Here is a 115,343-nt window from a genome sequence, read left to right as displayed (position 1 = left end):
TGATAGTTCTTAGAAAACTTAGCCGTTTTAGAATAGATATTCTGATACATTGATTTGAATTTAATATCCTCATTCTTTACTCCTGCATTTTTTAAAATATCAAATAACTTCTTTTCATTATCTGCCAGATCGTTTTTATTATCAGCTTTTATCCCGATGCTGAAGATAATTTCATCCGGTTCTACTTCCATTTCGGCAACGCCTGTTACTTCAATTGCGTTTTTCTTTACTTCCTGAGCATTTACAAAGCTTCCAAGGGTTAAAATTCCGATTAATAAAAAATGTTTCAATTTCATAATTTCCTGTTTTTAAATTTTTAATTCTGATGTAAAATTACACAGATCAGAAACCGGATTCCGGGAGACTTGGTGAAATGGAGTTTTCACTTGGTGAGCCTTTAAAAAAAGAAGAACGAGGTAAAAAAAGACTTTTGAACGGTTAAGATTTTTTAAGCCGTTAAGATGATGAAAAGATGTTTCACTTTATTTCTCTTTATTCTTTTTCAGATCATATTTTACGCTGAGGTTCATAATATATTGTATACCTACTTCAGGATCAGCATTATTGATGACCTTATCAAAACCTGTATAATCTGTACCGTCATAATAAAAGGTTTTTGATTTTCTTTCTTCCTTCTTTACATATCTGGTGTCATATCCATAGGTAACATTGGCACTTTCAAAAGCTGTATAATTTTGATATTGGCTTTTAGGGAAAACATATGTAAAACCTGATGTAGCTGTAGGAGTTCCAATAATTTCCTTTTTAAACAGTTTAAAATAGTTTTCCTTCTTTTTGTTAAAAACAGAATATGCTTCCTTGAGCAGATCTTCCTGAATGGTATCAATATCATTGCTGATATAATCTACTTTGATCACATCAAAAATCTGAAAATCGGAAGCTTCAGAGATTAGCTTTTCAATCATTGAGTGCTTGTTTACTGTAATAATGATATTTTTCTTGGTTTCAAATCCATCCATTTTCTGGGTGGTTGTCTGTGAGTCTTTATTGATGTTGTAATCATAGACTTTCGTCTGTGAAATAAAATCCACAAAAATAGCATCACTTTTGATTCCCATTGAAGATATTCTTTTGATAAAACCATTGATTCTCTTATTGATATTCTCCAGTGCAATCTTTGGAGTGTCGGCTTCCTCATTTAGTCCAAGGGTGATTTTATAACGGTCTGCAGGTTTATTCATCAATATTTTTACATTGACAATCAGTGTGGAGTCGTTGGTGAAATAACTATTGGTATTGTTAAATTCAGGGAGATTTTTGAGAGTGGAATAATCGGCATTATTTCTGTCTCTGTAGATTTGGTTTCCTCCCACCTGTGCTTTTGAAAGATTAAAAAAAGATGCAGCGATGATACAAAATGTAAATGTTAGTTTTTTCATGATTTTTAAATTTGAATTATTTTGCCTCAAACTTAGCCTTACGGTCACAGTATCAGAGACTCAACTTGGTGAAAAGGAGTTTTCACTTGGTGAATAGTTTTTGAGCAGACTATATATATGTATATCTTTGTTTTATGAAAATGCTTAAACTCTTTACGTTCTTTTCACTGACGCTTTGGGGAAGTACAATCTATTCCCAAACTACCAATAACAGTACTGCTGCTGTGGAAGAAGTGCAGATAGAAACAAAGAAGCTGAAAAAAGCAATGGATACGAAGAATGAACCCGCCCAGGCAGATTCATATTATAACATTGGGGAAACCTTTTTCAATGGCGGAAACTTTCCCAAAAGTGAAGAGTATTATACAAAAGCAAAAAATCTGTATGAAAAACTCAACGACAAACCCAATATTGAAAAAGCAACCCGCAGATTGGCCCAATCACAGGAAAAACAGAACAAAATAACACCTGCTATCAGTAACTATGGCAGAGCGGCACAAATGGGGTACAGTGAAAAAAGTAAAGCGGTGAATTCTAATGATGTGGCAAGACTTTCTTCTCCTACACCCGAACTTAAAGCAGAAGCAATCCAGAATAATATCAATCTGACTAAAAAGGAAAATGAACAGGGAGACCTTGCGGAAAGTTACAGTCAATTGGCAGATGTGAATTTAAAACAGAAAGATGTTTCCAGTGCTGAAGAAAATCTGAATACAGCGTATAAAATTTCCAAAAAAGAAGCACCTCAGCAAGCCCTTGCGATTAATCAGAAACTGGCGGATCTCTATGTAGAAAACAAAAACTTTGAGAAAGCTATTGAAGCTAAAAAGAAAGTGCTGAAAGAAGATTTCGTGAAAGAAAACTCACAGGAGAAAGTCAATCAGATTCAGGAGTTAGCGGATATTTATATTAAGAAAAATGATCCTAAGGAAGCCGTGGATCTATTGAAAAATGCCTACGAAATTGCTTTGGACAAAGGCCATACGCTGGAAGCACAGAGAAGTGTAAAAAAACTGGACAGTCTTTATGCCATTTCAGGAAATGTAGATGCATCAGTTCAGCTTTACAGAGACTTTTTGGGAAAATTTCCAAATCTCGTTTCCAAAGACAGAAGCCTGGTAGATAATAAAATCCTGGAAGATACAGAACAGCGAATTTCACAGCTGGAAAAAGAAAAAGGGTTGAAAGACGAACTTATCAGAAAAAAGAATGTCTTCAATTATACTTTGATCGGAGCTTTGATATTGCTGACCGGATTAATTATTTTTATTTTCAGAACACTGAAAAAGGTGCAGACAAAAAATAAGAAAATAGCCCTTCAGTCGCTTCGTAGAGAAATGAATCCTCATTTTATTTTTAATAGTTTAAATAGTGTCAATCACTTCATCGCAACTAATAATGAACTGGAAGCGAATCAGTATCTGACAAAATTCTCCAAGCTGATGCGTGGGGTAATGGAAAATTCCACGGAAGATTTTATTCCTTTTCAGCAGGAACTGGATCCCCTTCAGAGTTATCTTGCCCTAGAAAAGACACGTTTTGCAGATAAATTCGATTATGAAATTGAAGTAGATGAAAGTCTGAATATGCAAAATCTACAAGTTCCGGGAATGCTGATACAGCCGTTTCTGGAAAATGCCGTCTGGCATGGGCTCCGTTACAGAGCTGACAAGGGGTTTCTAAAATTGAGCTTTGAGAAAAGTGAATCTCATCTGAAGATCCTTATTGAAGACAACGGAATAGGAATCGAAGAAAGTAAAAAGCAAAAAACCCAGCATCAAAAGACCAGAGAGGGCAGAGGAATGAAAAATACACTGGAAAGAATTCAACTCCTGAATGATCTGTACAAAAAAGATATCAGCTGTTCTGTAAAGGACAAGGAAAATAGCAGTGGTGTTTTGGTAACAATCCGGATCAATCTGGTATAAACTGACAGGGGATTACTGTTTATAAATTAGTGAAGATTTAGGTAAATAAAAAGGCATATGCTTTGTATGTTTTGGGTCTGATTGTACGATTGGTTAAATATTACTAATTTGCATCTGTAACCTACACACTGCCACCTAATATCTATTCAAATGAAAATAAAAGCCGTAATTGTAGATGATGAGCTCATAGCAAGAGAAGTTTTACGAAACTATCTGACCAAATACTGTCCGCAGGTGGAAATTCTTGGCGAAGCTGAAAATATCAAAGAAGCTGTTCCGCTAATCGCTGAAAAACAACCTCAATTAGTCTTTCTGGATGTTGAAATGCCTTTTGGAAATGCTTTTGATGTTCTGGAAGCAACCAAAGATTTCTCCTATGAAACCATTTTCATTACTGCATTTTCGCAATATTCTTTGCAGGCTTTAAACAAGTCAGCAAGTTATTATATTTTAAAGCCTATTGATATTCAGGAACTGATTCTTGCAGTCAATAAAGTGGCTGAAAGTCTTGAGAAAAAAGATGAGCTCAACCGAAACAAAATTCTTCTTGAAAACCTGAAGTTAAAACCGGAAAAACAACAATTGATTTTGCCTACACTACAGGGATTTGACGTCGTAAAGACCGAAGATATCGTAAGGCTTCAGGCGGATGGAAACTTTACGCAGGTATACCTTACAGATGGCTCAAAGAAGATGGTATGCCGTTTTTTGAAACACTTTGATGACCTTCTGGAAAACCCGTTTGTAAGAGTTCACCGTTCCCATATTATCAATACAGGTTTTGTAAAATCCTATCATAAAAGCGGAACTGTAATGCTGTCTGATGATACGGAAATTGAAGTTTCAGGAAGCTTTAAAGATAATTTCCTGAAAGTATTTTCTTAGAATTTATTGTATCTTTAACAGACTTAAGGCATTATTTTTGAAGTTTTTATAATAACACCAAAATATTCCTGTCATGAAAACCATTCATAAAATTATACTTCCCGTTTCCCTGGGAGCATTGGGTCTTATCGTTTTCAACTCTTATTCTGTAAGAATTCCCAGAGGAGCATCTGCTGTAAAGAATTTTGATCTTAAAAAATACCTTGGCAGATGGTATGAGATCGCCCGTTTTGATTACAGGTTCGAGAAAAATATGGATAACGTTACTGCAGAATATTCCGAGAATCCGGATGGAACGGTTCAGGTCAGAAATAAAGGGTATGATTACGTTAAAAAAGTATGGAACGAATCCATCGGGGAAGCAAAATTTGTAAAAGATCCGAAAGAAGCCCGGTTGAAAGTTTCATTTTTTAAACCCATTTGGGCAGGCTATAATGTCATAGATATTGATGAAGACTATCAATATGCTCTGGTAGCTGGAAGCAGCTTAAAATATTTGTGGATTCTTTCCCGTACTACCAACATTCCTGAAAGCATCCGTCAGCGTTTCATTCAAAAAGCAAAAAAAATCGGATATAATACCGATGAACTGATCTGGGTGAAGCATAATTAATATAAAAAGCGAAGAAAAAACAATTTTCTTCGCTTTTAGTTTTTTAACTTTTAATATACTCTTTCCATTCCTCAAAACGGTGATCAATAACCTGTTTCATAAGATCATAGTTTTCGTACGTGTCCTCGATGTGATAGAAAGTTTCGTACTCGTAGTCATTTTCCTCTGCTTTACCATCAAAAAGATTTACATAATCATCAGCAAATGAGCTGTATCTGTTTCCGAAGTCCGTATCGTCTGCATAATAATCTTTTGCAAAAAGATTTCCTAATTCATTCAGATCATATTCGGAAAATTTCCCGTCGCAGGAATCCATAATGAACTCTGCGCCAGTAATTTCTCTTCGCTTTACTTTTTCTATTTCCTCTTCATTATCTTCTTTCAGTTCATCTGAAATCAGATTGTTATGAATACACCAGTTCAGGAACATTCCTGTGTGGGTTGCCCCATTTTTCTGAGGAAGTCCTTCCGGAAAATCACCGCCATAATGCCATGAAGCATCATCATATTTAGACATAATTCTTGTTGTAGTTTTAGATAATTTCGTCAAAAATAGAAAAAATCAATTTATATTGCCGCTGCCACAGAATTTTCCGTCATTTGCATAGAATTTTTTTCAACAAAAAAACATATGGAAAATGCTGTTCTGGTTACTATCGGTGATGAGATCCTTTCTGGAAACACGGTAGATACCAATTCTAATTTTATTGCTACAGAACTTAAAAATGTAGGGATAAAAGTTATTCAGATTCTTACGATCTCAGACGAAATTGAAACCATTAAAAATACATTAAGCACAGCCTTTGAAACTGGAGACTTAGTGATTACAACGGGTGGATTGGGGCCAACGAGAGATGACAAAACCAAAAAAGCACTGGCAGAATACTTTAATGATGAAATTGCTTTGGATGAGGTTACTTTCAACCATCTGAAAGGTTATATGGAAAGAAGAGGACGAGCAGATATTCTGGAGAGAAACAAAGAACAGGCTTTTGTTCCTACCAAGTCCATTGTTTTTCAAAACCATTACGGAACTGCTCCATGCATGATGATGGAACAGGAAGGAAAATTGTGCTATAGTCTTCCGGGGGTTCCTTATGAGGTGAAACCACTCATTAAAGATCAGATCATTCCTTATTTGCAGAAAAGGTTCAAACTTCATTATATCCATACCAGAATTGTTTCTGTAGTAGGAATTCCTGAGAGTATTCTTGCAGACAAAATTGAAGAATGGGAACTGGCGCTTCCAGAAAATATTGCATTGTCTTATCTTCCCGTTGGAACTCGTGTAAAGCTTCGTCTGACGGCTTCCGGTGAGAATGAAGAACAGTTGAAACAAAGAACAGAAGAAGAAATACAAAAACTGCTTCCTTTGGTAGAAGGCCACGTTATTGCAGTATCTGAAGATAAAATTGAAAACATTCTGGCAGAAATGCTTACCGAAAGAAAGCTGACGATTTCGACCGCAGAGAGTTGTACAGGGGGCGAACTGGCAAAAATGATCACTTCGGTTTCCGGCAGTTCAAAATATTTCCTTGGCGGAATGGTAGCCTATGCCACTGAGAAAAAAGTTAAAATTTTAAATGTTTCCAAAGAAACCGTAGACCAGTTTACGGTAGTGAGTGAACAGGTGGCACAGGAAATGGCCAAAGGATGTCAGGAACTGTTTGAAACTCATATTTCCCTTTCTACAACAGGCGTTGCAGGACCTGGAAAAGGAGAGGACGGTAAAGATGTGGGAACAGTTTACTACACCATCAGGATTAATGATCAGGAAGTAACCTCAAAATTATACATGCCCCATCTGGAAAGAGTAGACTTTATGGATTTTGTTTCCCAAAAAGTGATTCAGGATTTGGTAGGCCTTCTTGTAAACAGTTAACTACAATACTTTATTTTTAATTTTTTTTTAATTAATTTTAGTATAGTTTTTCACACTTTTTGAAAGCCCTTCAATAAATTTCAAAAATCGTGGAAAATTCCAAACAGATTTTTCAGACCAGCAGCAAAAAACGCTGGAAAAGTGTACAATGGGGAAGCCGTGTTTTTATCTTTATAGGAATACTGCTTCTGCTTGCTTTAGGTCTGATGATGACCCTGGACAGAAGTCCTAAAATTCCTTTTAAAGAAGACTATAAAGCCGTTATTACAGCCAATAAACCTTATCTTCAGGAGAATAAAATTTCCAAAGAATACAAAGGTTTCAGAAGTTTTATTTCTGAAAAAACAATCCATACCAGCCTCGATAAAATTGAGAAGGCAAGACAAGAAAGATACAAAAATCAAAACCGAAACTGGACTCAGTTTCCGGGAGGAATCCGGTCTGCCTTTTATGTGGCATGGGATCCTCAGTCACTGATGTCTCTGAAAAGAAATATCAGACATGTCAATCTTGTTTTTCCTGAATGGTTTTTCCTTGATCCGAAAACAGGTGATCTGAAAACCAATGTGGATCCGGAAGGATATAAAGTGATCAAAAGAACAGGAGTTGCAGCCATGCCGATGCTGAGTAACAATTCAGACAGAGAGTTCCGTTCAGAGGGATTGGTGAAAGTTTTGAATGATCCGCAGAAAAGAACTCATTTGATTCAAAAGATTACCCAGCAATGTCAAAAATATCATTTCAAAGGAATTAATATTGACTTTGAAGATATGAACCTGAATTCTGATGAAAATCTGATTGCCTTTATGAAAGAGCTTTCAGAAACCTTCAAAAAGAATCAGTTGCTGGTGACCATGGATATTATGACGGATAATGATGATTACAATATCCCAAAACTGAATCCTTATGTAGATTATTTTGTACTGATGGCTTATGACGAATATTCTGCAGGAAGTGATGCAGGTCCGGTTTCTTCCCAAAAATGGATCGAGGAACAGACTGGGAAAATCGTAAAACAAGTTTCTCCGCAAAAAATTATTCTGGGGTTAGGAGCCTATGGCTACGACTGGAGTTCCAATAAGGATGACAATACTTCTGTTACTTACATGCAGGCGATTACCAAAGCCAGTGCCAGTAAAGCGGTTATTGATTTTAATGACAATACGTTTAATTTAAATTATTCTTATACGGATTCTAAGAACTTGACTCACACTGTATTTTTCAATGATGCAGCTTCTATTTTCAATACAATGCGTTTCTCTTCAGAGTATCCTTTGGCAGGAACAGCACTCTGGAGACTCGGAAGTGAGGACAGTAGAGTCTGGAATTTTTATGATAAAGATCTTACGTTTGCCGGTCTTTCCAAGTTAAATTTAAAAACACTGGAGAATGTGAAAGGACAGACCATGGTGGATTACATCGGAGACGGAGAAGTATTAGATGTTTTGAATACTCCTCATGACGGAAAAATTGCTCTGGAAATTGATCCGAAAGAGAAAATTATCACAGACGAGAATTATATTACCTATCCAAGTTCTTATGAAGTTAAAAAATATGGAAGTGCCCCTCAGAAAGAACTCGTCCTCACTTTTGATGACGGTCCGGATGAAACGTACACTCCGCAGGTATTGGATGTTTTATCTAAATACCATGTTCCGGCAGCTTTCTTCTTGGTAGGATTAAATGCCGAAAAAAACCTTCCGCTCGTTAAAAGAATTTATCGTGAAGGACATGAAATAGGAAATCACACCTTTACTCATGAAAATGTGGCCAAAGTAAGCCCTGAAAGAGCTTTGCTGGAAATGAAACTGACAAGACTATTGATTGAATGTATCACAGGCCACAGTACTATTCTGTTCAGAGCTCCATACAATGCAGACTCGGAGCCTACCACTTCAGAAGAGATTATCCCTGTTGCTTTGGCAAGACAGCAGAACTATCTTGATATTGGAGAAAATATAGACCCAGAAGACTGGCAGCCGGGAATAAAAGCAGATGAAATTGTAAAGCGTGTAATGGCCGGAATCAAACAGGAGAGAGGGAATATCATTCTTCTTCATGATGCGGGTGGTGATACCAGAGAAGAAACCGTAAAAGCTTTAAAAATTCTGATTCCTACTCTTCAGAAACAAGGCTATCATTTTACCAACCTGACCAATATTTTGCATAAAAGTAGAAGTGAGCTGATGCCTGAAGTTCCCAAAACAAGATCGTATTATATCATGCAGCTGAACCTTGTATTGGCTACTGTTATCTACGGAATAAGTCATTTCCTGGTTGCATTGTTTACCATTTTCATTGTGTTAGGACTGATTAGATTACTGCTGATGGCATACTGGGCTTTTAAAGAAAGAAAAAAAGAGAAAAAACTGGGTGGATTTCCGGTGTTGGAATCCTATCCAAAGGTTTCAATTATTGTTCCTGCTTATAATGAAGAAGTGAATATTGTCTCTTCTTTGCAGAATTTGTTGAAACAGACTTACCCAAATTTTAATATTATTATGGTAGATGACGGAAGTAAAGATTCTACTTATGAAAAAGCATTGGAAGCATTTCCGGATCATCCAAAATTGAGAATCTTCACCAAAGGAAACGGTGGAAAAGCCACTGCCCTGAATTTTGGAATATCACAGACCGATGCGGAATATGTTGTGTGTATTGATGCCGATACCAAGCTGCAGCAGGATGCGGTGAAATATATGATTGCAAGATTTTTAAATTCAGATCCGGAAGAAAAAATTGCTGCTGTTGCAGGAAATGTAAAAGTAGGAAACAGAGTCAACTGGCTTACCAAGTGGCAGGCTATAGAATATACAACAAGCCAGAATTTTGACAGACTTGCGTATGCTCATATCAATGCTATTACCGTAATTCCGGGAGCTATCGGAGCATTTAAAAGATCTGTAATTATTGAAGCAGGAGGTTATTCGTCCGATACTCTGGCAGAAGATTGTGATATTACCGTGAAAATATTAAAAGCTGGATATACAGTTGCCAACGAAAACAGAGCTGTTGCAGTTACAGAAGCACCTGAAACAACGAAACAGTTTTTAAAACAACGTTTCCGCTGGACCTACGGAATCATGCAGATGTTCTGGAAACAGAGACAGACTTTCCTTAACCCCAAATATAAAGGATTGGGACTTTGGGCAATGCCAAATATTTTATTATTCCAATACATTATACCATTTTTCTCGCCATTGGCAGACGTGATTATGTTCTTTGGAATCCTATCCGGAAACGGAGGTAAAATATTTACCTATTATCTGATCTTCCTTTTAGTGGATGCTTCATTAGCTTTAATAGCATTCATCATGCAGCGGGAAAAACTGATTAATCTGTTGTATGTTATTCCACAGAGATTCGGGTATAGATGGCTGATGTATATTGTATTATTTAAAAGTTTAAGAAAAGCATTGAAAGGCGAAATGCAGTCCTGGGGATTCCTGAAAAGAACCGGGAATGTAAAAGAGATAGCAACTTCTTAGATAAAGCTATAGGTGGGAAAAGTGAGGCTGGAAGTAACTTTTATTTTATCATTACTGAGGACTATAATAAAATTACTTTTAAAAAATAGGATTACAGTTATGTTATCATTTTTTACGATTTTTATAACTTCCAGCTTCCTCCCCAGCTTCCATCTTTTATACATTCTTATCATGCTATGATGTTATTTGTTTAAATTTGTTTCCTTGAAACGTAACAAATACGAAATAAATCATACATATTCTAAAAATTGTTATCATAATGAAAAAAATAACGCTTTCTTTGTTTTTAATAGCAGGGATCTGCACTCAAACTACTATGAGCGCACAAGCTAAAGCTGCTAAAATAGCAGTGAATAACACAGACAAAGGTTTAGACCTTAGCTTGATGGACACTTCGGTGCGTCCTCAGGATGATTTTTACAACTATGTAAGTGGAACTTGGATGAAAACAGCCAAAATTCCATCTGACAAACCAACTTGGGGAAGCTTCAACAAACTGGCTGAGGATACGGATAACAATTCCATGACAATCCTGAACTCTCTTTTGAAAGACAAATTTGCTGACGGAAGTGAAGGGAAAAAAATTCAGGATCTGTATGCTACTTACATGAACATGCAGAAGAGAAATGCTGACGGAATCAAACCAATCCAGGAAAATCTGAATAAGATTGATGCTATTAAAAACATGGCTGATCTTCAGAACTATCTTACTTCTGTAACCAAAGAAGGTGAAAACGTTTTCTACGGATGGGGAGTAGATGCAGACCTTAAAGATTCTAAAATGAATGCAGTTTACTTAGGTAATGCTTCTCTAGGTTTAGGAAGAGATTACTATCAGAAAGTAAACGAAAAAAATACAGAAGCAATTGCTGAATATCAGAAGTATGTAGCTTCAATGCTAAAAGAATTAGGATATAAAAATGCTGATGAAGCAGCAAAAGGTATCGTTAATTATGAGAAAAGTATTGCGCAGACTTACCTGACAAACGAGCAAAGCCGTGACAACACACTTCAGTACAATCCTAAGACAATGACTGAACTTTCTGCTTTGGTGAAAAATGTTGACCTTCCAGGTTATCTTAAAAAAGTAGGCGTAAATTCTGACAAAGTAATTATCAGTGAATTAGGATTCTATAAGAACTTTGATAAATTAGTAAATGCTCAGAATCTTCCTGTAATTAAAGATTATCTGAAATTCCACATGATCCACGGAAGCGCTTCTTACTTAAGCGAAAACTTAGGAAATATGAAGTTTGCTTTCTATGGTAAATACCTTAGAGGACAACAGGAACAAAGAGCTCTTAACAAGAGAGGATTTGAATTGATCAATGGTTCTTTAGGAGAAGCTTTCGGAAAATTATATGTTGAGAAATATTTCCCAGCTGAAGCAAAAGCTCAGATGGTGGAATTGATCGATTATTTAAAGAAGAGCTTTGCTGTTCACATCAACAACTTAGCGTGGATGTCTTCTACCACTAAGGAAAAAGCAATGCAGAAACTGAATAAGTTCACTGTAAAAGTGGCTTATCCTGATAAATGGAAAGACTATTCAAAATTAAATATCCTTTCTGAAGCCAATGGTGGAAACCTTTACAAAAACCTTCAGAACATCGGAGAATGGCAGTACAACAAAGACTTGGCTAAAATTGGTAAGCCGGTAGATAAAACAGAATGGGGAATGACTCCACAGACTGTAAATGCATATTACAACCCGGTAAACAACGAGATTGTATTCCCTGCTGCGATTCTTCAGCCGCCATTCTTTAACCCTAAAGCTGATGCAGCTGTAAACTTCGGAGGTATTGGTGCTGTTATCGGTCACGAAATGAGCCACGGATTTGATGATTCAGGAGCACAGTTCGATGCTGATGGTAACTTGGTAGACTGGTGGACACCGGAAGATAAAGCAAACTTCGAAAAAGCTACAAAAGCCCTTGCTTCTCAGTATGACAAATATGAGCCTGTAAAAGGAACTTTTGTAAACGGTACGTTCACAAACGGTGAAAATATTGCTGACTTAGGTGGAGTAAACATCGCTTATGACGCTCTTCAAATGTATCTGAAAGATAAAGGAAACCCAGGAAAAATCAGTGGATTTACTCAGGATCAGAGATTCTTCCTAAGCTGGGCAACCGTTTGGAGAACATTATCAAGTGAGAAATATATGGTGAATCAGGTGAAAACTGACCCGCACTCTCCAGGATATTTCAGAAGTTTTGGTCCGCTTATCAACGTTGACGCTTTCTATAAAGCGTTCGATGTAAAACAAGGAGACAAATTATACAAAACTCCAGAAGACAGAATCAAAATCTGGTAAAAATAACAACCGCTCAGCAATGGGCGGTTTTGTTTTTTTAGGTGGAAGCGATTAGGTAGCAGATGGTAGGTAATAGATAATAGATAATAGATAATAGGGATTAAGGAAAATAGGTATAAGTAATAAGGAACCGGAGGAATAATAGTTATAATAACGGCCTCCATCATTCCCCCTCCGCTGGAGGGGTGGCAAAAATTCAAAGAATTTTTGACGGGGTGGTAAACATTAAACTTTAAATTTTTAATCCAAATCTTCAATTTTCAGCCATATATAAATATCATTCATTACATGTCATTAAAGTTTGTATATTTGATAAGTTTGTGTAAAATCAAAAATTATCTTTAATGAAAAAGCTAAATATTGGAATACTTGCCCTTTCAGGTATTGTATTTCTTAACTCTTGTGGTGCAGCAAAGACTGCAGGGACAGACAATAAAACAGAAGCTGCAGCAAAAGTAGCTGAACCGGTAAAAGAAGAAGCAAAAGAAGAGGGAATCAATTTATCGTACATGGATACCAGTGTCCGCCCGCAGGATGACTTTTTTAGCTATGTGAACGGAAATTGGGTGAAGACTACTCAAATTCCTTCCGATAAAGCAAACTGGGGTTCTTTCAATGCGTTGAGAGAAAATGTGGATGATGCTTCATTAGATATTTTGAATAAAATTCTTACAGAATCATATCCGGCAGGATCTGAAGGACAGAAAATCCAGAATCTGTATGCCTCTTTTATGGATACCAATAAAAGAAATGCAGAAGGTCTGGCGCCTATCAAAGCTGATCTTGCCAAAGTAGATGCTATTAAAAGTGTGGGTGACCTTCAGAAATACCTTTTGGAAGCTACAAAATTAGGCGATAACTCTTTCTACGGATGGAGAGTAGGTGCTGATATGAAGAATTCCAATATGAATGCGGTGTATCTTGGTGGTCCGGATTTGGGATTAGGAAGAGATTATTATCAGAAAGTAAACGATGCCAATACTAAAACATTAGCAGAATATCAGGCTTACGTTGGAAAATTATTCGGAGTTTTAGGATATAAAAATAATACTCAGGCTGCGCAGAATGTGGTAGACTTTGAAAAGCAGCTGGCCAATTATTTATTGACTCTTGAGCAGAACAGAGATGCCAATTTAAGATACAATCCTAAAAATGTATCAGAATTGTCAGGACTTGTGAAAAACGTTGACCTTGCCAAATATCTGAAAGATGCAGGGGTAAATACAGACCGGGTGATCATCGGAGAGCTGAAATACTACCAGAACATGGATCAGTTCATTACCCAGAAAAACCTTCCTTTACTGAAAGATTATCTGAAATACCACATCATCAACGGAAACGCAAGCAACCTGAACGACAGCCTGGAGCAGATCAGATTCGATTTCTATGCTAAATATTTACAGGGACAAAAAGAGCAGCGTCCAATGAACAAAAGAGGACTTTCTCTTGTAAACGGTGTTCTTGGAGAAGCTTTCGGAAAACTGTATGTAGACAAATATTTCACTCCTGAAGCTAAAAAGCAGATGGAAACGTATATTGATTACCTTCTAAAATCATTCAAAACACACATCGCGAATATAGATTGGATGTCTCCTGAAACCAAAGTGAAAGCTCAGGAAAAACTATCCAAGTTTACAGTGAAAATCGCTTATCCGGATAAATGGAAAGATTATACTCAATTAAAAGTAGAATCTCCAAAAGAAGGTGCTACCCTATATTCTAACCTTCAGAATGTAGCAGCATGGCAGTATCAGAGAAGTCTGGACAAAGTAGGAAAGCCAGTTGACAAAACAGAATGGGGAATGTCTCCACAAACTGTAAATGCATACTATAGCGGATCAAACAACGAGATTGTATTCCCGGCAGCTATTCTTCAGCCGCCTTTCTATAACCCTAAAGCTGATGCAGCAGTGAACTTTGGAGGAATCGGAGCCGTTATCGGCCACGAAATTTCTCACGGATTTGACGACAGTGGTTCACGTTTCGATGGAGATGGTAACCTTAACAACTGGTGGTCAGATGCTGACCGTAAAAACTTCGATGCAAAAGTAGGTCAGTTAGCTGCTCAATACAGTGCTTATGAACCTGTAAAAGGAAGCTTCGTGAATGGTAAATTTACAAGCGGTGAAAACATCGGTGACTTAGGTGGAGTAGCAGTGGCTTACGATGCTCTTCAAATGTATTTAAAAGATAAAGGAAACCCAGGGAAGATCAGCGGATTCACTCAGGATCAGAGATTCTTCATGAGCTGGGCTACTGTTTGGAGAACTAAAGCTACAGACCAGTATATGATCAATCAGGTGAAAACAGACCCGCATTCTCCGGGAATGTTCAGAGCATTTGGACCATTGGTAAATCAGGATTCATTCATCAAAGCATTTGATATCAAACCGGGGGACAAACTGTATAAAGCTCCTCAGGACAGAATAAAAATCTGGTAATTTTACCCGAAAATTGTTAGAAAAGAAAGAATCCGCTTCGTTTTGAAGCGGATTCTCTTTTTAATATTCTTTCTTATAATTCCGGAGTACAAACTTGATTCCGGTTTCTATGATATCTCCCATGGTTTTACAATACTTGAAATTCACATCATAGGTGAGTTTTTGTAAAGCCGTCCTTAGTTCTGTAACATTGGCTTCCGGCGCGATGTTATCTTTTTTCATAATAGAAATGAGCTCATCGAATCTATTTTGGCTGCTGGTCACTCTTTTTACGATCTGTGAACGTACTTCTTTACGGTACTGTTCTATAGAACTTGGTTTCAGCTTTTCCATGACCATATTCACCATTTGATTGTTTTCTTTGAAATACTGTGGAAGATAGACTTTCAAATTTCCCTCATACGTTTGTTGATCAAAATCGATAGGACGAATTCTGTAAATAACCTGGTCAAAATCGTGTATGGGAATTACAACATAATTATAAGAACGCATGTCACCAAGAAGCCCGATAAGACAACGCTCATTGAATTTCACAAACTCCTTGGAAATCTGTGCTTTTTCCAGTTCTGTACAGTTGAATAAATGTTTTTGAATGAAAACATCTCCGGGAATTCCTAAAATATGCTCTTCAATTAACGTGTTTTTGTAAACCAAAAAATTTATCCGGTTGGGAGAAAGCAGATCTTCAAGCTCCAGCCCGAATATTCGGGAAGCATCAGCCTGTTTAATATAAAAATAAGTATAATTATCATTAAGTACATTTCTCACCCGAACCCGGAAAGGTTTTGAATTTCCGAACGTACAAAAGTCAATCGTGTCCACTTTCAGATAGGGTAAAGTAGCAATATCTCCATCAGAATGAAGAAGAGTATAAATCTTATTTAAATTAGCCTCTATTTCTTTAAATTCAAATTCAGGATATAATACCCCAAGCCACAAAGTATCTTTTCCGTCTTTATCCAGAATTCTTACACTATCACTGAATCTTAAGAGGTCTTCATACAGAAACTTAATTTTGGTGGTTCTATTATATTTTTCCAAATACTGCTGTAATGCTTCTGAAACTGGAAATATTGGTTTTCTGAACGCTATTTTTACATCTTTCATGACACTGTTCACTTTGATTAAATATAACGAATATTTTTTGTAATGTCTGAGGAACTCCTATTTTAACATTCATTGGATAAGAGTAAAGCGAACAAAAATTTTATTTATTCTTTCTTGAATTTTTTTATTTATTTTTTCATAGCTTAGTGATATCGTAATATGGTGATTTTATGTTGAATAAATGTAAATAAATTGAATTGATTCAATAAAAATCTTAGTAAAATTTTTTATGTTACAGTTTTTTTTTAAATTTAAACACTGGATTGGTAATTTATTTGATTCATCGGTAAATTACTCAAAGACAGATCCAAACCAAATTAATAAATCTCAAAATAACAATAATATGGCAATGTTTAATTATGGTGTTGGCGGAAACGAGGTAAAAGTAGACGCTAATGAAGCTATTCAGGAAATACAGGAAAATAAATCACTGATAGTAAGCCAACTTACAACAGAAGAGTCTTATACTCCTGAAATCGTAACAGGATTAAAAACAGTGGAAGACGTTTTCAAACATTTTCAGCCAGCAATATCTGTACAGCACGAAACAGAAGATGGTGGAATGGTAGAAGAAGAATTCCGTTTTCAAAACCTTGGAGACTTTACTCCTAAAAGCCTTACTCAGAAGTCAGATTATCTGCAGCAGCTGAGCATGGAACAGGAGCAGTACAATAAAATAGTACGTCAGCTGAAAACTAACAAAATTCTACGCAACATGCTGGAGAATGATCAGACAAGAGCTGCGTTCGTAGAAGTATTGAAAGAAGTGGCACAAGAACTTGAAAAATAATTAAAGACTACATTAAATCATGGATAGCAAATTACAGGCACAAGAAAGCCAACAACAGGGGCAGCAGCAACATGCAGGGCAACCGAAAGGTAACCCGCTTGCAGAGCTCAATAAAATGGGAGGTTTTGGCTTTGTTGAATCCGTTGTAGACGGTATCGCCAATATGAACCCAACAAGAAAGGCAAGAAAAGAAATCTTCCTGAATGACAGCAATAAAGCAGACGAAAGAAAAGAACTTCTTCAGAAGATCAATCTTTGGGTGAACCTTTTAGAAGGGAGTGAATCTGCAGATAAAATGGCTGATACGTGCAAAAGTAAAGCACAACAGGCCGATCAAAACTTAAAAACAAACTTAAAAAATACACTGGATGCCGTTCGTCTGTTGGAAACCAACTACAGAACAGTAGCTCAATTCTACAAAAATACAGAATTGGATAAAGTGGACAACGTAAGTATCGTAAATGCAAGCCTTGAGCAGGTTTCCGATCTAGATAACCCTTTGTTCATTGATGCAATTTCAGAAGAATTCAAAAATTATTACGACCGTCTTGACCTTAGAGATAACTATTCAATCCTTGCAATACCAGGATATTTAGGATCCAATAAAGTAATCGAGAAATGGGCAAAAATCTGTAACGAAAATAAAGTAATGATGGTTACAGACTTTGCAAACCTTGACAAGCCGGATGACGTGGTAGATTTATTCCATTCTGCAAATCTTACAGGAGGTGAACTTCACAGAAGTAACGTTATTATGACGTGTAACTGGCTTGTAGGACGTGGTAAAGCTGAAGAAGTAGGGGAAGAAGAAAACGTAGAACTTCCACCTTCCACTTCATTAGCTGGAAAAATCCATAAAACACTGATGTCTCAGGTAGCAGCAGGTAAAAAACATGGTAACATCAACGAAGTAGACGCTGTAAAATTCGAATTGAAGAAAAGTGAAATTTCTCAATTGGAAAAAATGGGTCTTGTACCAATGGTAAACGAGTACGGAAAAATTATGGCCTTCTCTGCGAAGACCTTATTTACAGGAGATAATATTGGCCTTCAGACATATTCCGTAGTGCGTGTATTCGACTATGTAACCAAGGTATTACTAGACTTCCTGAACAGAAGAGCTTTCGAAAACTGGAATGCTAAAAATGAAGACGATTTGAGAAGACAAATTGTAACCTTCCTTGATAATATCAAAGGACCGGACAAATTGATCGAGAAATTCAAAATTGTTCGTTTCGAGCAGGATAGAGTAAACAAAGACAGAGTATGGCTGGATATTCGTATGACCCCTTATTTCCCTACAAAAAGTTTCGTTATTAAATTAGACGGACACAAAGGAGATGATGGTAACGAATGGGATGCAGAATATACTCAGGAGTAACATCAACGTACTTTACATAACAAAAACCGATGCAATTTTACATCGGTTTTTTTTCAACCAACACCTATGAAATTGAATATTAATAATAAGCTTATTATTAGTTTACCCATCATATTGATGGTCATTTTGATAAGCTGTGAAAAAAAATACCAAAGTCCCGGCAGTTACGAAAATGATCTTTTTGCAGACGAACGCCAGGAAGGAAAAGCATACATTATGAATAGGAGCGAATGCTTTGACGGCAGTGAACTCGTTATCGCAAGTTCAGACGTAAAGCTTGCAGACAGTTCAAAAGGCCGTGGAAAATCATTCTTTCTTTATAAAGTAAGATCAGGGAAAGTATTGAAAACAGTAAGAGATTCTACTGTAGATATGCCAATGCTGTTTTTATCCCAATACAAATTAAAGATCAAAAATAGTGATTCCATGTACGTTTATCTGAAAAAACTGGAAGGTTATCGTTTTATTGCCAAAGACAGAAACCTGGAATATCAGTGGTTAAAAGCAGCTCCCGTATATTCTGTTAAAGCTGATAAATAAATTTTATCTTTGCAGATACAAAATGTTTTGACTCCGCAATGCATAAGACAGTAAATAATATTCGTTTATTGAAAACGGTTGGTATTAGCAATGTCATACTGAGCGAAGTCGAAGTATCTCATAAAAGCAAAACAAAAATTTTTGGAGAAGGATAACCGAAGTTCTGATTTTCTGCATATAGGCAGCAAAATCCTTGAATGGTATAGTAATAATGCAAGAGATCTGCCTTTCAGACAGACAAAAGATCCGTATAAAATCTGGATTTGTGAAATCGTATTTCAGCAGACAAGGATCAATCAGGGATTGAATCATTATAATAATTTCATTAAAAGATTTCCAGATGTAAAAACGTTGGCAGAAGCTGAAGAAAACGAAGTTTTACTCTATTGGAAAGGATTGGGATATTATTCCAGAGCCATTAATATTCATAAAGCTGCCCAGCAGATCATGAATGATTATCAGGGTGTCTTTCCTGATCAATACGAAGAAATTTTAAAATTAAAAGGAGTAGGGAAGTATACTGCAGCTGCGGTATCAAGTATCTGCTTTGGTGGAAGAATGCCTGCTGTTGACGGGAATTTCTACCGCGTTCTGAGCCGTCTTTTTGCGGATGATTTTGATATTTCGAATTCAAAAGCATTTACCTATTTTTCTGAGCTGGCTGCTTTGGTGATGCCGGAAAATGTGGGAGATTTTAATCAGGCGATGATGGATATTGGTTCAGAGATCTGTAAACCCAAAAATCCATTGTGTGGAGAATGTCCTGTGAATGAAGACTGTCTGGCATTTTCTACACAGAAAGTCTCCGCTTATCCCGTAAAAACAAAAAAAGTAAAAGCAGAAGATCTCGCTTTGACCTATTATTTTGTACACAGAAATGGACAATTTCTGATCCGTCAGAGGGCAGATGACTTCATCTGGAAAAAATTATTTGAATTTCCTGATAGTATTTCTTCAGATATGGAAACCTTTATTACAGGTTCAAAAACAGTTAATCATAAACTAACCCATAAGAACTTAAGTATTGAAATATGGAATGTTGAGGTTACTTCTGAGGAGGTATGGAATGATTTTATCATTGAAAATCAGTACCTGATTACAGATGCTGAGGGCTCTCATGAAAAATCGTTTCCCAAGCCTCTGGAAAATTACATTCAAAACTCTCTGAAAGACTGAAATTTGTCTTCCGAAATCTGAAATCTAATTTGTACTTTTGCAAAATGATTAAAAAAGTCATTTTTATTTTTGTATCACTGCTTTTAATTTCATGTGGAAAAGACCCTTCACCAAAACCTTATGGAGAACTGCGTCTGGAATATCCCGCACCGAAATACCAAAAGTTTGAAAACGATTGTGCCTATACCTTTGAATATTCGGAATTTGCGTCGATTGCACCTGCTAAGAAACCTTGCTGGTTCTATCTGAATTATCCAAAAATGAAGGCTAAGCTTTTCGTTACCTATTACCCTATACAAAACGACTTTGCAGATCATATCAAGGAAGCTGAAAAGATGGTATATGAACATACCATCAAAGCCAGTTCTATAGATACAAAATCTTTCGAATACCCTGAAAAGAAAGTATACGGGAATTTCTATGAGCTGAAAGGGCAGAGTGCTTCCAATCTTCAGTTTTACATTACAGACAGTACGAAACACTTCGTTACTGCTTACTTATACTTTAATACGAGACCGAAACCGGACTCTCTTGCGCCTGCAGTGAACTATATCAAAAATGATATGAAGCATCTGCTGGACACTTTTGAATGGAAAAAATAATTACTTTTAATATACATTGAAAAATATATGAAACTTTTAGTTGTAGGAAGTGTTGCATTTGATGCAATTGAAACACCATTTGGTAAAACGGACAAAATTTTAGGAGGTGCAGCCACTTATATCGGAATCACTTCATCAATTTTAGGTGTTAAATCCGGAATTGTTTCTGTAGTAGGAGGAGACTTTCCACAAGAACATCTTGATATGTTCACAGACAGAGATGTAAACATCGAAGGAATTGAAATCGTAAAAGAAGGAAAAACGTTCTTCTGGTCCGGAAAATACCATAATGACCTGAATACAAGAGATACTTTGGCTACAGAAGTAAATGTACTGGAAAACTTTGATCCGAAAATCCCGGATTCAATGCAGGATGCCGAAATTTTATTACTTGGAAACCTACACCCTGGAGTTCAGTTATCAGTCCTTGAAAAAATGAACAACCGTCCTAAATTGGTTATTCTTGATACCATGAATTTCTGGATGGACTCTGCATGGGATATATTAATGGATATGATTGCTAAAACAGACGTTATTACAATCAATGACGAAGAAGCAAGACAGCTTTCAGGAGAATATTCTTTAGTAAAAGCAGCTAAAAAGATCCACACAATGGGTCCTGAATACGTAATCATTAAAAAAGGAGAGCACGGAGCTTTACTTTTCCATGATAATAAAGTATTTGCTATCCCGGCACTTCCATTAGAAGATGTTTTTGATCCAACAGGAGCTGGTGATACATTTGCAGGAGGATTTGCGGCATACCTTGCTAAAAAAGAGAAAATTGACTTCGATACCATGAAATCTGCTCTTATCGTAGGATCTGCAATGGCTTCTTTCACTGTTGAGAAATTTGGAACAGAAAGAATAGAAGAAGTCAACGAAGCAGATATGTTCAACAGATTGAGACAATTCAAAGAATTAACGACTTTTGATGTTGAACTGCAGTAAATAAGTCTTTTTAAGAAATATTTATAATAAAAAATTGAGTGAAATTCGTTAAGAATTCTAAATTTGCAACTTGTTAAAATAGTAAAATGACAAATAAACTAAAAATCACTTTTCTTCTTGGGATTTTCATCATGATATTTTCTTCTAATATGATGAATGCCCAGCTAAAACAAGGAGATTTGGTGGATGGTATTGCAGCTGTTATCGGGAATGAGATTGTGTTGGAATCTGATGTATTGGAGCAGATGAATTATGGAAAACAACAGGGAGCTGCAAATACAGACAAATGTGAGTTTCTGGAAAATCTTATCAGCAACAAGCTTCTTGTATTCGAAGCAAAAAAAGATACCTTAATTGAAAACCGTTCTGCAGCAATCAAAGAACAGGCTAATGCAAAATATCGTCAGATGCTTGCTCAATTTCCGGATGAAAAAACAATGCTTGCAGCCTACAAATTCAGAAATGCTTATGAACTGAAAAATGCTATTGAGAAGATAGACACAGACCAGTACTACGGACAGGCAAAATACCAGAGAGTAACTGATAAGGCCGATGTTACTCCAAATGAAGTAACTGATTTTTATAATATGTATAAAACTCAGCTGCCACAGGTAAAAGACGAAGTTACCCTGGCGCAGATTATGATCTATCCTACATTAACGGAAGCTCATAAACAAGAGCTGATCAACAGATTGAAAAAAATCAAACAGGATATTGCAGGAGGTGAGACTTTTGAAAGCCAGGCAAGAATTTATTCTGAAGATGAGGGGTCAGCTGCCAATGGTGGTTTATATAAAAATATAAACAAAGGACAGATGGTGAAGCCCTTCGAAGCTGCTGCTTTGAACCTTCAGGAAAATGAAATCTCAGATCCTATCGAATCTGAATTCGGATTCCATATTATCCAGTTGCTGAAGAGATCGGGTAAGGTATATGATGCAAGACACATCCTGTTGAAAGCTACCCCTACTGATGAAGAGATCAAAACTGCAAAAGCAAAATTAGACAGTATCAGAGGGCTTATCATGGATGGAAAGATCACATTTAAAGATGCTGCTTTTAAATTTTCAGATGACAAAAGAACAAAATTCAACGCAGGAGTAATTCCTGGAGCTGATGGTTCTGATAAAATTGAAAGAGAAAGTATTCCGGGAACAATCAGCTACGAATTAGCAGGATTGAACAAAGGAGATATCACTACTGCTTTTGAAGATGAAGAAAATAAAAGAAAGCAGATCAAAATCATCAAAATTGATGATGTGATTCCTTCCCACCAGATTACACTGGAAACAGACTTCAGCAGAATCAAGCAGATGGCGCTGAACAAAAAGAAAAGTGAAATGGTTGAAAAGTTTGTCAATTCTAAATTGCCAACAACTTTTATTTCTATTGACGGACGCTACGACAGCTGTAGCTTTAAGTCTAACTGGAAGAAACAATCCATGACAAAATAAAATAAAAACCTTCAGAATTTCTGAAGGTTTTTTTATTGATATATTTACAAAAATTAAGAGTATGGACTATGATTTTTATCTAAAGAAGTTTCACCAGGCAACATCCGGAATCTCTGAAGATGTTCTTCTCAGTAATGGGTTGAAATGGTCTGTAGACATAGTTTTAGAATCGGTTGCCTTTAAAGTTTACAAACCTGAATGGTCAGGAGACCCACAATCGCCTTTAGATGCTCAAGGAAGGATTTTCTTTTCAGTCTGGGTAAATGACAAGACTATTCTGGAAAATAAGATCTATTATAATATTCATGCCCTTAAACTGAGAACCTTGAAAGACTATAAAATACCAGCCAGAAATTTTGCACAAAATTTCAGGCAAGAGTTTTTAAAATATCAGAATGACTGGCCTAATGTAAAGGTAAACTATGGTCCGCTGACATTAATGGAAGGCTGGATAAAATTAGATGAAGATACTATAGAAAAGGAAGTTCATGAACTCACCCAAAGGTTTGTAAAAATAAGCCCTGTTATTGATCGGGTTTTAGGGCAATATAGAAAATAACAATAAGAGGTTTTTTACACATTTTTAATCAATAGAAGGTTCTGGAAATCGTTGTTTTTAGTATTTTTACACATGAGCAATTTTATAGATTTCAACGCTGCAAAAAAACTTCATGATATGGAGGCTACACAAAATAGAATTTCACACCTTTTTAATATTAAATATCCAATTATCCAGGCAGGAATGATCTGGCACTCCGGATGGAGGCTGGCTTCAGCTGTTTCCAATTGTGGGGGATTAGGACTCATAGGAGCTGGAAGTATGTATCCGGATATCTTAAGAGAAAATATCAGAAAATGTAAACTGGCAACAGATAAACCTTTTGGGGTAAATGTACCGATGTTATATCCGAATATTGAGGAGATCATTCAGATTATTCTTGAAGAAGGAGTGAAAATTGTCTTTACATCTGCAGGTAACCCGAAAACTTATACAGAAACCCTTCAAAAAGAAGGAATAAAAGTAGCTCACGTAGTTTCCTCTACCAAATTTGCTGTAAAATGTGAAGATGCAGGAGTAGATGCCATTGTTGCAGAAGGTTTTGAAGCAGGTGGGCATAACGGAAGAGATGAAACAACAACTTTCTGTTTGATTCCGAATGTAAAGAAACATATTTCTAAACCATTAATTGCAGCAGGCGGAATTGCCTTAGGCTCACAGATGAAAGCCGCAATGATTCTTGGAGCAGATGGTGTACAGATCGGTTCCCGTTTTGCAGCTACTACAGAAGCAAGTGCCCATGAAAACTGGAAAAAGAAAATCACAGAATTACAGGAAGGAGATACTCACCTTACTTTGAAAGAACTGGCACCTGTAAGAATGGTAAAAAACAAATTCTTCAATGAATTGGAAGATATCTACCTGAATGGAAGAGATAAAGATGCTTTGATCGCCTCATTAGGAAGAGCCAGAGCAAAACGCGGAATGTTTGAAGGAGATATGGAAGATGGAGAGCTGGAAATTGGTCAGGTTTCTGCCCTGATTGATGAAGTTCTTCCGGTGGAAACTGTTTTCAATCATTTGTTAAAGGAATTTGAAGAAACAAAAATGCCCACTTTTTAAATATAATTTTATTCAATGGAAGGAAGAATAATTGATGTAAAGGGAAACAAATTATATATAGAACACCATAATCCGTTTGAGGGCAGGCCAACCATTGTTTTTCTGCATGATTCACTCGGTTCAGTACAACTTTGGAGAGATTTTCCTGCTAAGTTGTCTGAGGTTACAGGATGCAATGTTTTGGTCTATGACAGGTTAGGATATGGAAAATCTTACCCTATGCTTACTCATGTAAGACCTGTGAATTATATGGCACTAGAAGCTCATCTATTGAATGAACTTTTGCTTGAAATTGAACCTGATATTGAGGATGTTATTTTATTCGGACATAGTGATGGAGGAACAATCGCCCTGATTATGGCAGCCGTTTATCCGGAATGGATAAGAGCCGTTATCTGCGAAGCCGGACATATCTTTGTGGAAGATATAACATTGAAAGGTGTTTATGACGCGTGGGAAGCCTACAAGACGACTAATCTTGCAGAACGTTTACAAAAGTACCACGGAGATAAAGTAGATACGTTATTCAAAGCCTGGACAGAAACCTGGACGCGAGACGACTACAGAAGCTGGAATATTGAACACCTTTTGAAACATATCACAGCTCCATTGTTATTCATCCAGGGAGAAGCTGATGAATATGGTACTTTGGATCAGGTAGAAAAAACCATATCTCAGGTAAGTGGTTATGCTGAAAAATATATTATTCCCGGTATCGGGCATACACCGCATAAAGAAGTTCCTGAACTTGCATTGAAAAAAGCAGCAGAATTTATCAGTAAATTTTTTTAATACAGTATGAGCGGTAACAATATTAATAAGACATCTTGTAATCAGGATGTCTTATTAATGTAAAAAAGAAAAATTAAAATAATATCCCTTTCAATTACAATAATTGGAGTTCCTTAGCAATATTTTCCTTGGCTTGAACTTCATATTTTTCTTTAAAATGTTCTGTTTTAAAGATGCTTTCAAGCTCCAGAAAATGCTTAAGCACCTTTTTTCGTCCCGGTTTATAAAGAAAGTCAGGATAAATAGAATATTCTTTTCTGATATTTTGAGTGTATTCCAGATAGGTGTTAAAATCTTTACCCAATACAGAAAGATCAGCATCCAAAAGATAGTTAATGTCTTTCTGATCAGAACGCTGATGAGATTTTGTGGCAAGAATCTGCTCAGAAATTATTGAAATGGTATCTTGATGCATATGAAGTTCTGCAAGCCTTTTTTCTGCCTTAGCAGCACTTTTCTCTTCATTAGCTTTGGAAGTTGCATCATAGATTATATCATGATAGAATACAGAAAAAGAAAGAGCTGTAAAATCTGAGATATTCATTTTCACTGCTTTAAACTCCCGAAACATATTTTCAAGATGAAGAAGATTATGATAGTGTCTGCCTTTTTCAGAATATCTGGTTTCAATCTCCTTCCAAAGATCGTGGATTAATTGCTGATCTTCTGTAAACGGAGAACAAAGCTGTTCAAATTGATTTTTCAGATTCATAGGAATAAGGTATAAAAAAAGGAACTTTTAAAAAGTTCCCTGATTTGCTTCCAGAACAGCCTTTAGATCAGCCCATCCGCCGCCGTTATAACCGTCCTTTAATCCTTGAGCAGTAAGATAATCCAATGCTTTTCCGCTTCTGTTTCCACTTCTGCAGAATAAGATGACAGGCTTTTCAATAGAAAGAATCTCATCTTGTCTATCTTCTACTTCACCTAGAGGAATATTCTTAGCACCATCTATATTACCGTCCATTTCAAGCTCCATTGGCTCACGAACGTCAATTAATTCATAGTTTCCAGATTGTATTACTTCTATTAAAGACATAGTTGTTGAGTTTAAATATTAAATTAAAAACGAAATTACGTAATTTTTTTTTGAAAAAAATCCTAATGAAAACATAATTTTTCAGAAAAGAAACCTGCTGTGGTATGAACTTCCTCCAAAATCAGAAGATTGATAAAATAATCTTAATTTTGCACTGTTAAATTATGAATACAGGCGCTGAAAAATATTCCCAACTGATAAAATCCAAGGCAAAAAGTTTTGGGTTCCAGAACTGTGGTATTTCCAAGGCTGATTTTCTGGAAGAAGAAGCGCCGCGTCTTGAAAAATGGCTCAAGAATAACTATAACGGAGAAATGAAATATATGGAAAATCATTTCGATAAAAGGCTTGATCCACGGCTTCTGGTGGAAGGTTCCAAATCTGTTATTTCACTTTCTTACAATTACTTTCCCGAAGAAAAAATCTCAATATTAGAAAATTTTAAGATTTCAAAATATGCTTATGCAGAAGATTATCATGAAGTAATTAAAGAGATACTCCGTGAAATGGTTGCTGAGTTGCAGGAAGAAATAGGAGAGTTCGGATTCCGGGTTTTTGTGGATTCTGCACCAGTTTTAGAAAGAGCTTGGGCTAAAAAATCAGGAATCGGGTGGGTAGGCAAAAATGCTAATCTTATTACAAAGCAAAGCGGTTCTTTTTATTTTCTGGCCGAAATCATTTGTGATCTGGAACTTATTCCCGATCATGCCACCACAGATCATTGCGGAAGCTGCAGAAAATGTATCGATGCATGTCCCACAGATGCTATTGTTTCTGAAAAAATTATAGATGGAAGCCGCTGTATTTCTTATGCAACCATAGAATTGAAAGATGAAATTCCGGCTCATTTCAAAGATAAAATGGAAGACTGGATGTTCGGCTGCGATATCTGCCAGGATGTATGCCCCTGGAACCGCTTCTCAGCACCCAATAAACAGAGTCGTTTCCAACCCAATGAAGCCTTGAAAAACTTCAAAAAAGGAGAATGGAAAGAACTTACCCAGGAAATTTTCTCCGAAATCTTCAAAAAATCACCTGTGAAAAGGACCAAATTTGCAGGACTTAAGAGAAATATTGAGTTTTTAGAGAAGTCTTTTGATTGATTTTTTTCTAAACTTTTGGTGACAATTCCTCCTTCGGAATTTTTTGTAGTTCCAAACCAGAGCTGATAATCGTCCATTCCTTAAATTTTTAGTTTTAAGGAGGTAAAGATTTGTATCAATAAGTTTCTTGAAAAGCCTTTCCTATAAAGAAAAATTGATCTTCAGGAGATTAAGATCTCACCGAAAATCAACGTTTTTTTTGTATTCTTTTAGGAGCAGTTTTTACTCTTACTTTAAATCTTTTTTGGGATTTAGTATTTTTACGCATATTTATGAATATTTCGTAACTAAATATAGCCAATTTTTCGATTAAAACAAATACTTTTACTAAAAATTAAAGATTAAATTTTATTAAAAAACATGACTGTGAAAACTGTATTAATGTATCTCCTGAAAGTGATAGGAATTATTTTGGGAATTGTGATTATTTATGTCATCCTTGGGCTATTGATTCCCTATATTCCTGTGTCTGCAAAAGATGATGGACAGAAGAAAGATATTCCAATTTACATTTATACCAATGGAGTGCATACCGATATCGTAATGCCTGTGAGAAATGACCTTCAGGACTGGAGTCAGAAAATTCCTTTTGCAAATACAAAATCAAAAAAAACAGATTATCAGTACATCGGAATAGGATGGGGAGACAAAGGATTCTACCTTAATACACCTACCTGGGCAGATCTTAAATTTTCAACTGCTGTAAAAGCAGCATTCTGGTTAAGTGATTCTGCAATGCACTGTACTTATTATAATACGATGAAAGAAGGTGATGATTGTAAAATGATCATGATCAGCAGAAATCAATATCAGAATTTAGTAAAGTACGTGGAAGATAAATTTGACAGAGATCAGAACGGAAACTTTATATTGATCCCTACAAATGCTGTGTACAGTGATAATGATGCTTTTTATGATGCAAAAGGCACTTACAGCTTTCTGTATACCTGCAACACATGGTCAAATAACGCTTTAAAGGCTGCTGGTCAAAAAGCTGCACTTTGGACACCTTCAGATTTCGGAATTTTTCAACACTATAAATAATATATGAAGAGGATTTATCTGTTTTTCATCATTTTTTGGATTGGTTCATGTTCACAAGAAAAGAAAAGCAATATAATAAGTACGGTAGAAAAAGTTGTAGTTGCAGAAAAGCGACCGGAAGCCGATCTTTCCAAACTCAAAATAAAAGCAGAAGAAGCTTTGAAATTCTGTACTTCAAAGAACCTTAATAAAGATTTCTGTATCCTGATTGATATGAGTCTTCATTCAGGCATTAACCGTTTTTTTATTTGGGATTTTAAAAATGATAAGATCTCAAAAAAATATCTGGTAGGACATGGTTGTGGTTCTAATGCCTGGAGTAAAGATAATTCTAAAGCCAATCCGGGATTCAGTAATGAAGACGGAAGCCATCTTTCTTCCCTGGGAAAATATAAATTGGAAGGAAGAGGTTACAGCGATTGGGGAATTAATGTAAAATATCTGATGCACGGACTTGAAGAAACCAACAGCAATGCATTAAAAAGATTCATTGTCTTTCATTCCTGGAATATGATGAGTGATACTGAAACTTTCCCGAACGGATCTCCAGAAGGATGGGGATGTCCCACTGTTTCCAATAATGCGATGAAAGAAATTGATCCGATGATTCAGAAATCAGGAAAACCTGTCCTGATGTGGATCTATAATTAAATCTTTGTCATACATTTGTTTCGTAACCATCATGTAAACTGATTCTGTCTTATGAAACATACGCTTTTCCGTGAACAACAGCTCAATTGTGATATAGAAACTGCCTGGAAATTCTTTTCCTCTGCCAATAATCTTTCAGAAATTACTCCGAAAGACATGGGTTTCATTGTATTAACGGAAATGGAAGATGATGAAATCTATGAAGGAATGACCATCGATTATTATGTTTCTCCATTATTCGGGATTAAAATGAAGTGGCAAACAAAGATCACCCAGGTCGATTTCCAGAAAAGCTTCACTGATTTTCAGAAAAAAGGTCCATACAAACTATGGAACCACCACCATGAATTTATTTCCAATAAAGATGGCGTTTTGATGAAAGATACCATAGATTACGAACTTCCCATGGGATTTCTGGGAGAAATTGCTCACCGTCTTTTTGTAAGAAAAAAATTGGAACACATCTTTGATTACCGCTTTAGAGTATTGAGTAAATTGTTTTAATTATTCAATAGGAACGGGCTTTAGCCCGTTTTAAATGATACCCAAAATTCCATTGGCTTTAGCCGAAATTTAAGCCTGCCTAAAAAATGATCTAGCCTTCCTATAAGGTTACATCAAAACTTTCAGTACCAAATTGTGTTCTGCTTTTGTTACTTTTATAGCTAAAAATATCCTTTATTCACCCCATTGTTTAAGTTTTTTTAACAGTTCAATGGCCGGATTTCCCGGTAGAAATCCCTATTTTTGCACTACTATCGTTTTTACTGAAAAACTAATGTGTTCTGATTGACATGACAAGTCTGAGGTCATTTTTCTTATTTTATATCCTGTTGGTTTTTACCCTTTTCAATTCGAATTGGGCAGAAAAATCATGGCAGAATATTCCTCACGTTCCTCATGTAAACAACATTCACGTTCTGGATGTCTACGAAGAGGCAGATATGAACACGCACGCATTGCCTGCTGCTGCCAAAATTGTAAAATATTCAGTCAAAAAAAATGATCCTGCAATCGCAGATTTTTCAGGAATTTTAAAAAGTATTCCGAAAATCATCCTTCCGGAGATTGCAGTCTCTATGATTTGTGGAGTTAAATCCTTTCTCCATCTCCTCCAGTTGTACTAGTTGTAAAATTCTGTAAACCAAATCATTTTATCGAAAATTTTATAACCTAAACATTTAAAAATGTATTTTAAAACTGTAATAATTTGCTTAGTTGCAACATTATTCGCTGTGTCATGCAGTAAAGACAAGGAGAAAAACAATAAAAGAGATAAAGAAGTTCCCGTACTGGAAATCAAAGAAAAAGATACATTGGTGAGTAACCAGTTTGTCACCGATATCCAGGCTAAAAAAAATGTTGAAATACGCTCCAGGATCGGAGGCATTATACAGCATATTTATGTCAACGAGGGACAGTTTGTGCATCAGGGACAGGCTTTATTCAAAATCAATGACGCTGAACTTCAGATGGAACTTCTGAAAGCCAATGCAGCATTAAAACAGACCGAAGCAGACGTTCGTATTGCAGAAGTGGAGCTCAAACAGATTCAGAGTCTTCATGCTAAAAAATTTGTTGCCAATAACGAGTTGGAAATGGTGAAAGCAAAACTTTCTTCAGCCAAAGCAAAACATGCTTTTGCCGATGCAGAAAAGAGAACCGTTCTTCAGAAAATAAGCTTTACAAGAATTACTGCGCCTTTTGATGGCGTAATTGACGTGATTCCTCATAAAGACGGAAGTTTGGTAGAAAATGGTACGCTATTGACCACACTTTCCCAATTGAACGAAGTATACGCCTATTTTTCCATTCCTGAAAACCTATATTTTGAGCTTTTGGCCAATGATAAAATTGGAAACCATCAAAAGATTGAACTGACGCTTCCCAACGGAGCCAATTACCAGTTCAACGGAGCTTTAAAAACAGCAGAGGGAGAAATCGACAGAACCACAGGTTCCATTCGTTATAAAGTACTTTTCCCAAATCCTGATCGTTTGATCAAACACGGTACTTCTGGGAAACTTATTATTTCAGAACAGCAGAACAATGCGATTCTTATTCCACAGAAATCTACCTTCTCCATCCAGGATAAAACCTATGCTTTTGTAGTGGATAAACAGAATAAAGTGAAAATGACCAACATTAAGATCGGAGCTACTTTAAGAGATTCTTATATGGTAGAAAACGGTCTTAAAAAAGGAGATTTAATCATTTATGAAGGGACTCAGTCTTTGAAAAATGGTGATGTGATCAAAATCAAAAAGAAGTATTAACCTTTCATAATCTTTAAATCAATTGACTATGGTAGAAATGTTTATAAGACGAAAGGTTCTTTCGTTGGTTATTTCCATATTATTTGTTTTGCTGGGAATTATGGCTTTACTGAAGATGCCGATCACCCAGTTTCCTGATATTGTACCGCCTTCAGTAACCGTTACGGCAAAATATACAGGAGCGAATGCCGAAGTATCCGCCAATGCGGTAGCTCTTCCTCTGGAACGTGCAATTAACGGAGTACCGGGAATGACTTATATGTCTACGGTGACTTCTAATGACGGTCTTACCCTTATTCAGGTTTTCTTTGAAGTAGGAACAGATCCGGATGTAGCAGCAGTAAATGTTCAGAACAGAGTAACTACGATATTGGATGAGCTTCCTGAAGAGGTAATCAGAGCCGGTGTAACTACTGAAAAAGAGGTAAACAGTATGCTGATGTACCTCAATATCACCAGTACAGACCCGAGCCAGGATGAGCAGTTCATTTATAACTTTACGGATATTAACGTCCTTCAGGAGCTGAAACGTATTGATGGAGTAGGACGTGCAGAAATCATGGGACAGAAAGAATACTCAATGAGAGTGTGGCTGGATCCTCAAAAAATGGCAGCTTATAGTATTTCTGCAGATGAAGTCATTACTTCTTTGCAAAAACAGAATATTTCTGCAGCACCCGGAAAAGTAGGGGAAACATCTGGAAAAACCTCCAGCCAGCTTCAGTATGTCATCAAATATAAAGGAAAGTTTTTTGAGCCTAAACAATATGAAGAAGTTCCCATCAGATCTGATGTGGACGGAACTATTTTAAAGCTTAAAGATATTGCCAAAGTGGAATTTGGAGCGATGAACTACGGAATGGTTTCCAAAACAGACGGAAGACCTTCTGCATCCATCATGATGAAGCAGCGTCCCGGTTCCAACGCTTCCGAAGTTATTGAAAGCGTAAAAGCAAAAATGGAAGAATTAAAAGTCACTTCCTTCCCTCCCGGAATGGAATATAACATGGCTTATGATGTTTCCAGATTCCTGGATGCTTCCATCAGTGCGGTACTGACAACTCTTATCGAAGCCTTTATTCTTGTAGGAATTGTGGTATTTATTTTCCTTCAGGACTGGCGTTCCACGTTGATTCCTGTGCTGGCTGTTCCGGTAGCTTTGGTAGGAACATTTGCCTTCATGAATATGCTGGATTTCTCTGTCAATCTTTTGACATTGTTCGCTTTGGTGCTCGCCATCGGAATTGTGGTGGATAACGCCATTGTCGTCGTTGAGGCCGTCCATGTGAAAATGGAAGAAGGAATGAATGCTATGGATGCCACCATCAGTGCCACCAAAGAAATTGCAGGAGCTGTAGTAGCGATTACGATTGTCATGTCTGCTGTATTTATTCCTGTAGCGTTCCTTGATGGTCCTGTGGGAGTATTTTACCGCCAGTTTTCATTAACGTTAGCCATCAGTATTGTAATTTCCGGAGTGAATGCATTGACGCTTACTCCAGCACTTTGTGCTATTATTTTAAAACCTCACAATCACGATAAAAAGAAAACCTTTATTGACAGGGCTTTCCAGAGTTTCAATACCGGTTTTGAAAGACTAACGAATGGTTATGTAGGTGTTTTATCAAAATTTGCCACAAGAACTACAGTGACATTCGGATTGTTGTTTTTATTTGTCGGGCTTACTTTTGTGACCAGCAGATTCCTTCCGACAGGGTTTATTCCGATGGAAGATCAGGGAATGGTGTATGTAAGCGTTACAACTCCACAGGGAGCAACGGTAGAAAGAACAGAAAAAGTGCTGGATGAAGTTACCGTTATTGCCAAGAAGATCAAAGGGGTAGAAAACGTGACCACACTTGCGGGATACAGTATTGTAACTGAGATAGCAGGTTCATCTTACGGAATGGCGATGATTAACCTTAAAGACTGGAAAGAAAGAAGTATTTCAGTGAATGACCTTATTGCAGAGCTTTCTGATAAAACAAAAAGCATTGCAGATGCACAGATTGAGATTTTTGCACCACCAACCGTTCCAGGTTTCGGTAATACCAGTGGTTTTGAATTGCGTTTGCTCGACAGAACCGGAGGTACCATCGAAAATACAGATAAGATCACGAAGGACTTTGTTAAAAAATTAAACGAAGCTCCCGAGTTGCAGAACAATTTTACCAGCTTTGATGCTACTTTTCCGCAATATATGATCAATGTAGATTATGATATGGCAGCGAAGAAAGGAGTATCAGTAGACAACGCAATGTCTACACTACAAACCATGCTGGGATCTTATTACGCCACGAATTTTATCCGTTTCAGCCAGATGTATAAAGTAATGGTGCAGGCAAGTCCGGAGCACAGAGATACCCCTGAAAGTATTTTGAATTTATATTTAAAAAATGATAAAGGTGAAATGGTTCCTTTTTCCACATTCATTACCATTGAAAAGGTATACGGACCTGAAGTTTTGACGAGATATAATATGTATATGTCTGCCATGATCAACGGAGAACCCGCAGACGGTTATAGTTCCGGAGACGCCATTGCAGCAGTAGAACGTGTAGCTAAAGAGACTTTACCAAGAGGATTTGATATTGAGTGGTCCGGGATGACAAGAGAAGAAATCTTATCAGGAAACCAGACGGTTTATATCTTCGCGATCTGTCTTTTGTTCGTGTACCTTTTATTAGCAGCACAATACGAAAGTTTCCTTCTTCCGATGCCTGTATTATTAAGTCTTCCGACAGGAATTTTCGGATCTTACATTGCGTTGGTAATGATGGGACTGGATAATAATATCTATGCACAGGTCGCATTGGTGATGTTGATCGGGCTTCTGGCCAAAAATGCCATTCTGATCGTAGAATTTGCCGTAGCAAGAAACAAGCAGGGATTTGATATCATTCCGGCCGCTATTGAAGGGGCAAGACAGCGTCTGAGACCTATTTTGATGACTTCTTTTGCATTTGTAGCAGGACTTATTCCATTATGTATTGCATCAGGAGCGGGAGCGATCGGTAACCGTTCCATTGGTACTGCTGCAGCTGGAGGAATGTTAATTGGAACCATCTTCGGACTGGTCGTGATCCCCGGACTGTATATATTCTTTGCAAAACTTGAAAATAAGAAGAAAGATGAAAAGATTAAATCATAGAAATATATTGTATGGAATAGCATCACTTACGCTGGTTTCGTGTGCTGTTCCCAAAATAACAGAGCTGAAAAAAGCCCAGGAATTACCAGAGGAGATCATCAAAGCTGATAAGAATAAATCTGCCGATGAATTCCAACAGATTAACCTGAAGGCCTATTTTACAGATCCGAACCTGCTGGAGCTTTTTGATAAAGTGGTTCAGGCTAATCCGGATTTCCAGATTGCTCAGCAGAGAGTAGAAATTGCCAATAGCTTCCTTCAAAGATCAAAGATGGACTTGTTACCTTCACTAGAAGTAGGTGTTGAAGCTTCCGGTAACCGTTACGGAAAATATACCATGGAAGGGGTGGGGAACTATGATACCAATCTTTCACCCAATATTACGGAAAATCAGAAAATCAACAGAGATTTTACGCCTAATTACTGGGTAGGAGCAAGAAGCAGCTGGGAAATTGATGCCTGGGGAAAACTGAAGAATAAGAAGATTGCTGCCCAGAAGAAATTTCTGGCTTCCACAGAAGGTCTGAGATTATTGCAGGTAGAACTTTTTACAGATATTGCTAATCTGTATTATCAGTTGGTTGCTTTAGACAACCGTCTTGCCATTTATCAGAAGAATTATAAGCTTCAGCAAAGAGCTTTTGAGATTGTTTTGGCACAACGTGAAGTAGGAAAAGCCACAGAATTAGCGGTTCAGCAGTTCAAAGCGCAGAATAACAACTGGCTGGCAGAGATTGAACACATAAGAGTGGAAATTGTCACAGTAGAACAGGCGATCACAACATTAACAGGAAGCTACGGCGGAGATGTAAAACGCGGGAAAATCCTGATGCCTACCAATATGGAAGTATTAAATAAGACTATTAATGTAGAAAACGTCATCCATTCCAGACCGGATGTTGCTGCCAATTATTATGTTTTGGAGGCTTCTCAGGCTGATGCAAAGGCTGCGAGAGCTGCTTTTTATCCTAAAATTGATCTTGGGGCCGGTTTTGGACTGAATTCTTTTTCTGTAGAAACGTTCTTCAAGCCAAGTTCACTGGCTGGGCAGCTGTTGGGTGGATTAATGGTTCCTGTTTTCAATAAAGGACAGCTGAAATATGAATTTAAAGTGGCAAGCAAGGAGCAGGAAATTGCTTTTTTAAACTATCAGAAAAGTATCACAACCGCTTTTAATGAACTGCAGTCTATTCTGAAACAGACCAAGATCTATGAACGTGTTTTGAAGCTGAAATCAGAAGAAGTAGGTTTCCTTGACCGTGGTGTAGAGGTTTCCAATGATCTGTATCTGACAGGATATGCCAATTATTTTGAATTGATCAATTCTCAGAAAAGCAAACTAACCGCTGAACTGGATTTATTGCAATTCCAGCACCAGAATACCAGAAACAACGTCCTGCTGTTTAAAGCACTGGGAGGGAAACTGGATTAATTTTTACTTTTTTTACGATGGGAGAAGTCGTCTTTTTTTAAGACGGCTTCTTTTATGTTGAAAATTTTAAGTATGTCTTACGGATTCCCGTAATGAAAATCGAATTAATTCCAGGATCTTTACAGTAAAGAAAATAACTAACCATGAAAACTCAGAAGAACATGTCAGGAAAGCTCTGATAAGGGTAAAGTATATAATACTGCCACCCTGAGTTTTCAGACAGGTACTCCTGAGTTTCTTTTTAACAGAATCTAACTTATTACAAGTTGAGATAGTTTTTTTATATGATTAAAAAAGAGACTGCCCGGAAGGACAGTCTCTTTTTGTATTGTTTAAAATAAATCTGCTGTGTGGCAGAATATTTTATGTTTTTTTATTTAACAAGTTGAATTTCAACCGCAGAAAATCCTTTAGGAGACTTCTCTTTTTCGAAAGATACTTTGTTTCCTTTTTTCACAGGCTCCGCACAGTTGTTGTTGTGGAAGAAGATATTTTCTTTGTTATTGTCTTCAGTAATGAAGCCATATCCTTTTTCACTCAGGAAAGTAACAATTCCTGTTTTTCTTGGATCTTCCTCAATAATAGGAGCAGCACCCAGCTGAATATCATCAAGGTTTACTTCCTGTCTTTGTTCAGGTGGAGTAGAAGTTAATCTTCCGAATTCGTCTACATACATGAAGACATCCTCCGCTCCTTTGTTGTTGTTCGTTTTACGTTCTTCGCGTCTTAGCGCCTTTTCTTTTTGCTTTTGAATTTTTTTCTTGAAATTTTCCTTTTTAGAAAAAGAATCTGCCATAAATTATTTTTAGTATTTAGTTTCTATAAATTAATTGGTTCAATCTGGTCTGTTTTAGACCCCTATAAAGCCTGGTATTGTTTTCTGTTTTGGATAATCCCAATCATACAGAGCTTTAAAATTCCGACAAGTATTGTTCTTAATAGAAGAATAAAAGTTAAAAAGATGACTGCTCAAAAAGCAAAGACTGAATAAAAATATTCGGGTCGTTACAGAAAACAAAGTGGTGGCCTGATTAATAATGTACAAATATACAACAATAAAATGAATAATCCTGTTTTAAATGATTGATTATCAGAAATGGTTTTACGGTCTTAATGTAAGATGTACTAGAAAGTCTTAAAGGGTAATAAAAAAATCCTCAGAATGCTGAGGATTATAAAAAAATATATTATAAAATGAAGTGGTGTATAATACGGGTGGGAGAGTATCAAATGTTATGCCTAAAATAGATGGCTATTAGTGAATTATATGGATGTGTTTAATCAAAAAGCAGTATTTCAACCCGTATCTGGCTGGTAAATAGAATTCTATTGAAATGTGCTGTTTGTATAAAAAAATAAATATTTCTGTTTTGATTTAAATAGGAAATTGAAAATTTTGTTGAATTTTTATACAATTCCCGAAAATTTCACCATGTTGAGACGATTTTTATGATCCATCTTTGCTTCATTAACATTTAAATATAAAAACATGTCAACACAAAATGTAAAAGGAAAAGTTGTTTTAATTGCAGGAGGAGGTAAAAACCTGGGAGGGCTATTAAGTAGAGATTTTGCCGCAAAAGGAGCAAAACTGGCCATACACTATAACAGCGAAAGCTCGAAAGCAGACAGTGAAAAAACACTTGCTGAGGTTCAGGCTTTAGGAGCTGAAGCATTCTTATTTCAGGGAGATCTTACCAAAGTAGACAATATCTCTAAGTTTTTTGATGAAACCATTTCCCGTTTCGGAGGGGTGGATATTGCGATCAATACCGTAGGAATGGTCCTGAAAAAACCATTTGCTGAAACTACAGAGGAAGAATACGATACCATGTTCAATGTCAATTCCAAGTCGGCTTACTTCTTTTTGCAGGAAGCGGGTAAAAAACTGAACGACCAGGGGAAAATCTGTACCATTGTTACTTCATTGCTGGCGGCCTACACAGGGTTGTATTCCACTTATGCAGGAGCAAAAGCACCGGTTGAGCATTTTACAAGAGCGGCTTCCAAAGAATTTGGTGCCAGAGGAATCTCCGTAACGGCTGTAGCACCTGGTCCAATGGATACTCCTTTTTTCTATGGACAGGAAACCGATGATGCGGTGGCTTATCATAAATCTGCATCTGCATTGGGAGGACTTACCGATATTAAAGATATCGCTCCATTGGTAGAATTTCTGGTAACAGAAGGCTGGTGGATTACCGGGCAGACCATTTTTGCCAACGGAGGTTATACAACAAGATAATCTATAACAGATCCATTAAAAAATAAACTCACTGAAAGCAATTTTCAGTGAGTTTTTATTTAAAAAGAAATCAAGGAGTTAAGCCGTTTTAGCCTTTCCTTTTTCCAATATACTTTTGATAATAAAGAATAATCCGAGAAGAACAAACGGAATACTCAGTAGCTGTCCCATATTCAGACTCATCCCGTGTTCGAATTCTACCTGGTCTACCTTGATAAACTCAATCAGAATTCTCATAATGAAGATCAACAGAATACTGGCACCTAAGTAAAATCCTTTTCCGATCTTAAATATATTTTTTCTATAAATAAAATATACCAGAAGGAAAATAATAAAATAAGAAATGGCTTCATAAAGCTGGGCAGGATGTCTCGGAAGATCATCTACCTGACGAAAAATAAACGCCCACGGAACATTGGTGGGAGTTCCTATGATTTCAGAATTCATAAGATTGGCAAGCCTGATAAAAGTACCTCCCAACGGAAGTACAATTGCTATGGAATCCAAAACGGTCATGAACGGGATCGAATACTTTCTGGCATATATAAGAAGCATAATCACCAATCCTATACCACCACCATGACTGGCAAGACCAGCAAATCCTGTAAAATGGTAAGCTCCATCCACATCTTTCTGAATAGGTAAAAATACCTCAATCGGATGCTGGGAATAATAATCAAAATCATAAAAAAGACAATGCCCCAATCTTGCACCCACTAAAATTCCTATCAATGCATAGGAAAATAAAGCTTCATGGGCCTGTGTGCTGAGACCTTCTTTTTTATAAATTCTTTTTAAAATATTGAGTGATAAAACAAGCCCTGCAAGGAAAAGTAATCCGTAATATTTTATGGGAAGTCCTAAGATATTAACGATTTCGGGATTAATATCCCAGTTGATATATAATAAATTCATTGCTGCAAAGATAAGAAAATAGGATTTTCTGAACAGAATGGGACAGTTTTTAGGATTTATTCCTTGAATTTTAATGGGTTACGAATATTTTATTGTCTTTTGCCTTATATGGATTACAAAATATATTACTATTAAATTCATTTAGGTAGAAGCTCTGTACACCAGCTCTGCATCCATTAATACAGTTCTGCTTGGGAGTAGACTGTTTTTGATCTTTTCCAAAGCCAGTTCTGCCGCCGCTTCACCCATTTTTTCCAAAGGCTGCTGTACGCTGGTCAGCTGAGGATATACCATGGTTGACAATTCTGTACCCGAAAAGCTTGCTATAGACACTTCCTCAGGTATCCTTACTTTTTGTTCAAGAAGAAGATTCATCGCTCCCATGGCTAAGGTATCACTAAAAGCAAAAATGCTGTCAAACTCTATATTCTTATTTAATAGTTGTTTAACCGCTTTTTTTCCATGTTCGAAAGTCATCCCATCTGTTTGTATAACCAGGTTTTCGTCAAAAATATTGTATTTCATCAGAATACGCTTATATCCGTTCACTCTTTCAACCGCATTTCGGATGGTTGAAGGGCCCATGATGTGGACAATTCTTTTCCTTCCGGTCTTAATTAAGTACTCCACCATTAATGCCGCTTTAATAGAATCATCAATAATCACCTTCGAGACATCCAGAGATTTATGAGGAATCCTGTCGAAAAATATTAAAGGAGTTCCTTTATCCATAATGCTTTGGTAAATATCATTATTGTGAGTTTCATGGCAGAGATTAATAATAATAGCGTCTACATTAAATTCTTCCAGAAGCTGAAGATTTTTCCTTTCAATAAGAGGATCTTCATCAGACTGAGTAATGATGATACGGTATCCCAGAGGATATAGGATATTCTGAATCCCTTTCAAAACCGTGGAGGAAAAAGGAGTAATCATTTCCGGTACTACAAACCCTATTGTTCTGGATTGTCCGGATTGTAAATTCAAGGCGGTAAGGTTCGGTTTATAGCCCAATTTTTCTGCCGCATCCAGCACTCTTTTTCTTGTTTCTTCATTCACATTTTTATCATGAAGCAGCGCTCTGGAGATGGTAGAGGTAGATAATGACAAAAATTTGGATAGATCTTTAATAGTAATACGTCTCATCAGCCTTGTTTTTTGGCTAAAAATAATAAAAAAATAGGCAATTGGGAACGTTCCCTGATTTTTGGGAACGTTCCCAATTTGAATTTTGTAAAAAAAATGTCTTGTTAATCATTTGTTAATATAGTTTTAACGAATTGGTTAATATGATAACAAATTTACGGTTATGAATATGATTTATTACAATTATGATGTATCGGGAATCCGAACAGGAATCTTACATATTGGAGTAGGGAACTTTCACAGGGCTCACCAGCAGTTTTATACGAATATGCTTCTCAATGATGAAGATCAGAAGGATTGGGGAATTTGTGGCGTATGTCTGCTGCCGTCAGATGAAAAGATCGTAAAGAACTTAAGAGTTCAGAATCTTCAGTATTCTCTTACCGTTTGCGGAAGAAATGGAAAAGATGAGGTGTATAAAATAGGTTCTTTAAAGGAGCTGATCTGGGGAATAGAAAATCCGGTGGCTGTAGTGAAAAAAATTTCAGACAGTTCTGTGAAGATTATTACGTTGACCATTACAGAAGGAGGCTATAATCTGGATAAAGAAACCGGAGAATTTATATTGGAAGATGAGAAAATACAGCATGATTTGAAAAATCCTTCCTGTCCTACTACTGTTTTTGGCTTTGTTGCAGAAGGGCTGCGCCAGAGAAAAATTCAAAATAGCGGAGCTATCACAATACTTTCATGCGATAACCTTCAGCATAATGGAAATACGGCAAAAAGAGCTTTTATGTCATTCATAGAAGTGCAGGATGTAGAACTGGCAGCATGGGTAAAAGAAAATGTAACCTTCCCGAACAGTATGGTAGACCGTATTACTCCGGCAACAATTCCCGAAGATATTGAAAGGTTAAACAAAAAAAACGGAACAGATGATCGTGCTCCTGTCTACTGTGAAGACTTTACACAATGGGTGATAGAAGATGATTTTATTGCAGGAAGGCCAGCCTGGGAAAGAGTAGGGGTAGAATTTACGAATGACGTAACTGCATTTGAAAATATGAAATTAAGCCTGTTAAATGCTTCCCACACCCTCTTATCTTATCCGGCTTTCTTAATGGGGTACCGCAAAGTAGACCAGGCGATGGAAGATGAAAATCTGGTAAAATTCATTAGGGATTTTATGGATAAGGATATTACACCTTTTGTTCCTGCTCCGGAAAATACAGACCTGGAAAAATACAAAAAAACACTGATCGAAAGATTTGCGAATCACAGTGTAAGCGATCAGGTGAGCCGTTTGTGCTTCGACGGAATTTCAAAATTCCCGGTATATATCGTTCCTAATCTTGACAACATGATAAAAGGAGCGAAAGACCTTACCAGACCGGCTTTTCTTATTGCTTCCTACAGACATTATTTAAAATATAAAACAGATGATCAGGGGAATACATTTGAAACTACAGAACCCTGGATTACAGAGAATGATCAAAAGCTTATTGCAAGTGAAAATCCACAAGACTTTTTGGAGCTGTCAGCTTTTAAAGGAGTCCAGCTCAAAGCTTCTGAACAATTCATAAAACAGTACAACAGTTTTGTAGAAGATATAAAAAATTCAGGAACCGCCTCAGTTTTACAATCCATCATAAAATAATCAAGCCATGCAGATAAATCCAGGTATCACCACTTCAGACAACAAAACAAACAATGCTATACTGCCGTTTGCGATCATTACGTTTATCTATTTTATCGTAGGTTTTCTGACCACTGTGAATGAACAGTTGCAGGCACCCCTGAAATTTACTTTTCTGAGCCATGCGGGCAGCCTGAAAAACACATTTACTACTTTGATTTCCTTCTTCTTCTTTTTAGGATATCTCCTGAACGGAACATTGGGAAGCAAATGGGTGAATGCCTTTGGATATAAGAATACAATTTTGCGCGGGCTTTTCTTTATGATTTCCGGCCTTTTTATGTATTTGTGTTCATCGTGGGTTGGTGATCATTATCCTGATTTGAAATTTAGCATAAAAGATGCCGTTATTCCTGTTGGATTTATCGTTTTTGTTATCGGTTCTTATTTAATGGGAACATCCGCAGCAATCATTCAGGTGGTGGTAAATCCTTACGCTGCTTCCTATGAATTGAAAGGAACTCAGCCTGTACAGCGTTTGAATATTCTGACGGCTATCAACTCTATCGGAACTACTTCTGCACCTTTCTTCGTAACGGTAGTGATGTTCAGCGGAATTTCCATTGAAAATATAGAAATCAGGCAGCTTTTACTTCCGCTTTCTGTATTGATTGTCTGCATCCTTACAGTCATGATTATCACGAAAAGACTTCATCTTCCTGATCTGGCTCACACAAGAGTGGTGGGAGAGGAAAAACTGGAGAGAAGCATCTGGTCGTTCAGGCATTTTGTATTGGGAGTTTTAGCCATCTTTTTTTATGTAGGAACTGAAGTTGCGATAGGTGCTAATATTAATTTATATGCTTTTGAGTTGATGGATTCCGGCCACCCAATCACATTTTTCGGAAAAACTGATATTATTGTCGGAGGAATGGATTTAGGAATTCATGCATTACTATCAACATTATATTGGGGAGGTTTTCTGGTAGGAAGAGCGGTGTCAAGTTTCTTCAGTAAGATTTCTGCAAGAACTCAACTGATTACAACCACAGTGTTGGCTACAATACTAGCAATGGTATCGATGATTACTCAGAATCTTTGGTTTCTTGTCGCTATCGGACTTCTGCATTCATCCATGTGGAGTTGTATTTACACGCTTTCCATTAAAGGATTGAACAAATATACCTCAAAAGCATCCGGTATTTTTATTTCTGCCGTATTTGGTGGAGCTGTATTTACCCTTATTCAGGGAGGTTTAGCTGATATTTTAGGATCATGGAGATGGACATGGTGGCTTACGGTAGTCTGTGAACTGCTGATGCTTACTTACGCCTTGTTCGGATCGCGTATAAGAGAAAAAGACCTTATTCACTAATCATATATTTTCTTTTAACTAAAGTAATTATCCTGTAGACTACTACTGGATGCAGGATAACTACAATCTTAAAAAACACTTGAATCATGTTAAAAAACTACTTACTACTTGTTTCCTCTTTTGTAGGAACCTGCTTAGGTGCACAGGAAGTACATTCAGCATTGCAGCTTAGAAATAGCCATTTGTGGCGTGGTATTGAAGTCTCTGCGGGATTTATTTATACCGGGGACCTACATCTTGATTATAAAAATTTTTATGCAGGATTCTGGGCAGGGGGTAATTTTGATGGTTCCTATAAAGAATTCAATAATTATATAGGATACAAGAACAAACATCTTACGGTGGAATTATGGGATATTTATAACTTTTCACCTGGAGCTACCTATAACAACAAGGAGTTTTTTAATTATTCCGCGAAAGAAACCGGACGTTTTTGGGATTTCAGATCTTATTATACTATAAGTGATCAATTTCCTTTGGTGCTCAGCTGGAATACAGTTGTTTTTGGAAGAGACAGAAACAGTGAAAACACAGGGAATAAATATTCATCATTTGTGTCGGGAGAATATCCTTTATACAAAAAAGATAACCTTGAGGTAAGGGGAAGAGCAGGCTATGCTTTTGCTTTAGACAGTCATGGAGAAAAGAATAATTTCTTTGCTAAAGATTCGGGATTCAATGAGATAAGTCTAATTGTTTCTAAAAGTTTTACCATTGAAGGCTATAAAATTCCTGTAGGAATATGGGGAATGTGGAATCCGGTAAACAATAATGCGTTTCTTCAGTTTTCTGTACAGGTTTATTCATTCTGAAACGAGGAAATTCAAAAAGTAAATTTTTTACAAAATCAATACATTTAATTATTTTTATATAATGGAATACAAAAAAAATAAAGCAGTATGTTTTGGAGAAGTGCTCTGGGATATTTTTCCGGGAGAACAGAAAAGAGTAGGTGGTGCACCTTTTAACGTAGCCTATCATCTTTCCAAAATGGGCGTAGAAGTCAATATGATAAGCAGTATCGGTGATGATCAGCTTGGGCGTGACCTTTTGGATAAAATGAAAAACTGGAATATTCCTGCAGATCATGTTCAGATCAATACTGAATACCCAACAAGTACGGTAATTGCTACGGTAGATGAAAATAACGATGCTCATTATGATATAGTGGAAGGCGTAGCTTGGGATTTTATTGAAGCGACTCCGGAAAATCAGGAAATTCTCAAGACAACAGATGCATTGGTATTTGGAACACTGGCTGCCAGAAATGAGAAATCCAGAAATACATTATTTCAGTTGCTTGAAGTGAGCGATTATAATGTCTTTGATATCAATCTCAGAGAACCTTATTATGAAGTGGGGATGATTAAAGATCTACTCCATAAAACCCATCTTGCTAAATTCAACAAAGCAGAAATGCGTATGATGCTTGATTTTTTAGGAAAAGATTACACCACGGAAGAAGACGGCATAAAATATCTGCAGGATCAGTTTGATCTCGAAGAAATTATTATTTCCAAAGGAAGTAAGGGAGCTCTTTATGCCTCCTGGGATAATTTTTATCTGTATCCCACCATACCGGTTACTGTAAAAGATACTGTAGGGAGCGGAGATTCATTCCTGGCAGGATTTCTTTCCAAAAAATTAGAAAAGGGAAGTACTATTCATGAAATTATGACTCAGGCAGTGTCTCTGGGAGCATTTATTACCTCACAGGAAGGCGCATGCCCGGAATATTCATTAGAAGATTTTATCAGATTTAAGAACGAACATCCGGTATCAGTTTTAAGCTAAATTGGTAGAATCTCATGTTAATTTAAAATGATTCTTGATGAAACATTTGGTAACTTTAGGCTACCACCAAAACAAAAGTTATGCATCATCAGCTGGAGAAACATTATGTAAACAGAGTAGGCTGGCTTCGGGCGGCTGTATTAGGCGCAAATGACGGGTTATTATCCACCACAAGTATTGTCATCGGGGTTGCTGCAGCAGAACCGGAACGTCATATCATTATTCTTGCCGCTCTAGCAGGGATGATTGCCGGAGCAATGTCTATGGCTGCTGGCGAATATGTTTCTGTAAGTTCCCAGGAAGATACGGAAAAGGCAGATTTGATTCGTGAACAACGCGAACTGGAGCAAATGCCCGAAATAGAACTCAGAGAATTGGCTAAAGTATACGAAAGAAGGGGCTGTACAAAAGAAACAGCCATGCAGGTTGCCATTGAACTTACAGAGCATGATGCCCTTGGAGCACACGCCCGTGACGAACTGGGAATAAATGAAATCACACAGGCAAAACCTTTGCAGGCAGCAGTAGCTTCCTTTGGTTCATTTGCAGTAGGTGCTTTACTGCCGTTTACCGTTTCTCTTTTAGCACCTCTTAAAGAAATGGTGTATTTCCAATATGGCTTTTCAATTATATTTTTAATGCTTTTAGGAGCGGTTTCTGCCAGAGCCGGAGGTTCCAGTATTAAAATAGCCGTGCTAAGGATCTGTTTCTGGGGAACCGTAGCAATGGGTATTACAGCATTGGTCGGTCATCTTTTTGGAGTCAATGTAGCCTGAAAAATTTGCAGTTTTCCTTTGAATTCTTACTGGAAAGCAAAACAACTTTACTATAGTTTTTTTTGCTGTGTTGATGGTAATGTTCTGATTTATAGATTAAATTTTACCTAACAAGTGTTAGTCGTAAAAGTACTACACTTTTTCAGATTTATGCGTAAATTTTGTTTTGTTATGATCAATACTTCTAAATTTGGTGATATAACAAACATCAAATCAAAAGTATTAACGATTAAAATTTACAATCATGGCAGAAAGAAATTCAAGAGGAATCTTAAAATTCAACAACGGTGAAGGGCAAAAGTTATTAAAACTGAACTACAGCGTATCAAGAGCAACAGACGTTTCAGGACGTGTAGCATCAGACCCTTCCAATGCGCTTATCAAAATTACAGTAGAAGCTACTGAAAAATCAGACATCCTTGAAAGCTTGTTAAATGGAAAATACAAGCCTACTGTAGGAGAGGTAACTTTCAATAAGTCTCACGAAGAAGGAACTTTAACAACATTGAAATGGACAAACGGTTACGTCATCCAGCACGAAGTAGATTTCGATGCAGTAGATGAAAACAGTATGTACATCAGCTTTGTGATAAGTGCAGAGCAGATTGAGCTTGGTAATTCTTCTTATGACGGAGCTTGGCCTGGATCTCAGGGATAAAATCCTTTAACAATTACAGACATAAAAACAGAATAGTAGATCCGTTATCAGGGATCCTGTTCTGTTTTTTTGTCAATAATCTTTTCCCTTGGAAAGGAGCATTATTTCACTAAGATTTAGAAAAATAAAGCTGATAATGTGAACTTTATATTGTGAAAAATTGATAACTTTATAAAAAGCTGTTTATTTTAGTTTTTTTCAAAAATAAAAAGCTCACCAAACACTCTACATCATATGAATAAAAATATCTCGAATTCCGAAAAGATTTCAGAGAATCATATTCCTGGAATCAACCGTGTGGTAAAACTGGATATTGTGATTGAAGGCAAAATGATTAAGCACTTCAAACATTTCCGTTTACAGCAGAGCGTAAAAAAACACCATTATTTTGAACTTACATTAGCCCATGATACTTTAGACGGAGTCCAAAACCATGACCTGGAAGAAGCTCAGCAATTTTTAGGAAAACGATTAACAGTCGTTTTTAAATATAAAGACGTTGAAGGAAGCCCGGAAAGAACCTTTGTAGGAGTCATTACAAAAGTAGGATTCAGCCAGGAGAATCATAGCTTGGGAAATATTGTACTGAAAGGATACAGCCCTACCATTTTGCTGGATGGCGCTCCTCATACCCAAAGTTTTGGCGGAGATAAACCTGTGAATATGGGAATCATTGCTGAAGACGTCATCAAACAGGGTATAGAAAGCAGTAAATTTGATGTAAAAGTAAATGCAAAAGCATCTTCCCAGATTCTTTACAGTGCCCAGTATAATGAGACCCACTATAATTATCTCTGCAGAATGGCAGAAGCCTATGGAGAGCAGTTCTATTACGATGGTGAAGTATTGCATTTCGGAAATATGCCGCCTCAGAACAAATCACTTGAATTAATATACGGAAGCAATGTTTCTGATGTGAATGTGGAATTGAAAGCCGTTCATATCAGACCTAATTTTTACGGATATAACAGCAGTTCCAATGCTAAACTTATTTCCGGGGAAACTCCCATAAAACACGTTGGTAATCTGGCTCAGACAGCCTATAAAAATAATGAAGGAATATTTAAGACTCCATCATTGCAGGTGGCTCCCATAAAAGCGGCAACCGATATGGATGTTGTCATTTCTCAAACAAGTACTGCCGGAAGCAAAGCGGTGGAAGTTTTTACTGTTTCCGGAGGAACTACTATTCCGTTTTTATATCCGGGATGTGTAGCTGATATCAATATGAGAAAGACGGATACCAGCAAAACATCTTATTTCACTAAACTGATGATGACGGAAGTTATTCATGAAGTAGATACTCTCGGGCGTTACAAAGGAAGATTCGAGGCCATTGCTTCAGATACAGGTTATATTCCAACACCGGACTTTACTATGCCTATCGCACAGCCGCAGATTGCAACCGTAATTTCCAATACAGATCCGCTGGCACAGGGAAGAATCACGGTTAGATTCGACTGGCAGCTGCATGACACCACCAATTTTATCAGAATGATGGCTCCTGATGCCGGAGGTACAGACCAGATTACTCAAAACAGAGGGTATGTAGCCATACCGGAAGTTGGAGATCAGGTGATGGTAGGTTTTGTTCACAATCATCCCGATCGTCCTTTTGTCATGGGAGGAATGTTCCATGGAGGAACTGCTCTTGGAGGCGGAGTAGATAATCATTTAAAATCAATACAAACCAGAAGCGGAATCCGTATTTTAATGAATGATGCCGAAGGAAGCGTAAATATCATAGACCCAAGTGGGAATAACTATTTGATGGATGGTAAAGGGAATATCATTGTAACTGCTCCTAAAAATATGACCTTTAATGTAGGAGAAGATCTGGCAATCAACGTAGGAAAAGATATGAAGACCAGCGTAGGAAATGATAATGCCGTTAGTATCATCAATGATCATAAGTTTACCTCGAAAAATTATAAACAGACCGTTAATGAAAATAAAACGATTAATGTGACAGGTGATCTTAAAGAAACTACTTCTACTACCACACATAAAGCAAAAAACGGAGATATTTTACTGCAGAGTTCAGGCGTAGCCAAAATGTTAGGTAAAATAGATGCTAAAGTGAATAAAGGATAATATGTTAAAAAAATCGTTAATCTCTTTCTTTTCATCTTTGCTGGCAGTAGTGTTACTTGTCATTATTGAATTAAGTTTCATAGATATGACACAGTTTCGAAGTGGAGATTATGCATGGGTTGCCCTGTGGCTGATTCTAGCATTTTTTCCGGTGCTGTTTGCACTGCCATTTTTCCTGACTTCCATCAAAAAGAAAAATGAAATAAGAGATTTTGTTTTGTACTGTTTTTATTCTTTTGGCATATGCTTTATCGTGATATCATTAATTTTAATAATTATTCTTCCTTTGATGGCATAAGAATAACTGTCACAAACAATTTTTAAGATTGCAAAATGTTTATAATGAATAAAATAATAAAATACCTGTTAAGCTTTTTATTTTTTATCCAGATCTCGTGTCAGGAAAAAAAAGAAGACCAAAAAACTAAGACTATGACAAAATATGAATGGACAGAAGGAACTTCTGCAGCTTTAGGATATCCCATGGAAGTATATAAAGGAGGAATAGAATGTGAAGGAGGAGAATGGGTGGGATTAAGTTTTGGTATTGTACCTGGTAGTAATTCCTGGGGCTTGATCAATCATGGTATGGGAAATGGTTTTAAGAGTCTTCCGGCCCGATTGGATTTTGTCTGGATGTCATATATGGAAAACCAATTCTACCAGATAGATACCGAAATAGATACCGCTAAAATCAAAGAATATTTCAGCAAAGGCTATCAGGTAAAAGCAACCAGTGGAAGTGGTAATATTAAACATTTAAATTATAAAGATATTGGTGTGGGAATGACTCCGGGAGGAGTGGTAGTAGTTTGGGTCGCTGGTGTTGGAGTTCAGAAAGAAGTAGGCAGGTATCAGGGAAAAAAGGTAACAATTCCTGAATCAGAAATTGCTAAGCTTGATAGCCATGAAAACCGGTTTTGGCGGAAAGATTATCTTGATGAGGTGTTAAATAACGGTAAGGTTATCCCCACTGAAATAAAAGAAAAAAATAAAGGAAAAGCTATTCCATTTGGATTGTGGGATACCTACAGAATACGATATAGCTGGAAACCGGTTTTTGAGTTACCGGAAAATGCAAAGCTCAATCCGTTGACAGATGTTGGAATATCAACTGTTAATGGCGAATGGGAACAGCTGGGAGCAGAAAAAAATCCTTTAACTGAGAGTGAATGGAGAGCAATACCAGCTACTATTTCATTTTCTTTGGTGGGGGCAGATCAAATCAAATATGAAGCAGGATGTGATCTTGATGAAAAGTCTGCTTTTGACGCTTTTACTAAGGTCTTTGGTAATGATCCTAAATCAACTAAAGCAACAATCTTTATTAAAGTAAATGAGGCATATAGTTTCTTTACTGTTGTATTGAAGGGTGAGAATGGAAAAGAAGCTTTTATTAAAACTGATAATTTAGAAATGTTCAAATCTAAAGTTAAGTATAAATACTAATTGATTATAAAAATGATTAGTTATGGGAAAAACATTAGTATACAACACAGGCAATGCTAAACCTCCTGTAGATGAATTACATTTGGAAATAGGAGTGTTCTTTGATGGTACTTTGAATAATCTGAAAAATAGTGAATTAAGATTAAAGTACAGAGATGGAAAAAATAAAATGGAGAGCACTGACAATGATGAAGAAATATCGAAAAAAGAAAAAGCAATTGAAGATACAAGAGCATTACAGGAAAAGGAATATAAACAGCTTAAAAATAAAAATATAACAGATAATGATTCTGAGTATGAAAGATATCTCAAAGCCAGCCATAGGGAATGGCTGGACAAACAAGGGGTAGATAACAGTTTTAGTAACGATTATACCAATGTGGCAAGGATGTATAAATGCTGTAAACAGGTAACGTACGGAGTTTATGTAGAAGGGATTGGTACATTGGATAATACCAGAGATGTGGATGATGGGTTTCAATATGGTTCAGGTAAAACAGGAGTGCGGGGGAAAGTAAGAAAGGGATGTGAAATGGTTGCTGATAGGATTGATGGCTTAAAAAAGAAATTAATGAAGAAAAAAGCATTAACTAAAATCACCATTGATACTTTCGGATTCAGCCGTGGAGCCGCCGCCGCAAGAAATTTTGCCTACGAAATCAATGGGAAGAAAAGACCCGTTGATGTGGAAATAAAAAAATCCAGAAAAATAACAGGTTATACCCAAATGGATTCTCCTGAAGGACCCATTACAGTTCCGGAATATGGAGATATCTGGATAGATAAAGATAAAACAGAAGTAGATCCTAATTACCTTGTGGATGGAAAGCTTCCGAAATTTGGTTTTCTGGGATATTATCTTTTAAGTAAAGATGTACTTACCAAAGAAGAATTAGAAGACCTGGAACTGGATGTCCGTTTTATTGGCGTGTATGATACCGTATCATCTTATGAAGAGTATGGTGATATGGGGGGAATGAGACGTGTAGGATGGGAAGGGATGAAGCATTCTACATTAGGATCCAGTTATAACTTCGGAGATGATGTAGAACAGTTGCAGCTGCTGAATCCAGGGTCTTACTTTAAAGCAGTTCATTTTACAGCAGGAAATGAACATCGGGAAAACTTCTCATTAACCAGATTTCCGGGTAGTGTAGAAAAAGAATTTCCAGGTGTTCATTGTGATATTGGCGGAGCCTATGAAAATGGAAAAGAAACGGTAGATGAGATTGAAACATCTAATCATAAACCGGTGTGGTTCTTAAACAAGCGCAGACAGCAATTGATTGATGAACATTGGTTTGATGATGGACAGATAACAATTAATAACAGCTTCCTGAATGTTTTAACAATGGGAGCGGTGTACCGCAAGATTACGGGAATTCGGTTCCTTAGAAAAGAATACAGCTATATTCCGCTTCAGTTTATGGAAGAACATGGGAATGGCTTTTATGACAATCAATTGGTCATAAAAACAAAAACCAGCTATTCTATAGAGCACGACAAATATCTGCCTTCAGCAAGAGATCTTCTGCATCATTATGTATTTGAGGATGGGGAAAAATGGAATTTCAAAACAGATGAAGAAGTTAAAAAAGAAAAAGAAGAAAGAGCAAGAGAAAGATTAGAAAACCCAGAACCAGAGCCGGTGCAGGAACCGATACCTGATGAAGTAGTAGATAAAGACGGGAATATCATTAAAACAAAGACGCTGCAGGAGGTTGTAGTTACTGCTTATCATCCTCAGACATTATTGAGAATTATGCGCAAAAATTACCTTCATTGGTCGGCAAACAGAGACTGGATGGGAATGGATCCCAATAGTAATTATGAAAGAGTAATATATCCTTAGAATAATGTTGACGCTACTGGAAAACCTTCATCGGAAAACATATAGGCTTGAAACCATTGTTACAGAGCAAAGAAACCCGGTTTATGCCATTACAAAAAGCTATGCCCGTGAAATTGAAGTTTATTATCTTGGAAAAACAAAAGAAGAGCATCAATTTCAGATTTTGGTAGTTGAATTCGATTTTTCGGATAACGATACTGCTATGGGAAAATTGATAAGAAAACTCAGTTATCTGTTTGATGAACTGGAACTCAGCGTAGATAACGAAGGGAATATAACTGCCGTAGATAATCTGCTTTTCCTGCGTTTAAGATGGGGCAAAATTCAGTCTGAATTATCAAAAACCCATAAAGGTGATGCTATAGATAATTATTTCAATCAGATAAGCAGCCTATTGGAGGATGAAACAAAATTGATTGATTTTTTGACAGGCTATAATATGTTTGGATTACTCTTCAACGGGTTGTTGGAGTCATTCGATACCAAAAGAAAAAGAATCTCTCCGGAAGGGTTTACAGAAATCATGATTCCTGAAAAAGATGGAGAGAAAATGACTTTAAAAATCTCTGCTCAAAACCTGGAACATACAGATATTGATGATTTCAGAGGAATATTTATCTGCAAAGGAAACCAGTATGAAGAAGGCTTTGTAGCCATTAAAAAACAGAATTCTCACTTAAAACATTCATTATTATGGATAGGTTAAAGAACGATGGAGAAGGAGATACTCCGGAAACTCAAACTCAGAATACAGCACAGGATAGTGAGCAGATGAAAGCGGAAAACAGCAAGAAAATGGAGGAGAAACGAGCTGAAAATGAGGAAAAAGACAAAGTAGAAGATGGGTTGAAAGTTGTTATAGATACCGCAACGCTGGAATGTACACTGTGTACTGTTCCTAAGGGAATTATGAAGGTGAATTATGATACTCCAACAATACAGGAAAAGAAAACAGCAACTGTAAAAGAGAGGGGCCCGAAAAGTCTGGTTTTTACAGGAAATTGCAAAAAGAGCCCACAAATGGCAGCACCATGTGCTTCTGTTATGAATGTAAGAGACTGGCAAGATGTAGGTACCTATCTTTCTCAGGAACAATTTATATTGCTTCAGAAGAGTATCATTCCATGTACTTATGGAGGTGTAGATATTAAAATTACCGATAGTGGGCAAGTTCATCAACCGGAAACCGTTGATGCAGCTGGAGCCCCTGTACCTGAGTCAAAAGAAAAAATAAATGGCTATTTTTATAATTATAATGGAAATTTCGAAGGAAATGTAAAAGGTCAGAAAAAAGGAAATGAAAATGATGTATATGCGTGCGAAGGAAAAGGATTGGAAGAAGACATTTACAAAAGCCCTAAAAAGCTGAATATTGTACATAGTGATTTCCAGAAAGTGTGTAATATTATTAAACATGAAGGTCTTTCATCTGAAAAAGAAGAATATTTATATATAGCACATACAAATTATAATGAAGCAAAGAGAGTTGGAAAAACAATGTTCCAGTTACTAAATTCCAGTTATTCCAGTGTGGATGCTAAGGATAAGGTTGAAATGAAAACTTCAGAAAAAGATACCATTTCTTTGTATTCCAGAGCGGGGGCAATTGATGCTCTTCTAAGAGACGTGGATGAGGTTAAAAATGATCCTACGGATAATGCAACACAATGGGATGGTGAAGATTTTCTTGCCTGGGGTATTGATACTGACTTAAAACCGGATAGTACCACAAAATATGGTCATAATAAATTTGACGAGTATGATTATATAAAAATAAGTAAAAGCCTGTATGATTCGTTTGAAAGTAAAATAACTGGAAGAAGAGGTACAACTTTAGCCTATAACTCAGTTCATGAAGAAGGTTGTGATAAAGGGACACATACACATAAAACAGTAAAAGGAAAAAATAAAGCAGTTTACACCCTTCCTAATGAAGATTTTGCAAAAAAGGACTATTGGACAACAGGTGATTTTTACTATAAAAATGCAACTAAGAGATCTTTTGGTCTGGAAGCAACCCGAGTTGCCGGATATACTATATTTTGGAAAAAAGTAAAAGTTTAATTAATGAGAAAATTAGCATACATATTATTCATTCTGGCGGTATTTCATACAAATGCCTGTGCACAAGCGCCTAAATCATATATTGTCACTCATATTGTTAATAAAACTATTGATAAGGGAGAATATGTTGATGACAAAAGAATTGATAAAAAAGATAAGACAAGCACTAATAACCTTATTTATATATTCAGTCCAAAAAAAGACAGTATTGCTTTTTACAGATTTACTGACTCGAAGGTATCAGAAAAGAAAGTACCAGATGTATATACCTTAACAAAAAATGAAAATACTCTTTTGTTAACCTCTAAAAACGAAAGTTATACAAACAAACTTAAAATTGCTTTCAATGAAAAGGATAAAACAATTTTAGTGGGAGACAAGGATGTATTCTATTTAAATGCTCCTTATTTCAACTTTTTACAGAAAAACGTTAATGAGTATTTAAACATCCCGGATCTTATTGATTTTTTAGAAGACTTCCTGCCGGGGTATAATCTTGATGATTTAAAATATATTTCTTCATATGAAAAGTACAAACATAAAGACTTTAAAATATTAAAAGGCTATATGGAATCCTATAGAACCCAAGCAAGCGATTATCTGGACAAATGGAATCTGAAGTTTTTATATGATGATAAAGGAATGCCAAAATATGTTTTAAAAGAATCTGTAGAAGGAGATCAGGAACTAGAGAAAAAAATGTTACCGTCCATTAAAGGATCTTTGAAATATACTCAACATACCAATATTGAAAGCAGGCTTATTACTGACAGTGAGATTTTTATAGATATAAACAAAAATATTTATGATGAAAAAGTGAGTTCAGTTCAGGTAGGATTAGGAAAAGAAACCCGATATGAAATGAAACAACTTTCTTATAAAAGATTTCCAACCAATGTCTTTACGCTAAACTCAAAGAGCATTTCTAAAATTATTTCATCAAAATAAAATATTTATTTAAGATGTTTAAGGGTAAAATGATGGCGAAAATGATAAAATATCTATTCAATATATTATTTATTTTTTTGTTTAGCCTGTATTCATATGCTCAAAATGTCTCAGTTTTAAAAGACTCGGTTTGTATTTCGAAGGAATGTTTCGAATTACAGGAGTTAAAAATAGGAACTAAGAATACTGGAATTTATAAGAAAATTCAACAAAGCTATGATCTTTTTAATGGTATTTTTTTCGACAGTCCAGATAAAAGATTGAACGCCAAAAAAGATACTTTAAAAAACTTAATTTCAACAAATTCATTGCGTGATAACCAATACGGGTTTGAAAGATCTTTAAAAAAATAAAAACCTCTGAAAATCAAATGATTTCAGAGGTTTTTTGTACCCATAACCGAAGAAATATCGAAACATTTGGTGGAAGATTTGGAAAGAATTTCTGAAATATTACCTGGAAAATACTCCCAAAAAAAGAAGAATTAGTTAATATATTGAGTATGCTAAAAATGTCTTATTAAAATTTAATTATTTGCAGGGTACTGTCCGTTGAAATATTTTTATTTTTGAATATTTTTCAGGTATAGTATTTCAATTATTTAATTTCCTTAAATCTGAAGGTCTCGATCTGGTAAATTCGCGGAAAGTATCACTAAATGAGCTTACAGAATTATAACCCACGTTATATGCAATTTCATTAATGGACTTATTTGTATTAAGAAGAAGTTCAATGGCCTTAATAATTCTTAAAGTTTTTAAGTATTGGAGAAAAGAAATATCCAAATCTGTTTTAAAAAGACGCGATAGAGAGCGTTCACTCAATCCAAATTTTTTACTTATACTAGCAAGACTGTGTTTTTCTTCTATTGTACATTCAAGATAAGAAACAATATTCCTAGTCATCTTGTTTTTGGTGGCAGGAAGAATAATGGGCAAGGGTTGTTGATGGGTTTTGGGTAGAATTTTTTTTAATGCTACTAAAAATTCAAAATTTTCATCAGTAGATATTACATGTCTCTCATCCCATATTTCAGTATACTTGATCATTTGTATTAAAAGTTCTGTGGCAGGATAAATACCAAGACGACTGAAAAAAGGATCAGACAAATCGTCATGAGCAAAGAAATATAATGATCGTAATACTGTTGCAGAATGACCAATTTGTAAAATATGTTCCAAACCCTGCGGAATCCAGAAGAAATGTCTTGCGGGAACAACATATGTCCGATTATTTATAGTAATATAAGCGATACCTCCTTCAACATAACTAAGTTGTCCTTTGGTATGTCTATGAACCGGGATCAATTTTTCAGATTTTTCATGCATTACAAATACACTTTTATCGTTCTTATCAATATCTGGTAGTGAATTAATTAATCCCATACTAATGTTGTATTTATTGAAAACAAAGATAATGAATTTGGCCGGAATCATGAAAAGAATGACTATTGTCGATAAATTTTTTTTATGTAAAGGATGTAGATTTGCAATACAATGATTCTAAAATTTTCAATGAAAAATTATCTCACTGGATTTCTAATGTTTGGAATAACTTTTTCGACTTGGGCCCAGAGTTCTGTTTGGAATGCAGACACATTAAAACTCTCACTAAAAGACGCTTGGAACAAAGCAGAGGAACACAGTCGCGATATTAAAATAAAACATTTGGAAGTGGGTATTTCTGCTGAAGAAGTAAAAGATCTTAGAGCGGAGCGGCTTCCCGAAGTGCAGATAAAAGGAAGTGCAGAAAAAGCAAGCAATATACCGATTTATGAAAATGGCTTATTTTCAAAACCAAGTCAACATGAAGTAATACATACACTCTACAGAGCAGGTGCTGATTTTTATCTTAATCTCTATAATGGAAATAAACTTAATCTACAAATTAAAGAAGAAAAAATACTTCACGAGATTTCTGAAATTAAGAGAGAGCAAACTGTTTCTGATATTCACTACAAGACGGCTGCTTTGTATTTAGACTTACAAAAAATATTAATTTTCAGAAAACTTATAAAAGAGGATATTGAAGACCAAAAAAAACAGCTGAAAGAAATACGTAGCTTATTAAAAAACGGTGTTGTACTAAAGAGTGACGTTTTGAGAATAGAGCTTGAGCTCTCCAGACGTGAAATGGCATTAATTACGATAGAAAATGATATTCTTATTGCTACTCAAAAACTGAATATTATTATTGGAGTTCCTGACGAACAAATTGTAGTTCCAGACGAACCGGCTTACATTTGGAACAATACCACCTCCTACGAAGAATATTTAAAAACGGCCTTAGAACATTCATTTGATTATCACATTTCAGAACACAAAACGGAGCTCAGTAAAATAAAAATAGATCAAATTAAAGCTAATGTAAGACCCAAAATTGGAATGTATGGAGAATTTTATTATGCAAATCCACAAATTTTCTTATTTCCTTACAATCCATATTGGTATTCTTTGGGGGTAATAGGGTTAAGAGCATCTTTCAATTTATCATCTTTTTATCATAATACCCATAAGGTGAGAGCTGCCAAAATAGAGTTTGAAAAAGAAGAAGAAAGTTATAAAAATACCGAAGATAAGGTAAGACAACAAGTAAAAGAAGCTTACCTGAGATATCAGGAGGCTTTAGAACAGATAAAAGTTGCTGAGGCTAATCAGGCTCATGCGAAAGAAAATGCAAGAATTATTAAAAATACTTACTTTAATCAGACTTCTTTAATTACAGATTTGTTAGATGCAGATGTACAACTTCTGCAGACAAAGTTCGAGCTTGAAGCAGCAAGAATAATGGCACAAAATAAATATTACTTACTACAAAATATAATAGGTATTTTATAAATCATGAAAAAAAAATATACGGTAACTGATAGATTTGTTACTAAAATTACAGGGTGGATTGCAAGTTTAATTCTTTTGGGGCTTATAGTCTGGGGGGGAGGATCCTTAATGGATTATTATAAATATGAGCAAACAAATGATGCACAAATACAAGAGTATGTTAATCCTGTTATTTCTAGGGCTGGAGGCTTTATAGTTGATGTTAAGTTTGAAGAAAATCAAAACGTAAAAAAGGGAGACACAATTTTGGTGATTGATAATAGAGAATATGTTCTTCAACAAGAACAAACGCAAGCATCTCTTGCAAAAGCTGAGGCTCAGCTTGTCGTTTTAGGAAGTACAATTAATACATTGGAAAATGAAGCTTCTTCTTCTCAAGCACAGATTGCCGCAAATAAAGCGAAGGTATGGAAACAAGGATTGGATTATGATAGATATCTGAAACTATATAATGAAGAATCTGCTACTAAACAACAAGTCGAAAAAGTTCAGGCACAACTTGATGTAGATAAAAGTGAATATAGATCATCTCAAGAAAACTACGCTGCATCAGTTTCAAAAATAGAAGATATTCGCGCAGAAAGAAATGTTGTAAAGGCTGAAATTCAAAGGTTGAAATCATTGCTAAATAGACATAAATTAGATGTTACTTATACGTACATTACAGCTCCTTATAATGGCAGAATGGGAAGACGTACAGTTGAAGTGGGTCAAATGATTGATGCAGGGGAAACTCTTGCTTTTATTGTAAATGACGATACAGATAAATGGGTCGTTGCAAATTATAAAGAAACTCAAATTAAAGATATGAGAATAGGTGATGAAGTAAAAATTATCGCAGATGCATATCCTGAAAAAGAGTTTAAAGGAACTATTATTTCTCTTTCACCTGCTACGGGTTCTAGTTTCTCGTTACTCCCACCTGATAACTCTACAGGTAATTATGTTAAAATTGTTCAACGTATACCCATAAGAATACGAGTAGATGGTTCGAGGAAAGAAATAGATGTTTTAAAGGTAGGTATGAATGTTAACGTATTTGCGTCAAAAAAGCATAGTTAAATGAAGACAGCAATCCCAATATTTAAATCTTGGATTCCTGACTGGATGGTGAAAATAGTACTTTTCAGTATGACCCTACCTGGAATTGTGATTTTCTTTCTTCCTCTAGCTAACATCAATGCAGCAGCAGGGTATTATGGAAGTGAACCCGCAGATATGCAGTTTGCAGTGGCTCTTTTTTACGCCGGATACGTAGGATTTTATTCTCTGGAAAGAAGGTTCTTTACTTTTCTAGCTGCGAAAGAATATTTTATAATTTTTACTACTCTGCAAATGCTTGCTTGTCTGGTATGTTACATTACAAAAGATGTTTATATATTATTTCCCGTAAGGTTTATACAAGGAATGTTGTTTGCATCCAATGTGAATATCTCTTTATCTTTAATGTTTACAAGGTTGAAAAGTGAACGTGCGAGAGAAATTGGTTTTTCAGTATTTTTTGGAACTTTGCTCTGTGCTTTGCCTTTCAACAATTTGGTTACCGCGGAATTAATAGATTCTTACAACTTTAACATCGTTTATAAGTCTGCAATATTCTCCTTCTTTCCGGGTTTACTGTTTATAATAACAGGAATGAATTCATTTCGGTTACACGTTAAATTTCCTTTATACAAATTGGATTGGCAAAGCTTTGTAATGTACAGTGCTATTCTGTCACTTTTAGGTTATATTACCATATTTGGACAAGAGTACTATTGGCTTGATGATGTCAGGATTTCCGGTAGTGTATTAGCTATTATAATTCTGTTAATTATTTCTATATTTCGTCAGAAATCATTGAAGCGACCCTATATCAATTTACGTATTTTTTCTTATCAAAATTGTAAAGTAGGTTTAGTTGTGCTTTTTGTTATGTATATCTGTCGGTTTGCGTCAGGTATTACCAATAGCTATTTCACGGGAGTATTGAAGCTTGATCCTTTTCACCTCTCTTACATGAATGTTTTTAATATTTTAGGGATAATAGCTGGAGTTATTATTTCTGCTGCGATGATTCTGCAGAAAAAAAGAATCAGAAATATTTGGTTATTAGGATTTTGTTTATTGTTTGTTTTCCACGTAAGGATGTATTATCTTTTTGATATACAAGCTGATGAATTTAATTATTTTCTACCATTATTTCTTCAGGGAATGGGTGTAGGTTTTATTATGGTACCCACAATTGTTTATATTATTGCCTCTGTACCAGTCTCGTTAGGTCCATCTGCTGCCGCTGCTGCATTAGCTATAAGGTATTTTGGTTATGCTGTAAGTATTGCTATTATAAATTATTTCGAGCTTTTCAGAAAAAGTATGCATTATAATGCTTTTCAGGATCATTTAACAAAAATAGATCCTATGGTAAAAAACTTTTTGCATAAGCAAAATACAAAACTTAGTACCAAAGGTATGCTGAAGGGAATATCTTCTAAAGCTTCTGAGAAATTACTTATTAAAAATCTTAGTACTCAAACACAGATCCGTTTTGCTATGGATTATTATGAGATGATGGCTATTTTCTTATTAATCATTATGGTGCTTATTGCAATATTCCCGTATGTTAATAGGACTCGTGTATATCTTAGATCCAGAAGACTTTCACCGGCTTAAACTTTTTAATTAATACTTATATTATGAAATTAAAACATATATTAATTAGTCTTTTGATATTAAATGGTCTCTTTTCCTGTAATAATGATGACAATACTTTTCATCTGAAAACAGTGAAGCTTCTTGAATATTCAAAGAATCTACCCGAACAAAAGCTATATATAAAGGCTTTTAATGACGATGTACCTGTAGCCATTGCACAAACTGATGAATATCCAAGTACATTACCATTGCCAGCAACTCTAAAAATGTATCCTTCACCAAATATGAACCTATACGGAAAAAAATATCACTTGGAGCTTTGGGGCGGGATTTCAGGATATATTGGAAGGTGTGATATTGATATGGATGACTATAAAATTGTTTTCCCTATTGATATGGAAATTGAAAACGAGAGTTTAAGTATTTCGATGCAAGGTACCTGGGAATAAGAATAAAACAAGTATGGAGGAAATAAGAATTTTTAGTGAAACTATATCAGAACTCTTAGACAGTGGGTATCTTTTACAAAATGAACTAACGGAATATTTAAATTTAATAAAATATATTAAAACAGAAGGTTCTGAAATTCCAGCTTCTGGGTTCAAAGTTGATAAAATATATAAATGTTATGACGATAATTCTGAAATAATTTATGTTTTTGCAATATCAAATTCAAATAACAATATAAAAGGAATAACTACTTCAATTCGCGTAGATGAAAACATTATTGAGTTCTCGGAATTGTTCAAGAAAATTAGAAAAGGAATAGAGAAATTCGGAAATTATGTTTTTGGAATAAATAATAATAAAATATTTTAACAATTAATTTAGTATCACTTATGATTAATTTTCAACAAATTAATTAAAATTAATCATAAGATTGCGTAATGCAATCTTATGACCGAAAGTGAATAAATTAAGAGTTATTCTATATTTTGAGCCTTTAATAGCTTAAGAAATTTTTAGAATAGCTTTTATTATTTTTTCGGTGGATTACTATGGGCTACTTTTCAAAAAAAATCTAAGATAGTAAACAGGCATATAAGAAGACAGGTTATAGTTTTTATATGAATCAATTTTCTTGTGTTTTTGTTCGTAAAAACGGATTTTCATCTTCCATCAAGTCTTTGACCTTTGAAACAATAGTTTGTAGATATTGTAAACAAAATTTTGACTTTTCAATCACGATCTTGCATAAAGATCTAGATTCTGCTATTATATCAAAATTCTATTTGCGTATTAATTCTTTTGACTTTTATTTTTTCATTATCAATCGAAACAATGATCAAAATTTCTTTTTCGTTTATGACAAAACACAAATAAATTTGTACACTGAACAATAGTCTTGATTCTTTAAAACAAATTACTGAACAGGTTGTCTGGTAAAGAATTGTAATTTAACAGTTATAAACAATGCGAATATGTTTTGTTTTATCTTAAAAAAAAGTATCTAATTCTTTGTTGATGAGTATGGAATATTGTGATTAAAACAAGTTTTTTTATGTTGAGAAAATACGATTTGTTCAATCTGACATTACATCAAGTTATTGAAATATTTTAAACTAAATTAACGTAGTTCACTAAAAAAAGAGTACCTATCCAGTTTCATCTTTTTAAATGTATGTGTGAATAGGTGATAAATTAATGACTAAAGCTATAGTTTAAAACACTTTTAATATTGGCTACGTTTGCTATGATGACTTTTAAGGTATTTGTAATTTAAAAGGCCCTTCAAAATAAGTCTGATAAGAATCAATTAACTTCCCATTTAAATCATATACACCTATAGTAATATTCTGTTTGGAAAGATTCATTTGTGATTCTGGAAAGCTGATGTTGATGGTTCCTTTTGATATTTTATCACGATCTACGACTATTTTACTAGAAGCACTATAATTAATTTCAGCATGTGCCGGTTCGATAACTTTTATAGTAACAATTTTTTTATTATTTGTCTTATTAAGAAATGTGTAATTATACGTATTGATAATTTTTCCTTCTCTTACAAAAAATGTACTACCTGCAGGTTTGATAAACTTCGCTTCCATATCACCTCTGCTTGACAGAAGGAATCCAAGGAACCCGATCAGCAATATCAGAATTGCTGCAAAACCTTTCATTCTGCTAGTAAACTTATAAGGAGTCCCGGTCTCAATCTCTTTTTCTGATGCGTATCTGATCAAACCTTTTGGCAAACCTACTTTTTCCATTATTTCGTCACATGCATCTATACATGCAGTACAATTTACGCATTCCAATTGCTGTCCGTCTCTAATATCGATTCCAGTAGGACAAACTGCAACACATTGATAACAATCGATACAATCACCTTTTCCTGTAACTTTTCTGTCTTCCCCTTTTCTCCATTTAGAGCGGTTTTCACCTCTTTTGAAATCATAAAATACATTAATAGTTTCCTTATCAATTAGTACACCTTGTAACCTTCCATATGGACAAACCAATGTGCAAACCTGCTCTCGAAACCATGCAAATACAAAATAAAAAGTGGCTGTAAAAAGAATCATAACAATAAAGTTGGTGATGTTCTCAAATGGTCCTTCCGAGATAATTTTAAACACTTTTTCGTAACCAACAATATACATAAACATAATGTGGGTTATGATGAGAGAAATGATAATATAAATAGACCATTTTAGAGTCCTTTTCCAAATTTTTTCAGTATTCCATTCCTGTCGATCAAGTCTCATTTGTTTATTGCGATCACCCTCAATCCAAAACTCTATTTTTCGGAAGACCGATTCCATAAAAATTGTTTGAGGGCATATCCAACCACAAAAAATTCTTCCAAAGGCAATAGTAAAAACAATAATGAAAATAAGAGAAGCAATAGCACCTAGGGTAAGAATAAAAAAATCCTGCGGATAGAAAGGTTGCCCCGCAATAAAATATTCTCCATTAATGACATTTAACAAAAAGAAAGGGTTTCCATTAATTTTAATAAATGGAATGACAAAGTACATAATCAAAAGAGTATAACTTACTAGATCTCTGTAATTAGTGTATTTACCCTTTGGTTTTTTTGGAAAAACCCATTTTCTCTTACCTGATTGTTCCATTGTTCCTATAGAATCTCTATAGGTCTCAGGGTTTAAAACTTGCCCCTGTCCGCCGCGAACGACTTCTTCATTTATTTCTGACATTTCAGTGTTAGTATATATAAATTGTAATTCTTATTGATCATCACGGAGGGGAGCACGCTCTGCTTCATGATAAAATTTTTTTGGTCTTGTGAAAATATAAAGTATGAGAATAACAAAAAAAATAAAAAAATAATCATGGATAACGTTTGATAAAATCCTGCATAATCAGTATTTGCTAAAATGTCTTTAAAGTTTTGAGGAATCATTTCATGTATATTTAATTGTTACCAGCTGTTTTTATATCGCTTGTTTTTATATCTGTACCTAATCTTTGCAGATAGGCTATAAGGGCTATAATTTCTTTCTTTTCTAGTTCACCTTGTGGCCTTTTGGCGTAGGCTTCTTTCAAGTCTGTAGCCTCCGAAAAAATATCTTTCACTATTATAGATGCCTGATTATCGGCCCATTTATCAGCTGAATCAATTTGGGCTTTTGTGTAAGGTACATCAAATGTATTTTTCATAAATTTTAGCTTATCGATCATTTTAGATCGATCTAAATTATTGGCTATTAGCCATGGATATCGAGGCATGATAGAACCGGCGGATGTGGACCTAGGGTTATACATATGTTTATAATGCCAAGAACTTGGGTTTTTACCACCTTCTCTATGTAAATCTGGTCCTGTTCTTTTTGAACCCCAAAGGAATGGTCTGTCATAAACAAATTCCCCAGCCTTAGAATACTGGCCGTTTTTGCCATTAAATCTTACAATCTCATCTCGGAATGGTCTTACAATTTGAGAGTGACAGGCATTACAGCCTTCGCGGATGTATAAATCTCTACCTTCTAATTCTAATGGGGAATATGGTTTTACTGCTGAAATTGTCGGTATATTTTGTTTAAGCATTAAAGTTGGTATAATTTCTACAGCTCCTCCAATTGATACTGCAATAAAAGATAACACTGTGAATAAGACGGGCAATCTTTCCAACCAAAGATGGATACCTTCTCCCTCTTTCCTTTTATTACTAATATTGGCTAAGGCCGGTGCTTCGGCAGGCACTTCTTTTTGGAAAGAGCCTTTTCTAATAGTAGCTGTAAGATTAATGACCATTAAGATAGCACCTGAAAAGTAAAATAACCCACCTAAAAATCTCATTTTAAAATAAGGGATAATTGCCGTTACTGTATCTAACCAGTTTTTCCATAATAATGTCCCATCCGGGTTAAATTGTTTCCACATTAATCCTTGTGTAAATCCTGAAATATACATTGGTACTGCGTAGAAAATAATTCCTAAAGTTCCTAACCAGAAATGCCAGTTCGCCAGCTTAACAGACCATATTTTTGTTCTCCATAGGATTGGAATAAGGTAGTAGATCATTCCAAAAGCCATAAAACCATTCCATCCTAATGCTCCAAGGTGAACATGACCTATCACCCAATCGGTAAAGTGACCAATTTTGTTGATGTTTTTAGTCGCCAGTAGTGGTCCCTCAAAAGTTGCCATACCATAACAAGTAACTGCAACGACAAAGAATTTTAAAATAGGATTTTCTCGTACTTTATCCCAAGATCCTCTCAGAGTCAATAGTCCATTCAGCATTCCTCCCCATGATGGGGCAATCAGCATAATTGAAAAACCAGTACCTACAGCTTGTGCCCATGCTGGTATTGCTGTATATTGAAGATGATGTGGTCCTGCCCAGATATATACAAAAATTAACGACCAGAAATGAATAATTGAGAGTTTATACGAAAAAACAGGTCGTTCGGCTGCTTTTGGTAAAAAATAATACATTAATCCCAAAATTGGAGTGGTTAAAATAAATGCAACTGCGTTGTGACCATACCACCATTGTACAATAGCATCTTTTACTCCAGCATACGCAGAATATGATTTCCACCCCGTAAATGATAAGGGAACTTCAAGGTTATTGAATATGTAAAGCATTGCTACTGCAATCCAAGTTCCCAAATAAAACCAAATTGCAACATATAGATGTCTAACTCTTCTTTTTGTGATGGTTCCGAACATATTAAGTCCAAAAATTACCCATGAAAAAGTAAGAAGTATGTCGATTGGCCATTCATGTTCCGCATATTCCTTTGATGTATTGATTCCCATGAAGAAAGTAATAAATGTTACTACGACCATTAACTGCCACGTCCAAAAATGAATCCAACTTAATGTTTTGTTAAACATTTCTGTTTTTAAGAGGCGAGGTACAGAGTAGTATACCCCAATAAAAAAGCTGTTACAAACAAATGCAAAGATTACAGTATTTGTATGCAACATTCTTATTCGACCAAATCCGAAGGCTCCATTAGTATCTATCAATGCTTGGATACCTCCGTTTCTCAAGATATGAATAGATTGGTCATCTGTCCCAAAAATGAATTCAGGCAGTTCAGGGTAAAACAAAAGCAGAGCTGCAGTCAGTCCAAAGACGAATCCTATTAACGCAAAAACTATTGTTGCATATAAAAATGCACGTACTATGGTGTTATCATAGTAAAAATTCTGTGTTTCCATTATGTTCAAAGTTAATATACCACTATCATTTATTTATGGTGTTAATCATCGAAAAAATAGCTATTTTTATGATGATTAAAATATTACAGCAATAAAGTATGAAGGAGGTTTATCCAACATTTGAAATTGAAGGTCTGTCGACGTGTAATTCAATTAATGAAGTATTTACCATTGATAGATTTTCAGAATTTTTAGATCAAAATCCTGGAACAACAAAAGTTCATCGCCATTCTTTTTATCATGTTACCTATTTTGTAAAAGGATATGGTGAAAATTTAATCGACTTCAAAACATACGACGTTGCTCCAGAAAAGATTTTTTTTATGCGTCCGGGACAGGTTCATAGTTGGAGATTGGATGAAAATACAGAAGGTTATGTAATTAATTTTTCCACTACTTTTTTTGATCAGTTGAAGATCAATTCTTCGTTAATTGATCAATTTCCATTTTTTAATTTATTTGAAAGTGACCAGATGGTAAATATTTCAAAGGAAAACCAACGTAAGTTGAAAGTTTGTTTTGAAAATATTATTACAGAAATGACTGACATTCAATCTTGGTCACAAATAATGATTGCATCTTTAATACTTCAGATTTGTGCACTTGCTGGAAAAGATACTATCTCCAAAACTATATTTATTGACACGAATTATAATTCTTTAATATTAAAGCAGTTTATAGAGATTTTAGAAACTAATTTTCATCAATATAAATTACCCAAAGATTATGCAACTTCTCTAAATATAACACCTAACCAATTGAACTTTATATGTAAGCAACAAATTAACCTATCAGCTGGTGAAATTATTAGAAATAGGATTATTCTGGAAGCTAAAAGACTTTTGGTGAATTTTGATTTATCAATTACAAATATTGCTGAAGCATTAAATTATTCAGACCCGTCTTACTTTGTAAAATTTTTTAAAAAATATACATCATTTACCCCCGAGGCCTTCCGAAAGCAATATTATAATAAGTATTAAAAATCATTCAATAGTATTATAAATTTAATAAATTACGATTAATAGAAATGATTTCTGAAAAACATATAAAAGATTATAATTACAATATCACGCAGTATAGTAGTGGAGATTTTATCTATGAGGAAAATTCAACCTGTAAGAGTTATTTTCAAATTATATCAGGAACGGTCAAGCTTAATAATTACAGTGAAGATGGAAAAGAATTCATTCAGAATATTATCAATGCACCACAAGGATTTGGCGAAGTCTTATTATTTATTAATGAAAAGTATCCAACTAATGCCATAGCCTTAACAGATTGTGATATTATACAGATTTCTTCCAAAGATTTTTTTAAACTGTTGACTGAATATCCTAAATATGCGATAGAAATTAACAAAAGCCTTTCACGCAGGTTATATTATAAAATGATCATGTCTCAACATATATTTTCTAATGACCCTACTACGAGACTTAAAACTTTAATGAATTATTTTAAGAATATCTATTGCATAGAAAATGGTTTAAATTCCGAATATATTGTTCCGTTAACTCGCCAACAGATGGCAAATCTAACCGGATTGCGTGTAGAAACTGTTATACGAACTATTAAATTAATGGAAAAAAATAATCTGCTGAAGATAAAAAAAGGATTAATTTACTATTAAATAAACTAACCAGTTGTGATTTCAATCATAATAGAAAATTAAGCATTCAAAGTAGTTTTAAGTAAATAAAGTTGTTTCTTTAAAACTTATACTATGGACGAACTTCTTAATGAGCCTGGTTTACAAATTACAATTGTTCTTTTTTTGATTCCCATCATTTTTGCACTTATTCTTATTTTAATAAGAGTAAATCGGATGATTTCTGATACATTGAAAAAAAAAGAACTTAAAAGGATATATGAGCATCTGAGTCATCTGCAGCCAGGCGAAATTTCTGCGTTGGAGGAACGAAAAAAAGAACTTGAATTCCAACTTTCAGGAAACGAACTTTCCGCAAATAAGCAAGTAAAAGACCCGCGTGGGTTAATAGACCAAGCAAATGAAATTCATGAAATCCGTTTTCTGCAAACCAAAAGAGAGGAGGGAAGGAATATTAAAATTCTGGATGAGGAAAAAAAATTAATCCTTTGGTTTCTTGGCACTAGTGTATTCTGGCTTTTTATGGGAACCACGGTTGGTGAATATCTTGGAATAAAATTTGTCGCTCCGGATGCTGACCATATCAGCTGGTTGAGTTTCGGAAGGCTTAGACCCGTACATACCAATATGGTTTTTTGGGGATGGGCATCTATGGCAATGGTAGGTTTCTCATATTATGTCATTCCAAGGGTGGGAAATACAAAAATTTTCAATCTTAAGATAGGATATGTGACTTTAATATTAATGAATTCTGCTGTATTTCTTGGTAGCGTTTGCTTAATGGCGGGAATCAATAATAGTGGCGGAGAGTATAGGGAATATATCTGGCCAGTTATGTTACTTTTTGCTACAGGAATTATTATTAGTATTTATAATCATATCAATACGATCGCGTTCCGAAAAACAGAAGAAATCTATGTTTCCAATTGGTATGTAGTCTCGGCTATGATGTTTGTTGTAGTCATATTGGTGGTTGCTTATCTTCCATTTTGGCAAGACGGTTTGGGAGAAACCATAACGCAGGGTTATTTTATGCATCAGGGGGTGGGGATGTGGTTTATGTTTTTCAATTTGGGATTAATGTATTATTTTCTTCCACAAGAGTTGAACAGTCCGGTGTACTCTTATAGTTTGAGTATACTTGCGTTTTGGACACAGATTTTATTTTATACTCTCATTGGGACACATCATTTTATTTTTAGTGCTATCCCATGGTGGATGCAGACTATTGCTATTGTTGCTAGTGTGGGCATGGTGATTCCTGTTGCAGCAGGCAGTATTAATTTTATGATGACAATTCGTGGATCATGGCATCGCTTGAAACTGAGTTATGTACTACCTTTTTATGTAGTTTCTATTATTTTTTACTTTACAGGCTCAATGCAAGGAACGGCAGAAGCTTTCAGATCTACCAATCTATTATGGCATTTTACTGATTTTACGGTAGCCCATTCACACTTAACGATGTACGGGATTATTACATTTATGCTATGGTCTTTCACTTATACCTTAGTACCAAGACTTACTTCATGTGAACCACCAAGTATTACCGTCGGATTACATTTTTGGTTAGCTTTGGTTGGGGTTTTAGTATATACCGTTTCACTAATGATAGGCTCTACAGAAAAAGGAATGATGTGGATGGAGAAACAACCGTTTATTGAAGGAGTTATGCATATGATGCCTTTCTGGCTCTGGAGAGCGATCGGGGGAACAATGATGTGGTTGTCACACATCATCTTTGCTTATAATTTTTACAGAATGATAAAGCCCAAAAAAGAAATTAAACTTCCTCAGACACCAGACGATATTTTAGAAATCATTCACAATAAAAAAACAAAAGCATAATGGATTTTTTTAGTGATCATAAGAAACTTTTTTCTTCAGCATTGGCATTTTTCCTTTTTCTGACCCTGTTTATATGCATATTTCCTGCATTGAACAACCAAAAAGTATATCAACCTTTACAGGGAAGTAAACCTCTTACAGAAGAAGAAAGCCGTGGGAAATCAATTTATATCCGTGAAGGTTGTGTAGCATGTCATACTCAGCAGGTTCGTAATGTAGACATGGACCAAGTATTCGGTAACCGTCCAAGCCTGGCTGTAGATTATGCCAGAAACAAAAGACTCAATCTTTTCCAGAATACTGCTACCCTCATGGGAACAGAAAGAACAGGTCCCGATCTTACCAATATCGGAGCCCGACAATCTAGTAAAGACTGGCAATACTCCCACCTATTCAACCCCAGATCTGTAGTTCCCCAATCGATCATGCCTTCTTATAAATGGTTATTCCTAATTAAAGATCAACTTGATCCTGGAGATAAGGAAATCAGTCTTCCTGACGCATTTAAAAAAGGAATTAAAGGAAAAGTTGTTCCATCAAAAGATGCCAGTGACCTGGTGGCATATCTTCTCAGTCTTAAACAGACCGAACTTCCTAAGAGTATTCCGGCAAGAGAATTTTTGTACAAAAAAGAAGAGAAAAAAACTGAAGGAAGTGTTGGAGGAGATAATCTTCCTGATGGAGAAGCTTTATTTGTAGCCAATTGTGCCACCTGTCACCAGGCAACCGGAGAAGGAGTTCCGGGAGCATTCCCACCATTGAAAGGTGACAAAGTAGTCTTAGGAGATAATCTGGAACTGTATGTTACTATTATTATGAAAGGATATAACGGTCTGGCACCTCAATTTGGAGAAATGCCAGCAGTAGGGACCAATGCTAATTTCAAACCTGAAGATGTGGCTGCTATCATTAATCATGAAAGAACAAGCTGGGGAAATAATGGTAAGAAAGTAACTGCTGAAGAAGTAAAAACAATCATGGATAAAATAAAATAGTATGAAAAAATTAAAGTTTATAATTCCTATTTTTGTTCTTTGGACTGAATATGTTCAGGCTTGTGATGCCTGTAGGCTTCAGCAACCCAAAATAACCCAAAACTTTACACATGGTACGGGTCCTGAATCAAACTGGGATTGGGTTATTGTGACAATTATTACAATAATTACCCTAGGAACATTGTTTTATTCTTTCAAATTCTTAATCAAACCAAACGAGAATAGCAAGAAACATATCAAAAATAATATATTGGATTTTTAAATCTTAGAAAAATGTCAAAACATAATGCCGTAGTCTTTTTATATATAGATGAGGAACCGAATCCTATTGCTGAACTTCAGACTCCTATAGTTTTCAATCTCGATACCACGAAATTGGCAGACGGAGAACACACTTTAAAAATTGTTAGCAAATTTGATAATAAAGAAGGCCTGAAAATTACTCGTTTTAATGTGCGTAATGGACCGATCATTCATATGGAGGGGCTATCTAACAATGAAACCGTCAACGGAATATTACCATTGATGATCAATGCGTATGATACAGGTAGAAATCAGAGTTTTATTATTAAAGGAAGTGAAAACCCGAGAACTATTCCAGTTTGGGTTTGGGTTATCGCTTTGATATTTATAGCTTGGGCAGCTTTTTATATTGTTACGAATTTTAGTCTTTAAATTAAATATTTGTCTATTTTTATTAACCTAGTCACGATAAATTTTGACGATTTTTTTAATTTATTTAACATTAATACTACACTGAATGAAAATAAAACTCAAAAGAATCTATGAAACTTTTTCTCCTACAGATGGATACCGTGTTTTAGTAGATAGATTATGGCCTCGAGGAATCTCTAAAGAAAATGCCCATATTGAAGAATGGAATAAAGAGTTAGCTCCTTCTAATGAACTCCGAAAGTGGTTTCACCATGATCCTAAACTTTGGAAGGGTTTTTCAGAAAAATACGAAACCGAACTCAAAGAAAATGGTTCTGGAAAAGAATTTCTAAATCGAAATAAAAAACAAGATATCATCACTTTGGTCTATGGTGCTAAAGATGAGCAGCATTGCCATCCTTTGATTTTAAAAAAATATTTAGAAAATTTGATTTTAAATGATAAAATATGATAGATTTCTTTTTGAATCCATCTATCCAGCACCTAATTTTGTGAAAAAATTGAATTTATATTGGTAATGAAAAGAAAAAGCATACAAAGACACCATTATTTCAGATTAATTTTAATTTCTATCATAATAAGTATCTGCGCTTCTTTTCTAGGATACTCATTAAAGTTAATTACTGAATATTTTCAAAAGCTCATATTTCATTTTGCAGAAGAAGAAAATACCTTAATTTTTATTTTTCTGCCAACGATTGGGATTACAGCAATCTACTTTTTAAGAAAATACTTTTTTTTGAATAGAAAAAATAAAGGAATCACCGAAATTTACAAAACTCTTGATCAAAGAAAAAATCATCTACCTCTTTTCAAGATTCCATCACATTATTTTAATGGATTTCTTACTGTAATCTTCGGCGGTTCCACAGGAATTGAAGTATCTACGGTCGTTGCAACAGCAACTCTAGGAAATACGATATACGAAAAACATTTTTCTGCAAATATTTATAAATTGGAACTTATTAGTGCTGGGGTTGTTGCTGGGGTAAGTATTTTATTTGGAAGTCCAATTGCTGGGTGGCTTTTTGCTATGGAAGTAATTGCAAGAAAGTTTAATAAAACACTTTTTATAAGCTGTACTGCATCTGCTACCATTTCCGCTATTTTTCTTTGTTTTATAAAAAGTGAACCATTACTCTCTTTTGAAATTACTGGATGGAAATGGACTGCGCTTCCGTTTTTTGTAATCTTAAGTTTATTAGGAGGTGTTTTATCTGTTTATTTTACAGTTTTAGTTATTAAGATTAAAGATTTTTTTTCAGGAATTTCCAATAATTTTTTGAGGGTAAATTTAGGAGCTTTAATTGTAGGGGGGCTAATATTTTGTTTTCCGTTTTTGTATGGCGATAGTTATCATTCATTATCGGAAATTCTCAACCATCCCAAGAGTTACTCCTTTCTTTTTCTTCTTTTTCTAATTTTATTAAAACCATTAGCTTCTGCTCTAACTCTTGGCGCTGGAGGAGATGGTGGTGTTTTTGCGCCTAGTATTGTTGCAGGTGCATTCTTGGGACTTACCTTTGCTCTTTTTTGCAATACTTTTTTTGGAACATCTTTAATTTATGTAAATTTTGTGTTGGTTGGGGCTGCCGCTACTTTATCAGCATCTATTTATGCTCCTTTAACTGCACTTTTCTTGGTATGTAATCTAGCACCTAACGGATATGTGTTATTCTTTCCAGTATTATTAGGATGTTGGGCTTCGCAAAACTTAGCTAGGAGAATTATACCCTATAATGTATATTCATATGATATTAAAAGCTAATAATGTCTGTTTTCTTTTCTTAAAAGTGTGTAAATTAAACAAATAATTTATGCAAACATGCGGGTTTTATGACGAATCAGGAGAATTTGCCTTCCGAGTTGGTTTACCTGGAAAAAGTGGCGTACGGAGCGAAATTGTAGCAACATGCCTAAACATTATATCGTTTCGGTATGGTTTCCAAAATTAAATTTAAAAGGAAACTCGTACAGAGGAATGAAATCCTTGGAAGAATTAACGAGAGTAACGGAAGACTCAATTTTTGGGAATTATAATTACCATTGTTTTTTAGCTATTAAATGATCAAAGAATTTTCTTACAAACAATTTGACAACGTAGAATTTAGCAATCATTTTTAGGAGACCAATTATTGACAGCCATAGGCTGATCATATCAAAATTCTTTTTATTCCTGAAAATGCTATCATACAGGTTGATTTTCAAGAAATATAAATGCAAACTGATTCGTTGTTATTTATCAATCCAAATGTGGTATTAAAACCTTTCGAAACAATTGGAGGGCAACTCATGAATTTTAATAAAGACTTTTATTGTGTAGAAATCCATGACCAGGAAGTAGCCTGTGATGGAATATTATACAATAATGTCTTTGAAATCCCATCTATTAATTTGAATCAAGAGCAGTCTGCTGACATCCAAAGGATCATAGGGGAAATCTAGTCTGAAATGGAGCTTGAAGATTCAAATACGGAGGAAGTGTTGTGAATACTTCTAAAAATGATTATATTGAAATCTACAAGAATTTGAAAGGAGCAGCATCAATTGGTTGATGTTGAGCAGCAGGCAAATGTACAGTTTTTGAGAAAGTTCAGTAAGCTGATCGAGAAGCAAAGAACTCCATACGGTTGCTGATTATGCAGACCTGCTTTTCATTACTCTTAAAGACTTAAGTAAAAAATAGGATTTGTCAGTAAGGAAACGCCCAATGAAATTATAAAAAATCATATTATTCTTGAAAGTAAAAGGTTTCTGGCTTACACCTCAATTACCGTAAAGAAATTGCTATAATCTGAATTACAAGGATGATGCCTATTTTATCCGTTTTTTTACAAAAAGCGCTGGGGCTCACCCATCACTTTTAGAAAGCAGTTCAAATAAATACCATTACCTCAATAATGCATCCATACTGCTTTAAAACTTTTTCCGGAATTATAGTTTAAAGATATAATATTAATAGAAGTTATTTCCAGAACTCATCAGCATACACCTCTTTTTTCTCAGGGTGAATATGATCCAGTTCTTTTCCGATCCAGTTCAGAACAGCATTGTTAAGTTTTTCCTCCAAATGGGGAAACCAGTCCCGTTCTTCAAAACGGATATGCTGCTCAAGAAGGTCCGCAAAGTCAGAAAGCAGACGGGTATCTTCCGAGTGTTCGATTTGAGAAGCCAGTACCTTTATCTGAATATGTTCTGACCGGATGCGTTCAGTATATTCATCCTCAAGATGAGCACAAAGGATCTGTTCTTCTTCTCTGAAATGTTCTTCCAGATAATTGTGCCAGAAGTGAAGAATATACTTTTTAATTCTGTCCGTTTCAATTTCCTTCTTCAGTCCTTGTCTGATTTTCCAGCTGCAAAGCAATCCGAAATGATGATCCCGTGAAAGAAGAATTATATTTTTGTTACGTTTCATGATTTTTAAAAAAAATTAAAGAGGAAACTAAACCTCATAGATTTCAGAAACTTATGAGGTTTAAAGTAAAGATTATATTATCGTTTTTCTTTTAATGACCAGCCGAATTTTAACCCGATGATAAAAACAACCAGCAAAAATTCTCCGGCAGCTAGTAAAATATCCCCGGGAACCCGCATCCATCTTAAGAAATGCATGATATCCGTCTGCATAAATTCTGCGGAACGGGCATACCAGTATCCTTCTTTAATAGAGGCTACCGATTGCATAATACCTATAGGAAGAAGGCTTATCGTCACCATAACCAATAATCCGATATTGGTCAGCCAGAAAGCCCAACCAATTAATTTGTCATTCCATTGGCGGTCCGGGTACAGACCTCTGAGGACAAACATCATTAATCCGATTCCTAAAATTCCATATACGCCGAACAGGGCAGCATGGCCATGAACGGCCGTTGTGTTTAATCCTTGGATATAATACAGGGCAATCGGAGGATTGATGGCAAATCCGAAGATTCCTGCTCCTAGGAAATTCCAGAAGCACATGGCGATAAAACAATATATTGGCCATTTGTAAGCCTGAATCCATTTTGTAGATTTGCTGAGCTGATAATTCTGATAGGCTTCATAACCAATCAGGACAAGAGGTACAATTTCCAATGCACTGAAGGTAGCCCCAAAAGCAAGCACAGCAGTAGGCGTAGCGCTGAAATACAGGTGATGGAAAGTACCTAAAATACCTCCGCCAAGGAAAATAATAGTAGAAAATAATACCGCATTGGTAGCGGATTTCAGGCGTAATAATCCCAATCTTGTAAATAAGAATGCCGCCACTACGGTAGCAAAAACTTCAAAGAAACCTTCTACCCAAAGGTGTACAACCCACCATCTCCAATATTCGGCAATAGCCATATGAGTTTGCCTTCCATACATCAGACCGGCGCCATAGAACATGGCAATTGCTACAGAAGAAAGAGTAAACAAAAGGAGTAAGTGGCGGTCTCCGTCTTTACGTCTTAAAGCAGGAAGTAATGCTCTTACCATCAAAATCAGCCAGAGAATCAGCCCGATCAGCAATAAAATCTGCCAGATTCTCCCCAGTTCTACATACTCATATCCCTGATGTCCCCATAAAAAGTTATCTACCAACCCTAATTTTTGCATCACTCCCAGCCATTGCCCGGTTAAAGATCCTAACACAACGATCAGTAACGCTCCAAACAATACATTGACACCCAATTTCTGATATTTGGGCTCATATCCTGAAACCGCTGGTGCTATATACAATCCCGTAGCCAGCCATGAGGTAGCAATCCAGAATATTGCCAGTTGGACATGCCAGCTTCTGGAAACAGATTGAGGAAGAAACTGATCTAAAGGAATGCCGTAGAAACCACTTCCTTCGACTCCATAATGGGCTGTAATGACTCCGGCAAGCATCTGAACCAGGATTAGTAAGGCAACCACCCAGATATATTTTAAAGTAGCTTTCATAGATGGAGTAGGCTTCATATTCCGCAGAGGATCTTCAAGAGGAAGCGCTTCGTTGATTTCTTCCTCTTTATTCCTTGCGTGATAAAATACCAGAAGTCCAACACAAGCCAACAGTAACAATACACTGAATCCTGACCACAGGTGAAGCGATGGAGGTGGAACATTTCCTAAAGCCTCATCATGAGGCCAGTTGTTGGTATAGGTGACATCATCTCCGGGTCTTTCTGTGATGCAAACCCAGGTACTCCATGCAAAAAAGGCATTCATTCTGGCCATCCTTCCGCTATCTTTGATGGTATTTTTGGGAATGGCATACTGATCACGCAGTTCCGACATGGAAGGATCATTCATGAATAATCTGGAGTAGTATTGAGAAAGTTGCTTTTGTACTTTTGCTCTTTCAGGAGAAAAGACGATCTCATTTTTATTTTCATTGAAAGTATTGGTACGGAGCTCCTTTTTCAGCAGTACCTGATACTTTGCCTGTTCATCATCAGGAAGTTCTTTGTATGTCTTACCTTCCTTTTTGGCCAGTTCGTCAAGCAGAAGAACCGCTTCCCGATGAAGATAATCGGCAGTCCAGTCAGGGGCAATATAAGCGCCATGTCCCCAGATGCTTCCCACGGTCTGTCCTCCAATAGACTGCCATACATTCTGACCATCTTTAATGTCCTGCCCCGTGGCAATCACTGTACCGTCCGCACTTACTATTTGATCCGGAATCGGAGGAACTTTTCTATAGATTTCGGTTCCGTAAAATATAAGAACTGCAAATGAGGCAATCATCACAATAGCAAGTCCTATCCAAAGTTTTTTAGGTGTCATCCGGAGAAGTTTTTAAGATTCAACAGTAAATTCTTTTTCCAGCTGAATGGCCTTTGGGAAAAGAATATTGTTTTCCAGATGAATATGCTTGTGCAGATCATTTTCAAAATCCTGGAGCATGGCAAAGGCTACTTTGTATGTGTTGCAGGCATCGGCAGGGGGAAGATATTCATCTGTGATCTCCGCTATTTTTCTGAAGCGTTCTCCTTCCACAGTATGCTCATGCTGCATCATATTCACCGGGTTCTCCACGGTGCCGAACGCTGGTTGTGACAGATGGCTGCCTGATATTTTAGCTTTAATCATATTTCTTACAAAAGGAAACAGAATAAGCTCTTCTTTTTTCATATGAGCGGCCAGGTCGTGGGCTGATTCATTAAATAAGGTGTTGATCTCGAATAATTCAGGATGCCTGCCCCCGTGAACTTTACATAGTTTATCCAGGAAGGCCTGCAAGACAGGAGTTTTCTCTTCTACATAACGATGGTGCGTTTTCTCAATATAATCTGCCAGAAGGTCCAGTGGCCAGCTGTTGAAATCGATGGAAGAGCTTTCGTTTTTTGGGATTGCCTCCAGTTCTGCATAAATTTTTTCAGGATCGAGTTTCTTGTTGCTGCAGGCCTCTTCTATCGTTCTTCCGCCTTTGCAGCAGAAATCGATTCCGTGTCTTTTAAAGATAGCAGCGGTTCTGAAGTCTTCGGCTACCATATTTCCTATTAAATCTGTTCTTGTATTCATAATATAATACTTTTTTGTCTTTTATTGTTTTAAATTTTTTTGATTACTTTTTGAGCGAAAGAATGTACTTTACCATCTGTTGAGCGTCGTCTTTGCTTAATCCTTCATGAGGCGTCATCGGAATATCCCCCCAGTTGCCTTTTCCTCCGTCAATGATTTTCTGAGCCAGCTGATCAATATCTTTTTCGGTGTATTTTACAGCTACATCCTGGTAAGAAGGCCCGATTAATTTGGCATCTATTTTATGACAGGCAAGGCAATCAGCTCCTTCAATCAATGTAAGGCCGGGATCACCGGAAGTGTTTGGGGCAACAGCCGGTTCGAGGGTACTGACAGGTTGAGACGGCGCTTGTCCTGTGGAAGGTTCAGGTACTGGTATAGGAGTTGTTCCGCTTTTGTCAGAGCATGATAAGTTTATTGCTAATACACTCAAAATCATTGCTATATTTATAAGTTGTGCTTTCATAATAATTGATAATGATTTATACTTTTTGTGCAAGAATGGACACCGCACAAAGGTTGTTCTCAAATTTTTTGAATGTTTTTCTCATTTGCATTATCCTGCAACGGATTTTAGGCTGCATGACTACATTTCCCGCGATTTTCAGGAATCCGGAAAAGCCTTCATCGCTGATTATTCTTTTAATTTCCAACAGGTGCATCGGTGCTGTTTCTGTTTTTAAAACCTTAAATCCCTCTTTTTCCAGTAAATGAGTCCATTCCGGAATGGTGAGTGGACGGGTATTTACCTTCAGGGTTAAAGCGAGCTCCTTCTGAATCTGTAATTTTACATTTTCATCCAGACTGTCAGGAGCGAGGGCCAGCTCATGGATGGCATAAAAGCCCTTAGGTCTCAGGATTCTTGAAGCTTTCTGAATAATCTCAGATTTTCTGTGATCGGCATGCATGCTCAGCATAGCTTCACCATATACTTTATCGGCGGATTGATCAGCTAGTGAACTCTGTGCCGCATTTCCCAGTTGAAATTGTGCAGAAGTATGTTTGAAATTCTTTTTCAACAGGTTTACAGACTCCTGTTCGGCATCAATGCCTATATAAGATTCCGGATTTTTTTCCAGAGTGAGTTTTGCGGTAAAACCAAGACCCGGAGCAAATTCGACTACACGATCACCGGGGGTAATATTCAGCATAGCCAGCATCTCTCGGGTAAGCGCTAAACCTCCCGGACGAAGGACTTTTTTACCGATCCTGGCCAGCAGCCAGTGGGCGGACATTTTTTCAATAGGATCTGTTTTCATTGGGTTGGGTTTTAAATTGTAATACAACAGCCAGGATCAGAATAATGGCTTTTGATGTTTCGGCATAAATAAAACAATCATGCAGCGGAGTAGGAGCCAGTGGCTTACCGGATGAAATAAGATCTGCCCGTTCATCTAAAACCGGAAGCATCCAAAACTGTTCTAAGACCAGGATAGAAAGTAAAACAATGATGATTGTAAAATCAAATTTTGTATAGTGGTTCTGGCTAATTGTCATGAATATTAGAATCAGGATCAGAAATAGGGCCTGTATTTTTGTAGAGATTCCGAACATCAGTTTCCCCAACCCCAAAGCTGTTGAAAGTGTTATTCCCTCTACCTGAAACTTCAGAGGAGTTTCTACAAAGCTTACTGTTATAAACATTCCTGCCATAAGGCAGAATAACATGAGTATAACAGGGTTTTTAAGATAGAGTTTCATTTTGTTGGATTATTTAATACATTAATACCTTTTTATCTTTTATTGATTTAAATTTTTTTATGCCTTAAGGTAGGTCAATTTTAAATCCAGGTTATCTACAAACATTTGTACTTTGGATGTTTCAAGCATAATGCGAAGATCCTGTCTGATACTTTTAAACTGGTTATGGAGAGGACAGGGATGAATTTCAGAGCATTGATCGAGCCCGAGTCCGCATCCGGAAAACAGTTTATCACCGTCAATTTCCCTAACAATATCAGCAATATTGGTGTCCAGGTTTTTCTCATCCATATAGAAACCTCCATTCGGTCCCTTTGCGGATTGTACAAATCCTTTTCTGCTCAGGTCCTGAAGGATTTTCGCGATAAAATGCTCAGGAGAATTAATGCTCTTTGAAATGTCTTTGATTCCGACCCTGCTGTCATTTTTAGACTGCTGGGCAATATAAATTAAAGCTCTTAAAGCATACTCGCAGGTTTTGGAAAACATTGTAACTGATTTTATAGGGCAAATATATAAACTTATTTTTAATAAAAGATAAAAAACTCTTTTATTTTAATGAGGCTTGATAAAGATCATGAAAAGGTTTGGTAAGCATCTATTATTTTTATCATATCATTAGTTCCGGCGTCCATCGGCTCTTCGGCAACTGCAATACGATATTTTGAATTTTGTATCAGTATAGCGCTGATCAATTTTTTTGAACTTTATGAAAAGAGCAGCCATTACAATGCTTTTCAGGATCACTTGAGTGCTGTGGATCCTTTTGTAAAAGACTTTGTTCATAAACAGGCTCTAAGCTTTCGGCTGGAGGAATGCTTGAAGACCATGCTGTAAAGGCTTCCAATAAACTGTTGGTGGGAAGAATGAATGTTCAGAATCATGTAAGTTTTGCCATGGATTATTATGAAATGATGATATGGCTACTGGCAGTATTTCTGTTGCTGATTCTTCTTTTTCCCTATCTCAACCGTACTGCCCTTTATTTAAAATCCCACAGATTATCACCTGCATAAACGTCATAGAGAAGATTAAAAATAGCTCCATAAATGATTTTTTTTGTGTTACAAAAGTACTGAAAACGAACTTAATTCTTTAAGCTCAATCGTTTTAATTAGTTTGTTTTTTACAAATAATTAGAATGTTTTTTACAATATCAATTAACTTTTATTTTATAAATTTTTAACATAAATTAAAAAAAAATTAAAGCAAAATGACTTACATTTGCTGATATACTATTTCTAATCCCCTGAATTTTCAATATTACGGCTGAATGTTATTATTTAGAACGTCTTTTTGTTTTTATATTTTTACTCTGTTTTTCATTTTCAGCTCAGATAGAGCTGGCAAAACATTGGTAAATGTTGTTTCGTTTAAACATCCCGTACGCAGTGGAGCGAATCGATGTATTAAGAAGTACAACAATGTAAAGGCTGTTGAAGTTGAGAATAAGAGTTTTTCTAAATATCTAAATTACTTTGATATTCCAGATAAATCGGAGAATTGTCCCGAGGTCCTCATTAAAGTTGTTCGGAAGGGTCTGCCTGTTTCTTCTGGAGACATATTTTGTGCCGTAAAATCCTATCTTCATTTACTCCAGCTGTTTTAAACTGATATTTCCAATTATTTTTTTCGTAAAGTTTCAGTTATAAAATTCTATAATGAATATAAAAAGTTTCATATTATGCGTAAGCGCATTATTATGCGCATTATCATGTGGTAAAAACAATCCCAATAAAAATAAAAACACTAAAGAAGTCCCCGTTCTTGAGGTAAAACAAAAAGATACGTTGATCAACAGCCAGTTTGTTACCGATATACAGGCCAAAAGAAATGTTGAAATCCGCTCCAGAATTGACGGTATCATTCAACATATTTATGTCAATGAAGGGCAGTTTGTAAAAAAAGGGCAGTCGCTTTTCAAGATCAATGATGCTGAGTTACAAATGGATCTGTTAAAGGCTGAGGCCAGGTTTAAACAGACAAAAGCCGACCTTCGGATTGCTGAGGTTGAACTCAAGCAGATTGAGAGTTTATATGCTAAAAAGTTTGTTGCTGCTAATGAGTTTGAACTTGCTAAAGCCAGGTTGGCATCTGCGCGCGCAAAATGTTCTTTTGCCGAAGCTGAGAAAAAAGCGGTTATCCAGCAGATTAATTTTACATTGATTACAGCGCCATTCGACGGTGTGATCGATGTCATTCCTCATAAAAGCGGAAGCCTGGTCAATAACGGAACACTGCTTACGACACTTTCGCAACTGGATGAGGTATATGCTTATTTCTCCATTCCTGAAAATAAATACTTTGAACTTTTGGCCAGTGATAAATTAGGAAAGCATCAGAAGATTGAGCTTACCCTTCCTAATGGAACAAACTATCAGTTTAATGGTACGTTAAAATCTGCTGAAAGCGAGATTGACCGTGCTACCGGATCTATCAGGTATAAGGTGCTTTTTCCAAACCCACAACATATCATCAAGCATGGGACTTCCGGTAAGCTGACCATTTCCGATGTTCAGAATGATGCACTCCTCATTCCGCAAAAATCAACCTTTTCAATTCAGGATAAAACCTATATATTCCTGGTGGATAAGAATAATAAAGTAAAGATGACCAATATTAAAGTAGGTTCGGCCATAAAGAATTCTTATCTGGTTGAAAGCGGTATCAAAAAGGGAGATCTGATTATTTATGAAGGAGCGCAGTCTCTTAAAGATGGGGATGTCATCAAAATTAAAGACCGATTATAATTCTTAAATAGTTGATTATGGTAGAAATGTTTATAAAGCGAAAAGTACTTTCGCTGGTGATTTCCATTGTCTTTGTTTTGATAGGAATTATGGCGCTGACTAAGATGCCGATCACCCAGTTTCCTGACATCGTTCCCCCTTCAGTAACCGTGACGGCAAAATATACCGGGGCGAATGCAGAAGTTTCCGCAGATGCGGTTGCCTTACCCCTAGAGCGTGCTATTAATGGTGTGCCGGGGATGACCTATATGTCAACCGTTACTTCAAATGATGGGCTGACCGTTATACAGGTCTTTTTTGAAGTGGGTACTGATCCGGATTTGGCTGCAGTGAATGTACAGAACCGGGTAACTACAATTCTTGATGAACTTCCTGAGGAAGTAATCCGGGCCGGGGTGACTACTGAAAAGGAGGTTAACAGCATGCTGATGTACCTCAATATTACCAGTACTGATCCCAGCCAGGATGAACAGTTTATTTACAATTTTACAGATATTAATATTCTTCAGGAACTCAAGCGCCTGGATGGAGTGGGGAGAGCCGAAATTATGGGGCAGAAGGAATATTCCATGAGGGTCTGGCTCGATCCCCAGAAAATGGCGGCATATAATATTTCCACAGAAGAAGTAATCAGTTCCCTGCAGAAACAGAATATTTCCGCAGCTCCGGGAAAGGTAGGAGAATCTTCCGGTAAAAAGGCAGGCCAGATTCAGTATGTTGTAAAATACAGAGGAAAGTTTTTTGAGCCTCAGCAATATGAAGAAATTCCTGTTAGAGCGGATGAAGAAGGAACAATACTAAAACTAAAAGATATCGCAAAAGTTGAATTTGGAGCGATGACTTATGGAATGGTTTCGAAAACCGATGGAAGGCCATCAGCATCAATCATGATGAAACAAAGACCGGGATCCAATGCCTCTGAGGTTATCCAGAATGTCAAAAATAAAATGGCGGAACTGAAAGAAGGCTCGTTTCCACCGGGGATGGATTATAACCTTGCGTATGATGTTTCAAGGTTTCTGGATGCTTCTATCCATGCTGTTTTAAAGACCCTTATCGAAGCCTTTATTCTGGTGGCGGTAGTTGTTTTTCTTTTCCTTCAGGACTGGCGTTCTACGCTTATTCCGGTGCTTGCTATTCCCGTGGCATTGGTAGGTACATTTGCTTTTATGGATATGCTGGGTTTTTCACTTAACCTGTTGACTTTATTTGCGCTGGTTCTGTCCATCGGTATTGTTGTAGATAATGCCATCGTTGTTGTTGAGGCTGTTCATGTCAAAATGGAAGAAGGGCATATGCCTTTTGAAGCCACTATAATGGCAGCCAAAGAAATAGCGGGTGCAGTAATAGCTATAACCTTGGTTATGTCAGCGGTTTTCATTCCTGTAGCATTCCTGGATGGTCCTGTAGGAGTATTTTACAGGCAGTTTTCGCTTACTTTGGCAATCAGTATTGTAATTTCCGGTATTAATGCGTTAACGCTTACCCCAGCTTTATGTGCACTCTTATTAAAGCCTCATAACCATGATGGCAAGAAAGGTTTATTGGATCGTTTTTTCAGTGTATTTAATACCATTCTTGACAGAGTTACCAACGGTTATGTAAAAGTCCTGTCAAAATTTGCCACCCGGACAACAGTAACTTTCGGACTCCTGACTTTATTTATACTGCTAACGGGACTGACGTCAAAATTTCTGGCATCGGGATTCATTCCTATGGAAGACCAGGGGATGGCCTACGTAAGTGTTACCACGCCCCAGGGAGCGACGGTAGAAAGAACTGAAAAGGTACTTGATGAAATCACCAGGATCGCAAAAAAGATGGATGGGGTAGAAAATGTAACGACTCTTGCAGGATATAATGTGGTCACTGAAATTGCAGGATCATCCTATGGAATGGCGATGATCAATCTTAAGGACTGGAAAGAAAGAAATATATCTGTGGATGACTTTATTAAAGAATTAAATGAGAAAACGAAAGGGATTGCTGATGCGGAAATTGAAGCTTTTGCGCCCCCAACGGTTCCGGGATTTGGGAATACCAGCGGCTTTGAACTTCGTCTACTGGACAGAACCGGCGGAAGTATTGAAAATATGGATAAAGTAACCAAGGATTTTGTCAAGAAACTGAATGAAGCTCCCGAGCTTAAGAACAGCTTTACCAGCTTTGATGCTACTTTCCCTCAGTATATGGTGAATATTGATTATGATATGGCGGCTAAAAAAGGAATTTCAGCAGATAATGCAATGTCCACTTTACAAACTTTACTGGGATCCTATTACGCGACCAATTTCATCCGGTTCAGACAGATGTATAAAGTTATGGTTCAGGCAGGGCCTGAATTCCGGGATACTCCCGAGAGCATATTGAACCTGTACTTAAAAAATGACAAAGGTGAAATGGTGCCTTTTTCAACTTTTATAACCATGGAAAGAGTATATGGACCTGAGGTGCTTACGCGCTATAATATGTATATGTCTGCAATGATCAATGGAGAGGCTGCTGAGGGCTTTAGTTCAGGTGACGCTATTGCTGCAGTAGATAAAATAGCAAAAGAAACTCTTCCTAAAGGCTTAGATATTGAATGGTCGGGTATGACCCGCGAAGAGATCTTATCAGGAAATCAAACGGTTTATATTTTCCTGGTCTGCCTGATTTTCGTCTACCTTTTACTGGCAGCACAATATGAGAGTTTTCTGCTTCCTATGCCGGTGCTATTAAGCTTACCAACAGGGATTTTCGGTTCTTATATCGCTCTGCTGGTTTGTGGTCTTGACAACAATATTTATGCTCAGGTGGCATTGGTGATGCTGATAGGGCTGCTTGCCAAAAATGCGATATTAATTGTGGAGTTTGCCATTGCAAGTTACAAGGAGGGGAACAGCATTATTTCAGCTGCTATTGAAGGAGCAAGGCAGCGTCTTCGTCCCATTCTAATGACCTCTTTCGCTTTTATTGCCGGATTGATTCCATTATGTGTAGCATCAGGTGCCGGAGCAGTTGGGAACCGTTCTATTGGAACCGCAGCCGCAGGGGGTATGTTAATCGGTACCGTCTTCGGTCTTATCATCATTCCTGGTCTTTACATTTTCTTTGCAACCCTTGAAAACAGAAAAAAAGCATGAAACGAATTCAATTAAAACTTATATTTTGGAGTATCACAGGACTGTTCATGACTTCCTGTGCTGTTCCTAAAGTAGCATCAATGAAGGAAGCCGATAGATTACCGAATCCCGTTGCTGTTGATTCAGCTGCCGGCAGATCAGAATTTTCAGGAATAGATCTTAAGGGCTATTTTACGGATTCCCATTTATTGTATCTTTTTGAGGAGGTAAAAAAAGCCAATCCTGACTTTAAAATAGCCCAGCAAAGAGTAGAAATAGCCAACAGCTTTTTAAAGCGGTCAAAAACAGAATTACTGCCTTCTCTGGAAGTTGGAGTTCGGGTTTCCGGTGACCGGTATGGAAAATATACAATGGAAGGGGTTGGGAATTATGATACAAATCTTTCCTCGAATATCAGTGAGGAACAAAAGATCAATACTTCCTTTACCCCGAATTATTGGATGGGTGCCAGAAGCAGTTGGGAAATTGATGCCTGGGGAAAACTAAAAAATAAGAAACTTTCAGCTCAGAACAAATTCCTGGCATCAACAGAAGGTTTAAAGCTTCTTCAGACTGATCTTTTTACAGATATTGCCAATTTATATTATGATCTGATCACTTTAGACAAGCGATTAAAAATCTATCAGGATAATTACAACCTTCAGAAGCGGGCCTTTGAAATTATCAAAGCACAGCGTGAAGTTGGTAAGGTAACTGAGCTGGCTGTACAACAGTTTAAAGCACAGAACAATAACTGGCTGGCAGAAATTGAACATATTAAAGTAGAAATAGTCACTGTAAAGCAAGCCATATCAACACTAACGGGGGTATACGGGGGTGATATACAGAGAGGAGACACGCTTCTGCCTACGAATTTTAATATCCTGAATTCCAATATCAATGTTGATAAGATAATTCATTCCAGGCCTGATGTGATTTCAAACTATTATTATCTTAAGGCTTCACATGCTGATGCCAAAGCAGCAAGAGCTTCTTTTTATCCTAAGATTGATATTGGAGCAGGATTAGGAATTAATTCCTTTTCAGCCGAAACACTTTTCAAACCAGCCTCCTTGGCTGGACAGATTTTAGGAGGTTTGATGGTCCCTGTTTTTAACAAAGGCCAGCTGCAATATGAATTTAAAGTTGCTGGCATAGAACAGGAAATTGCATTTCTGAATTACCAGAAGAGTGTTACTACTGCCTTCAATGAGCTGCAATCTATTCTGAAACAGACTCAAATATTTCATAGAGTTTTAGAACTTAAAGAAGAGGAAGTGAATTTTTTAGATAAGGGAATAGAGGTGTCTAATGACTTGTATGTTACGGGTTATGCAAACTACTTTGAACTGATCAATGCTCAGAAAAGCAAGCTGCAAGCCGAGCTTGATCTTCTCAAATTTCAACATGAAAATACCAGAAATAATGTGTTGTTATTTAAAGCGTTAGCAGGTAAGTTACAATGATATATTAGTTAGTTGATTTTATATGTTAGTAAGGCTGTCTCAGAAATGGGACGGCTTTTTGTTTATAGGGGGAAGAAAACAGCGTTCTTTTAACACTTTTTTAATCTCTATTATTTGCAATCATTTTGAAGTTTACTTACATTTGTGCCTGCGATGAAAAGAAAATTTTATCAATATCTATGCAGTTTGTTATTTGCTCTGTTAACCGTCTTAGGATGGTATTACGGGCAACTTCAGCAATATGTATCTGTAGAGAATAATAATGAGTTAGGTTTTCATTTCACGACAGATATTTGTAGTACGTGTGATAAAAGTCCTGGGAAGTCATTCGTTTTGACTAAAGAGAATGAGGGTGAGGATTTATATAATATTAGCCGTCCCCATTACAATAAACTTCGTGCAAATCTTTCTGAAAATGATAGTGAAAATGACGAAAATCTAGAAACATCAGCGTCTTCAGAATTGGCCATGCTTTTAAGAGGTGATTTCTGGCGTTTAATTTCAGGTTTCGTTATCACATTTCATGATAAACAAAATGCGGTTTCATTCGCTCATTCCGAACATTTAATTATACCTTACGATGATCTGTATATCCAATACAGGGTCATCCGACTGTGATCTTATACTATTTTTCACGAAAAAATTTAAGGTTTTCATGACATGTTCTGAAAACCAATAACTCTATTTTTCAAATTTAAAATATTATAAAAATTATTATCATGGTCAAGAAAAGTCTCATGTATATCAACCTGTGCCTTATTCTGTTGTGTCAAAGCTGCCAATCTGAAAAAAAAGAAAAAAAAGAAGCAGCATCTTTCAATGTCACAAGTCCGCTTGTAAAAGATACTTTAATAGATAAAGATTATGTAGCACAGATCCGTTCAATCAACCATATTGAGCTTCGTGCCCAGGAAAAAGGATATATTCAGGGTATTTATGTAGATGAAGGGCAATTTGTTCACAAGGGACAGTTGTTATTTAAAATTATGCCTAACCTTTACGAGTCTGATGTAAATCGTGCCAAAGCAGAGGCAAAATATGCTGAAATCGAATATCAAAATACTAAAAATCTTGCAGCTAAAGACATTGTTGCTCCACAGGAAATGGCGATGGCAAAAGCAAGATATGAAAAAGCTAAAGCCGAACTTTCTTCAACCAATACCCATTTAGGTTTCACAGAAATCCGCGCTCCGTTTACAGGAATTGTTGGAAGATTGCACGTAAGAAAAGGAAGTTTGGTTGATGACGGAGAATTAATCACCGAGCTTTCCGACAACAGTAAAATGTGGGTGTATTTCAACGTTCCCGAAGCTGAATATTTAAATCAAATGGGGGAAAGAAAAAATAACGATCCGATGCACGTGCGCCTGAGAATGGCCAATGGAAAAGAGTTTACTCAGGATGGTGTTGTAGAAACTATCGAATCTGATTTCGATAATGAAACCGGAAATATTGCTTACAGAGCAACTTTCCCGAATCCAAAAGGATTATTAAGATATGGGGAAACCGGAAACGTTGTTATCACTTCACCCTATGCCAATGCTTTAATGATCCCTCAGAAAGCAACTTTTGAAGAATTAGAGAAGAAATATGTCTACGTTATCACAAAAGATAATAAAGTAAAAGCGAGAGAAATAAAGATTGCTGCTGAATTACCGCATCTGTATGTTGTAGCTTCAGGTCTTGGAAAGGATGAAAGAATTCTTCTGGACGGTCTTAGAATGGTTCAGGAAAACCAAACGATCAGTTCAAAATACCAGACCCCTGAAAAAGTAATGTCGAATCTGGATCTGTATGCCGAGTAATTAGAAAGCAAGATTATGTTTAAAAAAGTAATACACCGACCGGTATTCGCTATTGTAATATCGGTTATCATCCTGTTTATAGGAGGTTTGGCGATCAAGCAGCTTCCTACTGAACAGTTTCCTAAAATTGCCCCTACTACTGTTGCCGTTACCATTGCTTATCCCGGAGCGAGTGCCGATGTTTTGGTAAAATCCTCATTAATTACCCTTGAAAATGCCATCAACGGAGTTCAGGGAATGCGTTATATCACTACCGATGCAACGAGTGCCGGAGAAGCAACAGTAAATGTTATTTTCGATCCCGGAACCGATCCCAATGCTGCCGTTGTTTTGGTAAAGACAAGAGTGGACCAGGTAATGCCGCTGCTTCCTGAACTGGTACAGAAAGAAGGGGTAGTCGTAAACCCGATTCAGCCAAGTATGTTGATGTACGTAAATTTGTACAGCACCAACAAAAGCATGGATGAAAAATTCCTGTACAACTATGCAACTGTAAATATTATCCCTGAAATCAACCGTATTCACGGGATTGCAAAATCTCAGATTCTGGGAAGTAGAAGATATGCCATGCGTATCTGGTTAAATCCTGACAGAATGCGTGCTTACTCGATTTCTGTGGATGAAGTGATGAAAGCCATTGGAGAACAAAGTATCATCGGACGTCCCGGAAGAATCGGGCAGAGTTCCGGTATTGCAGCACAGTCATTAGAGTACGTTCTCACTTATAAAGGTCAGTATAATAAACCTGAAGAATATGAAAATATCATTGTTCGTTCCAATTCTGAAGGAGAAAATATTAAGCTGAAAGATGTTGCAAAAGTTGAATTAGGAAGCGAATTTTTTGATATTTATTCAAATCTTGACGGTCATCCTTCAGCATCCATTGTATTAAAACAAAACTATGGAAGTAATGCCACTGACGTTATTAAAGATGTAAAAGCTAAACTGGAGGAAATGAAAGGAAATTTCCCTCCCGGAGTTGATTATAAAATAAGTTATGACGTTTCGCAATTCCTGGATGCATCGATTGAGCAGGTAATGCATACGTTGAGAGATGCATTTATTTTGGTGGCAATTGTGGTATTTATTTTCTTGGGAGATTGGCGTTCAACTTTAATTCCGATTATTGCCGTTCCCGTTTCATTGATTGGAACTTTCTTTGTCATTCAAATGTTCGGAATGTCGATCAACTTAGTAACGCTTTTTGCCCTGGTTTTAGCCATCGGAATTGTGGTAGATAACGCAATCGTTGTTATTGAAGCTGTTCACGCAAAAATGGAGGAAAGCGATATTTCCCCTTATAAAGCAGTAAAAGAAGTTATGGGAGAGATTGCAGGAGCGATTATTGCAATTACAGCGGTAATGGTAGCCGTATTCATCCCGATTTCCTTTATGACGGGTCCTGTAGGAACGTTCTACCGCCAGTTTTCGATTACGATGGCGAGTTCTATTGTAATTTCTGCGGTGGTTGCGTTAACATTAACTCCTGTTCTGGCAGCAATGTTATTGAAAAATCACCACGGAAAACCTAAAAAGTCTACTATTTTTACGAAAGCTTTAGATTCTTTTAACAGGGGATTTGATAAAGTCACAGGAAAATATGCTGCATTCCTCAGAAAAATTGTTACTCGAAAAGTAGTGACTTGGGGAATTTTAGTCGCTTTCTGTGTGGGAATTTTTATTGTAAATAAAGCGCTTCCGGGCGGTTTCATTCCAAATGAAGATCAGGGAACGATCTATGCGATTGTGCAAACACCTCCAGGATCAACTTTAGAACAAACGAATAAGGTTTCGAGAGCATTACAGAAAATCTGTCAGGGTGTGGATGGAGTAGAGTCGGTTTCGTCATTGGCAGGATATGAGATTATGACGGAAGGGCGTGGTTCCAATGCGGGAACCTGTCTGATAAACTTGAAAAGCTGGAACGACCGTGAGCATAATGTAAAAGAGATCATGGAAGAGCTTGAAGAAAAATCAAAAGATCTTGGTGCTACAATAGAATTCTTTGAACCGCCTGCAGTTCCCGGTTTCGGATCTTCGGGAGGTTTCTCAATGAGATTGCTTGATTTGAACAGAACAACCAATTATCAGGATTTTGATAAGGTGAATAAAGCGTTCATTGCTGAGCTTAAAAAACGGAAAGAATTAACAGGAGTATTCACCTTCTTTGCAGCCAATTATCCTCAATACGAATTGGTTTTCGATAATAATGCAGCGATGCAGAAAGGCGTTTCCATCGGAACAGCCATGGAAAATTTGAATATTTTAATTGGTAGTACGTACGAACAAGGGTTCATCCGTTTCGGTCAGTTCTTCAAAGTATATGTTCAGTCTTCTCCCGAATTCAGAAGGCTTCCGACTGATATTTTAGGGTTATATGTGAAAAATGATCATGGAGAAATGGTTCCTTATTCAGCGTTTATGACGATGAAAAAAACACAGGGACCAAACGAAATTACCCGTTATAATATGTATAACTCAGCGGCAATCCGAGGACTTCCGGCTGAAGGCTATACAACAGCGGATGCGATTCAGGTAATCAATGAAGTAGCGGCAAAAACATTACCTCACGGGTACAAAATAGCTTGGGAAGGGTTGTCTTATGATGAAGCGCAACGTGGTAACGAAGCGATCTACGTATTTCTTGTCGTTTTGGTATTCGTTTATCTGGTTTTGGCGGCGCAGTATGAAAGTTTTATTATTCCGTTTGCGGTATTGTTCTCATTACCGGTCGGAGTTTTCGGATCTTTTATGCTGTTGAAAGCGATGGGACTAGAAAATGATATCTACGCACAAGTGGGATTGATTATGATCATCGGATTACTCGGTAAGAACGCCGTATTGATTGTAGAAGTTGCTGTGAAAAGGAGACAGGCAGGAGATTCTATTCTGGAAGCTGCGATTGAAGGTTCAAGAGCCCGTTTCAGACCGATTTTGATGACTTCATTTGCCTTTATTGCAGGGTTAGTTCCGCTTGTTTTTGCGGGTGGAGCAGGTGCGATCGGAAACCATACCATCGGAGCTTCTGCTTTGGGAGGAATGTTGATAGGAACCTTATTCGGGGTTATTGTAATTCCGGGACTCTACTACATTTTTGCGAAATTATCGGATGGCAGAAAAATGATTAAAGACGAAGACGAATCACCATTAAGCGAAGACATGATCCATTATGAATAAGAATAAAATATATCAATATGCAGGAACGGCATTCTTTTTATTAAGTCTTGCTGCCTGCAAATCAATAGACATACAGCAACGTGCCGAAAGCAGGACAGTACCTGAGAAATATGCATCAGCCGAAAATGACACTATCAACACAGGAAAATTAAAATGGAACGAATATTTTAGTGATCCTCATCTTCAGACACTCATTAATCAGGCATTACAGAATAATCAGGAACTCAATATCATTCTTCAGGAAATTGAGATTTCTAAAAATGAAATTAAAGCGAAGAAAGGGGAGTATTTACCTTCTGTAGGTTTAAAAGCTGGAGCTGGAGTTGATAAGGTAAGCCGTTATACTAATATCGGAGCAATGGAAGCCAATACCGAAATGGAACCCGGAAAAGAAATGCCAGATCCTTTATTTGATTTCGGAGTGGGGGTACAGGCAAAATGGGAAACAGATATTTGGGGGAAACTTCACAATGCGAAAAAAGCTCAGGTTGAGAGATATTTAGCGAGTGTTGAAGGGAAAAACTTCATGATTACGAATCTGATCTCAGAAATTGCAGATTCTTACTATGAATTGCTTGCATTGGATAATGAACTGGTTATTTTAAAGCAGAATATTAAAATTCAGAATGATGCACTGGATATCATTAAAGAATTAAAGAAGAATGCAAGATCCAATGAATTGGCAGTGAAAAGATTTCAGGCGCAGGTTCTCAAAACACAGGGAATGCAGTATGATATTCAGCAGAAGATTGTAGAGACTGAAAATAAGATCAATTATCTTGTCGGAAGATTTCCTCAGCCTGTGGAAAGAAGCCAGGATTTTAATTCGGTTGTACCACAGGCTGTTTACGCGGGAATCCCTTCAGAGCTGTTGGAAAACCGTCCGGATATCAAACAGGCTGAGTATGAGCTGGCTGCCTCAAGACTGGATATTAAATCTGCAAAAGCAAGATTTTATCCTTCTTTAGATATTGGTGCAGGTTTTGGATTACAGGCCTTCAATCCAACCTATTTGATTAAACCTGAATCGTTTCTGTTTTCTTTAGCAGGTGAACTGACTGCTCCGTTGGTCAATAGAAGTGCCATTAAAGCTGCATATTATAATGCCAATGCAAAGCAGGTTCAGGCGGTTTATCATTATGAGCAGACTGTTTTGGGAGCTTATATTGAAGTGGCGAATCAGCTTTCAAAAATCAAGAATCTGAAAAACAGTTTGGATATCAAAACGAAGGAAGTGGATGCTTTAACAAGATCCATTGACATTTCTAATGATTTGTTTAAATATGCACGTGCTGATTACATGGAAGTGCTTTTGACACAACGTGATGCTTTGGAATCTAAATTTGAATTGGTTGAAAAACAAGTTAACCAGTTGAAGGCAAGTATAGCGGTATATAGAGCTCTTGGTGGAGGTTGGGATCAGAATCTACCGTCTTCATCAGATGTTACTTCTCACTAATACTTTATAGCTATTTCAGATTAAAGGAGTTTATCGAAAGATAACTCCTTTTTTATTTAAGATTAATCGAAGTCTAAATAGATACTGAAAAGCAATTAAGTATATTTTTTTAAAAAAGTAATTTCGGATGCTACATCTTTTGTCTTGGCAATCCAATTTCATGTTCCTGGGGATAAGGTTTCCTAAAAGTCATACTGACATCCTCATGCAAATTACGTTGAGCTTCCAATGACTTCTCTTTATCCATTGAATATCTTGGATCCGGAATAAAAGGCATTTTGGCCATTTTATGAATGGTAACAGTAGGAAAATGGAAATCGACCTCTACGGTTCCCAATAGGAGATAGCAACCACCTCCCTGAAAAGGATATTCTTCAAGGCAGTTTGGAAAATGAGCGGTATCAAAATATTGTCCATCCGCATCAATCCAGGTTCCGAAGTACATTGTACCTTTTTTGGTGGGAACATGCTTTCTTGAAATCAGATAGGCCAGCATTTTAACCTGATGTTTATGAAACTTCAATAAATCTTTTACCAAAACAGAACCTCTGTATCGGGTTTGTAAGAGATCAAAAGGACTGAAAGAAACAGGAAATCCTAATATTTCTATTTCATCAAAAGCATCTTCAAATGGATTTCTTTCTATGGTGGGAAGTTGATAATCTTTCTGAGGTTCGTCCAGTAAAGTCAGATGCCTGAATGTAATCTTATTATTTCCCAACAGGAATCTTGATTCAATCAGCAGTTCATGTTTCTGTTTTCCGGTAAAGCGGAATGCTCCGATAAAGATTAGAATTTGTAATGTTTCGATACCAATGGGAATTCTCTTAACAAAGTTTTCCAGGGAGGTATAATCACCATTCTGATTTCTTTCTTCTGAAATCAGCTGTGCTAACTTTGTTTCCAGTCTTTCAATATGCATGAAGCCTAAATAAATATCCGAGCCATAAACCGTTGTCTGGTACTGGCTTAAATTGACACAAGGATTATGGATGACAGCTCCCGACATTCTGGCTTCATGAATGTAGACTTCAGTTCTGTAGAATCCTCCGCCGTTATTGATTGCAGAGACCATAAATTCGATGGGATAGTAGACCTTGAGATACAAGCTCTGATAGCTTTCCACAGCATAGGAAGCAGAATGGGCTTTACAAAATGAGTATCCTGCAAAGGATTCTATCTGACGGTATACCTCCATGGATAATTGTTCAGGATGGCCCAGCTTTTTACAGGACTCAAAAAAATTATCTTTTACTTTCTGTAAGGCGGATAAAGACCGGCTTTTACCACTCATGGCTCTTCTCAGTACATCACCATCAGGCGCGGATAAACCTCCGAAATGCAGCGCAATTTTAATAACGTCTTCCTGGTAGACCATAATACCATAGGTTTCTCCCAGTTCTTTTTCAAAAACCTCATGGAAGTATTCAAATTTTGTGGGGTTGTTGTGTCTGAAAATATATTCCCGCATCATGCCGCTTTGGGCAACTCCGGGCCGGATAATAGAAGAGGCGGCTACCAGTACTTTGTAATTGTCGCATTTCAGCCTGCGGAGTAATCCGCGCATGGCAGGCGATTCAATATAAAAACAACCGATGGTTTTTCCGGAACTTAAGAATTCATTACATCGGGTTTCATCTTTTGATAGAGAGGTATCGCGGATATTGATATCGATTCCTCTTTTTTCTTTCACCAGTTTTACTGTGTCGTTAATGGTACCCAGGCCTCTTTGTGAGAGAATATCAAACTTTTCAAGGCCAATTTCTTCAGCGGTATACATATCAAACTGTACAATCGGAAAACCTTTAGGAGGCATTTCGAGTGCGGAATAATTGGTAATAGGTTCTTCCGATATCAGAATCCCACAGGAATGCATGCTTCTCTGATTGGGAAACTTTTCCAGAAGTTTGCCATAGTAATGAACCTGCCGTGATACAGAATTGTTATCATGCTCCTGGATGGGTTTTGTTGCCAGCGTATCAAGTTCTTCCTTTGGAAGACCGAATACTTTTCCTATTTCGCGGAAAATAGAGCGGTATTTAAATTCGACATTGGTTCCACAGAAGGCAACATGGTCTTTACCGTATTTACCAAAAATATATTCCAAGATGAAATCCCTGGTCTGCCAGCTCCAATCGATGTCAAAATCGGGAGGTGTCTTACGGTTGAGGTTTAAAAACCTTTCAAAATACAGATCCAGTTCCAAGGGACATATATCAGTAATTCCAATGCAGTAGCTGACAATGGAATTGGCGCCGCTGCCTCTTCCTACATGCATAAACCCCATCCGGTTGCTGTATTGGATAATGTCCCAGGTGATTAAGAAATAGGCACAGAAATTAAGCTGGTCAATAACTCCCAGCTCTTTATCCACTCTTGCTTTTGCCTGCAGGTTATCATCGGAATATCTTTTTGAAAGTCCCTGATATGCTAATTTTTTTAAAAGCTTAGAATCATTTTCTTTGCTGTCGGTATAATGTTTCTTGTTTTTAGGCGTTGAAAAATCAAAATTAAAATGGCAGTTATTGACAATGTACTTTGTATTCTCAATAATTTGACCTTCATTTTTAAATTCTTCCAAAAGCTTTTTTTTATCAGCAAACACTTCATTACTTTTACAATAATCAGTTTCTGTAAGTTTACTGATTAGTGTATTATGTTCAATTGCCCTTAGTATTTTATGGAGTTCATATTCTTCAGGGGTAGTAAAGGTAACGGGATGAAGGATAACCATTTTATGGGTTAATTGTTTCAGTTCGGGTTTAATCAAATGGTTTAACTGATCCTGTCTGATGCCTATGAATTCGTGATCATATAACCTTTCAGGAATATTTTCCAGTGGATAAATCACAAAAGTATCTTTAAAATCAGGATTTACTTTAGGAATTTCAATACCTTCACAGTTATAAGCCGTTAAAATCCTGTTGATTTCTCCTATACTTTTTTGATTTTTAGCCAGACAGATATAATACAGCTCATCGTAAACCCGTATTTCCACTCCGACAATCGGTTTGATATGGTGCTCCTTGCAGAGCTTGTAGAAATCATAGATTCCGGTAACGGTATTGATATCGGTAAGAGCCAGGGTTTTAATATTAAAACGTATAGCCTGCTCAACCAGTTCTTTAATAGAAATGGTGCCATACCGAAGGCTGTGATAAGAATGGCAATTCAGAAACATCTTCTAATTATTTTATTAAGCCCGAGGCTCTTCCTACACTTGAAGTTCCAAACCGGTTCTTGATTTTATCCATTGTCTGATACAATGAGATCAGTTCTTCCGTATCTTCAAAGAGATCCATCTGATGGCATCCGTGAACCAGTCCGGTAAATTTTACTCCGACAAGTCGTATCCTCATTCGTCTGGTATATACTTTTTTGAATAATTCCAAAACATACCTGAGCAAGGTATGATCAGCTGAGGTATATGGAATCCTGCATTGTTTGGTTTCCGTATCAAAATTTGAATAGCGGATTTTTACCACCACTACCGATACCAGCCATTTCTCAGCCCGAAGCTGGTAGCAGAGCTTTTCAACCATTCCTGAGAGTATACTTTTAACACCTTGAATATCTATAGTATCCTGAGCAAAGGTATCCTCTGTAGAAATAGATTTCCGTTCCGAATAGGGAACTACAGGTGTCTCATCAATTCCGTGCGCTTTTTTCCAGAGCTCATCCCCGTTTTTACCAATCAGATGCTGAAGAACATCAACGGGCATTTCAGAAAGGGTTTGTATCGTTCTTATACCGAGTCTTGAAAGCAACTGAAAAGTCACATCACCGACCATAGGAATTTTCTTTACCGATAGGGGATTCAAAAATGGCTGGATATAAGGCTGCTTCACCTCCAATCTCCCGGTTGGCTTTGATTCTCCGGTCCCGATTTTGGATACGGTTTTATTGGTAGATAAAGCAAAGCTTATGGGTAACCCTGTATTTTTCTGCACACTTTCAGCTATTTCATGTGTCCATTTGTAACATCCAAAAAACTGATCCATTCCGGAAAGATCAAGATAGAATTCATCAATACTTGCTTTTTCAAGAACAGGTACTTTTTCCTGAATAATCTCTGTTACCATATGGGACATATTGGAATACATTTCCATATCTCCCTTAATTACTTTAGCTTCGGGACATAGCCGCAAAGCCATTTTTATGGGCATCGCACTCCTGACTCCGAAAAAGCGGGTTTCATAAGAGCAGGACGCCACTACACCACGGTCTCCGCCTCCGATGATCACAGGCTTATTCTCCAGTTCGGAGTTTTTCAGCCTTTCACAGGAAACAAAGAACGTATCCAGATCCATATGTACAATTGCTCTTTCCATATGACAAAATTAGTTACGTTTTTAAACAATTTTTGTATTTTTGTTGTCTAAAATTGTAACAATGTCAAAATTCTCTGATAACATCATGTTCCTGAGAGGTAAGAAAAATATGACTCAGCAAGAACTGGCAGATCTATTAATTCTTACCCGATCTAGGTATGTCGCCTATGAATATGGAAGGACAGAACCTCCTATTGAAATATTGGTTAGAATTTCAAAATTCTATAACATTAGTATTGACCTATTGTTGACTGTAGATATCAGAAAATTTTCTATTGACGAAATTATGGAGCTTCCTGAGAATAGGATCGTTCTGCCTATAAAGGTTGATCAGGATGGAAACAATCAGATTGAGATTATTCCCCAAAAAGCCTCTATGGGCTATTTGAATGGCTATGGAGACCCGGAATACATAGAAAGTCTCGAGACCATATCATTACCTTTTTTAAAAGGTGGTAAGTTTAGGGCATTTCCAGCTGACGGAGATTCAATGCCACCCTATAAGAACGGAACTTATATCGTAGGAAAATATGTAGAAAACCTTTCTGACTTGAAAACGGACAGAACGTATGTTTTCATTACCACCAATGATGGTATCAGCTATAAAAGGTTTCAGTTTCATGAAGCAGATGGTATATGGGTGAAGGCTGACAATCAATTTTATGAGCCCTATAAAATTCCATTACCTGAAATTAAAGAAATCTGGGAATTTGCCTGTAGTATTAATACCAAAGAATATGATCCTGATGAATTTGCAGAACATCATATTCAAAACTTTATCACAGAAATAAAAACTGATATCAAACAGATCAAAGAAAAAATGGGAGATAAGAATTGAATTTATGTGAGTACATGGCATAATCAAAAAACTTCCCCGAAGGGAAACAAAAAACACAAATGATGAAAAAAAATCCCGAAGTAACGGGATACTGCTAAGATAAATATTTTAATTTAAAGTTAAATGACCCAGCTGAGTTTATTTGATTCAGAAGAATTCTATGAGTTTCCAAAAGATCTTTTGGAATACAAGGAAAACTTCCTGAGCAGGGAAGAAGCTGACTTGCTTAAAAACAAATTATTGGAAACCGCTCCTTGGGAACAGCGGACTCAGAAGATGTACGATAAGATTGTACTTACTCCAAGATTAACGGCCTGGTATGGAGATCCAAAATATAACGATTCAGAAGAAGCTAAAAAGCCAACGAACCCATGGACTCCTGAATTGTTCTCCTTAAAACAAAGAATTGAAAAAGAATTTGGCTGCCAATTCAATGGGGTTCTGTTAAATCTATACCGTGATCATAATGACTCCGTTGCCTGGCATCGGGATAAGGAAAGCCGATATGGTAAGCGTCCGGTTATTGCGTCCATCAGCCTTGGACAAACCAGAAACTTTGATTTCAGAAGAAAAGACCATCACCAAAGCAAATATAGTCTTCCTCTTCCTCACGGCTGCTTATTGATCATGAAAGGTAATCTTCAGGAAGAGTGGGAGCACAGGATTGCTAAATCAAACGTACCCATGTTCAGGCTAATTCAGGGCTAAACTTCTATGAATTCTAATACAATCTAAAAGATATGAGTATTTATCTGTTTTGATGTTTAAATCTCAATATATTCTTACTTTATGCTTAATCTTTTGTTTTTAAATAAGGAGTCTCAAAAAGCTCGGGAGCATTTCTAAACGCTAAACTGCTATAAGGGTAGTGTTGTCTATCAACATTAATGGCGATGACCAAAGTACCTTTCATTCCGTCCATATCATCACTTTCTAAAATAGTGTGCATCATATCGTTCCTTTCATCCTTTAGACTGTCACTATAACAATAAACTGCAATACTAAATTGTCGTTTTTTTTCTCCGGTTTGCAATAATATCCAGTTGTGTCTTTGTTTCGTATTACCCATTTTAACATCTTGTGCAAGACGATCTCTCATCTGTATTAGTGTATTCTGATCTTCATAATTAATATTGTGAAGCAGGTACGAGATTTCTAACCAATTTTGAGGTTGCATCTTCTCAAGTCTGTCCAAGATGTCCTTCCACCACTGGCTTCGACGCAAACCTGGTTTGATTACGTTTTCGTTTTTTGCAGAACCGATAATGTAGTTATCCAATTCTTTAGATTTTAGGTCCATCTTAAAAAGACCATATTTTTCCTGGTCTTTACCTAGATTAAATGCATCATCCATATACCAAGCTAAAAGATCCAATTCATCGCCTATGTATTCTATATTCGCTTCCAATTCTCGTCTTCGTTGAAAGTAATGTAATTTTTCGGATGTTTGTGGTAAAAGATCAAGTACAACCTCAAGGTCAGTAAGGCTTATAGAAGTTACAAGCTCTTCGATACTTCTTTTTGTCACACCTGCTCTTATCAACTGTTTAAGATTTGTACTTGTCATTCCAAGATGTGATAAGGTAACCCCTAAAGGAATAAAATATGTAATATCAGCAGAATTAAATCTGTTGTTTGGTCCCTTTTTTACCTTTAATGATAAATCGCCTCGATTTTCATTTAGAAATTCTATAAAACGAAGTGCTTGCTCCGAAGGATCTTCAATCAGTTCTTGGAGCGTTCGAAATAGTCTTTCAGGTGCTCCTCTTTTTGCAGGTGCGCTCACCATTCCTGCTTTTGCTTCAATTACCAATGCGAACCTATCAACAATTACCAGTAAATCATTTTCGTATTGTTTTCCGTCACTCCCTATCCACTGACTGCCCGCAAATATTTGAGCTTGTGGAAAAGCTTTTTCGAAAAGACTCTTTACTTCTTGCTCAAGATAGCTTCCTCTTGCAATAGTATATTTTTGTCGAAGTTTGTTATTTTCAGCACAGAAATTTTCCAATAAGCCTATGCTAAAATGAGTCATTACTGAATACATAGTACTGAATACGGTATCATCAGATACTCTTATAAATGGTTTTTCCTGAACAGGATTTCCTAATAAAAAATGATCAATCTCAGCATCCTTTAAATCACCAAATTCAAAACTTATTTTTTGAAATATTTCCTTTAATTTCTCCTCGGAAATGCTTGTATAAGAAGCTAAAGTTTTAAAATCAAAGGAGAATATTTTTTCTAAAAAGTAATCAGAATGCATAAGAAACATTGCTTTGAGATTTCGAAGATTTTTAGCGAAATGTTTCCATAGATGGTCATGATTTTCCTTAGGTATTTTATCAACCGGGAAAAGGGATTCATAGGTTTCTATAACAGATCTGTAAGAGGATGGTGTATAGAACTCTTTTGTTTTCAATCTATGTTCGTTAATCTTTTTCTCGACCATCTCGGTCATTTTATATAAAAGCTCTAAAAAAGCAACGGGATCAAAACCATGATGTTCTATAAAATTAGATGCTATTTTTTTTGCAATATCTGTGGTTACCTTTTTCATTTTATGATCATACGACCAGTTTCGGACAGCAGTTGTATGCATAATCATTTCAGTCCTAATCAGATGATGAGGAAGATCTTCAGCTGTTAATACTGTATCTGGGAATTGTAATTGTTTAGTTCTATACAATTCGCCCATTTCCTGTAAATTTTTTTTGAAGTTATCGATCTCATTAGAAAATGGTGTGGCTTTGAAAGATCTAGGTATTGTTAGCGAAAAAGCCTGCAATAATTCCTGATAGAAAGGAGGAAATTCTAATTTTCCTGTGACAGCCTCTTCATCATATCCTACTTCAGATGTCAAGAAATAGTAAAAACAAAAAGAGAGTAATTGGGGTTGATCATATTTTTGGAACCACTCCTGAATACTTCTATATTGTTTTGGAAATTTTTCGGCGGCAACTTTTCCAACCTCTCTCACCATTTCAAGCCGTTCTTCAACTGAGCTTCCTAAATCATTTATAGATGCTTCGAAATATTTCATTTTAATCGGTGCAGGAGCGGAACCTCTGTTGTCGAAATCTGGAGAATTTATATTATTTTTTGTAGATCTTTTTCCTTTTTGGGATGATTTGTTATTTTTCCTTTTTTTGCGTGACATCTGGCCTTAGTTTTGCATAAATTTAGTCTAATTTTTAAAGACTACTGAAATAATATTCAAAGAATTCATAAAATTTTCAGTAGAAAAAGCTAACAATAAACCTAAAAAATGGGATTTGTCGTTTAAAACTGCAAAAGCCTTATTACTGACATAATTCTCGCACTTTTCCATTAAGTTCCATGCAAGGAAAATGACCTTCTGACCTTTGATTGATTAGCGTTGCAATATTCTCTTTTTTTCTGAGCAGATCAATATGCCCTTTCAGGGCATGAAGTTTAAACTCGTTAAAATATTCCGAAAGTCTGAATCTCACATAAGCTTCCTGTTCTTTATAAACCAGACCGTCATTGCAAATACGATAAAATTTTCCAAAATGAGCAGTTCCATTACGTCCGGCTCTTGGCACATAATCTTTATAGTTTACAATATCATAGATTTCTCTCTCAATTCTGCATTAATCTGGCAGGTAACCGCTAATGGTGGTGCAAAATGATATGCGCCTTTAAAATTTAGCTGGTGGTATCGTAGTGGCACAATAAACAATTGTGCGAGTGCTGCACCGAGAGAATGGGCGGTTAAGTAAATAGGGAATGTTTTTACATTAGCTTGCGGATTCACCTCATTAATTTTCTTTTTGATTTCCTCAATAAGATTTTTCTTTTGCATTAAACGTGTAAGGGATTTTCTGAATCCACCATGGCCAGCTGGCAGATAGGATAATTCTTCATCATAACCATCTGCATTCTCATAGTTCCAATATTTTGAGTCTGTAAGTCAATCTTTAAGAACAGAAGGTTCAGTTCCTCTAAATGCAACTAACATAAAGTTTTTATTTGCCCATAACAGCACTTGGTTATGATGAATTCCATAAGAGTCATCAATTAAAGTATAACTTATCTTATTTTCGGGATAGGTCTGATTCGCCTGTTGCTTCAGAATTTCAATATTACGCTCATCCTAGTAAGCCACTTCAGAGACTTGTGCACAGAATAGTGCCGTTTCCTGATTATACTCAGAAAAATCCTGATTAAAATTTGAAGGATTGATATCTGAAAGCAAAACATCCTGTGCGGGGTAAAGTCCGGTCACAGTGAAGCAAAGGAACAGTAGTTTTTTCATGGGTTAGTTTTTTTTCATTCAATATAAATATACAAAAAATTAATAATCAGTGTTTTGTATATTCTAAGCCTGCGTGCAACTATAGAAATTTCTTCGTTACTACGAAAAACTAGTGATTTTATTTCATTCCTCTTGTTCAACTTTACATCACCAATAATCATAAAAATCACTATTATGAATATCGAAAGAACAGAGTTTATAGCCTGGATGGAGAGAATCATGGAAAGATTTGACCTACTGAAAGAACAAATGCTTAAGAACCAATCCAGATTTATAGAAGTAGACGGGGAACAGCTTCTGGATAACCAGGATGTTTTACAGCTTTTAAAAATAAGTTCCCGATCATTACAGCGGTACCGAACTGATAAAAAGCTGCCTTACTATACCATCAGCGGAAAGCTGTATTATAAGCTTTCGGATGTCCATCAATTGATCAGAGAATGTTTAAACTCTTGATAGTAACAAGACATCCACAGCCAAATCATTCATCACCATTCCAATCTTCAGGATTCTCTTAATTGAGCCTATACCTTCGTTCCACTAAATGAAATATCATGGAAGATGAATTGATAACGCCTCAGGAGCCCAATGAACTCAAACCATCAACAGACACTCTGATAGTCCTGAACATTCATACCAACCAGGTTGAAATGGTTAAAGGTATTGATAAAGAAGGTAATCTTCAAAAGGTTCTACCACAAGAAAAAAAGGATAATGAGCAGCTGATCAGGGTAGATAAACATGGAGATATTTTCTCCAATTTCTTTTCCAATTTTTACCGGCAGCTTAAAAATCCCACGCATTTCAACTTTTTCAAAGTTTCAGAATACGATGCTGTTAATACCGCCAATGATCTTCAGAAATATGTTGATCAGGCATCACCTGAAGAAAAAGAAAAGCTGAAAGACTACGAAATCTTACCTCAACACAACAACAATCCAAAAAATCAAAATACAATGGACAACAACACAGACAATCAGGAATATCGTTTTCAGCCTGAACAGATCGACTGGAAAACGATGGAAAAATTCGGACTTAATCAGGAGAAGCTTGAAAAAATGAATGCTATGGATGCATTACTCAGAGGTTTTAAAACCAATACATTAATTCCGATCACTATTAATCTGGGAACGGCAGTGAGCAAAATGGATGTTCGATTATCTCTTCAGACAGGAGATACAGGGCAGGTTGCCGTTCATCTGCATGGAATCCGAAAAGAGCCCAGTCTCAATAATACATTCTTAGGCCATCAGTTCAGTGATGAAGATAAAAAGAACCTTAGAGAAACCGGGAACATGGGCAGGGTAGTAGATCTTGTCAATCCTAAAACAGATGAAATCATTCCATCAGTCATCAGCCGTGACCGTTTAACCAATGAATTAGTTGCCTATCGGGCAGAGTACATGAAAATCCCTGATGAAATCAAAGGAATACAGCTTGATGAACATCAGAAACAAACCCTATTAGAAGGAAGGCCATTGTATCTTGAAGGGATGACTTCCAAAAAAGGTGAACTTTTCGATGCTACCGTACAGTTCAATGCAGACAAGCGGTATGTGGAATTTCTGTTCAATAATAATCAGACATCGAAACAAAGACAACAACACAATCAACAGCAAACTCAATCTACGGCTCAAGAAGCACCCAAAGTATTCAGAGGAAAAGAACTGGGCGATTCACAGTATGAAAAGTTCAAAGCCGGGCAAACCGTTTACGTTGATGGTCTTACCGATGCTAAAGGCAAAACCTATCAGGGTTATATTACCTTCAACAAGGAAACTTCAAAAACTGATTTCTCCTTCAATCGTCCTAATAAGCTCAAAGGAGAGGCAAAACCTACAGAAGATCATAAGACCCAAACTGCGGTTAACTCTCAGGGTAAAACGAATGAAGCTACTAAAAATGTGAAGGAGTCTTTGGAATCAAAACAGCAGCAGCCTATTAATAAACAACAGGAAGATCAGCAAGAAAAGGTTAGAAAACCAAGAGGACGAAAACTATCATAATCATCTAAATCCATCATATGAAAGCAATCATCGCAGAAAAACCCAGCGTTGCAAGAGAAATTGCCCGGTTATTAGGAGCCCATGAAAAGAAAGATGGTTATTTATCCGGTAACGGATATTGTGTCACCTGGGCATTGGGACATTTGATCGCATTAGGAATGCCGGAGGATTATGGTATAAGAGGCTTTAACAAAGCCTCTTTGCCTATCTTTCCGAACCCTTTTCTTCTGACTCCCAAAAAACTAAAGAAAACAAAAGGCTATGAGCCTGATCCTTCAGCTTTAAAACAACTCAACACTATAAAACAAGTCATCAACCAATGCAGCAGTATTATTGTCGCCACCGATGCAGGAAGGGAAGGAGAGCTGATATTCCGCTATATCTATCATTACATACAATGCAACAAACCTTTCGAAAGACTCTGGATCAGTTCCCTTACCGAAAAAGCAATACAGGACGGTTTTAAAAACCTTCAGCCAGGCGATGTCTTTGACGGTTTGTATCAAGCTGCTAAAGCCAGAAGTGAAGCGGACTGGCTGGTAGGAATCAATGCTACTCAGGCATTAACCATCGCAGGGAACCAAGATGTTTATTCATTAGGCAGAGTGCAGACGCCAACCCTGGCTTTAATCTGTCAACGGTTTCTTCAGCATCAAAACTTCACCAAGCAAAAATACTTTCAGATTCAGCTGAGCCACAGAAAAGAATATACAGACTTCACCAGTCTTTCGCTATTACAATGGGAAGAAAAAAAGCAGGCAGAACAAATCCAAAAGATTATAGAGCGAGAGGGAAGAGCTATTGTAGAAGATGTATCTGTTAAAACAGTACAGGAGCAATCTCCCTTACTTTTCGACCTCACTGAATTACAGAAAGAAGCCAACAGAAAACTGGGGCTTTCTGCTGATGAGGTTTTACAAACAGCCCAAAGCCTCTATGAGAAACAGTTCATCACTTACCCCAGAACCGGCAGCAAGTATATTCCTGAAGATGTATGGACTGATATTCCTGAACTGGTCAGAATACTGAATCAGACCGAACCCTTCAAAACAGCTGTAACCAATTTAAAATTCGGAAACTTCAACAAGCGGATTGTTAATGATTTAAAAGTTACCGACCATCACGGATTACTCATAACCACCAAAATACCTTCTGCACTTAGCGCTACGGAAAAAGCCATTTACGAGATGATTGCTTACCGCTTATTGGAATCCCTATCCCATACCTGTACAAAGCAAGTCATCCAAATCCAGATAAAAGTCCATCATTATGTATTCCAGATCAAAGGCTCAAAAATACTCAACAAAGGCTGGCGTGTCATCAAAGGAATTCTATCTGATAATGAAAATTCTGATAATAAAAATGAAGTCCTTACTGAACTTCCGGAATTCAAAACAGGAGATGAGCTGAAAATATCAAAAACAGAACTATTGGAAAAAACAACGCAACCTCCCAAGCTTTATACAGAAGCTGACCTTTTATCCGCGATGGAAAACGCAGGAAGATCTATTGAAAATAAAGAAGAACAGAAAGCACTCTCCAATATCGGCATCGGAACCCCGGCTACCAGAGCTTCCATTATTGAAACCCTGCTTAGCAGAAACTATATCACCAGAAAAAGCAAAACCCTGCATCCCACAGATAAAGGCTTACAGGTTTACAACCTTGTCAAAGACAAAAAAATAGCCAATCTCCAAATGACCGCAGAGTGGGAAATAGCACTGGATAGAATTGAAAAAGGTGAACTCAATAAAACCCAATTCATGAACGACATCCAAGCCTACACAAAAGAAATCACCAGCGAACTCTTATCACTCCACATTCCCCAAGAAAACATCCCACAACTCAAATGCCCCAAATGCCAACAGCATCATCTTATTATCAAAGAGAAAATTGTCAAATGCCCAGATGAACAATGCAGTTGGATTCTCTTTAGAACCATATGCGGTGTACAACTTAGCATTAAAGATCTTACTCTGTTATTAGCGCAACATAAAACATCATTAATCAAGGACATGAAAAGTAAAAACGGTAAAAAGTTTAACGCTTTCATTGTCTTAAAAGATGATTGGCAAACTGTTTTTGAATTTAAATAAACTGAGAAAATGAAAAAATTCCAGCTTCTCAGCTGGAATTTTTTATATCAATCAATCTTTTTTTTATTTATCAGCCATTAGTCTGGCAAAGACTCCCATTCTCTTGTTCAAACTTTCTCCTGTTGGGACAAGTTTCTCATGGTTAGTTTTGATTAATTTATATAAATAAGATTCAATTTAGTAATTAGAATTATTCTGCTTTATGTAGTTTAACTGTGTTATCATCAAAATCAATCGAAATAAAATCGGAGTAAGCTTCCATTTGGAATAGCGAATTTCTTTTATTTACTAGAGATACTGAATCTGTAATAAAAGTTATGTTTTCATCAATTGCGTAGGATAATCTATTAACTTTAGAACCTGATAAGCCGTCCATTGAAACAGGATAACCATTAAATTTAACCCTATTATAGCTTGTATTGATTACCGAAACGAAAGCTTTTTCAGCATCAGCAATGATTCTCTTTGGGTCCTCAAGTTCATTTTTTCCTAGCTCATTCCAGTCCTCTTCAGAAAGATACTGTTTTATCTCTTGTGATTTTACTCTGAAGAAAAAAAGCATGATTTCATCCGTAACCCTAGAACCATAATTTAAAGGATGTTCATTAGTTAGGATTCTTAATCTTGTATCGTGAGGTTTGACAATCAGTCTTTCAAAACTTGTTTGGTTTTTTGATATTCCGACGTAGTGTAGATTATATGTGAAAAAGTCTGAGAAATCATCCAATTCTAAAATGAATGCTTTTTTTCCGCGACTTCTTTCAAATATAAGTTTTTCAGTAAAAAACCACTCAAATACTTCCGGTTTTTCGCGATCCATCCTGATTATGGTAATTACCTTCCTGCCAATTTCAAGGCCAATTTCGTCCACTGGAACCTTATAGTAATCGCACAACATATTCATATCCAAAACACATTGAGATTTTTTATTACCACAAATGACATTGAAAGTCAATTTTCTTTCATTATGAAAAGCACTTTCGATCTCTTCAGCTGAAGCAAACTCAAAATATGTCTCAGGTTTTTGCCCAATAAAATAAAGATTACTCTGTGATATAAGTTCTTGAACTTCCGGGTCGTCTTTCACATATTCGGCTTCTTGGTTTGAAATTGGAAAATAAACCAATTCAAGTTGATGTAACTGCGATCTCATTTTTTATCTGTTTTCCATCTTTTATAATGAATTTGTAAGCCCGTTTTTTCTCCTCCTTTAAAGTACTTACCACTATTCAAAGTATCAATCAATTTTCTAATATCATCTGCATGGCTAACCTTCCATCCCATTGCATTAATTAAATAGGAGCATACAATATCCGAATTGAGTTCAGGCTCATATTTGTGTAAAGCTCTGACATACGTTTTTGCTCTTGCATTATCAAATGGGTGATTAATACCAGTAGAAGTATTAATAACTGAGGTTAGCTCTTTGAAAGCTTTTTTTACGATTTCTGATGGTTCTTGATATGCATTGCTGCTGACTTCTTTATCGATGCTTAAATCCACATTTATTTTTATTGCTTTTGCCGTTTTAATCCAGCTATCCGTGTTTTCTTTTTGCCAAGGTATGGCAATTATTGTGTCGACGTTTCGATAATCCTGAACTTTAAAGATTTCTTCCGAATTCAATCCACAGCAGATCACTATATCAGACGGGTTGTTATAACTATTTGTGTAGGTTCTGATGGTTTCTATTTTGACACTGGTACCTGATAAACTTACACCGTTAAACATTTTTTTTACTGTTTGTTCTCCGTATAATCTATCCAACCATCCTGTAGAATTTTTAGAAGGAACCAAATAAATAATTCTTTTAAGTCCGTTGTTTGCTTTGATCAGTTTTTCTGCAAAATTGAGAGCTTTGTCATATGATTCATCATCATTTCCTTCGGTGTCAAAAAAGTAAAAATTATACGCCATGATTGTAGTTTTAAAATATTAAGGATTGATTTAGTTTATGTAGTAACATTTATTAATTTACTTTCTACTATTTTAAAGGAATTGCAATCTAGTAAGAAATTATAGGAGGAAATTACGGTTTTCCGCAAAATCGCCATAAGCAAAGATTGTCAGGCACTATATGTAAACATAGGTGCTGATAAAAAAACAATTTTAATATTGAAGGTCAGTTTTATTTGCCCTGTTGTTTTTTGGGTGGTTTTAAAGAAGGAGTATTGCCAGGTGTTTTTTTATTGTCACGCTGACGTTGATCTGGTTCTCCAGTAGATTTTGCGATTCTTTTCGGTCCTGTTTTAAGTGCCATGATATTAGTTTTTAAATTGTTATGTAAGTCAAATTTAGTAAAATCATACAAACAAAACCCAACAAATCAAAGAATAGAACTATTAAAACTTGAAAGTAATTTAAAGATATTGACGAATGAACTATATGGAAGGAATACCATAAATTTTATTCACCATTCTTTCGTTTAAGAAGGGTGCAAAATTGATTATCCAAATATAATCTTCCTTAATTAGATCAACATCTTTTTTTATCAATTCATTAAGCTCGTCAATTGTGAAAATATTTTTAAACTTACTTTTATAATATTGCAGGAGTGCTTTTTCATTTATTTTAAACGAATCGGCAAGATCATCAAAATCAATATCATTAAGCCTGTAATTTGCTGTTTCGTAGGCGGTCTGGAAATTAAAATCATTAATTTCATCGATTTTATATGAAGTAATTAATTCTTTAGTGATGGGTAAGGGAAATTCCTGCAAATAATCAGAATCGATATCATGAATAGATATATTATCACTTTTTCTTTTTTCCTCAAACTTTCTTAATTCTTTATGATGTTTCCAGTTCGGATTAAAAATTAGTCCTGCATCATATGAAATTTCATTGTAATAGCCGTTAAAATGTGTAAAGCAATAGCCAAGATGAATTTTATCCTTAACAGAGGTCATCAGTTTACGACTAAAAGGATAGAAAGCTGAAATTAGTTTATTGGCAAAAGTATAATTCTCAAATAATAACTGCAGATTTTTATCAATATAATCGGCCTCTGTCAAAAATTGAAAAATGCGGTCATAATAATCTGCAGTTTTAGGATTTTCAGCTACAACAATATTTTCTAAATTTTTGTTGGCTTTTTCAGTATAATTGTAAGAACCTGTGATAACGGTTTTGTTATCAATAATAGAGAATTTATTATGGTTAAATTTTTGCAGATTTAATTTTTTAATTTCTATATCATTTTCCTGTAACTGTGATTCAAAGAGATTATAGAAATATTTTTTATTGACATCATTATCATCTACCAAAATCTGAATTGTGATTTTTCTATCTTTTTTTAAGGAAATTAATTTTGTGATCAGGTTTTTATTTGTAAACCAGGCTACTGAGATTTTTATTGAGGTAAAGGCTTCATCAAAAGTATCCAATATAACTTGTTCAATATTGGTGAAATATGCTTGCGGTTCTTTCACAGAATTTAGTTTTGTCGAATTAAAATCGTTTGGTGTATTCTTATAATTTCTGTTCAGCGTTAAACTTACCAATTACTATGGACACGGTATTTTTCGCAGTATTCTTATTTTCATCGGTATGTCTATAGAACCTCCATAGATAAAGTAAACCTATAGCTATTAAAATATAAGCAATCCATTTTCCAAATCTTTCAACATATCTTAATACTGTAGCTTTTTCATAACTCGAAAACTCTTCAATTCCCCCTACACCTCGACGATTAAATTTTCTTCTATTAATCAAATAGCGTAAAGAAAAACCTAATAATAAAAAAACTATCGAAATAATTAACAAATACATAAACAATAATTTTTGTTTATTAAATATATGAAAATGTATTTGATTGATAATCAGTCAAGAATTTGATTTTGTTTTTATTGTTTTTAATTTAAAAAAGTCTCAGTTGATGTTCAATTTTAGGATGAAAAGTTCCAATAATCATGAAAGGATTTTTAGCTGTAAGATGATGAAGTTGTGAGGTTCCAAGATAAAGATGTAGGTCTTTTGTTCTGGCAAAGTCATCTAAATATTTTTTTTTAACATCCGCAATCGCCTTTGATTCATTACCTTCATGTCTAGCAAGGCAATTCCAAAATAATTGGCCAATTTCCCAATCCTCTATCATCATTTTGCTTTGTTTACCTTTTGAATCTCTTAGCACATAAGAGAATTTGTAGGGAAGCTTTCTCACAACTTCAAAAAGATCTTCATCTTCTTGAGCGAAAAGGTTGCTACTTCTTTCATGTTTAAGAATTTCGAGCTTTTTTTTATCCCATTCTCTTTCAACTTCTTCAATGGTAAAATCAATAATTTCGTTCGGCTTAAAAATAGCAAGTGAAGTCATTATATCTCTATTTTTAGCCTCCGCTATTAATTCATCAATGTCGGTATAAACTTTATTTTGGAAAATAACTTCTTTGCGGAGAACCCAATTACCATCTGTAGGTATATTTTCAAGAATTTTTATTTCAGTATCATAAGATACAGGTCTATAACTTTCTTTTCTAAAATCGCTTGTGTTTTTGACTAAATCTATTTCAACCCAATCATATTTTTTGTATTGTTCTCCAAAAGACTTTTTCCTAAATTGAATGGGAAATATGCGTATCCACGTACCGTCTTCTAGAAACCCGGCTGTACATACAAGTTCATCATATTTTACAGATATTGCGGGATATGTTTTAACTGCAATCAGAACTTTGGTTTTAGCCATATATCAAATATGTTTTACTTCATAGGAAAAATTAGGATTTAAAGAAATAGCTTCTGCTAAATGAGTTCGATGACATTGGCAAATATCTGCTTCAAAACAAGTCAGAGCAATTCTTTTCTTCTCTATCAATAAATTTAATATTTTATTTTGAATATCAACTGTTTTGGTTAAATTATTTTGTTTATATTTTTCAAACAAAACATCGTAATCTTCTTGGGAATTTAATTCTTGTCGATGTTCGGATTCAATGCCAACCTCAGGAAAATGTACATATTCTACGCCAACAGCGTTACAGAATTTTGAAAGAGATGTTTTACTGAATCCATATTTCATACTTAAAGGATTACGTCTAACATCAACTAAGACTTTGACGTCATTTTTAATCAGTCGCATTAAATATTCTTCGAGAGAAATACCTTCATAGCCTATAGTATATAATATTGTTTTGTCATTATAAGGGATAGAATTGACAACTCTTTGATATAGCTTTTCGTCTAATAAGTTTTTTGCAACTATACTTTTCGTTGCCCACAAAGGATAGTTAATATAGGTGTGCTTCATTAAAGAGTTATTGTTCATCTTTCCATAAACCTCCTTTAGTTCGAGCATTCTTTTCCTATCTAATGGTTTTAGAGTTTCTAAGTAGTTTACGGACTCTGTAACTCTGTAAGAAGAGTTTAAATCCTCTAAAATATCCTTTTTACTTAAAGCGTTTAAGTCGGCGTTTGCAGAGAAGGAAAAACATCCATATTTGTAAGGAACAAAGTCATATTCTGGATTCTGTTTATGTTTCATAAATAGAAATAAAAGCTTTTGCAAACTAATTTTTTCCAATTCATTTCCAAAAACCTGTATTAATGCAAGTGCTATTTTTCTTCTATAAAACATTTTGCAAAGGTACAAAAAATACAAGTGCTATAGTCTTAATTGACTATGCAAAGAATTTTTAATAAAACGAGTATTTAGTCATACATACCTTTAAATTATTTCTATTTTGTAATTTAGTTTCTGTTTGTAGTCTTTAATTTGACAAAAAACTTTGACATATTTCTCTTCCAGATTTTGTACATTTTAGCGCTAAGCTGAATGACTTATTTATTAATTGGATTTCTTGTAAGTTTAAACTTGAATGGAACTTTTTCTGTTTGAAAGACCTTTATATTTAAATCATTCGCAAGTTTTAAAATTTCAGCTTTATCATCGGGTGATACTTTAATTCCAAGGTTTATTTCTTCTACAAACTCAAATGGAACTTTTACAGTTCTATTGGCTTTGGTAGGAGTATTTGGAAAAAATAATTTTGAAAGTCTGTATTCCTCTTCGTATGCCCACTCTATTGACTTATAATGTGTTTGTTGAAAAGAGGATTCAATTGTGTGCTTAGCAAATGCATCGATATGGGGATATTCATCAGAATATGTTATTGGACCACCTTTTCCAAATAATCCGGAATTTCTCATCTTAAACTCATTATAACCAATGTTGAAACCTCTATGAAAATCAGCATAATGGGACCACATTAAAATGGAATCCCATCTTCCTGATAAAGATAAAACTCCATAACTTTTATTAACCGCTTTGGCATTTAATTTTTCATATTCTTTTTGATACTCATCTAAATTTTGAAGTCTTTTTAATTGAAATTCTCTTTCCTTTGCTAAATCATATCCTTTGCTTAAAAGGAATTCTTTGTGTTTTATCATTCCTTCATCGATATATCTTTCAATTTTTTCCGGCGTGTCCAGAGTAAAAAAATTTTGGACAATACCAAAATCAAAGGGATCATTGAAATCTTCTGGTGATGCTAGGTACACTTCACCGTCGGTCAGTATTTTTTTGTGAAATTCATTGTTCCAACTTCTATATTTGTATATTATTAGAGGATAATTGTCATCTTTCATAATTTAACTGTTAGTTTTTATTTCCATTAAAAATTGTAAAAAAAAAATTCTAGCTACCAGCATAGATTAATATTTCAACCTTTAAGTTAAAGGGTATTCATCAGTATTTTGTTAATTATTTCGGTTCAATGCTTGATCATCATTCAATATCCTCTTTTGGTATGAATTTAAAATTTCCCAGTCTTAAAAGAGCAACAAGTAAAAGCAACATTGTGGAAGGAGCATAATTTTCTGTCTTAAAAAAACAATGAGCAACGTTATTCCTTAAATTCAAACCTATTGATGTGAATAAATATTTAAAGAATGCAAGATCATTTGGAGGTATCAGGTTCTTAACTTTTTCGTTTTCCAATAGTTTATCAAAAGAAATACGAGCTTCAGTTTCTTCATCTTTTACTTCTATGGTTTGAGCTCCTACTAATCTTGAAAACTCGCGAAGTAGGCCTTCAAACTTTATAACAAGACTATCTATCGGTAATATATAGCCCTGATGGCTGTCTTTTCCTATCTTAAGATCAACCTCAATCTGTAAAAAAAAGTGTTGTAGAGAAGGTGAAATTAATTCTATCCAATCAAATCCCTGTCTTTCGCCATTAAGATCTATATATGTGAAATCTTCTTTATACCAAGTATGATTTTTTAAAAAATTAATAAAACTTTCAAAAGTAATTTTACCATGCATAATTCCTTTGGTAAAAATTAAAATAATTTGAGGTATAGAAAGAGTACGCATATGTATCAAGTAAGAATTTATTCCTATTGACCTTTTTGTATTTATATTTTTGTTGATATCATATGTTATTGTACTGACTAAATCTAAAAAAGGTGACTTTACATCATCATTCAAATCTTCAGCATTTGGCAATAAATCTTGAAACATTAAGTATTTGTAAATATCTTGACTTTCACCTTGTTCAATAAGATTGTTGATATTGTTATTAATATTTTCCCATATTTTACCTAACATATCAACAGCATCTTTATCCTGAAGTTGAACATTGATCTTTTTTAAATCCAATTCCTTTTTAGACTGTTCAAAAAGTACGGTAGTATCTTCTACCTTTTTTTTATTGTTAGCTTTTCTGTATTCATTTAATGCCTTTAGATAAAAGAAATGAGCACCAAGCCCTTCTTTATTATGATCTTTAATTTGTCTTAGATGATAATCACCATATAGTTCATGAAATTCGGAAGAGTCTAGCCCCAGTTTTCTACTAAGTATAATAAGTACCTCTAGATAACCTTCTACTGCTTTTGATTCAATTACATTAATTTTAGAATTTGAATAATCGAAGAATTTTTGGTATAACACTTTATCACTTTTCTTTATATTCTCGACTATAAATTTCATTAAAATGCATTTCGAATAATCATTTATTTTCTTAGTTGAAAGTAGCTCCACAAAAAAAGTAATGATCATATCATTTTTATAGTTTACGCTTTTACTCAATAAGAATGCATTCTGAAAATATCTGATAAACGATTTGTTAAGTAGGTTATCGCTATCTGAAAATTGTGAACTTTCAAGTATCGAAAAATAACTTTCTACGGCCTGCCTGGCAAAATTTATATGCTTTGCAGGGCTCAACCAAAGTAAATGGTTGTACTTAGATTTATATTTTGGATTTTGTACGCTACTACTTCTTATCTTAAGATATTCGAAATTATCATCAAATAATTGCAAAGTTGGGTAACAATTATCACCTATCTGGTGATGAGGAACTAGCATATCTTCTTTAATAGTGAAGTCATAAAAAAAAAGTTCATATGAGCATTTTTTTTTAGTCTCTTCATCTTTAATTTGATCTCTTAAATGTAGGATGTCGATGGCTCTACACCTCTTTGAATCAAATAATGACATATCCACATCATCTTCAATGTACTTGTACAAATTGTCTAAATTCTTAAATTCCATTCTAATATGTAAAATTGTTATTGAGTTTTAATTATTTTTAGCATTGTTCAAGCATGATTTTTTTAGATAATGATTTGGTATTTGTATAATTTTAATAAGATTATCTTCTTGAACTAGAAAGCAATATTCATTAATTTTTGTCTTTTCAACCTTAGTC

At 35.9% G+C, this 115,343-nt stretch carries 100 protein-coding genes and 1 pseudogene (1 of these 101 running past the window's edge); 66 read left to right on the top strand and 35 right to left on the bottom strand.

What is annotated here, in order from left to right; all coding sequences use genetic code 11:
- Both ACM6F9_RS18485 and ACM6F9_RS18480 read right to left on the bottom strand, forming a co-directional pair.
- Positions 1 to 296, bottom strand: partial view of an SIMPL domain-containing protein gene (locus ACM6F9_RS18485; RefSeq protein ID WP_414847063.1) — the start only. Its footprint begins 379 nt before the window's first position; the window shows 296 of its 675 coding nt (coding positions 1–296); its start codon is at positions 294 to 296; its stop codon lies beyond the left edge, outside the window.
- A gap of 186 nt (positions 297 to 482) precedes the next feature.
- On the bottom strand, positions 483 to 1,400 hold the full coding sequence (locus tag ACM6F9_RS18480) for an SIMPL domain-containing protein (protein WP_414847062.1): 918 nt from the start codon (positions 1,398 to 1,400) through the stop codon (positions 483 to 485).
- Positions 1,401 to 1,534: 134 nt separating this feature from the next.
- Between ACM6F9_RS18480 and ACM6F9_RS18475 the strand changes: the two genes are divergently transcribed.
- The 3 genes from ACM6F9_RS18475 to ACM6F9_RS18465 all read left to right on the top strand — a co-directional run bounded on the left by ACM6F9_RS18475 (position 1,535) and on the right by ACM6F9_RS18465 (position 4,826).
- Positions 1,535 to 3,328: a histidine kinase gene (locus ACM6F9_RS18475; RefSeq protein ID WP_414847061.1), complete on the top strand. Its 1,794-nt coding sequence runs from the start codon at positions 1,535 to 1,537 to the stop codon at positions 3,326 to 3,328.
- A gap of 150 nt (positions 3,329 to 3,478) precedes the next feature.
- Positions 3,479 to 4,213 carry a LytR/AlgR family response regulator transcription factor gene (locus ACM6F9_RS18470; RefSeq protein WP_414847060.1) on the top strand — a complete coding sequence of 245 codons (735 nt, stop codon included), beginning with the start codon at positions 3,479 to 3,481 and terminating at the stop codon, positions 4,211 to 4,213.
- A 73-nt stretch (positions 4,214 to 4,286) separates the two neighbouring features.
- Positions 4,287 to 4,826 carry a lipocalin family protein gene (locus ACM6F9_RS18465; RefSeq protein WP_414847059.1) on the top strand — a complete coding sequence of 180 codons (540 nt, stop codon included), beginning with the start codon at positions 4,287 to 4,289 and terminating at the stop codon, positions 4,824 to 4,826.
- A 43-nt stretch (positions 4,827 to 4,869) separates the two neighbouring features.
- Here ACM6F9_RS18465 and ACM6F9_RS18460 read toward each other — a convergent pair whose 3' ends face one another.
- Positions 4,870 to 5,343, bottom strand: a complete 474-nt coding sequence (locus tag ACM6F9_RS18460; RefSeq protein WP_414847058.1) for a hypothetical protein — start codon at positions 5,341 to 5,343, stop codon at positions 4,870 to 4,872.
- 114 nt (positions 5,344 to 5,457) lie between these two features.
- Here ACM6F9_RS18460 and ACM6F9_RS18455 point away from each other — a divergent pair, with 114 nt between their 5' ends.
- The 4 genes from ACM6F9_RS18455 to ACM6F9_RS18440 all read left to right on the top strand — a co-directional run bounded on the left by ACM6F9_RS18455 (position 5,458) and on the right by ACM6F9_RS18440 (position 14,954).
- Positions 5,458 to 6,708, top strand: a complete 1,251-nt coding sequence (locus ACM6F9_RS18455; protein WP_414847057.1) for a CinA family nicotinamide mononucleotide deamidase-related protein — start codon at positions 5,458 to 5,460, stop codon at positions 6,706 to 6,708.
- An 89-nt stretch (positions 6,709 to 6,797) separates the two neighbouring features.
- Complete coding sequence (locus tag ACM6F9_RS18450; protein ID WP_414847056.1) at positions 6,798 to 10,196, top strand: polysaccharide deacetylase family protein; 3,399 nt, start codon at positions 6,798 to 6,800, stop codon at positions 10,194 to 10,196.
- A 259-nt stretch (positions 10,197 to 10,455) separates the two neighbouring features.
- Positions 10,456 to 12,513, top strand: coding sequence for a M13 family metallopeptidase (locus ACM6F9_RS18445; RefSeq protein ID WP_414847055.1), 2,058 nt, complete (start codon positions 10,456 to 10,458; stop codon positions 12,511 to 12,513).
- 344 nt (positions 12,514 to 12,857) lie between these two features.
- Complete coding sequence (locus ACM6F9_RS18440) at positions 12,858 to 14,954, top strand: M13 family metallopeptidase (RefSeq protein ID WP_414847054.1); 2,097 nt, start codon at positions 12,858 to 12,860, stop codon at positions 14,952 to 14,954.
- 60 nt (positions 14,955 to 15,014) lie between these two features.
- Here ACM6F9_RS18440 and ACM6F9_RS18435 read toward each other — a convergent pair whose 3' ends face one another.
- On the bottom strand, positions 15,015 to 16,061 hold the full coding sequence (locus tag ACM6F9_RS18435) for a hypothetical protein (RefSeq protein ID WP_414847053.1): 1,047 nt from the start codon (positions 16,059 to 16,061) through the stop codon (positions 15,015 to 15,017).
- 343 nt (positions 16,062 to 16,404) lie between these two features.
- Here ACM6F9_RS18435 and ACM6F9_RS18430 point away from each other — a divergent pair, with 343 nt between their 5' ends.
- From ACM6F9_RS18430 to ACM6F9_RS18385, 10 genes are all read left to right on the top strand, one after another.
- Positions 16,405 to 16,851: a type VI secretion system contractile sheath small subunit gene (locus tag ACM6F9_RS18430; protein WP_164976673.1), complete on the top strand. Its 447-nt coding sequence runs from the start codon at positions 16,405 to 16,407 to the stop codon at positions 16,849 to 16,851.
- 19 nt (positions 16,852 to 16,870) lie between these two features.
- Positions 16,871 to 18,232, top strand: a complete 1,362-nt coding sequence (locus tag ACM6F9_RS18425; RefSeq protein ID WP_414847052.1) for a DUF5458 family protein — start codon at positions 16,871 to 16,873, stop codon at positions 18,230 to 18,232.
- Between the two features lie 66 nt (positions 18,233 to 18,298).
- Positions 18,299 to 18,772: a hypothetical protein gene (locus tag ACM6F9_RS18420; RefSeq protein WP_414847051.1), complete on the top strand. Its 474-nt coding sequence runs from the start codon at positions 18,299 to 18,301 to the stop codon at positions 18,770 to 18,772.
- A 141-nt stretch (positions 18,773 to 18,913) separates the two neighbouring features.
- Entirely contained in the window at positions 18,914 to 19,948 is a 1,035-nt protein-coding gene (gene mutY, locus ACM6F9_RS18415) for an A/G-specific adenine glycosylase (protein ID WP_414847050.1), read from the top strand.
- Between the two features lie 44 nt (positions 19,949 to 19,992).
- Positions 19,993 to 20,550 carry a gliding motility lipoprotein GldD gene (gldD, locus tag ACM6F9_RS18410; protein WP_105702962.1) on the top strand — a complete coding sequence of 186 codons (558 nt, stop codon included), beginning with the start codon at positions 19,993 to 19,995 and terminating at the stop codon, positions 20,548 to 20,550.
- 27 nt (positions 20,551 to 20,577) lie between these two features.
- On the top strand, positions 20,578 to 21,501 hold the full coding sequence (locus tag ACM6F9_RS18405) for a PfkB family carbohydrate kinase (RefSeq protein WP_414847049.1): 924 nt from the start codon (positions 20,578 to 20,580) through the stop codon (positions 21,499 to 21,501).
- An 86-nt stretch (positions 21,502 to 21,587) separates the two neighbouring features.
- Entirely contained in the window at positions 21,588 to 22,955 is a 1,368-nt protein-coding gene (locus tag ACM6F9_RS18400; protein ID WP_414847048.1) for a peptidylprolyl isomerase, read from the top strand.
- 61 nt (positions 22,956 to 23,016) lie between these two features.
- Positions 23,017 to 23,514: a hypothetical protein gene (locus ACM6F9_RS18395; protein ID WP_414847047.1), complete on the top strand. Its 498-nt coding sequence runs from the start codon at positions 23,017 to 23,019 to the stop codon at positions 23,512 to 23,514.
- Between the two features lie 117 nt (positions 23,515 to 23,631).
- Positions 23,632 to 24,576: an NAD(P)H-dependent flavin oxidoreductase gene (locus ACM6F9_RS18390; RefSeq protein ID WP_414847167.1), complete on the top strand. Its 945-nt coding sequence runs from the start codon at positions 23,632 to 23,634 to the stop codon at positions 24,574 to 24,576.
- Positions 24,577 to 24,591: 15 nt separating this feature from the next.
- Positions 24,592 to 25,368, top strand: a complete 777-nt coding sequence (locus ACM6F9_RS18385) for an alpha/beta fold hydrolase (RefSeq protein WP_414847046.1) — start codon at positions 24,592 to 24,594, stop codon at positions 25,366 to 25,368.
- 94 nt (positions 25,369 to 25,462) lie between these two features.
- Here the strand turns inward: ACM6F9_RS18385 and ACM6F9_RS18380 are convergent, their stop codons facing one another.
- Both ACM6F9_RS18380 and ACM6F9_RS18375 read right to left on the bottom strand, forming a co-directional pair.
- On the bottom strand, positions 25,463 to 26,080 hold the full coding sequence (locus ACM6F9_RS18380; RefSeq protein WP_414847045.1) for a hypothetical protein: 618 nt from the start codon (positions 26,078 to 26,080) through the stop codon (positions 25,463 to 25,465).
- Positions 26,081 to 26,107: 27 nt separating this feature from the next.
- Positions 26,108 to 26,407: a rhodanese-like domain-containing protein gene (locus tag ACM6F9_RS18375; RefSeq protein ID WP_105702956.1), complete on the bottom strand. Its 300-nt coding sequence runs from the start codon at positions 26,405 to 26,407 to the stop codon at positions 26,108 to 26,110.
- 164 nt (positions 26,408 to 26,571) lie between these two features.
- On the opposite strand from ACM6F9_RS18375, the gene queG reads away from it, so the two are divergent.
- The 8 genes from queG (at position 26,572) to ACM6F9_RS18335 (ending at position 36,064) form a co-directional block, all read left to right on the top strand.
- Positions 26,572 to 27,510 (top strand): tRNA epoxyqueuosine(34) reductase QueG, encoded by a 939-nt coding sequence (gene queG, locus ACM6F9_RS18370; RefSeq protein WP_414847044.1) that lies wholly within the window; start codon positions 26,572 to 26,574, stop codon positions 27,508 to 27,510.
- Between the two features lie 360 nt (positions 27,511 to 27,870).
- Positions 27,871 to 28,554: a TIGR02117 family protein gene (locus tag ACM6F9_RS18365; protein WP_414847043.1), complete on the top strand. Its 684-nt coding sequence runs from the start codon at positions 27,871 to 27,873 to the stop codon at positions 28,552 to 28,554.
- A gap of 3 nt (positions 28,555 to 28,557) precedes the next feature.
- Positions 28,558 to 29,205: a murein L,D-transpeptidase catalytic domain-containing protein gene (locus tag ACM6F9_RS18360; protein ID WP_414847042.1), complete on the top strand. Its 648-nt coding sequence runs from the start codon at positions 28,558 to 28,560 to the stop codon at positions 29,203 to 29,205.
- A gap of 51 nt (positions 29,206 to 29,256) precedes the next feature.
- Positions 29,257 to 29,709: an SRPBCC family protein gene (locus ACM6F9_RS18355; protein ID WP_414847041.1), complete on the top strand. Its 453-nt coding sequence runs from the start codon at positions 29,257 to 29,259 to the stop codon at positions 29,707 to 29,709.
- 290 nt (positions 29,710 to 29,999) lie between these two features.
- Positions 30,000 to 30,332, top strand: coding sequence for a hypothetical protein (locus tag ACM6F9_RS18350; protein WP_414847040.1), 333 nt, complete (start codon positions 30,000 to 30,002; stop codon positions 30,330 to 30,332).
- Positions 30,333 to 30,392: 60 nt separating this feature from the next.
- Complete coding sequence (locus ACM6F9_RS18345; protein WP_414847039.1) at positions 30,393 to 31,481, top strand: efflux RND transporter periplasmic adaptor subunit; 1,089 nt, start codon at positions 30,393 to 30,395, stop codon at positions 31,479 to 31,481.
- A gap of 28 nt (positions 31,482 to 31,509) precedes the next feature.
- Entirely contained in the window at positions 31,510 to 34,632 is a 3,123-nt protein-coding gene (locus ACM6F9_RS18340; RefSeq protein ID WP_414847038.1) for an efflux RND transporter permease subunit, read from the top strand.
- The gene (locus ACM6F9_RS18335) at positions 34,613 to 36,064 is read left to right on the top strand and encodes a TolC family protein (protein WP_414847037.1); all 1,452 of its coding nucleotides are present in this window, start codon (positions 34,613 to 34,615) and stop codon (positions 36,062 to 36,064) included. Before ACM6F9_RS18340 ends, ACM6F9_RS18335 begins: the two co-directional genes overlap by 20 nt.
- A gap of 373 nt (positions 36,065 to 36,437) precedes the next feature.
- Here the strand turns inward: ACM6F9_RS18335 and ACM6F9_RS18330 are convergent, their stop codons facing one another.
- On the bottom strand, positions 36,438 to 36,860 hold the full coding sequence (locus ACM6F9_RS18330; protein WP_105683902.1) for a cold shock domain-containing protein: 423 nt from the start codon (positions 36,858 to 36,860) through the stop codon (positions 36,438 to 36,440).
- Between the two features lie 693 nt (positions 36,861 to 37,553).
- Between ACM6F9_RS18330 and ACM6F9_RS18325 the strand changes: the two genes are divergently transcribed.
- Positions 37,554 to 38,309, top strand: coding sequence for an SDR family oxidoreductase (locus tag ACM6F9_RS18325; RefSeq protein WP_414847036.1), 756 nt, complete (start codon positions 37,554 to 37,556; stop codon positions 38,307 to 38,309).
- A gap of 78 nt (positions 38,310 to 38,387) precedes the next feature.
- Here the strand turns inward: ACM6F9_RS18325 and lgt are convergent, their stop codons facing one another.
- Positions 38,388 to 39,224: a prolipoprotein diacylglyceryl transferase gene (gene lgt / locus ACM6F9_RS18320; RefSeq protein WP_414847035.1), complete on the bottom strand. Its 837-nt coding sequence runs from the start codon at positions 39,222 to 39,224 to the stop codon at positions 38,388 to 38,390.
- Positions 39,225 to 39,365: 141 nt separating this feature from the next.
- Entirely contained in the window at positions 39,366 to 40,370 is a 1,005-nt protein-coding gene (locus ACM6F9_RS18315) for a LacI family DNA-binding transcriptional regulator (protein WP_414847034.1), read from the bottom strand.
- 163 nt (positions 40,371 to 40,533) lie between these two features.
- Between ACM6F9_RS18315 and ACM6F9_RS18310 the strand changes: the two genes are divergently transcribed.
- From ACM6F9_RS18310 to ACM6F9_RS18255, 12 genes are all read left to right on the top strand, one after another.
- Positions 40,534 to 41,970, top strand: a complete 1,437-nt coding sequence (locus ACM6F9_RS18310; protein WP_414847033.1) for a mannitol dehydrogenase family protein — start codon at positions 40,534 to 40,536, stop codon at positions 41,968 to 41,970.
- Positions 41,971 to 41,977: 7 nt separating this feature from the next.
- The gene (locus ACM6F9_RS18305) at positions 41,978 to 43,324 is read left to right on the top strand and encodes an MFS transporter (RefSeq protein WP_414847032.1); all 1,347 of its coding nucleotides are present in this window, start codon (positions 41,978 to 41,980) and stop codon (positions 43,322 to 43,324) included.
- A gap of 86 nt (positions 43,325 to 43,410) precedes the next feature.
- Positions 43,411 to 44,136, top strand: a complete 726-nt coding sequence (locus tag ACM6F9_RS18300; protein ID WP_414847031.1) for a hypothetical protein — start codon at positions 43,411 to 43,413, stop codon at positions 44,134 to 44,136.
- A 61-nt stretch (positions 44,137 to 44,197) separates the two neighbouring features.
- Positions 44,198 to 45,118 (top strand): carbohydrate kinase family protein, encoded by a 921-nt coding sequence (locus ACM6F9_RS18295; protein ID WP_414847030.1) that lies wholly within the window; start codon positions 44,198 to 44,200, stop codon positions 45,116 to 45,118.
- Between the two features lie 80 nt (positions 45,119 to 45,198).
- A complete protein-coding gene (locus ACM6F9_RS18290) occupies positions 45,199 to 45,894 on the top strand; it encodes a VIT1/CCC1 transporter family protein (RefSeq protein ID WP_414847029.1) in 696 nt (231 codons plus the stop codon).
- Positions 45,895 to 46,138: 244 nt separating this feature from the next.
- On the top strand, positions 46,139 to 46,552 hold the full coding sequence (gene tssD, locus ACM6F9_RS18285) for a type VI secretion system tube protein TssD (RefSeq protein WP_105702924.1): 414 nt from the start codon (positions 46,139 to 46,141) through the stop codon (positions 46,550 to 46,552).
- A gap of 234 nt (positions 46,553 to 46,786) precedes the next feature.
- A complete protein-coding gene (locus ACM6F9_RS18280) occupies positions 46,787 to 48,646 on the top strand; it encodes a type VI secretion system Vgr family protein (RefSeq protein ID WP_414847028.1) in 1,860 nt (619 codons plus the stop codon).
- 333 nt (positions 48,647 to 48,979) lie between these two features.
- Positions 48,980 to 50,095 (top strand): DUF2931 family protein, encoded by a 1,116-nt coding sequence (locus tag ACM6F9_RS18275; protein ID WP_414847027.1) that lies wholly within the window; start codon positions 48,980 to 48,982, stop codon positions 50,093 to 50,095.
- Positions 50,096 to 50,117: 22 nt separating this feature from the next.
- Positions 50,118 to 51,947, top strand: coding sequence for a phospholipase effector Tle1 domain-containing protein (locus ACM6F9_RS18270; protein ID WP_414847026.1), 1,830 nt, complete (start codon positions 50,118 to 50,120; stop codon positions 51,945 to 51,947).
- A gap of 4 nt (positions 51,948 to 51,951) precedes the next feature.
- Positions 51,952 to 52,653: a hypothetical protein gene (locus tag ACM6F9_RS18265; protein ID WP_414847025.1), complete on the top strand. Its 702-nt coding sequence runs from the start codon at positions 51,952 to 51,954 to the stop codon at positions 52,651 to 52,653.
- Positions 52,641 to 54,011, top strand: a complete 1,371-nt coding sequence (locus tag ACM6F9_RS18260; protein WP_414847024.1) for a DUF4280 domain-containing protein — start codon at positions 52,641 to 52,643, stop codon at positions 54,009 to 54,011. The genes ACM6F9_RS18265 and ACM6F9_RS18260 overlap by 13 nt, the downstream gene beginning before the upstream one ends.
- 3 nt (positions 54,012 to 54,014) lie before the next feature.
- Positions 54,015 to 54,959 (top strand): hypothetical protein, encoded by a 945-nt coding sequence (locus ACM6F9_RS18255; RefSeq protein ID WP_414847023.1) that lies wholly within the window; start codon positions 54,015 to 54,017, stop codon positions 54,957 to 54,959.
- Between the two features lie 593 nt (positions 54,960 to 55,552).
- Here the strand turns inward: ACM6F9_RS18255 and ACM6F9_RS18250 are convergent.
- Complete coding sequence (locus tag ACM6F9_RS18250; RefSeq protein ID WP_062676471.1) at positions 55,553 to 56,344, bottom strand: AraC family transcriptional regulator; 792 nt, start codon at positions 56,342 to 56,344, stop codon at positions 55,553 to 55,555.
- A 129-nt stretch (positions 56,345 to 56,473) separates the two neighbouring features.
- Between ACM6F9_RS18250 and ACM6F9_RS18245 the strand changes: the two genes are divergently transcribed.
- The 5 genes from ACM6F9_RS18245 to ACM6F9_RS18225 are packed head-to-tail and all read left to right on the top strand — an operon-like array spanning position 56,474 to position 61,249.
- Entirely contained in the window at positions 56,474 to 57,796 is a 1,323-nt protein-coding gene (locus ACM6F9_RS18245) for a TolC family protein (protein WP_414847022.1), read from the top strand.
- 3 nt (positions 57,797 to 57,799) lie between these two features.
- The gene (locus ACM6F9_RS18240; RefSeq protein WP_322924644.1) at positions 57,800 to 58,858 is read left to right on the top strand and encodes an HlyD family secretion protein; all 1,059 of its coding nucleotides are present in this window, start codon (positions 57,800 to 57,802) and stop codon (positions 58,856 to 58,858) included.
- Positions 58,859 to 60,448, top strand: a complete 1,590-nt coding sequence (locus ACM6F9_RS18235; protein ID WP_414847021.1) for a beta-carotene 15,15'-monooxygenase — start codon at positions 58,859 to 58,861, stop codon at positions 60,446 to 60,448.
- Between the two features lie 23 nt (positions 60,449 to 60,471).
- Positions 60,472 to 60,879 (top strand): hypothetical protein, encoded by a 408-nt coding sequence (locus ACM6F9_RS18230; protein WP_414847020.1) that lies wholly within the window; start codon positions 60,472 to 60,474, stop codon positions 60,877 to 60,879.
- A 13-nt stretch (positions 60,880 to 60,892) separates the two neighbouring features.
- The gene (locus ACM6F9_RS18225) at positions 60,893 to 61,249 is read left to right on the top strand and encodes a hypothetical protein (protein ID WP_414847019.1); all 357 of its coding nucleotides are present in this window, start codon (positions 60,893 to 60,895) and stop codon (positions 61,247 to 61,249) included.
- Between the two features lie 884 nt (positions 61,250 to 62,133).
- Here the strand turns inward: ACM6F9_RS18225 and ccoG are convergent.
- Positions 62,134 to 63,591 carry a cytochrome c oxidase accessory protein CcoG gene (ccoG, locus tag ACM6F9_RS18220; RefSeq protein ID WP_414847018.1) on the bottom strand — a complete coding sequence of 486 codons (1,458 nt, stop codon included), beginning with the start codon at positions 63,589 to 63,591 and terminating at the stop codon, positions 62,134 to 62,136.
- A 217-nt stretch (positions 63,592 to 63,808) separates the two neighbouring features.
- Positions 63,809 to 66,070 carry a cytochrome-c oxidase, cbb3-type subunit I gene (ccoN, locus tag ACM6F9_RS18215; protein ID WP_322924653.1) on the bottom strand — a complete coding sequence of 754 codons (2,262 nt, stop codon included), beginning with the start codon at positions 66,068 to 66,070 and terminating at the stop codon, positions 63,809 to 63,811.
- A gap of 98 nt (positions 66,071 to 66,168) precedes the next feature.
- On the opposite strand from ccoN, the gene ACM6F9_RS18210 reads away from it, so the two are divergent.
- The 10 genes and pseudogenes from ACM6F9_RS18210 (at position 66,169) to ACM6F9_RS18165 (ending at position 73,642) form a co-directional block, all read left to right on the top strand.
- Positions 66,169 to 67,053 (top strand): AraC family transcriptional regulator, encoded by an 885-nt coding sequence (locus ACM6F9_RS18210; protein WP_414847017.1) that lies wholly within the window; start codon positions 66,169 to 66,171, stop codon positions 67,051 to 67,053.
- Between the two features lie 47 nt (positions 67,054 to 67,100).
- Complete coding sequence (locus ACM6F9_RS18205; protein WP_062676334.1) at positions 67,101 to 67,700, top strand: Crp/Fnr family transcriptional regulator; 600 nt, start codon at positions 67,101 to 67,103, stop codon at positions 67,698 to 67,700.
- A 93-nt stretch (positions 67,701 to 67,793) separates the two neighbouring features.
- A complete protein-coding gene (locus ACM6F9_RS18200; RefSeq protein WP_414847016.1) occupies positions 67,794 to 69,527 on the top strand; it encodes a cbb3-type cytochrome c oxidase subunit I in 1,734 nt (577 codons plus the stop codon).
- Positions 69,527 to 70,522: a cytochrome c gene (locus ACM6F9_RS18195; protein ID WP_414847015.1), complete on the top strand. Its 996-nt coding sequence runs from the start codon at positions 69,527 to 69,529 to the stop codon at positions 70,520 to 70,522. Before ACM6F9_RS18200 ends, ACM6F9_RS18195 begins: the two co-directional genes overlap by 1 nt.
- Before the next feature lies 1 nt (position 70,523).
- Positions 70,524 to 70,784, top strand: a complete 261-nt coding sequence (locus ACM6F9_RS18190; RefSeq protein WP_322924663.1) for a hypothetical protein — start codon at positions 70,524 to 70,526, stop codon at positions 70,782 to 70,784.
- Positions 70,785 to 70,795: 11 nt separating this feature from the next.
- The gene (locus tag ACM6F9_RS18185) at positions 70,796 to 71,197 is read left to right on the top strand and encodes a hypothetical protein (RefSeq protein WP_322924665.1); all 402 of its coding nucleotides are present in this window, start codon (positions 70,796 to 70,798) and stop codon (positions 71,195 to 71,197) included.
- Positions 71,198 to 71,282: 85 nt separating this feature from the next.
- Positions 71,283 to 71,648, top strand: a complete 366-nt coding sequence (locus ACM6F9_RS18180) for a DUF488 domain-containing protein (protein ID WP_322924666.1) — start codon at positions 71,283 to 71,285, stop codon at positions 71,646 to 71,648.
- Between the two features lie 66 nt (positions 71,649 to 71,714).
- Entirely contained in the window at positions 71,715 to 72,965 is a 1,251-nt protein-coding gene (locus ACM6F9_RS18175) for a chloride channel protein (RefSeq protein ID WP_322924668.1), read from the top strand.
- Positions 72,966 to 73,014: 49 nt separating this feature from the next.
- A pseudogene (locus tag ACM6F9_RS18170) lies at positions 73,015 to 73,265 on the top strand (glutaminase); the annotation flags it as partial.
- A 149-nt stretch (positions 73,266 to 73,414) separates the two neighbouring features.
- Positions 73,415 to 73,642 (top strand): hypothetical protein, encoded by a 228-nt coding sequence (locus ACM6F9_RS18165; RefSeq protein ID WP_062676327.1) that lies wholly within the window; start codon positions 73,415 to 73,417, stop codon positions 73,640 to 73,642.
- A 520-nt stretch (positions 73,643 to 74,162) separates the two neighbouring features.
- On the opposite strand, the gene ACM6F9_RS18160 is transcribed toward ACM6F9_RS18165, so the two are convergent.
- The 7 genes from ACM6F9_RS18160 to ACM6F9_RS18130 form a co-directional block, all read right to left on the bottom strand.
- Positions 74,163 to 74,615, bottom strand: a complete 453-nt coding sequence (locus ACM6F9_RS18160) for a hemerythrin domain-containing protein (protein WP_414847014.1) — start codon at positions 74,613 to 74,615, stop codon at positions 74,163 to 74,165.
- A gap of 77 nt (positions 74,616 to 74,692) precedes the next feature.
- Positions 74,693 to 76,936, bottom strand: coding sequence for a nitric-oxide reductase large subunit (locus tag ACM6F9_RS18155; RefSeq protein WP_414847013.1), 2,244 nt, complete (start codon positions 76,934 to 76,936; stop codon positions 74,693 to 74,695).
- Between the two features lie 12 nt (positions 76,937 to 76,948).
- Complete coding sequence (gene ric / locus ACM6F9_RS18150; RefSeq protein ID WP_414847012.1) at positions 76,949 to 77,674, bottom strand: iron-sulfur cluster repair di-iron protein; 726 nt, start codon at positions 77,672 to 77,674, stop codon at positions 76,949 to 76,951.
- Between the two features lie 43 nt (positions 77,675 to 77,717).
- Entirely contained in the window at positions 77,718 to 78,140 is a 423-nt protein-coding gene (locus ACM6F9_RS18145) for a c-type cytochrome (RefSeq protein ID WP_414847011.1), read from the bottom strand.
- Positions 78,141 to 78,156: 16 nt separating this feature from the next.
- Positions 78,157 to 78,933 carry a class I SAM-dependent methyltransferase gene (locus ACM6F9_RS18140; protein WP_414847010.1) on the bottom strand — a complete coding sequence of 259 codons (777 nt, stop codon included), beginning with the start codon at positions 78,931 to 78,933 and terminating at the stop codon, positions 78,157 to 78,159.
- Positions 78,914 to 79,375 carry a hypothetical protein gene (locus ACM6F9_RS18135; RefSeq protein ID WP_414847009.1) on the bottom strand — a complete coding sequence of 154 codons (462 nt, stop codon included), beginning with the start codon at positions 79,373 to 79,375 and terminating at the stop codon, positions 78,914 to 78,916. The genes ACM6F9_RS18140 and ACM6F9_RS18135 overlap by 20 nt, the downstream gene beginning before the upstream one ends.
- A gap of 57 nt (positions 79,376 to 79,432) precedes the next feature.
- The gene (locus tag ACM6F9_RS18130) at positions 79,433 to 79,864 is read right to left on the bottom strand and encodes an RrF2 family transcriptional regulator (protein ID WP_414847008.1); all 432 of its coding nucleotides are present in this window, start codon (positions 79,862 to 79,864) and stop codon (positions 79,433 to 79,435) included.
- Positions 79,865 to 80,190: 326 nt separating this feature from the next.
- Between ACM6F9_RS18130 and ACM6F9_RS18125 the strand changes: the two genes are divergently transcribed.
- The 8 genes from ACM6F9_RS18125 (at position 80,191) to ACM6F9_RS18090 (ending at position 93,136) form a co-directional block, all read left to right on the top strand.
- Complete coding sequence (locus tag ACM6F9_RS18125; protein ID WP_414847007.1) at positions 80,191 to 80,391, top strand: hypothetical protein; 201 nt, start codon at positions 80,191 to 80,193, stop codon at positions 80,389 to 80,391.
- A 645-nt stretch (positions 80,392 to 81,036) separates the two neighbouring features.
- The gene (locus ACM6F9_RS18120; protein ID WP_414847006.1) at positions 81,037 to 82,125 is read left to right on the top strand and encodes an efflux RND transporter periplasmic adaptor subunit; all 1,089 of its coding nucleotides are present in this window, start codon (positions 81,037 to 81,039) and stop codon (positions 82,123 to 82,125) included.
- A gap of 17 nt (positions 82,126 to 82,142) precedes the next feature.
- Positions 82,143 to 85,250 carry an efflux RND transporter permease subunit gene (locus ACM6F9_RS18115; RefSeq protein WP_414847005.1) on the top strand — a complete coding sequence of 1,036 codons (3,108 nt, stop codon included), beginning with the start codon at positions 82,143 to 82,145 and terminating at the stop codon, positions 85,248 to 85,250.
- Positions 85,247 to 86,695 carry a TolC family protein gene (locus ACM6F9_RS18110; protein ID WP_414847004.1) on the top strand — a complete coding sequence of 483 codons (1,449 nt, stop codon included), beginning with the start codon at positions 85,247 to 85,249 and terminating at the stop codon, positions 86,693 to 86,695. Before ACM6F9_RS18115 ends, ACM6F9_RS18110 begins: the two co-directional genes overlap by 4 nt.
- 186 nt (positions 86,696 to 86,881) lie before the next feature.
- The gene (locus ACM6F9_RS18105) at positions 86,882 to 87,313 is read left to right on the top strand and encodes a hypothetical protein (protein WP_414847003.1); all 432 of its coding nucleotides are present in this window, start codon (positions 86,882 to 86,884) and stop codon (positions 87,311 to 87,313) included.
- A 101-nt stretch (positions 87,314 to 87,414) separates the two neighbouring features.
- On the top strand, positions 87,415 to 88,500 hold the full coding sequence (locus ACM6F9_RS18100) for an efflux RND transporter periplasmic adaptor subunit (RefSeq protein WP_414847002.1): 1,086 nt from the start codon (positions 87,415 to 87,417) through the stop codon (positions 88,498 to 88,500).
- 15 nt (positions 88,501 to 88,515) lie between these two features.
- Positions 88,516 to 91,677 (top strand): efflux RND transporter permease subunit, encoded by a 3,162-nt coding sequence (locus ACM6F9_RS18095; RefSeq protein WP_414847001.1) that lies wholly within the window; start codon positions 88,516 to 88,518, stop codon positions 91,675 to 91,677.
- On the top strand, positions 91,670 to 93,136 hold the full coding sequence (locus tag ACM6F9_RS18090) for a TolC family protein (RefSeq protein WP_414847000.1): 1,467 nt from the start codon (positions 91,670 to 91,672) through the stop codon (positions 93,134 to 93,136). The genes ACM6F9_RS18095 and ACM6F9_RS18090 overlap by 8 nt, the downstream gene beginning before the upstream one ends.
- Before the next feature lie 130 nt (positions 93,137 to 93,266).
- Here the strand turns inward: ACM6F9_RS18090 and ACM6F9_RS18085 are convergent, their stop codons facing one another.
- On the bottom strand, positions 93,267 to 96,317 hold the full coding sequence (locus ACM6F9_RS18085; protein WP_414846999.1) for a DNA polymerase III subunit alpha: 3,051 nt from the start codon (positions 96,315 to 96,317) through the stop codon (positions 93,267 to 93,269).
- A 7-nt stretch (positions 96,318 to 96,324) separates the two neighbouring features.
- Positions 96,325 to 97,467 (bottom strand): DNA polymerase IV, encoded by a 1,143-nt coding sequence (gene dinB, locus ACM6F9_RS18080; protein ID WP_414846998.1) that lies wholly within the window; start codon positions 97,465 to 97,467, stop codon positions 96,325 to 96,327.
- A gap of 61 nt (positions 97,468 to 97,528) precedes the next feature.
- Between dinB and ACM6F9_RS18075 the strand changes: the two genes are divergently transcribed.
- Together ACM6F9_RS18075 and ACM6F9_RS18070 are read left to right on the top strand one after the other, a co-directional pair.
- Positions 97,529 to 98,305 (top strand): XRE family transcriptional regulator, encoded by a 777-nt coding sequence (locus tag ACM6F9_RS18075; protein WP_414846997.1) that lies wholly within the window; start codon positions 97,529 to 97,531, stop codon positions 98,303 to 98,305.
- A gap of 123 nt (positions 98,306 to 98,428) precedes the next feature.
- Positions 98,429 to 99,013: an alpha-ketoglutarate-dependent dioxygenase AlkB family protein gene (locus ACM6F9_RS18070; protein WP_414846996.1), complete on the top strand. Its 585-nt coding sequence runs from the start codon at positions 98,429 to 98,431 to the stop codon at positions 99,011 to 99,013.
- A gap of 85 nt (positions 99,014 to 99,098) precedes the next feature.
- Here ACM6F9_RS18070 and ACM6F9_RS18065 read toward each other — a convergent pair whose 3' ends face one another.
- The 5 genes from ACM6F9_RS18065 to ACM6F9_RS18045 form a co-directional block, all read right to left on the bottom strand.
- Positions 99,099 to 101,465: a hypothetical protein gene (locus ACM6F9_RS18065; protein ID WP_414846995.1), complete on the bottom strand. Its 2,367-nt coding sequence runs from the start codon at positions 101,463 to 101,465 to the stop codon at positions 99,099 to 99,101.
- Positions 101,466 to 101,607: 142 nt separating this feature from the next.
- Entirely contained in the window at positions 101,608 to 101,871 is a 264-nt protein-coding gene (locus ACM6F9_RS18060; RefSeq protein WP_414846994.1) for a hypothetical protein, read from the bottom strand.
- Between the two features lie 14 nt (positions 101,872 to 101,885).
- Complete coding sequence (locus ACM6F9_RS18055; RefSeq protein ID WP_414846993.1) at positions 101,886 to 102,131, bottom strand: lipase family protein; 246 nt, start codon at positions 102,129 to 102,131, stop codon at positions 101,886 to 101,888.
- Positions 102,131 to 102,280: a hypothetical protein gene (locus tag ACM6F9_RS18050; protein WP_414846992.1), complete on the bottom strand. Its 150-nt coding sequence runs from the start codon at positions 102,278 to 102,280 to the stop codon at positions 102,131 to 102,133. The genes ACM6F9_RS18055 and ACM6F9_RS18050 overlap by 1 nt, the downstream gene beginning before the upstream one ends.
- Positions 102,281 to 102,422: 142 nt before the next feature.
- Complete coding sequence (locus ACM6F9_RS18045; protein WP_414846991.1) at positions 102,423 to 102,584, bottom strand: hypothetical protein; 162 nt, start codon at positions 102,582 to 102,584, stop codon at positions 102,423 to 102,425.
- Positions 102,585 to 102,758: 174 nt separating this feature from the next.
- Between ACM6F9_RS18045 and ACM6F9_RS18040 the strand changes: the two genes are divergently transcribed.
- The 3 genes from ACM6F9_RS18040 (at position 102,759) to ACM6F9_RS18030 (ending at position 106,686) form a co-directional block, all read left to right on the top strand.
- The gene (locus ACM6F9_RS18040) at positions 102,759 to 103,040 is read left to right on the top strand and encodes a helix-turn-helix domain-containing protein (protein ID WP_002980966.1); all 282 of its coding nucleotides are present in this window, start codon (positions 102,759 to 102,761) and stop codon (positions 103,038 to 103,040) included.
- A 98-nt stretch (positions 103,041 to 103,138) separates the two neighbouring features.
- Positions 103,139 to 104,590 (top strand): DUF3945 domain-containing protein, encoded by a 1,452-nt coding sequence (locus ACM6F9_RS18035; protein WP_414846990.1) that lies wholly within the window; start codon positions 103,139 to 103,141, stop codon positions 104,588 to 104,590.
- A gap of 17 nt (positions 104,591 to 104,607) precedes the next feature.
- Entirely contained in the window at positions 104,608 to 106,686 is a 2,079-nt protein-coding gene (locus tag ACM6F9_RS18030) for a DNA topoisomerase 3 (RefSeq protein WP_414846989.1), read from the top strand.
- 190 nt (positions 106,687 to 106,876) lie between these two features.
- Here the strand turns inward: ACM6F9_RS18030 and ACM6F9_RS18025 are convergent, their stop codons facing one another.
- The 9 genes from ACM6F9_RS18025 to ACM6F9_RS17985 form a co-directional block, all read right to left on the bottom strand.
- A complete protein-coding gene (locus ACM6F9_RS18025) occupies positions 106,877 to 107,839 on the bottom strand; it encodes a hypothetical protein (RefSeq protein WP_414846988.1) in 963 nt (320 codons plus the stop codon).
- A complete protein-coding gene (locus ACM6F9_RS18020) occupies positions 107,836 to 108,603 on the bottom strand; it encodes a hypothetical protein (RefSeq protein WP_414846987.1) in 768 nt (255 codons plus the stop codon). Before ACM6F9_RS18020 ends, ACM6F9_RS18025 begins: the two co-directional genes overlap by 4 nt.
- A 211-nt stretch (positions 108,604 to 108,814) precedes the next feature.
- Positions 108,815 to 108,946, bottom strand: coding sequence for a hypothetical protein (locus ACM6F9_RS18015; RefSeq protein WP_414846986.1), 132 nt, complete (start codon positions 108,944 to 108,946; stop codon positions 108,815 to 108,817).
- Between the two features lie 121 nt (positions 108,947 to 109,067).
- Complete coding sequence (locus ACM6F9_RS18010) at positions 109,068 to 110,117, bottom strand: phospholipase D-like domain-containing protein (RefSeq protein ID WP_414846985.1); 1,050 nt, start codon at positions 110,115 to 110,117, stop codon at positions 109,068 to 109,070.
- Between the two features lie 40 nt (positions 110,118 to 110,157).
- Positions 110,158 to 110,457: a molybdenum ABC transporter permease gene (locus ACM6F9_RS18005; RefSeq protein WP_414846984.1), complete on the bottom strand. Its 300-nt coding sequence runs from the start codon at positions 110,455 to 110,457 to the stop codon at positions 110,158 to 110,160.
- Between the two features lie 88 nt (positions 110,458 to 110,545).
- The gene (locus tag ACM6F9_RS18000; protein ID WP_414846983.1) at positions 110,546 to 111,370 is read right to left on the bottom strand and encodes a hypothetical protein; all 825 of its coding nucleotides are present in this window, start codon (positions 111,368 to 111,370) and stop codon (positions 110,546 to 110,548) included.
- 3 nt (positions 111,371 to 111,373) lie between these two features.
- Entirely contained in the window at positions 111,374 to 112,258 is an 885-nt protein-coding gene (locus tag ACM6F9_RS17995) for a DUF488 family protein (RefSeq protein ID WP_414846982.1), read from the bottom strand.
- Between the two features lie 203 nt (positions 112,259 to 112,461).
- Complete coding sequence (locus tag ACM6F9_RS17990) at positions 112,462 to 113,271, bottom strand: DUF2971 domain-containing protein (protein ID WP_414846981.1); 810 nt, start codon at positions 113,269 to 113,271, stop codon at positions 112,462 to 112,464.
- A 139-nt stretch (positions 113,272 to 113,410) separates the two neighbouring features.
- Positions 113,411 to 115,186 (bottom strand): DUF4209 domain-containing protein, encoded by a 1,776-nt coding sequence (locus ACM6F9_RS17985; protein WP_414846980.1) that lies wholly within the window; start codon positions 115,184 to 115,186, stop codon positions 113,411 to 113,413.
- Positions 115,187 to 115,343: the final 157 nt, after the last annotated feature.

Origin of the sequence: Chryseobacterium sp. IT-36CA2 (assembly GCF_949767875.1) — a bacterium.
Classification (GTDB): Bacteria; Bacteroidota; Bacteroidia; order Flavobacteriales; family Weeksellaceae; genus Chryseobacterium.
Note: the sequence above shows the minus strand (reverse complement) of the source record. Positions and strands in the feature narration are given on the sequence as shown.

Bases quoted from the DNA above. Each gene is read 5' to 3' on its own strand.
- ACM6F9_RS18480 (WP_414847062.1), bottom strand. From the start codon at position 1,400: ATGAAAAAACTAACATTTACATTTTGTATCATCGCTGCATCTTTTTTT.
- ACM6F9_RS18475 (WP_414847061.1), top strand. From the start codon at position 1,535: ATGAAAATGCTTAAACTCTTTACGTTCTTTTCACTGACGCTTTGGGGA.
- ACM6F9_RS18470 (WP_414847060.1), top strand. From the start codon at position 3,479: ATGAAAATAAAAGCCGTAATTGTAGATGATGAGCTCATAGCAAGAGAA.
- ACM6F9_RS18465 (WP_414847059.1), top strand. From the start codon at position 4,287: ATGAAAACCATTCATAAAATTATACTTCCCGTTTCCCTGGGAGCATTG.
- ACM6F9_RS18460 (WP_414847058.1), bottom strand. From the start codon at position 5,343: ATGTCTAAATATGATGATGCTTCATGGCATTATGGCGGTGATTTTCCG.
- ACM6F9_RS18455 (WP_414847057.1), top strand. From the start codon at position 5,458: ATGGAAAATGCTGTTCTGGTTACTATCGGTGATGAGATCCTTTCTGGA.
- ACM6F9_RS18445 (WP_414847055.1), top strand. From the start codon at position 10,456: ATGAAAAAAATAACGCTTTCTTTGTTTTTAATAGCAGGGATCTGCACT.
- ACM6F9_RS18440 (WP_414847054.1), top strand. From the start codon at position 12,858: ATGAAAAAGCTAAATATTGGAATACTTGCCCTTTCAGGTATTGTATTT.
- ACM6F9_RS18435 (WP_414847053.1), bottom strand. From the start codon at position 16,061: ATGAAAGATGTAAAAATAGCGTTCAGAAAACCAATATTTCCAGTTTCA.
- ACM6F9_RS18430 (WP_164976673.1), top strand. From the start codon at position 16,405: ATGGCAATGTTTAATTATGGTGTTGGCGGAAACGAGGTAAAAGTAGAC.
- ACM6F9_RS18425 (WP_414847052.1), top strand. From the start codon at position 16,871: ATGGATAGCAAATTACAGGCACAAGAAAGCCAACAACAGGGGCAGCAG.
- ACM6F9_RS18420 (WP_414847051.1), top strand. From the start codon at position 18,299: ATGAAATTGAATATTAATAATAAGCTTATTATTAGTTTACCCATCATA.
- gldD (WP_105702962.1), top strand. From the start codon at position 19,993: ATGATTAAAAAAGTCATTTTTATTTTTGTATCACTGCTTTTAATTTCA.
- ACM6F9_RS18405 (WP_414847049.1), top strand. From the start codon at position 20,578: ATGAAACTTTTAGTTGTAGGAAGTGTTGCATTTGATGCAATTGAAACA.
- ACM6F9_RS18400 (WP_414847048.1), top strand. From the start codon at position 21,588: ATGACAAATAAACTAAAAATCACTTTTCTTCTTGGGATTTTCATCATG.
- ACM6F9_RS18395 (WP_414847047.1), top strand. From the start codon at position 23,017: ATGGACTATGATTTTTATCTAAAGAAGTTTCACCAGGCAACATCCGGA.
- ACM6F9_RS18390 (WP_414847167.1), top strand. From the start codon at position 23,632: ATGGAGGCTACACAAAATAGAATTTCACACCTTTTTAATATTAAATAT.
- ACM6F9_RS18385 (WP_414847046.1), top strand. From the start codon at position 24,592: ATGGAAGGAAGAATAATTGATGTAAAGGGAAACAAATTATATATAGAA.
- ACM6F9_RS18380 (WP_414847045.1), bottom strand. From the start codon at position 26,080: ATGAATCTGAAAAATCAATTTGAACAGCTTTGTTCTCCGTTTACAGAA.
- ACM6F9_RS18375 (WP_105702956.1), bottom strand. From the start codon at position 26,407: ATGTCTTTAATAGAAGTAATACAATCTGGAAACTATGAATTAATTGAC.
- queG (WP_414847044.1), top strand. From the start codon at position 26,572: ATGAATACAGGCGCTGAAAAATATTCCCAACTGATAAAATCCAAGGCA.
- ACM6F9_RS18365 (WP_414847043.1), top strand. From the start codon at position 27,871: ATGACTGTGAAAACTGTATTAATGTATCTCCTGAAAGTGATAGGAATT.
- ACM6F9_RS18360 (WP_414847042.1), top strand. From the start codon at position 28,558: ATGAAGAGGATTTATCTGTTTTTCATCATTTTTTGGATTGGTTCATGT.
- ACM6F9_RS18355 (WP_414847041.1), top strand. From the start codon at position 29,257: ATGAAACATACGCTTTTCCGTGAACAACAGCTCAATTGTGATATAGAA.
- ACM6F9_RS18350 (WP_414847040.1), top strand. From the start codon at position 30,000: ATGACAAGTCTGAGGTCATTTTTCTTATTTTATATCCTGTTGGTTTTT.
- ACM6F9_RS18345 (WP_414847039.1), top strand. From the start codon at position 30,393: ATGTATTTTAAAACTGTAATAATTTGCTTAGTTGCAACATTATTCGCT.
- ACM6F9_RS18340 (WP_414847038.1), top strand. From the start codon at position 31,510: ATGGTAGAAATGTTTATAAGACGAAAGGTTCTTTCGTTGGTTATTTCC.
- ACM6F9_RS18335 (WP_414847037.1), top strand. From the start codon at position 34,613: ATGAAAAGATTAAATCATAGAAATATATTGTATGGAATAGCATCACTT.
- ACM6F9_RS18330 (WP_105683902.1), bottom strand. From the start codon at position 36,860: ATGGCAGATTCTTTTTCTAAAAAGGAAAATTTCAAGAAAAAAATTCAA.
- ACM6F9_RS18325 (WP_414847036.1), top strand. From the start codon at position 37,554: ATGTCAACACAAAATGTAAAAGGAAAAGTTGTTTTAATTGCAGGAGGA.
- lgt (WP_414847035.1), bottom strand. From the start codon at position 39,224: ATGAATTTATTATATATCAACTGGGATATTAATCCCGAAATCGTTAAT.
- ACM6F9_RS18315 (WP_414847034.1), bottom strand. From the start codon at position 40,370: ATGAGACGTATTACTATTAAAGATCTATCCAAATTTTTGTCATTATCT.
- ACM6F9_RS18310 (WP_414847033.1), top strand. From the start codon at position 40,534: ATGAATATGATTTATTACAATTATGATGTATCGGGAATCCGAACAGGA.
- ACM6F9_RS18305 (WP_414847032.1), top strand. From the start codon at position 41,978: ATGCAGATAAATCCAGGTATCACCACTTCAGACAACAAAACAAACAAT.
- ACM6F9_RS18300 (WP_414847031.1), top strand. From the start codon at position 43,411: ATGTTAAAAAACTACTTACTACTTGTTTCCTCTTTTGTAGGAACCTGC.
- ACM6F9_RS18295 (WP_414847030.1), top strand. From the start codon at position 44,198: ATGGAATACAAAAAAAATAAAGCAGTATGTTTTGGAGAAGTGCTCTGG.
- ACM6F9_RS18290 (WP_414847029.1), top strand. From the start codon at position 45,199: ATGCATCATCAGCTGGAGAAACATTATGTAAACAGAGTAGGCTGGCTT.
- tssD (WP_105702924.1), top strand. From the start codon at position 46,139: ATGGCAGAAAGAAATTCAAGAGGAATCTTAAAATTCAACAACGGTGAA.
- ACM6F9_RS18280 (WP_414847028.1), top strand. From the start codon at position 46,787: ATGAATAAAAATATCTCGAATTCCGAAAAGATTTCAGAGAATCATATT.
- ACM6F9_RS18275 (WP_414847027.1), top strand. From the start codon at position 48,980: ATGTTTATAATGAATAAAATAATAAAATACCTGTTAAGCTTTTTATTT.
- ACM6F9_RS18270 (WP_414847026.1), top strand. From the start codon at position 50,118: ATGGGAAAAACATTAGTATACAACACAGGCAATGCTAAACCTCCTGTA.
- ACM6F9_RS18265 (WP_414847025.1), top strand. From the start codon at position 51,952: ATGTTGACGCTACTGGAAAACCTTCATCGGAAAACATATAGGCTTGAA.
- ACM6F9_RS18260 (WP_414847024.1), top strand. From the start codon at position 52,641: ATGGATAGGTTAAAGAACGATGGAGAAGGAGATACTCCGGAAACTCAA.
- ACM6F9_RS18255 (WP_414847023.1), top strand. From the start codon at position 54,015: ATGAGAAAATTAGCATACATATTATTCATTCTGGCGGTATTTCATACA.
- ACM6F9_RS18250 (WP_062676471.1), bottom strand. From the start codon at position 56,344: ATGGGATTAATTAATTCACTACCAGATATTGATAAGAACGATAAAAGT.
- ACM6F9_RS18245 (WP_414847022.1), top strand. From the start codon at position 56,474: ATGAAAAATTATCTCACTGGATTTCTAATGTTTGGAATAACTTTTTCG.
- ACM6F9_RS18240 (WP_322924644.1), top strand. From the start codon at position 57,800: ATGAAAAAAAAATATACGGTAACTGATAGATTTGTTACTAAAATTACA.
- ACM6F9_RS18235 (WP_414847021.1), top strand. From the start codon at position 58,859: ATGAAGACAGCAATCCCAATATTTAAATCTTGGATTCCTGACTGGATG.
- ACM6F9_RS18230 (WP_414847020.1), top strand. From the start codon at position 60,472: ATGAAATTAAAACATATATTAATTAGTCTTTTGATATTAAATGGTCTC.
- ACM6F9_RS18225 (WP_414847019.1), top strand. From the start codon at position 60,893: ATGGAGGAAATAAGAATTTTTAGTGAAACTATATCAGAACTCTTAGAC.
- ccoG (WP_414847018.1), bottom strand. From the start codon at position 63,591: ATGTCAGAAATAAATGAAGAAGTCGTTCGCGGCGGACAGGGGCAAGTT.
- ccoN (WP_322924653.1), bottom strand. From the start codon at position 66,070: ATGGAAACACAGAATTTTTACTATGATAACACCATAGTACGTGCATTT.
- ACM6F9_RS18210 (WP_414847017.1), top strand. From the start codon at position 66,169: ATGAAGGAGGTTTATCCAACATTTGAAATTGAAGGTCTGTCGACGTGT.
- ACM6F9_RS18205 (WP_062676334.1), top strand. From the start codon at position 67,101: ATGATTTCTGAAAAACATATAAAAGATTATAATTACAATATCACGCAG.
- ACM6F9_RS18200 (WP_414847016.1), top strand. From the start codon at position 67,794: ATGGACGAACTTCTTAATGAGCCTGGTTTACAAATTACAATTGTTCTT.
- ACM6F9_RS18195 (WP_414847015.1), top strand. From the start codon at position 69,527: ATGGATTTTTTTAGTGATCATAAGAAACTTTTTTCTTCAGCATTGGCA.
- ACM6F9_RS18190 (WP_322924663.1), top strand. From the start codon at position 70,524: ATGAAAAAATTAAAGTTTATAATTCCTATTTTTGTTCTTTGGACTGAA.
- ACM6F9_RS18185 (WP_322924665.1), top strand. From the start codon at position 70,796: ATGTCAAAACATAATGCCGTAGTCTTTTTATATATAGATGAGGAACCG.
- ACM6F9_RS18180 (WP_322924666.1), top strand. From the start codon at position 71,283: ATGAAAATAAAACTCAAAAGAATCTATGAAACTTTTTCTCCTACAGAT.
- ACM6F9_RS18175 (WP_322924668.1), top strand. From the start codon at position 71,715: ATGAAAAGAAAAAGCATACAAAGACACCATTATTTCAGATTAATTTTA.
- ACM6F9_RS18165 (WP_062676327.1), top strand. From the start codon at position 73,415: ATGCAAACTGATTCGTTGTTATTTATCAATCCAAATGTGGTATTAAAA.
- ACM6F9_RS18160 (WP_414847014.1), bottom strand. From the start codon at position 74,615: ATGAAACGTAACAAAAATATAATTCTTCTTTCACGGGATCATCATTTC.
- ACM6F9_RS18155 (WP_414847013.1), bottom strand. From the start codon at position 76,936: ATGACACCTAAAAAACTTTGGATAGGACTTGCTATTGTGATGATTGCC.
- ric (WP_414847012.1), bottom strand. From the start codon at position 77,674: ATGAATACAAGAACAGATTTAATAGGAAATATGGTAGCCGAAGACTTC.
- ACM6F9_RS18145 (WP_414847011.1), bottom strand. From the start codon at position 78,140: ATGAAAGCACAACTTATAAATATAGCAATGATTTTGAGTGTATTAGCA.
- ACM6F9_RS18140 (WP_414847010.1), bottom strand. From the start codon at position 78,933: ATGAAAACAGATCCTATTGAAAAAATGTCCGCCCACTGGCTGCTGGCC.
- ACM6F9_RS18135 (WP_414847009.1), bottom strand. From the start codon at position 79,375: ATGAAACTCTATCTTAAAAACCCTGTTATACTCATGTTATTCTGCCTT.
- ACM6F9_RS18130 (WP_414847008.1), bottom strand. From the start codon at position 79,864: ATGTTTTCCAAAACCTGCGAGTATGCTTTAAGAGCTTTAATTTATATT.
- ACM6F9_RS18125 (WP_414847007.1), top strand. From the start codon at position 80,191: ATGCTTGAAGACCATGCTGTAAAGGCTTCCAATAAACTGTTGGTGGGA.
- ACM6F9_RS18120 (WP_414847006.1), top strand. From the start codon at position 81,037: ATGAATATAAAAAGTTTCATATTATGCGTAAGCGCATTATTATGCGCA.
- ACM6F9_RS18115 (WP_414847005.1), top strand. From the start codon at position 82,143: ATGGTAGAAATGTTTATAAAGCGAAAAGTACTTTCGCTGGTGATTTCC.
- ACM6F9_RS18110 (WP_414847004.1), top strand. From the start codon at position 85,247: ATGAAACGAATTCAATTAAAACTTATATTTTGGAGTATCACAGGACTG.
- ACM6F9_RS18100 (WP_414847002.1), top strand. From the start codon at position 87,415: ATGGTCAAGAAAAGTCTCATGTATATCAACCTGTGCCTTATTCTGTTG.
- ACM6F9_RS18095 (WP_414847001.1), top strand. From the start codon at position 88,516: ATGTTTAAAAAAGTAATACACCGACCGGTATTCGCTATTGTAATATCG.
- ACM6F9_RS18090 (WP_414847000.1), top strand. From the start codon at position 91,670: ATGAATAAGAATAAAATATATCAATATGCAGGAACGGCATTCTTTTTA.
- ACM6F9_RS18085 (WP_414846999.1), bottom strand. From the start codon at position 96,317: ATGTTTCTGAATTGCCATTCTTATCACAGCCTTCGGTATGGCACCATT.
- dinB (WP_414846998.1), bottom strand. From the start codon at position 97,467: ATGGAAAGAGCAATTGTACATATGGATCTGGATACGTTCTTTGTTTCC.
- ACM6F9_RS18075 (WP_414846997.1), top strand. From the start codon at position 97,529: ATGTCAAAATTCTCTGATAACATCATGTTCCTGAGAGGTAAGAAAAAT.
- ACM6F9_RS18070 (WP_414846996.1), top strand. From the start codon at position 98,429: ATGACCCAGCTGAGTTTATTTGATTCAGAAGAATTCTATGAGTTTCCA.
- ACM6F9_RS18065 (WP_414846995.1), bottom strand. From the start codon at position 101,465: ATGTCACGCAAAAAAAGGAAAAATAACAAATCATCCCAAAAAGGAAAA.
- ACM6F9_RS18055 (WP_414846993.1), bottom strand. From the start codon at position 102,131: ATGCAAAAGAAAAATCTTATTGAGGAAATCAAAAAGAAAATTAATGAG.
- ACM6F9_RS18045 (WP_414846991.1), bottom strand. From the start codon at position 102,584: ATGAAAAAACTACTGTTCCTTTGCTTCACTGTGACCGGACTTTACCCC.
- ACM6F9_RS18040 (WP_002980966.1), top strand. From the start codon at position 102,759: ATGAATATCGAAAGAACAGAGTTTATAGCCTGGATGGAGAGAATCATG.
- ACM6F9_RS18035 (WP_414846990.1), top strand. From the start codon at position 103,139: ATGGAAGATGAATTGATAACGCCTCAGGAGCCCAATGAACTCAAACCA.
- ACM6F9_RS18030 (WP_414846989.1), top strand. From the start codon at position 104,608: ATGAAAGCAATCATCGCAGAAAAACCCAGCGTTGCAAGAGAAATTGCC.
- ACM6F9_RS18025 (WP_414846988.1), bottom strand. From the start codon at position 107,839: ATGAGATCGCAGTTACATCAACTTGAATTGGTTTATTTTCCAATTTCA.
- ACM6F9_RS18020 (WP_414846987.1), bottom strand. From the start codon at position 108,603: ATGGCGTATAATTTTTACTTTTTTGACACCGAAGGAAATGATGATGAA.
- ACM6F9_RS18015 (WP_414846986.1), bottom strand. From the start codon at position 108,946: ATGGCACTTAAAACAGGACCGAAAAGAATCGCAAAATCTACTGGAGAA.
- ACM6F9_RS18005 (WP_414846984.1), bottom strand. From the start codon at position 110,457: ATGTATTTGTTAATTATTTCGATAGTTTTTTTATTATTAGGTTTTTCT.
- ACM6F9_RS18000 (WP_414846983.1), bottom strand. From the start codon at position 111,370: ATGGCTAAAACCAAAGTTCTGATTGCAGTTAAAACATATCCCGCAATA.
- ACM6F9_RS17995 (WP_414846982.1), bottom strand. From the start codon at position 112,258: ATGTTTTATAGAAGAAAAATAGCACTTGCATTAATACAGGTTTTTGGA.
- ACM6F9_RS17990 (WP_414846981.1), bottom strand. From the start codon at position 113,271: ATGAAAGATGACAATTATCCTCTAATAATATACAAATATAGAAGTTGG.
- ACM6F9_RS17985 (WP_414846980.1), bottom strand. From the start codon at position 115,186: ATGGAATTTAAGAATTTAGACAATTTGTACAAGTACATTGAAGATGAT.